Here is a 115343-nt window from a genome sequence, read left to right on the forward strand (position 1 = left end):
GGACGGCCCCTATCGCATGTCCAAGGGGCGCGTCGCCGACGCCTTCGACGCAGTGATCGTCGCCATCACCTCGGACGATGGCATCACCGGGTGGGGCGAGATGGCGCCGCTCGGCAATTTCTATTCGGCCGCCTTTCCGGCGGGCGCCCGTGCCGGCGTTATGGAGATCGCCCCGCATCTCATCGGCCAGGACCCGCGCGGCCTCGCCGGCGTCGGCCGGCTGATGGACACCGTCTTCAAAGGGCATCCCTACATCAAGTCGGCGCTCGACATGGCCTGCTGGGATCTCGCCGCGCGCGCGGCCGACGTGCCGCTGGTGACGATGCTGGGCGGCAAGGAGAGCGATACGGCCGAGCTTTACAAGGTCGTCACCCATGGCAGCGTCGATGCCATGGCTGCACTTGCGAAGCGCATCGTCCAGGACGGCTTCCACCGGCTGCAGGTCAAGGTCGGGGGCAACGTCCGCGACGACATCGAACGCGTCACGGCGGTCGCCGCCTCAGTGCCGAAAGACACTGTCATCTTCTGCGACGCCAATGCCGGCTGGACGCCCTACCAGGCGCGCCAGTTCGCCGATGCGACGCGCTCCATCGATTACACATTCGAGCAACCCTGCACGACGATCGAGGAAAACATGTCGGTGCGCCGCATGCTCGACAAGCCGATGGTGCTCGACGAATCCGTCACCTCGCTCGAGGAGATGCTGGAAATTCATCGCCGAGGCGCGGCCGACGGGCTGACGCTGAAGATCTCGCGGCTCGGCGGCGTCGGCAGGACCCGGCTGATCCGCGATGTCGCCGTCGACCTCGGCTTCATGATCACCGTCGAGGACACTGGGGGCGCCGAGATCGACACGGCGGCCATGGCGCATCTGTCGCTGTCGACGCCGCAGGAGCGCCGCCTGCACGCCATCGCCTTCCACGAATGGGTGACGGTGCGCACGGCGTCGAACAAGCCGCCGGTCACCGGCAGCCGCATGGGCGTTCCGGATGGTCCGGGCCTCGGCATCGACGTCGTCCCGGATCTTCTCGGCAAGCCCTTCTTCGAGGTCGGCCGGTGAAAATTCGCGGCATCAAGGCGACGCCGACCAACCTCAGGCTCGAGGCGCCTTATGTGTGGGTGTTCGGTGAACTCGACGGCTTCTCGCCGACCATTGTCGAAGTGGAGACCGAAGATGGCCTGATCGGCCTCGGCGAAGCACCGACACCGGCAGCAGCCGCGATCGTCAACGACATCCTGGCACCGCGGCTCGTGGGCCGCGACGCCTTCGACATCGCGGGCGCCGAGCATGTCTGCCTCCCCTACTGGACCGGCGTGCAGTCGATCAACGACCGCACCCGCATCATGGCCTTCGGCGCGATCGAGATGGCGCTCTGGGACCTGCGCGGCAAGGCGTGGAACCAGCCGCTCTACCAATTGCTGGGCGGGGCCGTGCGCAAGGAGATCCCGTTCACCGATTACTTTTCGCTGCGCGGCGACGGGCCAAGGGTGAAAGGCGAGACGACGCCGGAGGAAGTCGCGGACTACTGCGTCGAGCTTCATGAGACGCACGGAACGACCTTCTTCGAAGGGAAGTTCTCGACGCAGGATCCAAAAATCTCGCTGAAGATGATCGAATTGATCCGCAGGAAGCTCGGCGACGATGCGATGATCCGCATCGATTCCAACCAGGCCTATTCGCTCAGCACCGCCCGGCGACTGGCGCGGCCGCTGGAAGAGCTTAGCGTGCGCAATTGGGAGGATCCAGTGGCGACGATCGAGGAGATGCGCGAACTCAGGCGCCATTGCTCGATCCCGTTCTCGACCCACAACATCGACATCGCCCGCGCCATGGATCTCAAAGTGCCCGACGCCTTCGTCGGCAATCCGACGGCGCATGGCGGCATCGGCCGCATGCTGCGCTTCGTCGGCGCCTGCGAGCACGCCGGCATCGATTTCTGGTGCTACAGCGGCGACAGCGGCATCGGCAGCGCCGCCTACCTGCATCTGTGCGCGGCACTCGGCTGGATACGCGAACCGAACCAGTCGCTGTTTCGCATGCAACCGACCGACATCACCGAGGAAGGACCGCTTTGCCCGAGGAATAATGTCGTGCCTGTGCCGGAGGGACCCGGTCTCGGCATCACATTGTCGCGAGAACGGCTCGCTGCCTGCCATCGCGACTTCGCCGAGAACGGACCCTGCAACAAATATCACGATCCGGCAAAGCCCGGAGCTTACCGTCGCTTGCCGCTGAACTAGATGGGCGGGCGGCCAAAACAGAAGAAGCCAGCCGCCGCGATCCTGGTCGGAAAGGGTGGCCACGGACCAGAGGAAGCAGTGCAGCCCAGAAACCGGCACGTCCACGCCAAGGACTGGATGGACCGGACAAAACCGCGTGCTACAGTCCCGGTCTACCGGCCTCTGGCGACCGGAAACGGTTTAGTCGCGAATTTTCGTCAACCATAAGAAACAGGGGAAAGGGTCAAACCCATGAGCAAGAATTATCGCATTCTCGACCTCATCCGGCGCAATCGGTCGCCGCTCGAAAATCATCTCATCGACGGTCTCGTCGACGGCCGTGTCAGCCGCCGCGACTTCATCCGCCATGGCAGCCTGCTCGGCTTGTCGCTGCCACTGCTGGGCGGCATCACCACGGCCGCGGGCCTCGGTGCCATGCCGTCGCTCGCCCGGGCGCAAGGCGCGCCAGGCGCAACGATCCGCGTCGCAAGCAGCGTGCCGGCGGCGACGATCGACCCTGTCACCGTCGCCGATGCAGGCGGCCTGCTGATCATGCAGCAGGTCGCGGAGTTCCTCTGCGTCGACGGCCCCGATCTCGTGCTCCAGCCGGCACTGGCTGAAAGCTGGAAGCCGAACGACAACGGCTCGGTGTGGACTTTCAAGCTGCGCAAGGGCGTGAAATTCCACTCAGGCGGCGAGATGAAAGCCGACGACGTGGTGGCCAGCATCGACCGGATCGCCGACCCGGCCAACTCGTCCAACGCACTGTCGGTGTTCACCGGCATCCTGTCGAAGGGCGCCAGCAAGAAGGTCGACGACTACACGGTGGAATTCCACCTCGACGCCCCGAACGGCAACTTTCCCTACATGGTGTCATCAGACAATTACAACGCCGTCATCGTGCCGGCGAGCTACAAGGGCGACTACGAAAAGAGCTTCGACGGCACCGGACCGTTCAAGATCGACAAATACACGCCGAAGGTCGGCGCTTCCTTCGTCCGCAACGAAGGCTACTGGGGCGAGAAGGCGCTGCCGGAACGCACCGAATTCACCTTCTTTGCCGACATGCAGCCAATGATCCTGGCGCTGCAGGGCGGGCAGGTCGACATCATCAACCAGATGCCCGTCCTGTCTGGCGTGGCGCTGCTCAACGACCCCAACATCGACATCATCAGCCTGAAATCGTCGGCGCACCAGCAACTGCACCTGCGCTGCGACGACGGGCCGATGAAGGATGCGCGCGTGCGCCGCGCCATCGCACTCAGCCTGGATCGCGACAAGCTGGTCGCGGGCCTGATGAAGGGGCGCGCCGTGGCTGGCAACGACAGCCCGTTCGCCCCGGTTTATCCCTCGACCGATGCGAGCGTGCCGCAGCGCAAGCAGGACATCGCGCAGGCCAAGCAGCTCATGGAAGCGGCGGGCGCCGGCAAGGGCTTCAAGATGACGCTGACCACCGAGCGCTATCTCGAAATCCCCGAATACGCCCAGCTCATCCAGAACTGGGTCAAGGAAATCGGCATCGAGCTCGAGCTCAACATCCTCGACCAGAGCGCCTATTACGGCGACGCCGTGTTCGGCAAATCGAACTGGCTGGACTCGGAAATGGGCATCACCGACTACGGCCACCGCGGCGTGCCGAATGTCTATCTTGCCGCCCCGCTGAAGAGCGAAGGCACGTGGAACGCGGCGCACTTCAAGAACAAGGACTACGACGCGCTGGCGACCAGCTATATCGCGGCCCTCGATCTCGAAGCGCAGAAGGCGACGGCAGGCAAGATCCAGAAACTTCTGCTAGAGGAGACGCCGGTCATCTTCGGCTATTTCTACGACTATCTGACGGCGACGGCGAAGGGCGTGGCCGGCGTGCAGCCGACCGCGATGTCGCAGCTGTTCCTGGAAAAGGCGTCGAAGGCCTGAGCGGAAGGGAAAGCCAATCCTCTAACAGCCAGCTTCCTGACGGGAGCTGGCTACTCAGGGAGTGTTAGCCATTCTCTCCTTCCTTGTCCGGCGCGTCTCGCTTTCGCTCGTCACGCTGTTCCTGCTCAGCATCATGGTCTTCCTGGGCGGACAGGTGCTTCCCGGCAATGTCGGGCGCGCCATATTGGGGCCGTTCGCCGACCAGCGCGCCGTCGATGCGCTCAACCATTCGCTCGGCGTCGACCGGCCACTGCTTGCCCAGTACTGGAGCTGGATTTCAAACTTCGTCCAGGGCGACATGGGCACGTCCTACATCTTCCGCTCGCCGGTCGCCCCCTTCGTCATCGATGCGCTAGGCAATTCGATGAAGCTGGCGGCGGTCGCCTTCGTGCTGGTGGTGCCGATCGGCATCCTTGGCGGTGTCGTCGCAGCCCTCAACCTCAACCGGCCACTCGACCGCATCATCAGCCTTGGCGGCCTGTCGGTGACGGTGCTGCCGGAGTTCGTCACCGGCATCATCCTGATCCTGATCTTCGGCGTCTGGCTGCGCTGGCTGCCGATCTCGGCGGCATGGCCGCGCGATGCCGGTTTCTTCACGCAGCTTTACTACCTGATCCTGCCGGCGCTGCCGCTGTTCCTGGTGCTGTTCGGCTATATCGCGCGCATGGCGCGCTCCGGCATGATCGAGGCGCTCGATTCCGACTATACGCGAACCGCAGTGCTCAAGGGCCTGCCCTGGCGCACGGTGATCTGGCGCCATGTGCTGCGCAATGCGCTGCTGCCCACCATCACCGTCATTGCCACCCAGACCGGCTATCTCATCGGCGGCCTCGTGGTGATCGAGACGCTGTTCCGCTACCAGGGCATCGGCTCGCTGATCTTCACCGCCGCGCGCGGCAAGGATTTCCCGATGCTGGAATCGGGCATCCTGACCATCGGAATCGTCTATGCCGTGGCCACCCTTGTGGCCGACTTCCTCTATTCCGTGCTCAATCCACGCATCCGGCTGGGGTCAGAACAATGAGCGCCGTCCAGACCAGTCCCACCAGACAGGACGACACCCGCCAGCGCAGCCCCCTGACGGAGGTTTTGTCCTCGCTGCTTCGCTCCGGCACCTTCCTCGTCGGCATCACCATCGTGTTGTTCTGGGTCGCCTGTGCGCTGTTCGGCGAACATTTCGCGCCCTACGATCCGCTTGCCGACGACATCATCAACGCGCTGGCGCCGCCTTCGGCCGAACACTGGTTCGGCACCGACCAGATCGGCCGCGACGTCTTCTCGCGCGTCATCGTCGGCTCGCGCGACATCCTGACCGTGGCGCCGCTGGCGACGTTGCTGGCGACGGTGGCCGGCACGGCGCTCGGGCTGCTCACCGGTTACTTCCGCGGCATCGTCGACGATGTCGTCAGCCGCATCCTGGAAGCCTTCATGGCGATCCCGGTGGTGATCGTGGCGCTGCTCGCCATCGTGGCGCTCGGCACGTCCAAGACCACCGTCATCGTCGTCATCGGGCTGAGCTTCGCGCCGATCATCGCACGCACCGTGCGCTCGGCGGTGCTGGCTGAGCGCGAGCTCGACTATGTCGCCGCCGCCCAGCTCAGGCATGAGAGTGCGCTGCATACGATGTTCGTCGAGATCCTGCCCAACGTCATTCCGCCGATCCTGGTCGAAACCACCGTGCGGCTTGGTTATGCCATTTTCGCGGTCGCCACGCTTTCCTTCATGGGCTTCGGCATCCAGCCGCCGTCGCCGGACTGGGGGCTCTCGATTTCCAGCAATTACGGCATGATCGGCGGCGGCTTTTGGTGGACCGTGCTGTTCGACGCGCTCGCCATCGCCTCGCTGGTGATCGGCGTCAACCTGGCGGCCGACGGCGTGCATGGAGCGTTCAATGACTGAACCCGCCAAGGCCCGGAGGGCGAAGGCCCAGAACGCTCTCGACCTCAACGACCTGTCGGTCGCCTATCGTGTTTCCGGCCGAAACCGGGCGGTGCTGCGCAATCTCAGCCTGACCATCGGCCAGGGCGAGGCCTATGGTTTGGTCGGCGAATCCGGCTGCGGCAAATCCACGGTCGCCCTTTCCGTCGTGCGCTACCTGCCGCGAAACGGTTCGATATCAGGCGGCGCGATCTCGCTCGACGGGCAGGACGTCATGAAGCTCGATGCCGAGGCGCTCAGAAAGATGCGAGCCGAAAGCGTCTCCATGGTCTACCAGGACCCCGGCAAGGCGCTGAACCCGTCGATCCGCATCGGTCGCCAGCTGACCGAGATCTTCGAGCTTGGCGGCAAAACGGGGCAGGCGGCCGAGGATCGCGCAATCGCCATGCTCAACCGGGTGCGGATCTCCGATCCGGCCAGCGTCATGCAACGCTACCCGCACCAGCTTTCCGGCGGCATGCAGCAGCGCGTGGCGATCGCCATGGCGCTGGCCAACGATCCTTCGATGCTGATCCTGGATGAGCCGACCACCGGCCTCGACGCGACCGTCGAAGCCGAGGTGCTCGACCTGATCGCGCAGCTGCGGCAAGAGCTGTCGGCCTCGATCCTGTTCATCAGCCACAATCTCGCCGTCGTCTCCAACATGTGCGATCGCGTCGGCGTGCTCTATGCCGGCATGCTGGTCGAGGAAGGACCGACGGAGGCCGTCTTCAACGATCCGCGCCATCCCTATACGGTAGCGCTGCTGCGCTGCCTGCCGCGCGGCGGCCAGCGCAAGGACCAGGGCCGCCTCGACACAATTCCCGGTTTTTTGCCCGGCATCGGCGCCGACATCAAGGGCTGCCCCTTCGCCGACCGCTGCGCTCTCGCTACCGATCGCTGCCGCAACGAGTTGCCGCCGCTCTACGAGCTGGGCGGCCGGCTGTCGCGCTGTCACTATCACGAGAAGGCGCAATCCCTGCCGCGCGCGACGCCCAGCGACGCGCCCGCCGCGCCGAAAGCCGCAGCCGCGCCGGTATTGCGGGTCGCCGGGCTGAACAAGACCTTTGCCAGCCATGGCCATTCGCTGCGCGCGGTGAAGGACGTGTCGCTCGATCTCAGGCCGGGCGAAACGCTCGGGCTGGTCGGCGAATCCGGCAGCGGCAAGACCACTTTCGCCAGGCTGCTGCTCGGCCTCGTGCCGCCCGACGACGGCGGCAGCATCGAGCTCGAGGGCAAGGCGCTGGCGCCGCGGCTTGGGGACCGCAGCGACGACCAGGTCAAGGCGATGCAGATCGTCTTCCAGAATCCGGACTCCGCACTCAACCGCTCGCATACGATAAGGCATCTGATCGGCCGCGCTCTGAAGCGGCTGGCAGGCTTGAGCGGCAAGGCGCTCGAGGCGCGCCTCGACGACCTCGTCCGCTCGGTGCGGCTGACCGACCGGCATCTGGCCGTGAAGCCGCGCCAGCTGTCGGGAGGGCTGAAACAGCGCGTTGCCATCGCGCGCGCCTTCGCCGGCGATCCGCGCATCGTCGTGTGCGACGAGCCGACCTCCGCGCTCGACGTGTCGGTGCAGGCTGCGATCCTCAACCTGCTCGCCGATCTGCAAGCGAAGGAACACGTCAGCTACATCTTCATCTCGCATGACCTTGGCGTGGTGCGCTACCTCTCAGACAAGATCGCCGTGCTCTATCTCGGTCGCATCATGGAGCTCGGCCCGTCGGAAGACGTTTTCTCCGGCCCGCATCATCCCTACACCGAAGCGCTGCTGTCGGCCGTGCCCAGGCTCGACCAGACCGAGACGGCACGCATCCGTCTCGACGGCGAAATCCCCAGTGCCACCAATCCGCCGCCGGGCTGTGTCTTCCACACGCGCTGCCCGCGCAAGATCGGCCCGATCTGCGAACAGCAGGAACCGCCACTGGCCGAGGCGCGCCCCGGACACTCGATCCGCTGCCATATTCCCTACGCGGAACTCGCCAGGCTGCAGAGGCCGGCAGCGGTCGATACCGAGCCGGCGTAGCCGAACATACGGCCCCTCCCCTTCACAGATGGCCGGCCATGCTGAAGGACCGGTCGCCCTCGGCAAAGCCCTGCTCGCCGGCCCAATCCCTCGTCAGCGCCCGCAATCCCGCCAAGGCCACGTCGAGCACATCCGACGACGCCGGATTGCTGGGATAGGCAAGATAGATCGGCCGCTGGAACACGGGCGTGTTCGCGACGCGTTTCATTTCGCCGCGCTCGATATGGCCGCTGACGGCGCTGAGCGGCAGATAGGCGGCGGCTTGCTGCGACAGCACGTGCTGCAACCCGATGAAGACCAGGCCGGCCGAAATGGCCGGCTTGACCATGCCGGCAAACGCCCGATCATGCTCGATGCGGAATTCGAGCCCCCAGTCCATCAGTATGTAGTTCTCGGTCCACGGCTTCGTCTGGGCGGCATGCTGGACAAGCACCACCTGATCGACGGCCAGCGTTTCGTAAACGATGCCGGGGTGCGGCCGCGGCAGATAGAGGATGCAGATGTCGAGCAGGCCTTCGGCCAGTTGGTCGATCGCCAGATCGGGAAAACTGCCCTCGAGCCGCAACGCCACGTTCGGTCGCTCGGCGCGCATCCATTCGACCCATGGCGAGGTGATGCGCTCCCACAGATAGGCGGGTGCGGTCAGCCGCAGCAGTGTTTCATAGCCATCGGGAACGGCGATGTCCTGCCTCGATTGCTCCCAGGTGCGGGTGATGGCGGACGCATGCGGCAGGAACTGGCGGCCGGCCGGCGTCAGCGTGATGCCGTCGCGGTCGCGGACGAAAAGCCGTCGCCCCAACTGCTCCTCCAGCACCCTTATCCGCGCACTGACGGTGGACTGGGCAAGGTTCAGCCGATTGGCCGCGACGGTGAAGCTGCCATGCTCGGCAATCTCCAGGAAACTGCGCAGGTTTTCGGTGTCCATGACTTGGCTCCCGCATCGAAAATTCCGATGGCCTCTATCAAAAAATATCGCTTTCCGGTCGCGGTCAACGATGAACTAGATGCCTTGTCCCAAGACAAGCGAGGATTGCAGCCATGCCGAAGCATTTCGAGAGGATCGACATCGCCCGCCGGAATCTCACTGCAATCGAAAATTCCGCTGTCGACGAATTGCTGGCCGGCCGGCTCGACCGGCGCGATTTCCTGCGCCATGGCAGCGTTCTCGGCCTTTCGCTGCCGTTCTTGGGCAGCCTTGTCGCCGCTGCCGGCCTCGGCACGCAAAAGGCCCGCGCCGAAGGCAAGCCGGGCGGCACGGTGCGCGCCGGCGTGGCGACGCCAGGCGGGGCCATCGATCCCGTCACCTACTACGACAGCGGCAGCTACCAGCTGGTTTTCCAGACCGCCGAATTCCTCTGCGTCACACAGCCGGACCTCACGCTGAAGCCGATGCTGGCGGAAAGCTGGTCGCCCAACGAGGACGGCAGCGTCTGGACGTTCAAGCTGCGCAAGGGCGTGAAATTCCACAATGGCGAGGACTTCAAGGCCGACGACGTCGTCGCGACCTTCGACCGGCTGGCCGATCCGGACGGCGCCTCGAACGCGCTTTCGGTGTTCAAGGGCCTGCTGTCGAAGGGCGGCACCCGCAAGGTCGACGACCACACCGTCGCCTTCCATCTCGACGTGCCGAACGGCAGCTTTCCCTATTCGGTATCGATCGACAACTACAATGCCGTGATCCTGCCGGCGAGCTACAGGGGCGATTACGAAAAGACCTTTGAAGGCACCGGCCCGTTCCGGCTGGAGACCTACACGCCGAAAGTCGGCGCGACCTTCATCCGCAACCCCGATTATTGGGGCGAGAAGGCGCTGCCCGACCGGCTCGAGTTCAAATTCTACGGCGATGTCCAGCCGCGCATCCTGGCGCTGCAGGCCGGCGAAGTGGACATTCTCGACGCCGTTCCGCTCGATGTCAGCCAGGTGGTGCTGAACAGCCCCGACATCGCCGTGCTGCGTGTCGCCTCGACCGCGCACCGCCAGCTTCACATGCGCTGCGACATGGCGCCTTTCACCGACAAGCGCGTGCGCCAGGCGCTGGCGCTGTGCATTGACCGTTCCAAGCTGGTGGATGGGCTGTGCCGCGGCATGGCGGCGACCGGCAATGACAGCCCGTTTGCGCCGGCCTTCCCCGCGACCGACAGAACGGTGCCGCAGCGCGCCCAGGACATCGCCAAGGCCAAGCAGCTTATGGAGGCCGCGGGCCTCGGCAGCGGCTTCGACATCACGCTGACGACGCTGCGCTATTCCGATATTCCCGGCTATGCGCAGTTGTTCCAGAACTTCGCCAAGGAGATCGGCGCGCGCGTCTCGCTCAACATCGAGGACCAGGACAAATATTACGGCAAGGCGGTGTTCGGTCAATCGGACTGGCTGGACAGCCCGCTCGGCATCACCGACTACGCCCATCGCAGCGTGCCGAACGTGTTCCTGAAAAGCCCGCTGGTCAGCGACGGTCCGTGGAACGCGGCGCATTTCAAGAGCCCAGCCTATGACGGCATGGTCACTTCCTATCTCAAGGCGCTCGACATCGGCGCGCAGCGCGCGGCGGCGTCAGACATCCAGAAGCTGCTGCTCGACGAGACGCCTGTTATCTTCAGCTATTTCCCTGACCTCCTGGTGCCGGTGCGCAAGAATGTCAGCGGGCTGCCGCCGATCGCTGCCGGCCTGCTGCTCGACCGGGTGTCGCTGGGATAGAGGCTGGATGGACAATTTCTGCTTTCGGGCGGCGAGGCTATCCGCCAGCGGGGCTGCGAAGGGCGATGGGGGGCCATCGTTCGAGCCGCTCGACGCAGGAGAAGCCCGCCGCCCGGAAACCCACTCCGATATAATGATTCAATCCAGGTCCGTCTCGCTTTGCGCCAACACTCGATGACAAAAGAAAAGAAACGGGAGACTACCATTCGCAAGCCTCATTTGCGCGGCCGCGGGCCGCATTTTCCCTTGCTCGACACGATCGTGCAGTATGAGTTCGAGCCCGGCTACGTCGCCTTCACCATGCCGATGCAGAAGCGGCTGCGCGTGCAAGTGGGATCGATGATCGTCGCCGACACGACCAGGGCGCTGGTGTTCTACGAATCCGATCACCTGCCGGTCTACTATTTCCCGATGAGCGACGTGCGCGAGGAATTCCTGCTGCCGAGCAGGACGACGACGGAAGATCCGTTCAAGGGCCTGGCCACGCACTACTCGCTCAACACCGGCATCACGCTGGTCGAGGATGCCGCCTGGCGCTATCTCGACCCGGTCAAGGGCTGCCCGCCGATCGCGGACTATATGTCCTTCTACTGGCCCAAGATGACGCACTGGTATGAGGAGGACGAGGAGATCTTCGTCCACGCCCGCGACCCGTTCCGACGGGTCGACTGCCTGCCGTCCACACGGCGGGTGCAGGTCATCCTGGACGGCGAGCAGGTCGCCGATTCACGGCGCGGCGTGTTCCTGTTCGAGACCGGCCATCCGGTACGCCATTATCTGCCGATCTCCGACACGCGGCTCGATATGTTCGCGCCCAGCCGCTACATCTCGCGCTGCCCCTACAAGGGCATCTCCAACTACTATCACGTGACGACGGGCAAGAAGCGCCACGAGAACCTCGTCTGGTACTATCCCGAGCCGGTGCATGAGGCGGAGCGCATCAAGGGCCTGGTCTGCTTCCATCACGAACTGGTCGACAAGATCCTGGTCGATGGCGTCGAGATCCCGAAAGAAGCCACAGCCGCCTCCAACGGCTATTTCTAGCCGTGTCGCCATGCCCGCGCTGAAGGCTTGATCGTAACGCGGGACAGCGCATACCCTCCCTGAAGCAGGGAGGACTATCGATGGATCTTTTCAAGCTGGACGGCGATGTCGCGTTGGTTACCGGTGCCGGCAGCGGCATCGGCCAGGCAATCGCGATCGGATTGGCGCAGGCCGGCGCCGACGTCGCCTGTTTCGGCCATGCATCGAAGGGCGGTCTGGAGGAGACCGCACAGCGTATCACCGCGCTTGGGCGCAAGGCGCTGGTGCTGACGGGCACGGTGACGTCCGAGAGCGATCTCGCGGCGGCGACCGACCGCGTCGAGAGCGAACTCGGCGCCCTGACGATTGCCGTCAACAATGCCGGGATCGCCGGATCGGAGCCGGCCGAGACGATGCCCCTGGAGACGTGGCGGAAGGTGCACGAGGTCAATGTCGCCGGCGTATTCCTGTCCTGCCAGGCCGAAGCGCGCAAGATGCTGGCGCGGCGCAAGGGCTCGATCGTCAACATCGCCTCCATGTCGGGTACCATCGTCAATCGCGGGCTGACGCAGGCGCATTACAATTCCTCGAAGGCCGCCGTCATCCACATGTCGAAGAGCCTCGCCATGGAGTGGGCCGACCGCGGCCTGCGCGTCAACGTGGTCAGCCCGGGCTACACGCTGACGCCAATGAACAAGAGGCCGGAGGTGGCGGAGGAGATCAAGATCTTCAAGCGCGACACGCCGATGGGGCGCATGGCGACGCCCGAGGAAATGGTCGGGCCGACCGTGTTCCTGGCCAGCCGCGCGTCGAGCTTCGTCACCGGCGTCGACCTGATCGTGGATGGCGGCTACGTCTGCTGGTAAGGTGGCTCGGCAGGCGGTTGGGTGCGACTTCGCCTGCGGTCCGAATTATGCATCCAGCAAGCCTTAGTCGTTGCGCGTGATAAACGTTGGTATATATAATTTCATCTCATGAAACGGTCCTGGCGATGGGGCTTGCCGGGCCGATAGCCGAGGTCAGGGGACCTTTGATGGCTCGCATTTTGCAGGGCGCCATAAGGCTGGCAATCGACCCGCAGATGATCGCTGTCGCGGCGATGCGTCGGCAGCTATGACGCCGACCCTCTCAGCACCATTTCCGCAAATCAAAAACTCAGCACAATCCCGCCTGCGCCGGTTTTCACCGGGCGATGGCGGAAACGGCCTTGCGCAACGGCAGGTCTTTCCAACACAATCAAGAAAAAACCCAACAAGGGCAGAAAGACGCAACAAGGGAACGAACGATAACCGTCACAGCTTGAAGGAGAACAAGCATGTCATTTCGGAGCAGAGTTTCTAAACTGTCCATGGGCGCCGCCGCGCTCGCGGCACTAAGCCTGCCAACGCTTTCCGCCCACGCCGCAGCTCCTGAATCCAACGACCCCATCAAGATCGCGCTGTTCGACTGGACCAGCGTCAATCTCAACGCCAAGATTCTCGGCGGCATTCTCGAAAAGCTCGGCTACACCGTCGAATATCCGACCGCCGATTACCTCTCCAGCCTGACCACCGGTCTCACCAATGGCGACCTCGATGTCGGCCTGGAATTCTGGGACACGACCGCCGGCGAGGCGATGAAGGCTTCCGATGCCACCGGCCAGACCGAACGCCTCGGCAAGCTCGGCCCCAAGGCCAAGGAAGAGTGGTGGTTCCCCGAATATATGAAAGAGAAATGCCCGGGCCTACCCAATTGGGAAGCGCTGAAAGATCCGAAATGCGCCGAGGCCTTTTCGACGGCCGAGACGGCGCCCAAGGGTCGTTATCTCGGCGGTCCGGTGACCTGGGAGGGTTTTGACGACGAGCGCGTCGAGGCACTCAAATTGCCATTCACCGTCATCCACGCCGGCACCGACGCGGCGATGTTCGCGGAGCTGGATTCGGCCTACCAGCGCAAGGCGCCGATCATGCTGTGGATCTATTCGCCGCATTGGGCGCCGGCCAAATACAAGGGCGAGTGGGTCGAATTCCCCGAATACACGCCCGAATGCTACAGCGACCCGAAATGGGGCACGAATCCCGATGCCAAATATGATTGCGGCAAGCCGCATGGCGAGATCTGGAAATATGCCTGGAACGGCATGAAGGACAAATGGCCCGTCGCCTACAAGGTGGCCAAGGCCTACACGGTCGACACCGACGAGCTCAACAAGATGAGCGGCGAGATCGACCTCGGCGGCAAGACGCCGGAGGACGTCGCCGCCGCCTGGATCGCCGCCCACGAAGCCGATTGGAAAGCCTGGGCACAGTGATCGCTCCGACTGGAGAATGAGACCCGGCCGTCGATCGGCCGGGCCTCAATCGTCGATATTCCAGAAGGACGCTTGAATGCCTGACAAGACCGAACAGGGATCGAACGCTGCGGGCGCGCCAAAGGATGCCCGCCCGATAAAGCTGGCTTGCCGCAATGTCTGGAAACTGTTCGGTTCGAACGCGGCCAGCTTCATCCGCGAGCGCGACGGCAAGGCCAGCATGGCCGATGTCGCCGCTGCCGGACTGGTCGGGGCGGTACGCGGCGTCGACCTCGAAATCCGCCAGGGCGAGATATTCACCATCATGGGGCTCTCGGGGTCGGGCAAGTCGACCCTGGTGCGCTGCATGTCGAGGCTGGTCGAGCCGACGCACGGCAAGGTCGAGTTCGAGGGAAAGGACCTGCTCAAGATCTCGGATGCAGCGCTCATCGAACTCAGGCGCCACCGCATGGGCATGGTGTTCCAGAATTTCGCGCTGCTGCCGCATCTCAACGTGCTGGACAACATCGCCTTTCCGCTCAGCATCCAGGGGCAGGACCGTGCGACGCGCGAAGCACGCGCCCGCGAAGTCATCGAGCTCGTCGGCCTGCGCGGCCGCGAGCATTTCTATCCGCGCGAGTTGTCCGGTGGCCAGCAGCAGCGTGTCGGCATCGCCCGCAGTCTGGCGACCAAGCCGGAGATCTGGTTCCTCGACGAGCCGTTCTCGGCGCTCGACCCGCTGATCCGCCGCGAGATGCAGGACGAGCTGATGCGGCTGCAGACGATGCTGCACAAGACCATCGTCTTTATCACCCATGATTTCGACGAGGCGATAAGGCTGGCCGACCGAATCGCCATCATGAAGGATGGCGAAGTCATCCAGATCGGCACGCCGGAGGAACTGGTGGTCGATCCGGCGACCGACTATGTCGCCGAGTTCACCCGCGACGTCGACCGCGCCAAGGTGATCTCGGCGAAGAGCCTGATGCGCGCCTGCGACGGCGCCGAGCATGGCGGCACGGTGGGGCCGGAGGCCAAGATTGCCAGCTTCTCGGCCAGCATCGTCGCGGCCGGCAGACCGTTCGCGGTGGTCAACGGCAGCGGCAAGCCGATCGGCGAGGTGACGCCGCAAGCGGTGATCGACCTGCTCGCCGGCATCGAGCGGTCAGGAGCCGGTGCATGACAGTAACGGCAAGCGCCAGTGAGACGAGGCTAGGACCGGCGCAGACCTGTCTGCTGGTCTGGGCCGCAGCGCTTGCCGTGGTGCTGGTCGTGTTCCTGCTCCAGGACAGTTTCCCCTGGGCCGTCAATTATCCGGCCGAGGCGATCGTGCCGGTCGCCGACTGGGTCAGCGCCCTGATGCGCTGGATAAAGATAAACCTGTCATGGCTGACGCGGTCGATCACCGCCGTGCTCGGCGTGCCGCTCGATTTCGCGCTCGACCTTCTGGCGAAGAATTTCAAGATCGGCCACGGTGCCGACGCCTATGTGCTGCCGCGCCTGTCCTGGATCGGCGTCTGCGCGGCGGCCTTTGTCGCCGGGCATGCCGCTGGCGGCCGCAAGCTCGGCATGCTGGTCGGCGGCTGTTTTCTCTACATCGCGCTGTTCGGCCAATGGACCAGCGCCATGCTGACGCTGGCGCTGATTTCCATCGCCGTGCCATTCTGCATCGCCACGGGATTGTTCGTCGGCATCTGGGCCTGGCGCAAGCCTTGGGTGGAAAGGCTGATCGTCTCCCCTGCCCTCGATCTGATGCAGACGATCCCAACTTTCGCCTATCTCATCCCGATGCTGCTCCTGTTCGGCAACAGCCCGGTTTCGGCGATGATCGCCACCGCTATCTTCGCCACGCCGCCGATGGTGCGGGCAACGATGCTCGGCCTGTCGCGGGTGCCGTCGGAGATCGACGATTTCAGCGAGATGGCCGGCTGCACGGCGCGGCAGAAACTGTGGCGCGTGCTGTTGCCGTCGGCGCGGCCGACGCTGATGGTCGGTATCAATCAGGTGATCATGCTGGCGCTCAACATGGTGATCATCGCCTCGATGATCGGCGCCGGCGGGCTGGGCTATGACGTGTTGCTGGCGCTGCGTGCGCTGAAGGTCGGCGAGGCGATGGAAGCGGGGCTGGCCATCGTGGCGCTGGCCATCGCACTCGACCGGCTGAGCCAGGCCATCGCCGCCAACCATGCAAAAGGTCACGTCCACCGGCAAGTCCTGCCTGCCTTCTGGTGGCGCTATCCCAATCTGACGCTGGCCGTCGCCATCCTGATCGTCACCACACTGCTTGGCCTCTTCGTGCCTGCCTTCGCGGCGGTGCCGAGGACGATCACCTTCACCACCGCGCCATTGTGGAAAGCGGCGGTGAATTGGGTGACGATCAATTTCTTCGACACGATCGAAGCGTTCCGCGTGGCGCTGATCCTCAACGTGCTGAACCCGGTGCGCGCCTTCTGCGAGGGCTTTCCGTGGCTGGGCGCGGTGTTCCTGCTCGGCCTTGCCGGCTATCAGCTTTCCGGCCTGCGCCTGGCCGCTCTGGTGGCAGTGCTGACCGCCTTCTGCGCCGTCACCGGGCTGTGGGAAAAGACCATGGCGACGGTCTATCTCTGCGGCATCTCGGCTTTCATCGCTTGCCTGATCGGCATTCCCATCGGCCTAATGGCTGCGCGCAGCGACCGCGTCGAGAAGGTGATCACGCCCGTCATCGACACGCTGCAGGTGCTGCCCTCCTTCTGCTTCATCATTCCGGTGGTGATGCTTTTCCGCGTCGGCGACGTCACCGCGATGATCGCAACGATCGCCTTCGCCGTGGTGCCGGCGATCCGCTACACCAATCACGGTATCAGGCAGGTGCCGCCGGCGCTGATCGAGGCGGCCAAGGTTTCAGGCTGCACGCCGCGCCAGACTTTCTTTCGCGTGCAACTGCCGCTGGCGCTGCCCGAGATCATGCTGGGCGTCAACCAGACCATCCTGATGGCGTTGGCGATGATCATCATCTGCGCCATGGTCGGCACCCGTGATCTCGGCCAGGAGGTGTTCATCGCGCTGTCAAAGGCCGATTCCGGCCGCGGCATCGTGGCAGGGCTCGCCATCGCCTTCATCGGCATCGTCGCCGACCGGCTGTTCAATGCCTGGACGGCCAAGGCACGGGCGAGGCTGGGTTAGCTCAAGCGGCGAACTTATCAAGGGAGGAGGAAGACATGACCAGCAGGATTGCCCGCTGCACCTGTGGCCAATTGCAGATCCGCTGTCCGCAACAGCCGGCCAAAATATCGCTTTGCCACTGCCTGGACTGCCAGCGGCGCACCGGCAGTCCGTTTGGGATAGCGGCTTTCTTCGATGCCGAGGCGATCGACATCGACGGCTCATCCCAGACATTCCAGCGCAATTCCGACAGCGGCTTTCCCGTCACTTTCCACTTCTGCGGAAACTGCGGCTCGACGGTGTTCTGGTATCCGTCGCGCAAACCGGAAGCGGTCGCTGTCGCGGTCGGCTGTTTTGCCGATCCGTCTTTCCCGGCGCCGACACAAGCCGTCTATGGCGAAAGCCGCCACGACTGGGTCGTGTTGCCGGCCTGACGGCAAGCTACTCCGCAGCGACGCCCTTCACTTCCAGATAGCTCTCCATCGAATCGTCCAGCGCCTGCAGCCAGGGCGTATGGTGCAGCGGCGCCATGGTGCCTGTCATCAACGAGCGGTAGGAATGGTCGCGGAAGCTCATAATGTCTTCCACCTTGTGATGTTCCCATTCCATGAAGGTCTGATTGACTGCCTCGACGTCGAAGCCGGGATAGTCGGTCTGGTCCATCAGTTCCTTGGTGTAGTCGCCCTGGAACCAGATCATCTGCTCGGCGTCTTCCAGCGTCTCCTCGCGCGCCCGCCATCTGGCGCCGTGCTCGGCCATTGCCTGTGCGGACGGCAGCTTGATGCGGCCCATGATGACGTCACGCGCGTACCAGGCCTGCGCGTCGAACATGTTGAAGGTGTAGAACTGGTCCTGCATGCCGATGTAGAACAATTTCGCGTTCTTCTCCCAGACGACACCCTCATAGAGATCGAGCGGCCACATGCGGTTGGCGGTCTTCAGCTTGAGATCGTCGGTGAGGAACGGGAACGAATGGAGATAGCCGGTGCACAGGATGATGGCGTCGACATCCTTGGTACTGCCGTCCTTGAAATGGGCCGTCTTGCCGACGACCTTCTGCAGCAGCGGCACCTCTTTCCAGTTCTCAGGCCATTTGAAGCCCATCGGCTTGGAGCGATAGCTGGAGGTGATCGACTTCGCGCCGTATTTGTAGCATTGCGAGCCGATGTCCTCGGCCGAATAGGAGCGGCCGATGATCAGGATATCCTTGCCCTTGAATTCCATGGCGTCACGGAAATCATGGCTGTGCAGGATGCGGCCGTTGAAGGTCGAAAAACCCTCGAAATAGGGAACGTTGGGTACGGAAAAATGCCCGGACGCAACGACGACATTGTCGAACTCTTCCGAATAGGTGACGTCGTTGGTGCGGTCATGCGCGGTGACGGTGAATTTCTTCGTCTCGTCCGAGAAGGTCACCATGCGCACCGGACTGTTGAAGCGCACCCATTTGCGCACGCCTGATTTTTCGACGCGGCCCTTGATGTAGTCCCACAGCACGGCGCGCGGGGGATAGGAGCCGATCGGCCGGCCGAAATGTTCCTCGAACGTGTAGTCGGCGAATTCCAGGCATTCCTTCGGCCCGTTCGACCAGAGGTAGCGATACATCGAGCCGTGCACTGGGTCGCCATGTTCGTCGAGGCCGGTGCGCCAGGTATAGTTCCACAGGCCGCCCCAGTCGGACTGCTTTTCGAAGGAGACGATCTCGGGAATGTCTGCCCCTTTGTCGGCCGCCGACTTGAAGGCCCTGAGCTGTGCCAGACCGGACGGTCCGGCCCCGATGACGGCAACGCGAGTTTTCATTTCCGGGCCTCCATTTTTTGATTTCCCCAGCGAAACAAATTTCACTGCCAGTGACAGTAATTGGCCCTCCGGCACTGTCAACAGCCATCTGCGGGAACGGCGTTTGCGCAAGGCGGATTCCTGGCGAAGAACCTGCATTGGCCGAAATCGCGGGATTGGCGCATGCGACATAAGACGGCTTGCCGACGCGGCTGCGCTCATGTATCGCCACCTGACATGTTCACCTTGAGTGAAATAAATCCGCGAAGTCCGGGGGCGACATGGCGAAAAACGCTTCAAATCCAAAGGCCGGTGCTGGAGCCGGCGGCGCAAAGGCAAAGCCGCTGCCAAAGGTCTCGGTGGACGGGAAGACCATCCGCGCGCCGCTAACCCAGAACCCGCACGCCATCCGCGACACGCGTGAAAAGGTGCTGGAAGTGGCGATCGGCCGCGAGGTGCGCGCGTTCCGCAAGAAGCTCGGCATCACCGTCGCCGATCTGGCGGTCGCTACCGACATTTCGCTGGGCATGCTGTCGAAGATCGAGAACGGCATCACCTCGCCGTCGCTGACCACCTTGCAGGCGCTGTCGCGGGCGCTGGGTGTTCCCGTCACCGCCTTCTTCCGCCGCTTCGAAGAGGAGCGCAGCGCCGTTTTCGTCAAAGCTGGCGAAGGGTTGGACGTCGAGCGCCGCGGCACGCGCGCCGGCCACCAGTACAATCTGCTTGGCCACATCGGCTCAAACACCAGCGGCGTCGTCGTCGAGCCCTATCTGATCACGCTGACCGAGGATTCGGACGTGTTCCCGACCTTCCAGCACGAGGGCATGGAGTTTCTCTATATGCTGGAGGGCGAAGTCGTTTACCGGCACGGCAGCAATCTCTATCCGATGAAGCCCGGCGACAGCCTGTTCTTCGACGCCGACGCCCCGCACGGGCCGGAGCAGCTGACGAAACTGCCCATGCGCTATTTGTCGATCATCTGCTATCCGCAGAGCGCTGGCTAAGGGCCAATCTCCCCCACGGGAGAAGATCGGCAGCTTCGCGGGCGGTGCCTTCAGTCCGGCCCAAACCCCGGTGACGTCGCACTTCCATCATCCAACTTCGACAGCCACTCGACCAGTGTCGGGCGGTAGCGTGTCAGCCCCTTGTAGGTGGCAAGCTCCTCGGGCAGGTCGCGGATGACGCGGTGCAGGCGGCGGGCCCATTTCGGTTGCGTCACCAGCTCGTCCATCTTGATCAAGTAGCAGCGGATCGGGAAGACGATGGCGTTGGAGCGTGGCAGGCGCCAGAAGCTCTGCAACTCGACGCGCAGATGCACCTTGTCGCCGACATTGTCGGGCGTCACCGTCGCGCGGTCCGGACCCCATTTGTGATAATTCTCGGGGCTGGTGTCGAGGCGCGGATTGATGGTCATCGTCCAGTTCAGGCGACGCGCCGGCTTGCCCTGCTGGATGTTGGTGAGGAACTTCAGCGCCCTGACGAAAATCCCCTTCTCATGCGCCAACGGCACCGGCGCGTGCCACTCGAAGAAGTTCATGCCGATGTCGAAGTCGAGCGACCAGTCGGCCTGGGTGGTGACCATCCCGGCATCCATCCAAAGATTGCCGTCGCGCTGGTCGAGGATGCAGAAATCGCCCTGGCTCTGGCGGGTGATGTATTCCATCGGCCCGTAAGGCAAAGTCGAGGTGTCGCCGAAGGTGAAGGTGTCGTCGATGCCGAGCGGCCGGTTGATCCAGCGCCAACGATCGCCGTCTCGGGTCAGCGTGAAATGCTCGGGATAGCCCAGCGCCTGCTGCTCCATCAGAAGTTCGAGCAGGTCCCAGCCGGCAAGCGTCATGTGCGGTAGCGACTGGCAACGCAGCGGATCCTCGGCCAGGACCAGAGCACGGTCCTGCATCTCGGCGACATAGTGCTCGTCGACGTCGATCAGGTTTTCCAGCACGCTGCCTTTCGGACCAACGACATGCGGCTCGATGTTGACCGCATACATGTAGCTGTCTTCATGGAACGGAAACGGGAAGCGCCTGATGTGCTCAGGGCTGTTCCTGAAGGTGAAGTCGTCGCGGAATGTTTCCTTGCGAAAGGTGATGCCCAAGCTCGCCTCCTATCTTTCCAAGACCAGCGATTTGCCTTCGAAGCGCGACACGCAGGGCATGATCTTGCAGCCGGAACGGTGGTCTTCCTCGCTTAGCCAGTGATCGTTGTGGACGAACTTGCCGTCGGACGAGATGACGTTGGTCTCGCACTGACCGCAGACCCCGCCGCGGCAAAGATAGGGTGGATCGACGCCGGCCGCCTCGATCGCCTCGAGCAGGCTCTGCTGCTCGCCGACGCGGATGGTCTTGCCGCTGATGGCCAGCGTCACGTCGAAAGGCAATCCCGGCTGTGGCGCCGCGAAATGCTCGAAATGCACGGTCTCCGGTGGCCAGCCGAGCGCGGCTGCGCGCTCGCGCACCCAGCCGATCATGCCGGCCGGACCGCAGACATAGAGATGCGTGCCGAGCGGCTGCGACGATAGCAGCCGGTCGAGATCGACCCGTTCCCCACGATCGTCGTGATAGAGCCGGACCCGGCGGCCGTAGCGCTGTTGCAGCACATCGGCATAGGTACCGAGCGACGCCGTGCGGCAGGTGTAGTGCAGTTCGAAATTGCCGCCCTCGCCCGCCAACTGCGCGGTCTGGGCCATGAAGGGCGTGATGCCGATGCCGCCGGCCAGCATCAAATGTTTCTTGGCCCTGAGATCGAGCGAGAACAGATTGACGGGATAGGAGATCACCATCTCCAGCCCGGGCCTGACGGATCTGTGCATGAACAGCGAGCCGCCCCGGCCGACATCGTCGCGGCGTATCGAGATCGTGTATTCGCGCGTGTCGAGCGGCGAGCCCATCAGCGAATAGGGATTGAGCCTTGTGCGGTCGCCGTCGCGCATCTCGACCACGACATGGGCGCCGCCTGAAAAGGTCGGCAACAGCTCGCCGTCACGGCGGCGGAAATGAAAGCGGGTGACCAGTTCGTTGACCGGGACGACATCGCTGACGACGACGTCGAGCTTGGTGGTGCCGGTGCTCATCGGAAGACCTCCTCGACCGGAGGAATTTCGCTGCGGTCCTCGGCATTGATGCAGACGCCCTGGAACGCCGCCAGCCGCCGCGAATAGTGGTCGCGCACCAGAAGCAGCAGGCCGCAATGCGAGCAGGTGGCGGGTTGCGTCGTTACATTCTCGGTGATGCCCTTGCAATGCACGCACTGCACGCGGCGCGCCAGCGAGCCGCGATGTTCGGTCTGGATCGCGGTGTGGTCGATGCCGGCTTCGAGCGCCACCTGCATGGCCTGGCCGATCAGCCCTTCGGTACCGGCGAGATAGAGGCGCAGGCCCATATGCGCGTTATCAAGCGTCTGTTTCAGCCGCGGCAGCAGGCTGGCGAAGGACGGCGCCTGGTGGAAGCGCGCCGGTTTCAGCGCTTCGAGAGCGGCGACATGCCTGTCGTCCGACCCGGGAATGAAGACGATCTCGGCACCGCCGAAGAACCCGTCTGGAGCCGTCTTGGCCATGTCCGCTATCGCGAGCGCACCCTCGGCATCGGCGATGAAAAGATGGTGCTTGCCGGGCTGCGGAGACAAGGTTCCGTAGACGGGCCGGCTGATGATCGACTTGGCTGCCATTCTCTGCTTCGTGCCTCGAACCCTCGCCTTCGACTATGCCTCAGCCTTTCGCCGTGCGCTTGGTCTTCTTTGGGTCATCGAACGGCAATGGCTGCGCCGTCGCCTTGATCGATCCGCTCCTGTTGCGGATCTCGAGCCTTGTGTCCTTGACGGCGCAGTCGACGTCGAGGCGAGCGATGCCCATCGATTTCTCGACCAGCGGCGAATACATGGCGCAGGTGACGACGCCGACTTTCTTCCCATCGCGATAGACCGGGGCGCCCTCGTCGGCTGGCTCCTTGCCGTCCAGCAACACGCCATAGATCTTGAAGCGCTCCTTGCCCTTGAGACGGTAGTGCTCCTCGGCGCCGCGAAAGCCGGTCTTGCCCGGGCTGACGGTGAAGTCGAGGCCGAGTTCCCACAGCGTGTCGCCGGGGCCTTCATTCTCGAACGGATATTTCTGCGAGTTGTCGTAGGGATAGAACAGGAGATAGCTCTCGACGCGCAGCATGTCGAGCGTGGTGAAGCGGCACGGGATGATGCCGGCGCTCTTGCCCTCGTCGAGGATCCTGTCCCAGATCGTGCCGGCATCCTGGCCGCGGCAGAAGATCTCGTAACCGCGCTCGCCGGTATAGCCGGTGCGCGAGATCATCACCGGAAAACCGAAGAGCTGCGTCTGCATGTGATGGAAATAGTTGAGGTCGCGAATGCCCGGCACGTGCCTGGCAAGATAGTCGACCGCCACCGGCCCCTGCAGCGAAAGGTCATGCAGATTGTCGTCGAAGCGCAGCGACACGTCCCTGCCCATCGCCGCCCGCTGCAGCTCTTCATGGCCGGTTCCCGAACCGTGCACCACCATCCAGCTATTCGGCCCGGTGCGGTAGAGGATGCAGTCGTCGGTGAACTTTCCCGCCTCGTTGAGCATGCAGGCATAGGCAGACTTGCCGGGATAGATTTTTTCGACATCGCGCGTGGTGGCGAGATCGATGAGGTGCGAGGCGTGCGGGCCTGTGATGTGGACCTTCTTCAGGCCCGAGACATCCATCAGCCCGGCCTTGGTGCGGATGGCGATGTATTCCTCGTCGGCGTCCTTGTCGTAGGTCCAGGCGGTGCCCATGCCGCTCCAGTCTTCGAGTTTCGAACCCAGCGCGCGATGGCGATCCGCCAGGGTTGAAAATCTCCAGGATGCCGTCATCCGATCCTCCGTCCGATATTTTGATTATGTTCCCTGCTCCTGTGCGCGCGGGCTGGAGCTTTGAGCGAATATTGATCGCAAACGCGGGAGGCCTGCAATCCCCTGAAAGCAAATAATTTCATTGTCAGGCAAAATTCGTCATCCGAACAAGGCGGTTAACTCTGCGTAAATTCGTCTTGACAATTTCCGAATTCGGTCTGAATTTATGAAAAAAATTTCACTCTCTTGAAAGAGAACGACGGACGGTGGATTCGGAACCGGACGTCGAAAAAGGGGAAAACCGATGTCAGACCTGCAGCAGCGCATCGAGGCGCTGTACCGTTCCGACTTGCGCGGATCCGCGCTCCTGATCATCTGCCTGTGGGCGACGATCCTCTTCGTCCTCTTCATGACATGGCCCCATATCCCGCATGACGGCATCAAGGCCGTCGTCGCGATTGCCGCCGCCGCGGTGCTGATCTTCAACACGGCGGCGATCCTGGCCATGGTCAACCACTACAAGGAGGACAAGGAGTTCATCTACGGGCTCGACATCAAGAACTACGACCGCAACCGCAAATCCTGAGGGGGAGAGAAGCATGTCCCGCTACACGCCGCCGCAACAGAGCAAGGCCGGGCAGGTCTTCGATATCGCCGTCGTCGTGGTCGCCATCTTCGTGGCGCTGTGGCTGCCGCTGAAACTGGGATTGGCGGGAGCTGCCAAGTCCATCGATGCGCTCGACGCCAAGACCTGGGAGGCGCTCGGCCAGAACCCGACCATGGCGTCGATCTGGGAAAGGCTCGGCTATACGCCCGAGACCGCGCACGACATCATCCAGAACCGTTTCCACTACATCATCGACTGGCCGACGCTTGTTGTCATGGCAGCCGTGCTGATCGGTTATTTCGTGTTCCTGTTCCGGGCATCCGACCGTGAATATCGCGACGTCATCAACGAGAAGTTCGACGAGAAATAGTCCGAGGACAAGACCATGTGGATAGCGCTCTCTTACGCATGCTGGGGCATCTCGATCGTGCTTGCGCTGTGGATGCTCTACGATTGGTTCAAGGTCGATACGACCTACTCCGAGGATGTGCTGACGTCCTCGCGCGAAGGCGAACTTGAAGCCGTTTCCGAAAAACACCGGATCTGAGTGGGGATTGATCGATGACGGTCGTGGTTGAAACTGCGGGTTCGGCAACAAATGGCGACAGGGTCTCGCTGCTTCGGGTGCTTGGCCCGGCCCATGTCTGGGCGTTGGGTGTGGGCATCGTCCTGGTCGGCGAGTTCACCGGCTGGAATTTCTCCGCCGACAAGGGCGGCGCGCTTGCCGCGCTGATCGTCTGCTGGATCGTCGGGCTGCTCTATACCTCGGTCGCCATGATCGATTCCGAAGTGACGTCGACGGTCGCCGCCGCGGGCGGCCAATATGCGCAGGCCAAGCACATCGTCGGGCCGCTGATGGCCTTCAACGTCGCGCTGTTCCTGGTCTTTGCCTACACCATGCTCGAAGTGTCGGACGCCATCCTGCTCGGCGACACGATCGTCGCCAAGGCGGGCGTCGAGGGCCTCACCCACAACTCCTTCATCGCCGCCACCATCGTTGTCCTGGCATGGCTCAACTATCGCGGCGTGCTGATGACGCTCAACGTCAACTTCGTCATCACCGCGATCGCCTATATCTCTATCGTCATCCTGTTCTTCTCGGTCAGCCCGTGGACGCAAGGCGCGGTGCTGAAGCTCAACGAGTTGGTTACCCCGGACAATGCGCTGCCCTATGGCTGGATCGGCGTCATCGCCGCTTTCCAGTTCGGCATCTGGTACTATCTCGGCATCGAGGGCACCACGCAGGCGGCCGAGGAAGTGCGCTCGCCCGCGCGCTCGCTACCTTATGGCACGATGGCCGGCATGATCACGCTTCTGATCGCCGCCGCCATGACCTGGTATGTCTGCGCCTCGCTGATGCCCTGGGAATATCTCGGCATCACCTATTATCCGCTGTGGGACGCCGGCAAGCTGACCGGCAGCCCGCTGCTGGAAAACCTGCTGTTCATCGCCACGCTGCTTGCCGCACTGGCGTCCGCCAATGGCTGCATCAACGACGCGGCGCGCGCCTGGTTCTCGCTCGGGCGCGATCGCTACCTGCCGAGCTGGTTCTCGGCGGTGCACCCGAGATACCGCACACCCTACCGCTCGATCCTGTTCCTGCTGCCGATCGCGCTCGCCTTCGCCTTCATCGCCGACCTCAACCAGGCGATTACCTTCTCGATCCTGTCTGGCGTGCTGCAATATACGTTCATGAGCATCAACATCATGATGTTCCGGAAGAAGTGGCCGCTGGGCTCCATCCGCCGCGGCTACACGCATCCCTTCCACCCGCTGCCGGCGATCGTCTTGTTCTGCCTGTGCGTGGTGACCTTCTTCGCCATCTTCCTCGGCTTCGGCTCGCAGCTCATCGCCATGGTCGCGTTCTATTTCCTGATCTCGCTGTGGTTCCATTTCTACCGCTACAAATTCGTGCGGCGCGGCGACCAGTTCACCATGCCGTGGCCGAAACCGCAGGGCTATTGATGGGAGTAGGCCCGTCCAAAGTGGGCGGGCCTGGCATGACGAAATGTCCGAGGTGACGTCAGCACTGCTTGCCGGGGCGGCTGTCCTGGCTCTCGTCCTGCACTTTGCCTGGCTGGCACGCCGCAGCCGCAACAGGGCTGCCGTGGCGCGCGCCGCCGACCAGGCCAGCATCCGCGCCGTCATTGCCGACGCAGAAGATGTCTCGGACGGTACTGCCGGCGTCATTACGTGGGAAGGCTCGTGGAAGGGCCAGCGCGTGCAGTTGCGCACCATCGTCGACACGCTGGCGACGAGAAAGCTGCCGGCGCGCTGGCTCAGCGTATCGATAACGGAGAAAACAGCCGTGCCCGGCACCTTCGACATGATGATGCGGCCGGGCTCGCCGACGACATTCTCCAATTTCGACCATCTCGACCACACCCTGCCGAAGGCGCCCGGCTTTCCCGCCGAGGCGGTGCTTCGAACGGACCGCAGAGGCGTGCGCTTCCCGCAAACCATCATCGCCGACCATCTGGAACCCTTTTCAGAAGGACGCGCCAAGGAGCTTCTGATCACGCCAAAAGGCGTGCGTATCGTCTGGCTGCTGGCCGAAGCCGAGCGGGCCCGCTACGGTGTCTTCCGGCAAGCCGCTTTCGGTGACGCGCAAATCGACCCGGCGCTGATCTCGCGGCTGCTCGTATCCCTTTCGGGACTGCGCGACGCGATCAACAGGAACGAACGGAAAGCGGCATGATCGGCGCAACCCCCTCTCCCGGACCTACCAGCCCATATATCGTCCTGGGCGCGGCAACCCTGCTGCCGGGCAGCGGACACGTCATGCTTGGCGTTCCGACGCGCGGCCTGCAGTTTCTTTTCTTCATGGTCATCCTGGCCTGGGTGACGGCGAAAATCGCGCCGCCCGACGCCAGTTTTATCGGCCGCCACGCCGGCGGCTTCCTGATCTATGCGCTGTCGATCCTCGACGCCTACAAGATGGCACGCATCCGGACCGCCAAATGGACCCATTCCATGCGCCGGCAAGGCGATGGGCCGCCGGAGGGGACAAAACACGACGCGTAACCAGAGGAATATTTTTTTCATACCAATTGAATTCCCCGAACTCATTCGATACATCATTTTTAGCTACAAAGGGTCTGGAGGCTGGCATGTGCGGAATCGTTGGACTTTTCCTGAAGGACAAGGCGCTGGAGCCGCAGCTCGGTGCGATGTTGTCGCAGATGCTGGTATCGCTCAGCGATCGCGGCCCCGACAGCGCCGGCATCGCGATCTATGGCGCGCCGTCCGGCAACGAGGCCAAGATCACCATCCAGTCGCCGAAGCCGGAGCGTGATTTCCGTGGACTGGACGCCGAACTCACCAAGGCGCTCGGCGCGCCGGTGGGCGTCACGGTAAAATCGACGCATGCCGTCATCAGGACCACGCCCGAAAAGGTCGATGCGGCGCGTGAGACCATCCAGTCGCTCAGGCCCGACATCCGCATCATGGGCGCCGGCGAAGCCGTGGAAATATACAAGGAAGTCGGCTTGCCCGAGGCTGTGGTCGACCGCTTCGACATCCGCGCGATGACCGGAACGCATGGCATCGGGCACACCCGCATGGCGACGGAATCGGCGGTGACGACGATGGGCGCGCATCCGTTCTCGACCGGCGCCGACCAGTGCCTGGTGCACAATGGCTCGCTCTCCAACCACAACAACGTTCGCCGCGAACTGGTCCGCGAAGGCATGACGTTCGAGACCGAGAACGACACCGAGGTGGCGGCCGCCTATCTCTCCTCCCAGATGGCGCATGGCAAGAACCTCGGCGAAGCGCTGGAAGGCACCCTCTCCGATCTCGACGGCTTCTTCACCTTCGTCGTCGGCACCAAGAACGGCTTCGGCGTGGTGCGCGACCCGATCGCCTGCAAGCCCGCCGTCATGGCCGAGACCGACCAGTATGTCGCCTTCGGCTCGGAATATCGCGCGCTGACCAAGCTGCCCGGCATAGACAATGCGAGGGTCTGGGAACCGGAACCCGCAACCGTCTATTTCTGGGAGCATTGAGTTCATGCCGGCAACGAAACTTTCAACCGCGGCGGCAAGCGACCATGCCTCCCGGGTGTTCGACCTGGACCAGATGTCGCTGCGCGAGCTCAACCAGGCACTGCACAATCTGACGCCAGGCTCGAACGAGACCGCCTGGGAAGTGTTGAACCCGAAGGGCAGCCATTCGGTCGCCGTCGGCGTCGACCAGCCGGTCAGCATCGATGTGCGCGGCAGCGTCGGCTATTACTGTGGCGGCATGAATTCCGGCAGTGCCATCACCGTGCATGGTTCGGCGGGACCCGGCGTCGGCGAAAACATGATGTCGGGCTCGATAACAGTCAAAGGCGACGCCAGCCAGTATGCCGGCGCCACCGGCAAAGGCGGGCTGCTCGTCATCGAGGGCAATGCGTCCTCGCGCTGCGGCATTTCGATGAAAGGCATCGACATCGTCGTGCACGGCAATATCGGCCATATGTCGGCCTTCATGGCGCAGTCCGGCAATCTGGTGGTGCTGGGCGATGCCGGCGACGCGCTCGGCGATTCCATCTACGAGGCACGGCTGTTCGTGCGCGGCAAGGTCGACAGCCTGGGCGCCGACTGCATCGCCAAGGAAATGCGGCCCGAACACCTCGAACTCCTGCAAGGCCTGCTCGATCGCGCCGGCGTCACCGGCGTCAAGCCGTCTGAATTCAAGCGCTACGGCTCGGCCCGCACGCTCTACAATTTCAATATCGACAACGCCGACGCGTATTGAGGCAGCATGACCTATCGCAACCCGCCGACGACGCCGCGCAAATCCGCGACTTTCGACGACTACACGCTTTCCGAGATCCGCCGCGCCGCGGCCACCGGCATCTATGACATCCGGGGCGCCGGCGCCAAGCGCAAGCTGCCGCATTTCGATGACCTTCTGTTCCTTGGCGCTTCGATCTCGCGCTACCCGCTCGAAGGCTATCGCGAGCGCTGCGACACATCAGTCGTGTTGGGCTCGCGCCATGCCAAGAAGCCGATCGAGCTGAAGATCCCGATCACTGTCGCCGGCATGAGCTTCGGCTCGCTGTCGGGCCCGGCCAAGGAAGCGCTCGGGCGCGGCGCGACGCTGTCGGGCACCTCGACCACGACCGGCGACGGCGGCATGACCGAGGAAGAGCGCGGCCATTCCAAGCAACTCGTCTACCAATATCTGCCGTCGCGCTACGGCATGAATTTGCGGGATCTGCGCCGCGCCGATGCCATTGAGGTCGTCGTCGGCCAGGGCGCCAAGCCCGGCGGCGGCGGCATGCTGCTCGGACAGAAGATCTCCGACCGTGTCGCCGAGATGCGCACGCTGCCCAAGGGCATCGACCAGCGCTCGGCTTCGCGCCATCCCGACTGGACCGGACCGGACGATCTCGAGATCAAAATCCTGGAGCTGCGCGAAATCACGGACTGGGAAAAACCGATCTACGTCAAGGTCGGCGGCGCCCGCCCCTATTACGATACCGCGCTTGCGGTGAAGGCCGGCGCCGACGTCGTCGTCGTCGACGGCATGCAGGGCGGCACGGCGGCCACACAAGAAGTGTTCATCGAGAATGTCGGCCAGCCGACGCTCGCCTGCATCAGGCCGGCGGTGCAGGCGCTGCAGGATCTGGGCATGCATCGCAAGGTGCAGCTGATCGTCTCGGGCGGCATCCGCAACGGCGCCGATGTCGCCAAGGCGCTGGCGCTCGGCGTCGACGCGGTCTCGATCGGCACGGCTGCCCTTGTCGCGCTCGGCGACAACGATCCCCGCTGGGAGGCGGAATACAACGAGCTCGGCACCACATCAGGCGCCTATGACGACTGGCATGAGGGCCGCGACCCCGCCGGCATCACCACGCAGGATCCCGAACTGATGAAGCGGGTCGATCCCGTCGCAGCCGGCAGGCGACTTGCCAACTATCTTAAGGTGATGACGCTCGAGGCGCAGACCATTGCGCGTGCCTGCGGCAAGAACAGCCTGCACAATCTCGAACCCGAGGATCTCGTCGCGCTCACGATCGAGGCCGCCGCGATGGCCGGCGTGCCGCTGGCCGGCACCAACTGGATACCGGGGAAGAACGGCTTCTGATCAACAAAGGGCCGAAGGCCATATGCTCTAGGGCCAACAACCGACAAAAAATGGGGAACTTCCGTGACAGTTGATCTTGCAGAGTTCGCAAGGGCGAAAAACGTCAAATATTTCATGATCTCCTACACCGACCTGTTCAGCGGGCAACGCGCCAAGCTGGTGCCGGCGCAGGCGATATCAGATATGCAGAAGGATGGCGCCGGCTTCGCCGGTTTCGCTACCTCGCTCGACCTCACGCCGGCACATCCCGACATGCTGGCGGTGCCGGATCCGAATTCGGTTATCCAACTGCCCTGGAAACCTGAGGTCGCCTGGGTCGCCGCCAATTGCATCATGGACGATAAGGAGGTCGACCAGGCACCGCGCAACACGCTGAAGCGACTGGTCGCGGAAGCCGCTAGCGACGGCATGCATGTCAAGACCGGCGTCGAGGCGGAATTCTTCCTGATCTCGCCCGACGGCAAGACGATCTCCGACGAATACGATACGGCGTCGAAACCATGCTACGACCAGCAAGCGTTGATGCGCCGCTACGACGTCATCGCCGAGATCTGCGATCACATGCTGGCGCTCGGCTGGGGCGCCTACCAGAACGACCACGAGGATGCCAACGGCCAGTTCGAGATGAACTGGGCCTTCGACGATGCGCTGGCGACCGCCGACAAGCATTCTTTCTTCAAATTCATGGTCAAGTCGATCGCGGAAAAGCACGGCCTGCGCGCCACCTTCATGCCCAAGCCCTTCCAGGGACTGACCGGCAATGGCTGCCATGCGCATATCTCGGTGTGGGACAAATCAGGCAAGACCAATGTCTTTGCCGATAATTCGATGGAGCTCGGCCTGTCGGCCAAGGGCAAGCACTTCCTCGGCGGCATCATGAAACATGCCTCTGCTCTCGCCGCCATCACCAACCCGACCGTCAATTCCTACAAGCGCATCAACGCGCCGCGCACCATTTCGGGCGCCACCTGGGCGCCGAACACGGTGACCTGGACCGGCAACAACCGCACCCACATGGTGCGCGTGCCCGGCCCCGGCCGTTTCGAGCTGCGCCTGCCTGACGGCGCGGCCAACCCTTATCTGCTGCAAGCCGTCATCATCGCCGCAGGGCTGGACGGCATCCGCTCCAAGGCCGATCCGGGCAGGCGCTACGACATCGATATGTACCAGCACGGTCACACGGTGGAGGGCGCGCCGAAATTGCCGCTCAACCTGCTCGACGCGTTGCGCGAGTTCGACAACGACAAATCGCTCAAGACGGCGCTGGGTGAGGAATTCTCGTCGGCTTATCTAAAGCTAAAGCACCAGGAATGGAATTCCTATGCTTCGCACTTCACGCAATGGGAGCGCGACCACACGCTGGACATCTGACCTCCAGCGCGACGCGAGCGGCCTCGGAACGACTTTATGAAATACTCGATCTTCTCGCTCGCCCGCGCCGCATTTTCCGGCCACAAGAACTGGCAGCGCACCTGGCGCGACGCCAACCCGAAAGACCGCTACGACGTGGTGATCATCGGCGGCGGCGGCCACGGCTTGGCCACCGCCTGGTTCCTCGCCAGCGAGTACGGCATCAGGAATGTGGCCGTACTTGAAAAGGGCTGGATCGGCTCCGGCAATGCCGGCCGCAACACCACCATCATTCGTTCCAATTACGGCCTGCCCGGCAACACCGGCTTCTACGAATTGTCGATGAAGTTGTGGGAGCGGATGGAGCAGGACCTCAACTACAACACGATGGTCAGCCAGCGCGGCGTCATCAATCTCTACCATTCCGATGCGCAGCGCGATGCCTATGCGCGGCGCGGCAACACGATGCGCATCAACGGCATCGATGCCGAACTGCTCGACCTTGCCGCGGTCAAGAAGATGATGCCGTTCCTGAATTACGACAATGCGCGCTTTCCGGTGCAAGGCGGGCTCTTGCAGCGGCGCGGCGGCACGGCGCGGCATGACGCCGTGGTCTGGGGCTATGCCCATGCGGCGAGCGCGCTCGGCGTCGATATCATCCAGAATTGCGAAGTGACGGGCTTTGTCAGAGACGCCAACGGCAAGGTGACCGGCGTCGAGACCTCGCGCGGCAAGATCGGCGCCGGCAAGGTCGGCATGGCCGTCGCCGGCAGTTCCTCGCGCGTTGCCGCGATGGCGGGCCTGCGCCTGCCGATCGAAAGCCATGTGCTGCAGGCCTTCGTCTCCGAGGCGATCAAGCCGCTCATCCCCAATGTGATGACGTTCGGCGCCGGCCATTTCTACGTCAGCCAGTCGGACAAGGGTGGCCTGGTGTTCGGCGGCGACATAGACGGCTACAATTCCTATGCCCAGCGCGGCAACCTGCCTGTGATGGAAGACGTCTGCGAAGGCGGCATGGCGCTGATGCCGATGATCGGCCGCGTGCGCCTGCTGCGCCAGTGGGGCGGCATCATGGACATGTCGATGGACGGCTCGCCGATCATCGACAAGACGCCTGTCGACGGGCTCTATCTCAATGCCGGCTGGTGCTATGGCGGCTTCAAGGCGACGCCGGGCTCAGGCCTTGTCTTTGCCCATCTGCTGGCCCGCGACACGCCGCATGAGGAGGCTGCAAGGTTCCGCCTCGACCGGTTCAGGTCCGGTGCCGTGATCGACGAAAAGGGCCAGGGCGCCCAACCGAACCTGCACTGAAGGGCCCGTCATGCGCATCACCTGTCCCTTCTGCGGCGAACGCGAACTCGGCGAGTTCACCTATCTCGGCGACGCCAAGCCGGTGCGGCCGGAGGCTGGCGCTTCGGAGGACGATGTCTTCGACTACGTTTACCTGCGCGACAATGTCGCCGGCGTGATGGACGAGAATTGGTACCACGGCGGCGGCTGCCGGGCGTGGCTGAAGGTCACCCGCAACACGCTGACGCACGAAATTTCGGCGGTGGAGCCAGCGGCGGGCGCCGGGGCGAGGCAGGTTGCGAAATGAGCACTTTCTGCCAACCCGGCGCCGCCCCTCACCTGCCTGCCGGCATCCTCTCCCCGTATAGGGACGGGGAGAGGGACGCTATCGCCAACGGTTTCGCCAATCACCGGCGTCGCAAGATGAGAGCCGGCGTTGCGGCTATCTCCCTTCTCCCCGTCCCTATACGGGGAGAAGGTGCCGGCAGGCGGATGAGGGGCAGCGCGCCCTCTGCGATAGAGTCCCAATCGACGGAAGGCCGGCAATCGTGAGTTCCAGCCAATCCCATCGCCTCCCAACTGGCGGCCTGATCGACCGCTCGGCGCCGCTCAGCTTCCGCTTCGACAGTAAGACTTTTTTCGGCCTCGAGGGCGACACGCTCGCTTCGGCCTTGATTGCCAACGGCGTCAAGCTGGTCGGCCGCTCGTTCAAATACCACCGCCCGCGCGGCATTCTGACGGCGGGCTCGGAAGAGCCGAACGCGCTGGTCGAACTGCGCAGCGGCGCGCGGCGCGAGCCGAACACCAAGGCAACCACAGCCGAGCTCTATGAAGGGCTCGAGGCCGCCAGCCAGAACCGCTGGCCGTCGCTCAATTTCGACGTGATGTCGGTCAACCAGCTGTTCGCGCCGATCTTCGTCGCCGGCTTCTACTACAAGACCTTCATGTGGCCGGCGAAATTCTGGGAAGCGATCTACGAGCCGGCGATCCGCCGCGCCGCGGGCCTCGGCCGCGCGGCCGGCGTTGCCGATCCCGACCATTACGACAAGGCCTGGGCGCATTGCGACGTGCTGATCGCCGGCTCCGGCCCGACCGGACTTGCGGCAGCTCTTGCCGCCGGCCGCTCCGGCGCCCGCGTCATCCTGTGCGAAGAGGATTTTGTCCCCGGCGGCCGACTGCTGTCGGATGGCGGCACGATCGACGGACTGCCTGCGGCCGAGTGGCTGTCGCGGACCCTGGCCGAGCTCGACGCAATGCCTGATGTCCGCATCATGACCCGCACGACGCTGTTCGGCGTCTATGATGGCGGCACCTATGGCGCGATCGAGCGGATCAACGACCATCTGCCCTCGCCGCCCGAGCACCAGGTGCGCCAGCGCATGTGGCGGATCGTGGCCAGGCGTTGCGTCGTCGCGGCCGGCGCCATCGAGCGGCCGGTCGTCTTTCCCGGCAACGATACGCCCGGCGTGATGATGGCTTCGGCGATGCGGACCTATGTCGCGCGCTATGCCGCCGCTCCTGCGAAACGCATCGCGCTGTTCACCAACAACGAGGATGGCTGGCGCACGGTCGAGACAGTACTCGGCGCGGGCTTGCAGATCGCGGCGGTTATCGACGCACGGCCCGACGTGTCGCCGGCCCATCGCTCACTCGCCTCAAAGAGCGGTTTCCCGGTGCTGCATGGCGCCGTCAGCCGTGTGGACGGCGGCAAGGACGGTGTGCGGAAGATCTCCGTCTCTCTCACCGGCGGCGCGCGAGCCGAAGTGGAAGCGGACGGCCTTGCCGTTTCCGGCGGCTGGAACCCGGCGGTCGGGCTCACCTCCTATCATCGCGGCCGGCCGAAATGGCGCGACGACATCGCCGCTTTCGTGCCGGATGGCGCGCCTCCCGGCATGGCGGCGGCAGGTGCAGCCAACGGCGCCTTCGGCCTCGGCGCCTGCCTGCGCGAAGGGTTTGCAGCGGGCAGTGCCGCGGCGCACGATGCCGGACGCGGCGGCAGTTCCGGCTCGGTGCCGATCGCCGACGACGAAGCCTTTTCGCTGACGCCGCTCTGGCATGTCGCCGGCAAGGGCAAAGCGTTCGTCGACCAGCAGCACGACGTCACCGCTTCCGACATCGAGCTGGCGCAGCGCGAGGGCTTTGAATCGGTCGAGCATCTGAAGCGCTACACGACGCTCGGCATGGCGACCGACCAGGGCAAGACCTCCAACGTCGCCGGCCTTGCCATCATGGCGGCGGTGTCGGGCAAGTCCATTCCCGAGACCGGCACGACGATCTACCGCCCGCCCTATGTGCCGGTCGCCATCGGCGCCTTTGCCGGCCATCACCGCGACGAGACTTTCCACGCCACAAGGCTGACGCCTTCGCACCACTGGGCCGCCGAACAGGGTGCCGTCTTCGTCGACACCGGCCTGTGGAAGCGCGCGCAATGGTATCCGCGCACGGGCGAGAAGGACTGGCTGGAATCCGTCACCCGCGAGGTCAAGGCGGTGCGTTCCGGCGTCGGCTTCTGCGATGTCTCGACGCTCGGCAAGATCGACGTGCACGGCCCCGATGCAGGCGCCTTCCTCGACCGCGTCTACATCAACACCTTCTCCAACCTCGCCGTCGGCAAGGCGCGCTACGGGCTGATGCTGCGCGAGGACGGCATCGTCTATGACGACGGCACGACGTCGCGGCTGGCCGAGGATCATTACTTCCTCACCACCACCACCGCCAAGGCCGGGCTGGTGATGCAGCATCTGGAATTCTGCCGGCAGGTGCTGTTTCCCGAACTCGACGTGCAGTTGACCTCGGTCTCCGACCAATGGGCGCAGTTCTCCATCGCCGGGCCGAAGACCCGTGACCTGCTGAAAGAGATCGTCGACCCGGCCGAGGACCTTTCCAACGAAGGCTTTCCGTTCATGGGCGCGCGCGAAGTGGCGTTGCGCGGCGGCATCAAGGCGCGGCTGTTCCGCATCTCTTTCTCGGGCGAGATGGCGTTCGAGATTTCCGTGCCGGCGCGCTACGGCGAGGCACTGGCGCGCAATCTGATGCTTGCGGGCAAACCGTTCGGCGTGACGCCATACGGCACCGAGGCGCTCGGCGTCATGCGCATCGAGAAGGGCCATGTCGCCGGACCGGAACTAAGCGGAACCACCACCGCCGCCGACCTCGGCCTGGGCAAGATGATGTCGACCAAGAAGGATTTCATCGGCCGCGTCATGGCCGGCCGCGAGGCGCTGGTCGCGCCGGACCGGCAGGTCGTCGTCGGCATCAAGCCGACCGACAAGGCGCGCCGCCTGCGCCCCGGTGCGCACATAATCCCGAAGGGGCAGACACCTGGCCCTGGCAACGACCAGGGCTACGTCACCTCGGTCTGTTTCTCGCCGACGCTGGACCAGTGGATCGGGCTGGCGCTTGTCGAGCGCGGCCGCGAGCGCATCGGCGAGATCGTGCGCGCGCACGACCCGCTGCGCGGCGAAGAGTATGACGCCGAACTTTGCAACCCCGTCTTCTACGATCCGGATGGAGGGCGCCAGCGTGGCTGAGTTTTCCTGGGATATCAAAAGCCCGCTCGACCGCGTGCTGGTCGCCGGACCCCATGGTGCACGTGGCGATGCCGGCGTGTCGCTGAGCGAGACCCGCAATTTCGATCTCGTCCAGGTGATGGCCCGGCGCGGCAAGGGGGCGGAGATGGCCAAGGCCGCCAAGGCGCGCTTTGGGGTTGCGGCGCCGGAAGCACCGAAGGCGGTGCAGACGGCGGACGCAACGCTGATCTGGTCGGGACCGGATCAGTTTTTCGTGCTGTCGCAGGGCGGCAGGCACGGGATCGAGAAGCTCGCCCAAGCCTTTGCGGCCTCAGGGTCGCTTTCAGATCAATCGCATGCGCGAGTCTTGATCAGCATTTACGGCGGCAAAGCGCGGGAGATGCTGGCGAAATTGTCGTCGATCGATTTGCACCCGGAGGCATTCCCCGTCGGCGCAGCCGCCGCAACGTCGATGGATCACACCAGCGTCACGCTCTGGCGCGGGGAGGATCGAAACGGACAGGCGGTGTTCAATCTGCTTGTGTTCGCGACCTTCGCCGAGAGCCTGTGGCACACGATCCTGGACTCGGCTGCGGAATATGGCGTTAAGACTAGCCACTCTGAGGAATTGGTGTAGCCTCGACGCGTCTTCCTTCTCCCTTGTGGGAGAAGGTGGCCTCGCGAAGCGAGGTCGGATGAGGGTGTTCCAGGGAACGCCAACGTCTCACTCCGCTGGAACACCCCTCAACCGTCTCGGCGCTGCCCGCCGATCCACCTTCTCCCACAAGGGGAGAAGGAAGAAGAAGGACGCTCCGCCTTGCCAAATCCCACCCCACTGCTATTCTTGCTGCTAAAATAATTTTACACACAGGCAAACTTGTTTCTCGAACCGCAAGGCTGAGATGAGCCAGTCACCCTACCCTGCCGTCGCATCCGGACCGCCCCGGCCGAGCCTGATCCTGCGGCCCGGGCAGATCGCGCTGCCGCCGGGTATGGAGCGCTATACGGTTCAAGGCAATGGTGCGGTGCTGGTCGAGGTCGAGGCCGGTGATACGATCACGGTGCGCAATGTCGAGGGCGGCCAGGCTTGCGAGTTGCTGGCGTGGGACGGGACAGGTGCGACCGATCCCTCCATTCTCGGGGAAAAATCCAACAGCAATGCCGCCGGTATCAAGGCGCTGCTTGCCGAGGGCGACGACAGCCTCGCGTCCCTGCGGCGTGGGCTCGCGCGCCGGCAGGTGCAGTTCGACCAGGCCAAGGCGGTGCGCGTGTTCGGGGGCGCAACACCGGCAGGCACGGAACAGGGTTTCACTGTCGTACGCGACGGCGCGCTGCTGATTGCCGCGCCGGGCGGGCCGATGCTGGTCGATGGCCACGACACGGCGACGCCGCTTGCCGTGATCGTGCGCCGCGCCACGATCCGCCCGGCTTCGAAGTCGCGGCTTGCCGACCCGCTGGCCGATCCGGTGCTCGACCTGCGCGTCCATTCGGCGACGGCGGAGTCCTATTTCGTCAAAGCCGGCGACTATCTCCAGATCATCGACGTCGATGGCCGCCAGTGCACCGACTTCCAGTGTTTTTCGGCACGCAAGCTCGACAAGGGCCTCGACCATCCGCTCGATGTGACGACGACACGCACGCTGATGGGCGCGAGCTACCCGATGCCGGGGCTGCACTCGAAATATTACGACCAGGACATGGAGCCGCTGGTCGAAGTGGTGCAGGACACATGCGGTCGGCACGACGCCTTCGCGCTCGCATGCGCGGCCAAATATTACGACGATATCGGCTATCCCGGCCATCCCAACTGCTCGGAGAACTTCAACCGCGCGCTGTCGGACAAGGGCGTCACGCCACGCGCCGGCTGGATGGCGATCAACTTCTTCTTCAACACGGCGATCGACGCGCATGGCGTCATGGTCTCCGACGAGCCATGGTCGCGCGCCGGCGACTATGTGCTGCTTCGGGCGCTGACCGACATCGTCTGCGTCTCCTCCGCCTGCCCCGACGACACGACGCCGGCCAATGGCTGGGACCTGACCGACATCCACGTGCGCACCTATTCCGGCCAGCACAAATTCTCGCGAGCGATCGCCAGACGCATGACGCCCGATTCGGAACCGAAAATGACCCGCGAGACCTCCTTTTATCAGAGCTTTGCCAAGCACACACGCGACTTCGTCGAGTACAGGGGCTATTGGCTGGCCAACTCCTTCGCCAAGGAAGGCGCGATCGCCGAATACTGGGCCTGCCGGCAGGACGCGGTGATCATGGACCTGTCGCCGCTGCGCAAATTCGAGGTCACCGGCCCGGATTCCGAAGCGCTGCTGCAATACACGCTGACCCGCGACGTCAAGAAGCTCGGCGTCGGCCAGGTCGTCTATTCCGCCATGTGCTACGAGCATGGCGGCATGATCGACGACGGCACGCTGCTGCGGCTGGGCAAGGACAATTTCCGCTGGATCGGCGGCGACGATCTGTCCGGCGAATGGCTGCGCGAGACGGCGACAAAGCTCGGCCTCAACGTGCTGGTGCGCTCGTCCACCGACCAGATGCACAATATCGCCGTGCAGGGGCCGAAGAGCCGCGACATCCTGAGGGAGGTGATCTGGACCTCGCCGCTGCAGCCGTCGATCAAGGAACTGGAATGGTTCCGCTTCGCCGTCGCGCGCATCGGCGGCGGCGATGGCGTTCCGGTCGTCGTCTCACGCACCGGCTATACCGGTGAACTCGGCTACGAGATCTGGTGTCATCCGCGCGACGCCGAAAAGGTCTTCGAGGCGATCTGGGCCGCCGGCCAGCCACATGGATTGAAGCCGATGGGCCTGCAGGCGCTGGACATGGTGCGCATCGAGGCCGGGCTGATCTTCGCCGGCTACGAATTCTCCGACCAGACCGATCCGTTCGAGGCCGGCATCGGCTTCACCGTGCCGCTGAAGACCAAGACCGACGACTTCATCGGCCGCGAGGCGCTGATCCGGCGCAAGGAGAACCCGCAGAACAAACTGGTCGGGCTCGACATCGATGCCAATGTCGCGGTCGGCCATGGCGACTGCGTGCATATCGGCCGCGCCCAGATCGGCGTCGTCACCTCGGGCATGCGCTCGCCGGTGCTGAACAAGACCATCGCCCTGGCGCGGCTCGACGTCACCCATGCGGCTATCGGCACCGAGGTTGAAATCGGCAAGCTCGACGGCCATGCCAAGCGGCTGCCGGCACGAGTCGTGGCCTTCGCCCATTACGATCCGCAAAAGACCAGGCCGCGTTCCTGATCGCGGCCTTCCGGGCATACGGGATGTCGCTGGCGGCGCCGCGAGGCACATTTGTGCGCCCGCCCACAAGCGTGATGTGCACGGCGCGACAAAACGCTTGACGTGAAAGCGCGCCGGATCAATCTTCACTCTTAAGAAAAAAATACGACTGAGTGGAAACACTGAAGTCGCGGCGATATTGGCCGGGGAGCAAGCTTCGCAAAGTCGGGGCGTCGCCGGCGGGGAACATCAAAAAGGGGAATTCACCGACATGAGCACGATAAGCACGGTCCTGGACCAGCCTGCCGAAAGCAAGCTGCTCAGGCATATCGACTGGCGCGGCGCCTTCTGGGTGGCGAGCGGCGTCCCGGCCCTCGTCCTGTTCTCGATCGGCGGCATCGCCGGCACGACCGGGACGCTCGCTTTCCTGATCTGGACGGTGTCCATGGTCATGGGCTTCCTGCAATCCTTCACCTATGCCGAGATCGCCGGCCTGTTCCCGAACAAGTCGGGCGGCGCCTCGATCTACGGAGCCACCGCCTGGCTGCGCTACTCCAAGTTCATCGCGCCGCTGTCGGTATGGTGCAACTGGTTTGCCTGGTCGCCGGTGCTCTCGCTCGGCTGCTCGATCGCCGCCGCCTATATCCTCAATGCGCTGGCGCCGGTGCCGATCTTTACCGACACGTCGCCCGAGGTCGCCGCCTATATCGCGGCGCATGTCGGAACGAGCGCCGCCGACGCCATTACCGCGGTGACCGCGGCGGCGACCCCGGCGATCCGCACGTGGTCGGCGTTCAGCCACACGCTGGGTCCGGTGTCCTTCACCTTCAACGCCACCTTCTTCATCGGCGCGGTGCTGATGCTGATCATCTTCTCGATCCAGCATCGCGGGATCCTGGGCACCGCCAATGTGCAGAAATATATCGGCTTGCTGGTCATCGTCCCGATGCTGATCGTCGGCGTCGTGCCGATCTTCACCGGCCAGATCAACTGGGCGAATTTTTCGCCGCTGGTGCCGCTAGCGGCCGCGTATGCGCCAGAGCCCGGCGCCTGGAACATCGCCGGCTGGACGCTGGTGCTCGGCGGCATGTTCATCGCCGCCTGGTCGACCTACGGTTTCGAGACCGCCGTCTGCTATACGTCCGAGTTCAAGAATCCCGGCACCGACACCTTTAAGGCCATCTTCTATTCCGGCCTGCTCTGCATGCTGCTGTTCATCCTGGTGCCGTTCACCTTCCAGGGCGTGCTCGGGTTGAACGGCATGCTGGCGACGCCTATCGTCGACGGCTCAGGCGTGGCGGATGCTCTCGCCGGCATGGTCGGCGGCGGCGGGCTTATCCACAGCCTGCTGGTGATGCTGATGATCCTGGCGCTTGTGCTGTGCATCATGACGGCTATGGCCGGCTCCTCGCGCACGCTCTATCAGGGCTCCGTCGACGGCTGGCTGCCGCGCTACCTCAGCCACGTCAACGAACATGGCGCGCCGACGCGGGCGATGTGGACCGACCTGTGCTTCAACCTGATCGTGCTGGCGATCGCCTCGGCCGATGCAACGAGCTTCTTCTTCATTCTCGCCGTATCCAATTGCGGCTACATCATCTTCAACTTCCTCAACCTCAATGCCGGCTGGATCCATCGCATCGACAACGGCCATATCGCGCGGCCATGGAAGGCCCCGACGTGGCTCTTGGGGATCGGGGCGATCTTCGCCTATGTCAACGCGATCTTCATGGGCGCCGGCGCCAAGGTGTGGAACCCGATGGCGCTGTGGGCCGGGCTGATCACCGCGGCGCTGATCATCCCGGTGTTCTGCTTCCGCCATTACATCCAGGACGGCGGCAAGTTCCCCGACCACATGCTGGCCGACCTCGGCATGGCGGGAGCGGACCTCTCGGTGAAAAAGGCGGGCATGCTGCCCTATCTGACGCTGGTCGCCGGCGTGGCGGTAATGCTGATCGCCAACTGGTTTTTCGTCATCTGATTGCCTGACGGGCAAGCGGCCTTCGGCTCCGCAAGAACAGAAATCGGCCGGTCTCAAATGAGACCGGCCGATTTCGTTCATTCAGCCGCCAAGGCGAGTTGCGGCCTCTCGACACCTTCGACGGTTTCCGGTTCGGGCGTCTGTTCGTCGGTCGGCACCTTCTTGCGCTCACGGCCGAAGAACAGGGCGTAGCCAGCGGGTAGCACCAGGATGGTGAGCACGGTTGCAACCAGAATGCCGCCCATCATGGCGTAGGCGAGCGGTCCCCAGAACACGCCGCGCGAGATCGGGATCAGCGCCAGCACCGCGGTCATTGCCGTCAACACGATCGGCCGGAAACGGCGCACAGCCGAACCGATGATCGCTTCGGAGCGTTCCATGCCTTTCGCGATGTCCTGGTCGATCTGGTCGACGAGGATGATGGAGTTTCGCATGATGATGCCGAGCAGCGCGATAACGCCGAGGATGGCGACGAAGCCGAACGGCGCCCCGCTGATCAAAAGGGCCGCGGCCGCACCGATGATGCCGAGCGGACCGGTGGCCAGCACCAGCATCGCCTTGCCGAAATGCTGCAGCTGGACCATCAGCAGTATGACGATGACGGCCAGCATGATCGGCGCCTTGGCGGCGATGGAAGCCTGGCTTTCCGCCGAATCCTCCGCACCGCCCTGGATCTCGATCTTGTAGCCGGGCGCAAGCCCGTCGCGCAGATCCTTCATGTCGTTGTACATCTTGGTGACGACGTCGTTGGACTGCACGCCGTCGGGCAAGGTCGCCCGCACGCTGATGGTCGGCAAGCGGTCGCGCCGCCACTCGACGCCTTGCTCCAGCACCGGCACAACCTTGGCCACCTGCGACAGCGGCACGAAGCCACCGAAATCGGTCGGGATGTAGATGGAATCGACCGAGGAGAGCAGGGCGCGGCTGGCATCCGGCTCGCGGGCGACGATGGACACCGTTTCTTCGCCGTCGCGGAAGTCGCCCAGCGGCGCGCCGGACATGGAGGCCTGCAGCATCTGGCGGATGCGCTGCGAGGTGACGCCCAGCGCACGGGCGCGGTCCTGGTCGATGACCAGCTTCATCGCCGGCACAGGTTCCAGCCAGTCGTCATGGACGGCGCCGAGCAGCGGGTTGGCCTGGAATTTCGCCTTCACCTGGTCGGCAATGCGCCGCACTTCCTGGCGGTCCGGGCCCATGACGCGCATCTGCACCGGCCAGCCTGTCGGCGGGCCGAGGAACAAGCGATCGACCTTGCCGCGGATGGAGGGGAAGTCCTGCGCCAGGATGGTGCGCAGCTTGACGATCAGCCGCTCGCGCGCCGGCTCGTCATTGGCCATCACAAGAAGCTGGGCGAAGTTAGGATTCCTGAGCTGCTGGTCCAGCGGCAGGAAGAAGCGCGGCGCGCCTTCGCCGATGTAGGTGGCGATGAAGCGCTTGTCCTTGTCGTCCATCATCTTGGCTTCCAGCGCCTTGGCCTGCGTTTCGACTTCCTTGATGCTGGTGCCTTCCGGCAGCCAGAGATCGACGAGGATTTCCGGGCGCGACGATTGCGGGAAGAAGTTCTGCGGAATGAACTGGAAGGCCCACAGGCTGGTGGCGAAGGTCACCAGCGTCATCGTCAGCACGATGATGCGATGGCGAACGGCCCAGGTAACGGTCGAGCGAAGCCGGCGATAGAAGCTGGTGTCGAAGACGTCGTGATGGGAACCGGCATGCTTGCGCTGCTTGAGGATCATATAGCCCAGCCATGGCGTGAAATAGACCGCCACGAACCAGGACACGACGAGCGCGATGCCGACGACGTAAAACAGTGTGCGGACATATTCGCCGGCGGTGGAGGCGGCGAAGCCGACCGGAATGAAGCCGGCGGTGGTGATCAGAGTGCCGGTCAGCATCGGGAAGGCGGTCGAGGAATAGGCGAAACCCGCCGCCTCGATCTTGACCAGCCCCTCCTCCAGCTTGCGTTCCATCATCTCGACGACGATCATGGCGTCGTCGACAAGCAGGCCGAGCGCTATGATCAAGGCGCCGAGCGAAATGCGCTGCAGGTCGATGCCGATCTCGTACATGATGGCGAAGGTGGCGGCCAGGACCAGCGGAATGGCGATGGCAATGACAAGTCCGGAGCGCCAGCCGATCGACAGGAACGAGACGACGAGCACGATCAGCAGCGCTTCGCCGAGCGCATGCATGAACTCGCTGACAGCGTCCCTGACGACCTCGGGCTGGTCCGATATCTGGTCGACGGAGACGCCATAGGGCAGCGCCTCCTCGAATCGCTTGTAGGTCGCCTCGACGTCCTTGCCGACATCGGTGACGTTGAAGCCCTTGGCCATGACGACACCGAGCTGGACGCTCTCGTGGCCGTTGAACCGGTACTTGCGCTCGAAGGGATTCTCCAGCCCCGAACTCACGGTCGCGATATCGCCAAGACGCGTTATCTGGTTGCCGGCGCGCAAGCGCAGCTCGCGAATGTCGGCCGCCCTGGTGACGTCGCCCTCGACCGAAATGCGGACCGAACGCAGGCCGGTGTCGACCGAGCCCGCCGGGTCGACATTGTTCTGTCCCTTGATCGCGTTCTGCAGGTCGGTCAGCGTCAGGCCGCGCTCGGCCAGCGCCTTGGACGAGACGTCGATATAGATCTTCTCGGGCTGGTCGCCGATGATGACCGCCTTTTCGACGCCGGGCGTCGTCAGCAGCATGTCGCGGGCCTGAATGGCGAACTTCTTCAATTCGGGATAGCTGAAGCCATCGCCGCTGATGGAATGCAAGGTGATGAAGGTGTCGCCGAATTCATCGTTGAAATAGGGGCCGAGCAGGCCTTGCGGCAGATCGCCTGCTATGTCGCCGACCTTCTTGCGCACCTGATAGAAGGCGTCGTTGACCTGGGCCGCATTGGTGTCGCCCTTGATCTGCACGGTGATGATGGCGCTGCCGGCGCGCGTATAGGAGCGCACGAAGTCGAGATGCGGCGTTTCCTGCAGCTTGCGTTCGATCTTGTTGACGACCTGGTCTTCCATCTCCTGAATCGAAGAACCCGGCCAGATCGCCTGCACGACCATGACGCGGAAGGTGAAATCGGGATCTTCCTTCTGGCCCATGCGCATCAGGCCGAGCGCGCCGGCAAGGATGATCAGGCCGAACAGGAAACGTGCGATGCTCGGATGCCCGATCGCCCAACGCGAGAGGTTGAAAGGCCGCTTTTCAGTGTTGCTGTCGGTGGTCATGGCGCCAGTCCAGTCCAATTGATCTGCAAGGCAGGTTCATCATGCCGTTCATGCGTTCTTCGTCTGGCTTCCGGGCGGCGAGGCTCCCTCAAGCGGAGAGACTCGCATCGCATGTGACGCGACAATGATGCGGGGGAGCCATCTTGCCGGCGTCTCGACGATCGGGCGCCTGCCGCCCGGAAACCATGGCCTGCCCGGTCTTGCGGCTCGCGCCGCCAAGACAGGGAAGGGTTCTGTTGTGCCTGGCTGTCAGCGCAGGCTGCTGGTGGCAGCGTCTTCCGCCGCCGAGGCGGACTGCTGGAGACTGTCACCGGACAGCTTGACCTTCAGATTGTCGGTCATGAACTGGGTGCCAGCGGCAACCACGACGTCGCCCTGCTTGAGGCCGTCGGCAACCGCGACGCCATCGGCGGTGAAGTTCGCGATCTTGACCGGGCGCGAATGCACGGTGTCGCTGCCGCGGTCGACGGCCCAGACGATCTTCTGGCCGTCCTTTTCAGCCAAGGCGCTGAGCGGGATCGAGACCAGCTGGGTCCTGCTGTCGACCGTCGCCTGCACGTTGGCGGTCATGCCGAGCAGCACGCGCGGGTCGTTGGGGAGCGAGACGCGAACGGCGAAGGTACGCGACTGCGGGTCGGCGCTGCCGGCAACTTCGCGGACCTTGCCGGCAAGCGTCAGCGCATCGTCCGCCCAGAAGCTTGCCTTGACCTCCTTGCCCGGCCTGAAGCCGGCAATATCCATTTCCGGCACCGCGATCAGCACTTCCTTCTCGCCATCGACGGCAACCGTCATCACGGGCGTGCCGGCACCGACCACCTGGCCGACATCGGCACTGACCGCGGTGACGATGCCGTTCTCGCTCGCCTTGAGATCGGTATAGTGGACCTGGTTCTGAGCCTGGGCGAGGGTCGAGCGGGCGGCATCGCGCGTCGCGACCGCCTGGTTGTAGGTAAGCGTCGCCTGCTCCAGCTGCGATTTCGGCGCGAAATTCTTGGCATAAAGCTGCTCGGCGCGCTTCCTGGCGAGATCCACCGTCTCGACCTGGCGCTCGGCGGCATCAAGGCTTGCCGCGGCGCTCTTGACCGAAAGCTCGTAATCGGAGGGATCGATGCGGGCGAGGACGTCGCCCGAGGTGACATGCTGGCCGATGTCGACGAGCCTCTCGGTGACCTTGCCGGCAACGCGGAAGCCGAGATTCATCTCGGTGCGGGCACGCACCGAACCGGAATAATCGAGCTGGCGGGTGGTCTGCGCCGCGCCGATCTCGACGACCTTGACGGGGCGGATGATATCCTTGACCTCCGCCTTCTCCTGGGAACAGCCGGCAAGGCCGAGCGCCGCGACGATCAGGCCGGCAACCGGCAGCCAGCGGATAATGGAATTGGACGAAGACACCTTAGCACTCCCAAACTGGAGATTGATTGTCATTGCCGACGCCCGGCGGGCGGCGGCTACTTCTTCAAGGCCTTGATCGCATAGTCGATGAGGTCGTCGGGCATTGCCCGGTTGGTCTTGGCAAGACACTGGGCCACCATCTGCGGGTGGCACAAAATGACCGTGGCCGCGCCGAAGCAGCGCGACGCAATCACCGGATCCTGCTCCCTGAATTCGCCGGCCGCGATGCCCTCGCGGATCACCTCGGCAAAAAGATCGTGGATACTGTCGACATGCTTGTCGATGACGCCCCAATCGCGCTCGAGCGCGACGATGACCATCTCATGGACCTTCTGGTCGTCGAGCATGACCTCCATGGTCATCTTGTACTGCGCGTGCACGTAGCGCCGCAGCCGTTCCTCGGCGCTGATCGGCAAATGCATGATCTCGTAGGCCATCCTGTAGCTGGCCCCGAGCATCCGGCCGCAGACCGCCTGGTGGATTTCGACCTTGGAAGCAAAGAAGCGATAGATGTTGGCTGGCGACATGCCGAGTTCGCGGGCAATGTCGGCGACATTGGTCTTGCCGTAGCCATAGTGCCGGAACAGGCGCTCGGCGCAATCGAGAATGCGCGTCACATTCTCCTGGCGGGCGGCATCGGCGACGAGGTTGGCGGTTTCGGACATAGCCTCTTTCGATTTACTAGTGATGAATTTTAATTTTCGTCACTCGTAAATCGTAGAGGATGAGATGTCAACGCGAAATCGACGTACGCGTATAATTGGTGACAGATGGTGACAGTTGGCGGCGCGCGATAAGCGGCACGGCGACTGGCGGACGACTTTATGAGTTCGTCATCCTAGGGCGGAGCAAGGAGCGTAGCGACGCGGCGCAGACCCTAGGATGACGAAGTCGCGAGGCGCCTAGGAAACCTGTCGAAGTCACCGCAAAGCGCCAGCGTCCGCTACGCCTCCTTCGCCATCTCCCTCAGCCGGAATTTCTGGATCTTCCCCGTCGAGGTCTTGGGGATCTCGGCGAACACCACCGCTTTCGGCAGCTTGAAGCGGGCAAGCAGCGCGCGGCAATGCTCGATGATCTCGGCTTCGGTCGCTGTCTTGCCGGGCTTCAGCTCGACATAGGCGACCGGCACCTCGCCCCATTTCTCGTCCGCCCGCGCCACCACGCCGCAAGACGCAACGGACGGGTGCTTGTAGAGCGCGTCCTCGACCTCGATCGAGGAAATGTTCTCGCCGCCCGAAATGATGATGTCCTTGGAGCGGTCCTTGAGCTGGATATATCCATCCGGATGCATGACGCCGAGATCGCCGGAGTGGAACCAGCCGCCGGCGAACGCCTCGTCGGTCGCCTTGCGGTTCCTGAGATAGCCTTTCATGACGATGTTGCCGCGGAACATGACCTCGCCGATGGTCTTGCCGTCGGCGGGCGTCTGCGTCATCGTTTCGGGATCCATCACCGTGAGGCCTTCGAGCGCGGCGTAGCGCACGCCTTGCCTGGCCTTCCTCGTGGCCCTCTGCCCCTTCTCAAGATGATCCCATTCATTGTGCCATTCGTTGACCACCGCCGGGCCGTAGGTCTCGGTCAGGCCGTAGAGATGCGTGACGGCGAAGCCGGCATCGGCCATGCCGGTGAGCACCGCTTCCGGCGGCGGCGCGGCGGCCGTGTTGAAGGTGACGGCTTGCGGGAACTGGCGCTTGTCCTCATCCCTGGCGTTGATCAGCACCGACATGACGATCGGCGCGCCGCACAGATGGGTGACGCCATGGTCGGCGATGGCATCGTAGATCTGCTTCGGCCGAACCCAGCGCAGACAGACATGGGTGCCGGCCTGGACGGCCAAGGTCCACGGAAAGCACCAGCCATTGCAGTGGAACATCGGCAGTGTCCACAGATAGACCGCGTGCTTGGCCATGCCGGCATGGACGGTGTTGGCGTAGGCCATCAGCGCAGCACCCCGATGATGATAAACGACGCCTTTCGGGTTGCCTGTCGTGCCCGAGGTGTAGTTGAGCGAAATGGCGTCCCACTCGTCGTCGGGCATCGACCAGGCGAAATTCCCGTCGCCCTCGGCGACGAAGGCCTCGTAATCAAGAGTGCCAATGCGACCGCCCTTCGGATAGGGAGCGTCCGCGGCGTAGTCGGGATCGTCATAGTCGATGACCAGGGGCTTCACCTTGGCCAGATCGAGCGCTTGCCGAACCACTCCGGAGAATTCGCGATCGACGATGAGCACCCTGGTCCCGGCATGGTCGAGCTGGAAAGCGATCACGGCGGCGTCGAGGCGGGTGTTGAGCGAATGCAGCACCGCCTTGGTCATCGGTACGCCGAAATGCGCCTCCAGCATCGGCGGCGTGTTCGACAGCATCACCGTCACCGTGTCGCCCTTGCCGATGCCGCGCCTGGAGAGCGCCGAGGCGAGCTGCAGCGAACGTCGCCAGAAATCGCGATACGTCACGCGCTGCCGGCCATGGATGATGGCGACATGATCGGGATAGGTCTTGGCCGCCCGCTCCAGATAGGTGAGCGGCGTCAGCGGCTGATGGTTAGCAGCGTTCCTGTCGAGATCCTGTTCGTAAGGATTGCCCATCCTGTCCTCCCCGAATGTCCTTTTGCCGACAAGTTCTAACCACAGGCTCGGGCCGCGTCACCAGCAACGATGCCACGACAGGGCGCGTCTGGCGCAATGATGATCTAGATTTGGCGCGCCTAAAGGCATCGCGTACCTCCGCGAGGTTTGACTTTTGTCGAGAGCCGTGACTAATGTCAGCCAAGGAGAAGGCATGGCGATCCGACCGGCAGAACAACTTATACACAAGGCCGCCTGGCTCTATTATGCGCATGGCTTGCGCCAGGACCAGGTGGCGAGCCAGCTTAACATTTCCCGCGCCTCGGTTGCCATGTATCTGCGCAAGGCGCGCGAGACCGGCATCGTCAACATCTCGACCTCGACCCAGCTTTTCACCGACGACGTCATGGCGCGCAAGCTGGAAGACGCATTGGAATTGGACGCGGTCTGGATCGCGCCGGAAAACGGCCATATCGCCGATCCCGCCACCGACATCGCGGTGCTGGCGGCGAGCGTCTTTCTCGAACTGGTGAAAAAGGGCGACCGCATCGGCGTCGCCTGGGGGCGCACCGTGTACATGATCGCCGACATTATGTCCTACGCCGATCTTCAGGATGTCACCGTGGTGCAGCTCTGCGGCAATCTCGGCGCGCCCTATTCCTATCGTCCCGACCAGTGCACGATGGAGATCGCCCGGCGGCTCAACGCCAAGGGCATCAATTTCTACGCGCCGCTCGTACTGACCACCGAAGAGCTGGCGCGCGGCCTGCGGGCCGAGCCTGTAATCCGCGAACAGCTGTCGAGCATCCACGAATGCGATCTGGCGCTGTATTCGGTCGGCGCCGTCGATGCCGACAGCCATCTGGTCAAATGCGGCGCGCTGACATCAGACGAAATGGCCGACCTGCGCAAGGCGGGCGCGGCCGGCGTCATTGCCGGGCAGATCATCGATGCCGAGGGCAAGGTGCTCGACTGCGGCTACAACCGGCGGGTGATCTCGGCGGAGCTTTCCTCGCTGCGCGCCATTCAGAAGCGGCTGATGGTGGTGCAGGAGAACAGCAAGTTCGAACCCCTGCTCGCTGCGATCGCCGGCGGCCTTTGCACGCATCTGGTGGTCAGCGCCGATATGGCGCAGCGGCTTCTGGATCATGCCGGAGCGGCAGCCAGAAAGGCATCCTAGAAAAGAGACCATTCCTGCCGCGGCCGTCATCGAGGCGTCGCGGCACTCCTGTTTCACCATATGACAGCAACTGGACGAAGCTAATGAAGAACCTGTGGAACGACGGCGACGCGGAGAAGATGGTTGCCGACTATGCAAAGAAAGGCGTCGGACGCGACCTCGCGCTACGCGTCTACACGACGCGCCTGCTGGGCGGCGAACCGCGACTGGTGCTGCATGGCGGCGGCAACACCTCCTGCAAGACCAAGGCGACCGACCTCGTCGGCGACGAATGGGACGTGCTGTGCGTCAAGGGCAGCGGCTGGGACATGGCCGTCATCGAGCCGCAGGGCCTGCCGGCGGTGAAGATGGGCGCGCTCATCAAGGCGCGCGCGCTGGACAAGCTCTCCGACGAGGACATGGTTGCGCTGCAGCGGGCGAACCTCATCGATCCGTCCTCACCCAATCCTTCGGTCGAGACATTGCTGCATGCCTTCCTGCCGCACAAATTCGTCGACCACACGCACTCGACCGCCATCCTGGCGATCGTCGACCAGGAAGACAGCAAGCCGCTGGTGAAGACGGTGTTCGGGGCCAAGATGGGTTACGTGCCCTACATCATGCCGGGCTTCGACCTCGCGAAGGCGGCGGCCGATGTCTTCGATGCCGACCCTGATGTGGAAGGACTGATCCTCGACAAGCACGGCATCTTCACCTTCGGCGACGACGCCAAGCAGGCCTACGATCGGATGATCCATTATGTGAATGTCGCCGAGGAGTATGTTGCCAGGCATGCCAAGCCCAAGGCGGCAAAGGCCGCGCTGCCGGCGAAGCTCGCGACGCCGGCTTCCATCGCTCCTATGTTGCGCGGCGCCGTGGCGGTGGCGCGCGGCGAAGGCCGCTTCGACCGCATGATCAGCGATTTCCGCGCCTCGGACGCGATCGTCGATTTCATCAATTCGGCCGAGATCGCCGACTATGCCGCACGCGGCGTGTCGACGCCGGATCTGTCGATCCGCATCAAGACCGGACCGATGGCGGTGCCGGCGCCCGATGCGGACAAGGTCGGCGACTACAAGGCCGTCATCAAGAGCCATGTCGACGCCTTCGCCAAGGAATACCGTGCCTATTTCGAGACCAATGACGCGCTCGACGACGTCAAACGCACCATGCTCGACCCGATGCCGCGGCTGACGCTGGTGCCGGGGCTCGGCATGTTCGGCCATGGCCGCACGCTGAAGGATGCCAGGATCGCTTCCGACGTCGGCGAAATGTGGATCGAGGCGGTGCGCGGCGCGGAAGCCGTCGGCCGTTTTCATCCGCTTTCCAAGGCCGACCTGTTCCCGCTCGAATACTGGTCGCTGGAACAGGCCAAACTCGCCTCCAACAAGCCGAAGCCGCTGACCGGCCAGGTCGTGCTGATCACCGGCGGCGCCGGTGCGATCGGTGCGGCGACCGCCAAGCTGTTCGCCGACAATGGCGCTCATGCGGTTGTCGTCGATCTCGACGCCGAAAAGGCGGCCGACGCCGCAAAGAAGGCTGGCAACAATTCGATCGGCGTCGGAGCCGACATCACCGATCCGGTGCAGGTGCGCGCCGCCTTCGACAAGGCGGTGGCGGTGTTCGGCGGCGTCGACATCCTGGTGTCCAACGCGGGTGCGGCCTGGGAAGGCCGGATCGGAGAGCTCGACGATGCGCTTCTGCGCAAGAGCTTCGAGCTCAATTTCTTCGCCCACCAATCGGTGGCGCAGAACGCCGTGCGCATCATGCTGGAACAGGGCACCGGCGGCGCTCTCCTGTTCAACACTTCCAAGCAGGCGGTCAATCCGGGGCCGAAATTTGGCGCCTATGGCGTGCCGAAGGCGGCGACGCTGTTCCTGTCCAGGCAATACGCGCTCGACTACGGCGCCCATGGCATCCGCTCCAACGCGGTCAACGCCGACCGTATCCGCTCAGGGTTGCTGACCGACGCCATGATCGCCAGCCGTTCGGGCGCGCGCGGCGTGTCGGAGAAGGAATATATGTCCGGCAATCTGCTCGGCCAGGAGGTGACGGCGCAAGACGTTGCCCAGGCCTTCCTGCACCATGCGTTGGCCGACCGGACCACCGCCGACGTCACGACCGTCGACGGCGGCAATATCGCGGCGGCGCTGCGGTAGCGGAGTTCTATCTTGTGCCCCTGCCGGAGGGCAGATGGGACGACGCGATGTATCCTAACAAGAATTGTTATTTCTTGTGAGGTGCGCTACATAATTGGCATGAAAACCGAGCCTATGCGCACCCTCACCATCTCGCTCACCGCGCAGCAGGTCGCGCGCCTGCAAAGCGCTGTTGAAGGCGGCGGGTACGCCTCCAACAGCGAGATTCTCCGCGACGCCCTGCGTCTGTGGGAACAGCGCGAGGAGTTGCGTACCTTGGAACTCGAGCACTTGAAACGGGCCTATGCCGAGGGCATGTCAAGCGGGAAGCCGGTTGACATCGAACCGGCCGAATTCCTACGCAGTGTGAAGGCAGAACGCCGCGCCCGTGGCTAGATATCAGCTCACACCGCGCGCCTCGCAGGATTTGCGAGATGTCTGGCACACAATAGCAATCGATAATGAAAGGGCAGCGGACAAGCTGCTCATGCGCATTTTTGACAAACAGAAGCTGGCGGCTCAGCACCCCAAGATGGGCACAGCCCGACCAGAATTGAGCGACGGCCCGCGTGCTCATCGAAGGCCGCTATATAGTCATCTAGGAACCACAGCCGGACGGCATTCTGGTCGCGGCAATTGTCCACGGGATGCGCGATCCGGAACACTGGCTGTAACAAGGCCAACCATCCATATGAAAGGGGCGGCTCGTGGCCGCCCTTTTCGCTTTTTGTCAGGCTTGCGCTCTACTTCGCGTTCGGGTTCGGCATCCAGGCCGGCATGGCGACATCGGCATGGGCGAACTGCGGCAGCTTGGCCGACAGGTCCTCCATGTTCTTGATGTCCTTGTCGAGGAGGTCCTTCTGGGTGATCAGCGTCGGCGGCACGACGACGTTGTGGCCGGGATCTTCACCGGCGAGCAACTGCGCCAGCGCGCGCACCGAGACCTGGCCCACGACGGCGGGGTTGGTGGCGGCGGTTGCCGCCCAGGCGCTGTCGGGCTCCCGCATCGCCGCAATGTCCGAGGTCGAGATGTCGGCCGAATAGATCTTGATGTCCTTATTCAGGCCCGCCTCGTCGACGGCGATCTTCACGCCCTTGGCGAACTCGTCATAGGGAGCAAACATCACCTTGATATCGGGATGGGCGGTCAGCACCGAGCGCGCCTGATTGGCGACCGAGTTGGCGATCGGGTTGTCCAATGTGCCGAACATGGCGACTTCGTTGATGCCCGAGTATTTCTTCTTCACGTCGACCCACGTCTCATTGCGGCGGTCGAGCGGGGCGATGCCGGCGACATAGACATAGCCGGCCTTCCAGCTCTCGCCATTATCCTTGACCGCCTGCTCGAGCGCGAGGCGCGCGAGGTCGCGGTCTGACTGCTCGATCTGCGGGATCTTGGGGTTTTCGACATTGACGTCGAAAGCGACCACCTTGATGCCGGCATCGACCGCGCGCTGGGCGGCGTCCTTCATCGATTCCGTCAGGCCGTGCTGGATGATGATGCCCTGCACCCCAAGCGCGATGGCCTGGTCGACCATGTCGGCCTGGAGGGCGGCGTCCTGCCGGCTGTCGAGCACGCGCAGATCGACGCCGAGGGCCTTGGCCTGCGCCTCGACGCCGGACAGATAGGCCTGGAAGAAGTCACCGGTCGAGAGATAGCGCACCAGAGCGATCTTGACTCCAGGCTTGTCGAATGGCGCCGGGCGATCGGCAGCCAGAGCCGTCCCTTGCATCAGCAACGCCGCGCCGGCGAGCCCGAGCGCTGCCTTGCCCAAAAGTCTTCTTGTGATGTTCACGTCGTTTCCTCCACTTGTTGAAATGCAACCCGGTCGAAATCTATGTCCTGCCCCTGCCGGAAAGAGCGAAGGTGAAGACAAGGGCGACGACCAGAACGGCGCCCTTGATGAAATCCTGCGTGTAGTATGGCGCGTTCATCATCGTCAGGCCCTGCAGCAGGACGCCGACGAAGACGGCGCCGACGGCCGTGCCGAACGCGTTCGGCTTGGCGGCGCCGAGAACCGCGTAGCCGATAAGCGCCGCGGCGACGGCGTCGAGCAGAAGATTATTACCCGAGGCGATATCGCCGCGTCCAAGCCGCGCGGCGAGCAAAATACCGCCAATCGAGGCAAAAACTCCTGAAATGATATAGGCCCAGATTTTGTATGCCTTGACAGGCGCGCCGGCGAGCTCGGCGGCGCGCTCATTGGAGCCGACGGCATACATCATGCGGCCGAAGCGGGTGTGTTCGAGGAAGAACCAGATCAGCACCGCGAGCACCGCCAGGACGACGACCGAGACGGGAACCAGATTGGGAATAAAGAAGTCGAAGCGGTGGCGGCCGAGCGCCAGGAACGCTTCGCCGAACTTGCCGTTGGCGACCGAGCCGTCGGGCATGGTCATGCCGGTGGCGATCGAGCGGCCTTCGGTCGGAATGCGCTGCAGGCCGACCAGCAGGAACATCATGCCGAGCGTCGCCAGCAGGTCCGGCACGCGCATATAGACGATCAGCCAGCCATTGATGAGCCCAACGATAACGCCGATCAGCAGGCAGACGACGACCGCGACGACGGCGTTCTGCTCCAGCACCACCATGACATAGGCCGCAGCCATCATGGCTGACGTGGCGACCGAACCGATCGACAGGTCGAAGCCGCCAACGACCAGCGTGGCGGTGACGCCAAGCGCCAGCACGCCGGTGATGGCGACGGACTGGAAGATGAAGACCGCACTTTGGGGCGAAACGAAACCGTCGGCGGCGATCGCGAAATAAGCGACGAGCCCGAACAACAGGACGATGAAACCGTAGCGGATGGCGGGGTTGCGCTGCGTCATTCAGCGCCCCCGCGCGCCGCTGCCGTTTTTACCCAACTCGAACCCATGCTCTCCATTCCAATTGTCATCGTCAGCTCTTCAATTCCAGCCGGTCAAGCCGCGCGGTGCGGCAGCCCGCCGGCCACCTCGGCCAGCAGGCGATCGAGATCGATGTCCGCGTTGCGATGTTCGCCGACGATGGTCTGCTCCGACATCACCAGGATACGGTCGGCCGTCTCAAGAGCCTCGTCGAGTTCGGTCACGAACAACAGCGTCGCGCGGCCATTGGCACTTGCCCTCAGCTTGGCGGCGATGTCGCGCCTGGCCGAGATGTCGACGCCTTGAAACGGCTCGTCGAGAATGAACAGGCTTGCATCCTGCGCCATCCAGCGGGCGACCATCACCTTCTGCTGGTTGCCACCGGACAATGCCGACATTTCGTCCTTCTCGGAGCGGCAGACGATGCCCAATTCCTGGATCTGGCGGCGCGCCGTGGCGCGTTCCAGGCGGCGCTTGAGCACGCTCAGGTTCGACATCCGCCTCAGGAACGGCAGGCTGACATTGCGCTCGATGTTGAAGCCGCCGACGATGCCGCTGGTGGCGCGATCCTTGGCGACGAGGAAGACACCGGCCGCGATCGCATCGCCGGCCGAGCGCGGCGCGTAGGGTTTGCCGTTCATCGTCATGGTGCCGGCGAGCGGCCTGCGCACGCCGAACAGCGTCTCGGCAAGCGCTGTCTTGCCGACGCCGACCAGCCCCGTCACGGCAACGACCTCGCCGTCGCCAAGGGTCAGCGAGATCGGCCTGGCGCCCTGGGCGATGCGCAGGCCTTCGACGGTCAGCACCGCCTTGGCCGAGTGCCTGGCGACGATCTGGTCGAGGTGGATCTTACGGCCGAGCATAGCATTGACCGCCCCTTCGTAGTCGAGCGGCTTCCTGTCGAAGACGCCGGACACGGCGCCGTCGCGCATCGAGACGATGCGGTCGGCAAGCCGCCTGATGTCGGACATGCGGTGCGAGATGTAGAGGATCGCCACGCCTTGTGCGCGCAGTCTGTCGACCAGCGCAAAAAGCCGATCGGCTTCGGCACTCGACAGCGATGAGGTCGGTTCGTCGAGGATCAGCACTTTCGGCTGATGTGCCAGCGCGCGGGCGATCGCCACCATCTGGCGATCGGCCAGCGAGAGATCGCTGACGCGCGCCTTCAAGTCGATCGCCAGGTCCATGCGGTCGGCAACCGCCTTGGCCTCGCGACGCACACGGACCGGGTTGAAGAGCACCGGGGCGCCACTGCCGTTCAGCCTGTCCAAGGTCAGGTTGGTGGCCACATCGAGATCGGCGACGACACCGTCATTGATGTTCTGGTGAACGGTGACGACGCCAGCGCGGATCGCTTCCGCCGGTCTTCCTGGCGCAAAGTCCCGGCCGGCCAGGGTCATGGTGCCGCCGTCGCGCTCGTAGACGCCACTGACGATCTTGACGAGGGTGGATTTGCCGGCGCCGTTGGCACCCATCAGGACGGTCACTTGACCGGCATGGAGTTCGAGCGAGACGCCGCCAAGCACCTCGTTGCGGCCAAAGGATTTCCTCAGTCCCTCTACGCGGAACACGGCATTGCCGACCATGCGTTCCTCCCTGACGGTGACGCTATGGGCTACATCGGCAATTGTCAACACGATTGACAATTGCCAGAGCGCTCCCTAGCTTGGCCCCGCCGCCGTGGCTCCGCTATTATGGGGAACGAGCAGGAGAGGTGAGGATGACCGGGAAGACGCCGTTCGAAGCACTGTCGGTGGAGACGCTCGCCACGCGGCTCGGCACCAACGAGGCGCTCACCCAGCGCATCGGCGAGGACACCAGCCGCTGGAAGGTGCGCGAGGTCGGCGACGGCAATCTTAATCTCGTCTTCATCGTCGAGGGCGACAAGAGCGCGGCGGTCGTCAAGCAGGCCCTGCCCTATGTCCGACTGGTCGGCGACAGCTGGCCTCTGCCGCTGAAGCGTTCCTTCTTCGAATATCACGCGCTGACGCGTCAAGAGGCGCGCGCACCGGGCTCGGTGCCGGCCATCTACCATTTCGACGAGACCCAGGCGCTGATCATCATGGAGTATTTGTCGCCGCACGTTATTTTGCGGCGGGCGCTGATCGAGGGCCGGCAATTGCCGAACATCGCCAGGGATATCGGGCTGTTCATGGCCCGCACCCTGTTCCGCGGCTCCGACTTTTCGATGGTGACCAAGGAACGCAAGGCGGATCTGGCGCTGTTCGCCGACAATGTCGAGCTGTGCGACATCACCGAGAACCTGGTGTTCTCCGACCCCTATTTCGACGCCAAGATGAACCGCCACACTTCGCCGCAGCTCGACGCCTTGGTCGCCGAGTTGCGCGCCGACCGCGACCTCAAGGTGGAAGCGCAGCGCCTGAAGCATCTGTTCGCCGCCAATGCAGAGACATTGCTGCATGGCGACCTGCATTCCGGCTCGATCATGGTCACCGATACGGAGACCAGGATGATCGACCCGGAGTTCGCCTTCTACGGGCCGGTGGCCTTCGACGTCGGCATGCTGCTCGCCAATTTCTGGATGGCCTTCTTCTCGCAGCGGGGCCATGAGCAGAGCGGCAAGCGCGACGCCATGCGCGCCTATCTGCTCGATGTCACGGCGCAGACGTGGTCGGTGTTCCGCACCGAATTCTCGCATCTGTGGCGCACGGAGCGCAACGGCATGCTCTACCAGAAGAGCCTGTTCGAGGATCAGGGCGACAGGCTGGGCGCAGAACAGGCGCTCGACCATGTGCTGCACCAGATCTGGGACGACCTCCTCGGCTTTGCCGGCATCGAGGTGCACCGGCGCATCCTCGGCCTCGCCCACAACGCCGATTTCGAGACCATTGCCGACGAAGACCTGCGCGCCACATGTGAAGCGAGGGCGCTGAAGTTCGGCCGCCACATCGCCGTCAACAGGCGTCATATTCACAGCGTCGACGAGGTCAACAACCTGGCCACGCTGATCGAACAGGAGAACCGCATTTGAACGTCGGCGAGCGCCACTATCGCACCATCTGGCTGAGCGACGATGGGCGCTCGGTGGAGATCATCGATCAGCGCTGGCTGCCGCATGACTTCCGTGTCGTGAAGGTCGATACCGTTGCTGGCATCGCCACCGCCATCCGCGACATGTGGGTGCGCGGCGCGCCGCTGATCGGTGTCACCGCTGCCTATGGCGTCGCCATGCAGATGGCCGACGATCCGGCGGATGCCGCGCTCGATGCCGTGTGGGAGACGCTCCACGAGACGCGTCCGACGGCGATCAATCTGCGCTGGGCGCTGGATGAGATGCGGCGCTTCCTGCGGCCACTGCCGACGGAACAACGCGCCGCAGCCGCCTATCGGCGCGCCAGCGAGATCGCCGACGAGGATGTCGGGCTCAACCGCGCCATCGGCGAGAACGGCCTCGCCATCATCAAGGACATCGCGGCGCGCAAAAAGCCGGGCGAAGCCGTCAACATCCTGACCCATTGCAACGCCGGCTGGCTGGCTACCGTCGACTACGGCACGGCCACCGCGCCGATCTACCTGGCGATGGAGGCCGGCATTCCGGTCCACGTCTATGTCGACGAGACACGGCCGCGCAACCAGGGCGCCCAGTTGACGGCCTGGGAGATGGCCGGCCACGGCGTGCCGCACACGCTGATCGTCGACAATGCCGGCGGCCACCTGATGCAGCGCGGCGCAATCGACATGGTCATCGTCGGCACCGACCGCACCACCGCCGACGGCGACGTCTGCAACAAGATCGGCACCTATCTGAAGGCGCTCGCCGCCGCCGACAATGAGGTGCCATTCTACGTTGCGCTGCCTTCGCCGACCATCGACTGGACGGTGGGCGACGGACTTGCCGAAATCCCGATCGAGGAACGCTCGGGCGACGAGGTTTCGCTGGTGTGGGGCAAGACCGCGAGCGGCGAGATCGCCCAGGTGCGCGTCTCGCCGGAAGCGACGCCCGCGGCGAACCCCGCCTTCGACGTGACGCCGGCGCGGCTGGTCACCGGCCTGATCACCGAGCGCGGCGTCGCCAAGGCCTCGCGCGCGAGCCTAAAGGAGATGTTCCCAGAGCGGGGATAGCCGGCTCTCGCAAAGGCCAGGAACCACCTTTCGCTGTTCAGAAGGTGCTGCTCTTTGCGATCTCCAGCGAGTTGACGAAATCCAGTGAACGCCGCAGCACGCGACGAATGGTGGCGATATCCACCGGCGTGCTTCGCCGCTGGGGATCACGGCGCTGCGGGCGCTGCAGCCGCAATGGCAGTTCGATGCTGACCGGCAGCGTCGCGGGAAGCGCTTGCCAGTACGGTCCGTAGCCGATCGAGCCGTCACCGATGGCGCAAAACGCCCACCCCTCCTCGGTACTGACGACATCCTTCAGATGGGCATGCCCAACCGCATCGATGGCATCAGCGATATCTTGCGCCGGCTGCACCGTCTCGTTGCTGTAGGTAAAGGCATTTCCGGCGTCGTGGTTCAGGCGCACGTGCCGCGATCCGATGTCACGGATGAAGCCTGCCCCCACCCGGGCGCTGCCGAGCAGATCGCCTTGGCCATGTCCGGGATTCTCGAGCGCCAGGACGATGCCGGCCTCCTCCAGTCTCGGCAGGAGGGCGTCAATCGTTTTGCGGATCGCCGCGCTGTTTCTCGCCGGGCCGGCATTGGTAATCAGGAACGACGCACCAAGACCGGCGGCAAAGCCGATGCGGCGGGACAAGACGTCGATGGCATCGGCCCCCGACAGGTCGAGATGAGCCGACACGGCATTGATCCCCAGCCCGGCATGTTCCGCTGCCTGGCGCAGCTTCGCGGCGTGCAGCGCCGCAAACATGTCTTCATCGAAATCGACATAGCCGCGGATGAAGGCCGGCTCGACATGGAGGGCGCCGGCCGCCGCAATCTCCTCGAGGGCCAACTCCATGGAATAGCCATCGAAGAGCGCGGTCGATACCGAGATGATCCGGGCCGGCGAAGGCAGGGCTCAGGCTCCCTTGCCGTAGACGATCAATTCCGAGGCTTCCTTGACCTTGGCAGGAGACAGCGCTTCGCGCCAGTCGTCCCGGACCACGACGCCTTTGGCGAATCGCATCAGCCGCAGCGCCGCATCGGACGGCACTTTCGGAGAGAAGCCGAACCACATGGCAATCTCGACGTTCAGATGGCCTATCAGGAAGTCCATCGCGGCCTGTCTGGGAATGCCATATTTGCGCTCACACTCCTCGACGGCCTCGACCATGGTGTCGACGAAGGGCATGGCCACCATTTCGGACAGGCCTGGCTCCAGGATCGCCAGTTGTTCGACCGTGACGCGATGGCTGTCGATGATCGGCGACCACATGGCCCTGCACACTTCCTCGCCAAGCGCATAGTGCTCTTCCGGACCTTGCATCAGGGCACAGACGATCGATTGCCTGGCGATGCCGCCATGGTAATCGCGACGCGCGGCCCATTCCGTCTCTTCGCCGAACAGCGGCGGATGGCAGGGATGGCCGACGAAATAGGTGAGATCCGGCCGATCCGCGGGCAAGTCGCCGGCATAGGGCGCTGCCGCATCCAGAATGAGGATCATGGTGCCCGCGGCAAGCATCGGCGAGATCTGCCGCGCCACCTGGCCGATGATATTGTCCGGCAGAGCCATCACCACAACCTTGGCGCCAGGAATGCCCTCGTCCATGGCGACGGCGCCGATATCGGCCTCTCCCAGCCGCTTGCGGCCGGCCTCGCCGATCTCCACAGCGCGGACATCGTAGCCCGCTTCGATAAGCTTGCGTGTCACGCGGAAGCCCATCTTCCCTCCGGCTCCAAGCACCGCCACGGATGTCGTCATTTGCTTCTCTCCCATTTGCCTTGATGGCGCGCCTATGGCGCAGATTCAGCCGAACGCTTGCAGCGCGGCTTCGAGCTCCGGATGCGTGGCGGCGTAGTCGCGTGCGGGAATCCCTGCCGCCGCGGCTTCGAAAGCATCATGCAGGCTTCGAACGCCGGCGACCGGCCCACCCGGATGCGCCATGATGCCGCCGCCGCAGCAATAGATGAAATCGTCCGAGCCTAGCCTTGTATAGGTCTCGGCGGCCTGCACAGCGGTCTGTCCGGACGAAAACACCGGCATGACCGTATCGGGACGGCCAGCCCGCTCGAACATCGGGGTGAGACAGCCATGGGCCGACGCCATCACCGACTCGTCCGGCTCGCAGAACTTATTGGACAACCCGTTGACGTGCATGTGGTCGATGCCCGCCAGGCGCCAGAATTTCTGATAGGCGAGATAGCTCATGCCGAGATCGGGAGAGCGGCTGAAGAGGCCCCAGCCGGCCCGATGGCCGTGCAGCGCAACGGCGGAGTGGCGACGCATCTCGATGACGGCGGACAAGCCGACGGAATTCAGCACCAGCATGGCGCAGGTCCCGCCACGGCGCTCGATCAGATCCAGCTGCCGACGCATGGCGTCGATGTCTCCGGAAATGTTGGCCGCATACATGACCTTGCGCCCGGTCCTGTCGGCGTGCCTGTCTATCACCGCCATGACCGCTTCGTACCGGTGTTCGAACGGCGAATGCGGAGGGTCTCCCATCAATTCATCGTCCTTGATGAAATCAAGACCCGCGGCAATCAGTGTGTCGGCCAGGGCCGCCGTCTCCTGCGGGGTAAGACCAACGCTTGGCTTGACGATGGTGCCGATCAGCGGGCGCCCTTCGACGCTTGTCAGGCGACGCGTTCCCTCGACGGCGAAGGCCGGCCCTGGGTAGGCGTCCGCGAAGGCATCGGGAAAGGTAACGTCGAGGAGACGCATGGCCGAAAAATGATGCAGCTCGAACAGATTGCCGAGAACCGTCGACCAGACCGACGCCAGCACTGTCCCCGTATTCTCGATGTTCCAGGAAAGGCCCACCTTGGCCCGGCATGGCCTGACGGTCGCATTTTTTGGCGAGCGCGAGAACGGCAACGCCTCGCTGTCGACCTCGGCAACATCGCTGATGAATTCGACGCGGGCTCCGAACCTGCGCAGCAGCTCCGGCGTTTCTCCGGGTATGGCGCGGAACGTTCCGCTTGATTGTTCGCCCGCCATTGCAGCCGCGGCAACCTCCAGCGGGTAGCGGGTTTCGATCACATAGGTGGCGCGGAGGCGACCGGACAATGCAGGCTTCCCGACTGGAATGACGTTCACGGAATGACCGTTAGCACCAAAAAGAAATCATGTCATCATATGAGTTTCCCAGGCAAAAAATTTTGCCAGCGCTCAGCCGGCTCCGCCGCCGGCCAGTTTCGAATAGAGTTCGTTGGCGCGGCCGATGTGGTCGGCCATCGCGGCGCTCGCGCCTTCCGCATCACCACTGGCGATCGCCTTGTAGATCCGCTCGTGCTCCTCGACGGTCAGCCGCTCGGCGCCTTTCATCGCCACCAGATCCCGCTTGAAACGGGACAGCCATTCGAGCATTCCCTTCGCCACCGCCGCTATCATCGAATTGCCGCTCATCTCCGCAATGACGGCGTGGAACTCCATGTCGGCAGCTACAAATCGGGCCTGGTCGCCCTTTGCCTCGCGCAAATGACGCAAGGTCTCCGCGAGACGTTCCAGACTCTTGGCCGTAGCGCGCCGCGTGGCTATCCGAACCAGGCCGGTTTCCAGCAAGAGCCTGACCTCCTTGAGTTCTTCGAGCCCGCGAGAGTTCGTCGCCAGCATCATGACCATGGCCGTGGAGACCTGATCGACGATGACATCAGGCGTCGGATTGATGACGCGGGCACGTTCTCCGTGCGAGATCCTGATAAGCCCCATCTGCTGCAGCGACAGCATCGCTTCCCGGATCGAGGGCCGGCCGACGCCGATCATCGTCATCAGTTCCTTTTCCGACGGCAATTGAGAGCCGGGCGGGAATTCGGACGTCGAGATTGCCGCCATCAGCCGGTCAAGCACCTCCACATACAATTTCTTTTTCTGGACCGGCTCCATCCGTCCCTCCCTGGGTGTTCGCGGCACAATCGATCCCGAGTCGCGTCGGCAGACAAGGTCCCGCCATCGATTGACATTACATATATGATGACCTAACGTCCGTCTACGGCCAGCCGACGCGGGCCGGCTCCGTTTGATCAAGGAAAGAACGAAGCTGACGGCCAAGCTTCGTCTCGTCCTTAAATCAAAGGAGGCTTCGGCAATCGAGGTTCCGGTGCCCGCTTGCCTATTTGGTATGCTGGTATAACATGTAGCTGGTATGGCGTCTTTCGGAGGATGTCGTAACGGAATGGCAGAAGGCCGACGTATCGGCCGGTGTTTTTTGGGAGGAAAATATCATGAAGTTTTCAACCGTGGCGGCGCTTGCCGGCGCCGCGCTGGTCAGCGTCTCGGCTGTGCCGGCAATGGCGTCACCGGATGCGCCGGTGATCGCGCTCGCCAACGCCTATTACGGCAACACCTGGCGGCACCAGATGGTGGAGGCTTTCGAAGCCTCGGCCAAGGAGGCCAAGGCGGCCGGTCAGATCGCCGACTACATCGTCATGAACGGCGACGGCTCGGTGGCGCAGCAGAACAGCCAGATCGCCGAGCTGATCCTCAAGAAGGTCGACGTGCTCGCTGTCGACGCCGCCTCGGAAACCGCGGTCAACGGGATCATCGAAAAAGCCTGCAAGGCCGGCATCATCGTCGTGTCGTTCGATTCGGTCGCCTCGGCGCCCTGCAACTACCAGCTCAACTTCGACTTCAAGGGCTACAAGGCAGCCCAGGCCGAGGCCGTCTTCAAGATGATCGGCGGCAAAGGCAACGTCATCCAGGTGCGCGGCGTCAAGGGTTCGGCGCCCGACAACGACATGTTCAACGCGCAACAGTCGGTACTGGCCAAATATCCCGATATCAAGGTCGTCGCTACGGTCTATGGCCAGGCGACCGCGTCGGTCGCACAGGCGGCCATCGCCAACGTGCTGCCCTCGCTGCCGCATGTCGACGCCGTGCTCGCACAGGGCGGCAGCGACGATGTCGGCATCGCCCAGGCGTTCGTCCAGTATGGCGGCGACTATGCCGGCAAGATGCCGATCATCGAAGGCGGCGGCGGCACCGACTTCGTCAAATGGTGGGCCGAGGAGAACGCCAAGAACGGCTACCAGACGATCTCGATGAACACCACACCAGGCATTGGCGGCGCCGCGTTCTGGCTCGGCCTGTCGCTGCTCAAGGGCGCCAAGGCACCCAAGATTATGATCATGCCGGTGGCCACCGTCGATGCCGGCAATCTCAAGGAATACGAAAAGCTGCCCGGCGGCCAGATCATCAGCCCCAGCTATTCGCTCGACTGGGTCAAGCAGAACCTGCTGAGCAAGTAAGGTTGGCAATGCCAGGACCGGGTGCCGCGGAACGGCCGCGCCCGGTCCCTGCCCGTGAAGAAACGGAGGACGAATGTCCCATATCGCCGTAGCCGCCCCGGAAGGCGCAGCCGCCGCGGTGCTCGCCGATCCGGCCCGGCAGAGCGTTGTTTCGCTTTCCGGGATCACCAAGAGCTTCGGACCGACGCTGGCGAATGCCGAGATCGACCTCGCCGTCTCCGCCGGCGAGATCATCGGACTGGTCGGCGGCAACGGCGCCGGCAAATCGACGCTGATGCGCATCCTGTGCGGGGCGATGTGGCCGACCTTGGGTTCGATTTCGTTTGCCGGCCAGAGTATCGGCTTTGCGGGCTACGACACGGCGGAGGCACAGCGCCGCGGCATCCGCATGGTGCACCAGGAATTGTCGCTGTGCGCCAACCTCTCGGTGGCCGAAAACTTCTTCCTGGAAATTCCGGCGGATGCCGCCAACCGGCCAGGCTGGCGGGCCCTCTACAGGGCGCGCGCCCGCTCGGCGCTTGACGCCGTCTTCCCCGCAAACGGCATCGATGTGAATGCCGAAGTCGGCCACCTCTCCATCGCCGAACGGCAAATGGTCGAGATTGCGCGCGCCGCCGCGACACCCGGCGTCAAGCTGATCGTTCTTGACGAGCCGACCTCCTCGCTCGATCTCGATCGCTCGAGACAGTTGCGGGCCTTCATCCGCGAGCGGGCCAAATCCGGCCTCGCCTTCATCTTCATCAGCCACAAGCTCCAGGAAATCATCGACATCGCCACCCAGGTGGTCGTGCTGCGCAATGGACGCACCGCCTGGCGCGGCGATGTGGCCGAGACGTCGATCGGCAGGCTGGTGCAGCTCATGGGCGGCGACGCCAACTCGATCCACCAGCACGGTACCGCCGCCACCGGCGGCCGCGAAGCGCTGGTGCGATTGTCCGGGTTCCTGACGGCCGAACTCGGCCACGACATCGAGATCGGCCGTGGTGAAATCATCGGACTGGCAGGCCTCGAGGGCAGCGGCCAGAAAGAGTTGCTGCACGCAATCTTTAAGCCCGATTCCGGAACGGATGCGGCCGTCGTCAGAAACGGTGAAGCCGGTTTCATCGCGGGCGACCGCCAGAAGGAAGGCGTGTTCCCCTTGTGGAGCGTGCTTGGGAACATCAGCATCGGCGCCCTGGCACGCCGCCCGGCGCTGGGCTTGGTCTCGGACCGCGCCAACCGCGCGGCAGCGACCGATGCCGCCGGCCGGCTGCGGCTCGACGAAACCCGCTTCGGATCCAACATATTGGAGCTCAGCGGCGGCAACCAGCAGAAGGCGCTGGTCGCGCGGGCGCTCGTCGCCGAGACGCCGATCGTCCTGCTCGACGACCCGACGCGCGGCGTCGACATCGCCACCAAGCAGGACTTCTACCGCCTCTGCAACGACATTGCGCGAGCCGGGCGCACGCTCATCTGGCACACGACCGAAGATGCCGAACTCCTGGCCTGCGACCGCGTGCTGGTGTTTTCAGGCGGCCGCATCGTCAAGGAATTGGCCGGTGAGGCGATCACGGAATCAGCCGTCGTTGGAGCGTCCTTTGCCCAGCAGACGGACAAAGCTGCCAGTGCGGGACGCAGCGGCGCTGCCGGCGCCGGGCTTGCCCGCAGGCTGGTGAACGCTGCCCCCTTCATCGGCCTCGCCGCCGTACTGGCCGTGATGATCTCGGCCAATCCGGCGGTCGCCTCAATTTTCGGGCTCGACCTCTTGCTGATGCCGGCACTATCGCTGGTGCTGGTGACCGCGGCGCAGATGTTCATCGTCGGCGGCAGCGAGATCGACCTCGGCGTCGGCGCGTTCGCGGGGCTCGTCAGCGTGCTCAGCGCCACGCTGCTCTACGACCAGCCGTGGCTCGGCGCGCTGGCGCTGGCGGCAGCGATCGCCGCCTATGCCGGCCTCGGCGGCCTGATCCAGGCGCGCAAGATCCCGGCCATCGTCGTCACGCTGGGCGCGTCCTTCATCTGGGTCGGAATAGGCTATGCGTTGCAGCCGACGCCGGGCGGCGCCAGCCCCGAATGGCTGTCGGCAATGTTCAACTGGTCGCTCGGCTTCGTACCAACCTCGATCATCCTCATCGCCGCGGTGGCAATCGTGGTGTTCGTGATCGACCGGCTGCCGCTCGGCGTGGTGCTGCGCGGTTTCGGCAACAATCCGACCGCGATGATCCGTTCCGGCTGGTCGCCGACGCGCTACGCGCTGGTGCGCTACCTCGTCGCCGGGCTGTTCGCCGCCGCCGCCGGCCTGTCGCTGACGGCGATCAACACGGCGAGCGACATCAATTCCGGTAATTCGTTCACCCTGCTCAGCGTCGCCGCCGTGGTGATGGGCGGCTGTTCGCTGCTGGGCGGCGTCATCTCGCCGGTCGGCGCCGTCGCCGGCGCGGTCACGCTGGCGTTGATCGGCGCCCTGCTCGGCACGCTGAGCGTGAGCAGCGACTTCAACGCGGCGACGCAGGGATTGATCCTCATTGCCCTGCTGACCTTGCGCAGCCTGACCGCGGACCGCAGGAGCGAACAATGAACGTGCTTGCCGCCTTCAGCCCTTGGGCGCAGAAAAACCGCTGGATCTGGTCGGCGATCGGGGTGCTGCTGCTCTGGCTGGTGCTGTCCATCGTCACCAACCGCTTCAGCCTCTCAAGCCTGTCGGGCATCGTTCTGTCGGCCTCGTTCCTCACGGTCGTCGGCATCGGCCAGATGTTCGTCGTCACCACCGGGCGCGGCAATATCGACCTCTCCGTGGCCTCGGTGATCACACTCAGCGCCTTCGTGGCGCTGCTGACCATCAAGGGCCAGGACGCCAATCTCGCCATCGGTGTCGGCGCCGCGATCCTGCTCGGCCTTGCGGTCGGCGCTCTCAACGCGCTGCTCGTCGTCGGGCTGAACATACCGGCCATCATCGCCACGCTGGCGACGGGCTATGTGCTGGCGACCGCAACGCTGCTGTCGAACCGCGCGATATCGGGCTTCGCCGTCAGCCCGCTGTTGAAGACGCTGGCGACGGGCCGCATCGCGGACGTGCCGATCATGGCAGTCATCGCCATCCTGGGCGTCGCCGCAACGTCGTTCGTGCTACGCTATACCGTTTACGGGCAACTGCTCTCGGCAGTCGGCCAGAACCGCGCGGCGGCGCGGCTGGCAGCGATCCACAACAACCGGGTCATCGCCTCGGCCTTCATCATCTCCTCGGTGCTGGCTTCGCTCAACGGGCTGCTGCTGGGCGCCTATATCGGCGGCGCCTTTCTTGAAATGGGCCAGCCCTATCTCCTGCAATCCATCGCCGCGGTGGTGCTGGGCGGGACGCTGATCTTCGGCGGCTCCGCGACGGCGCTCGGCACGCTGTTCGCCAGCATCCTTTTGATCCTCATCGTCACCACCATGCAGATCATCGGCCTGCCGCCCGGCGCGCAGGACATCGTCCAGGGCATCGTCGTCATTTTCGTGCTGGCGCTGGCCGGCCGGCAGGTGCTGTCGCGGCGCGCCGCCATCGATCCCACCACCCTCGAGAGCGCAGGCGGCGACGGCACGGCGAAACCCGGGGCGGGCGCTGCGGCAATCAGGCCGCAGTGACAAAGCAGGGTCTGATTTCTCTTGCCAAGATGGTAGAGTGATCATACCAGTATATAAGGTGACGATTGGTGAGACCATCGTTCAATATTTAGGAGCAAGGCTAGATGACGACGATCGCGCTGTTCGGTGCCGGCGGCAAAATGGGTTACCGCCTTTCGACCAATTTCCGCGGCTCGCCCTATACGATCCGCCATGTGGAGGTCAGCGAGGCCGGGCGCGAGCGGCTGAAGACCGGACTGGGCTTCGATACGGTTAGTGCCGACGAGGCGCTGGAAGGCGCCGAGGTGGTGATCCTGGCGGTTCCGGACACCCATATCGGCAAGGTCGCGGCAAGCATCGAAAGCAAGCTTGCGCCGGGCACGATGGTGATCGTTCTCGATGCCGCGGCGCCTTTTGCCGGCCATTTGCCTGATCGTCCCGACCTGACCTACTTCGTCACCCACCCCTGCCATCCGCCCATTTTCAACGACGAAACCGACATGGCGGCCAAGAAGGATTATTTCGGCGGCGTCAAGGCCAAGCAGCACATGGTCAGCGCACTGATGCAGGGACCGGAAGCGGACTACGCCAAAGGCGAGGCCATCGCCAAGATCATCTGGGCGCCGGTGATGCGCTCGCACCGCGTTTCCGTCGAGCAGATGGCGCTACTCGAGCCCGGCCTTTCGGAGACCGTGTGCGCCTCGCTGCTGGTGGTCATGAAGGAAGCGGTCGACGAGGTCGTGGCGCGCGGTGTCGACCAGCAGGCGGCCCTCGATTTCCTGCTCGGCCACATGAATGTACTCGGCGCCGTGATCTTCGGTGAAACCAAGGGCGTCTTCTCCGACGCCTGCAACAAAGCCATCGAATTCGGCAAGCCGGTGCTGATGCGCGAGGACTGGAAGCGGGTGTTCGAACCGGAAGAGATCGCAGCCAGCATCCAGCGGATTACCTGAGAGGCCCGAGTCGGCTTTCCTCCCCACAGGGAGAAGGAAACGGTGACCGCTTAGATACAGATCACCTGAATTGGTGGTTGACTCATCATACCAGTGGCTTTAGCTGTTCCTGGACTCGGATCGGTCATGCTTCCTTGGAAGTTTGAAGTTGATGCGAGTGGAGGACGGCGGGAGCGGAGCGAGGAGCAGTCCGGATGACAGCCGGCGATCGGCTCTGAAATCCGGGCGGCGCGCTGCCGGCACTGCCTGACGAGTTCAATTGCAGACAGCGGCCTCGAAACGATCGAGGCATGGGTTTCAACGGGAGGACTTCATGAAACTGACACGCAGAATGACGCTTGCCGCCTTCGCCGGCGTGCTGGCACTCGGCACGGCGATGCCCGCCTATGCGGCGGATCTCATCGCCATCATCACCCCATCGCACGACAATCCGTTCTTCAAGGCGGAAGCCGTCGGCGCCGAAGCCAAGGCCAAGGAACTGGGCTACGAGGCGCTGGTACTGGTCCATGACGACGACGCCAACAAGCAGTCCGAGTTGATCGACACCGCGATCGGCCGCGGCGCAAAGGCGATCATCCTCGACAATGCCGGCGCCGACGCCACCGTCGCCGCCGTACAGAAGGCCAAGGACGCCGGGGTTCCCTCCTTCCTCATCGACCGCGAGATCAACGCCACCGGCGTCGCGGTGGCGCAGATCGTCTCCAACAACTATCAGGGGGCCCAGCTCGGCGCGCAGGAATTCGTCAAGCTGATGGGCGAGAAGGGCAATTTCGTCGAACTGGTCGGCAAGGAATCCGACACCAATGCCGGCATCCGTTCCAAGGGCTATCACGACGTCATCGACGACTATCCGGACCTGAAGATGGTCGCCCAGCAGTCGGCCAACTGGAGCCAGACCGAAGCCTATTCCAAGATGGAATCGATCCTGCAGGCCAATCCCGACATCAAGGGCGTCATCTCCGGCAACGACACCATGGCGATGGGCGCCTATGCGGCGCTTGCCGCTGCCGGCCGCAAGGACGTCATCGTCGTCGGCTTCGACGGATCGAACGACGTGCGCGATTCCATCACCTCGGGCGGCATCAAGGCGACGGTGCTGCAACCTGCCTATGCCCAGGCGCAGATGGCGGTCGAACAGGCCAACGACTTCATCAAGAACAAGAAGTCGCCCGAGAAGGAAAAGCAGCTGATGGACTGCGTGCTCATCAATGGCGACAATGCCGCCAAGCTGGAAACCTTCGCGCTCAAGAACTGAGCCGGCGCAACGCGAACAGCGAGGGGCGAATCGAGGTTCGTCCCTCGCTCCTTTTCACCAGGATGCCTCGACCGCCATGCAGAAAAAGCCGAGTTGGCCGATCCTTGCCCTGACCGCCGGCATCGCGCTCAGCGCCTGCAAGATCCTGCCGACGCCGTCGGCGCAAGGCGACGGCAATGCTTCCGCCTTCAACCCCGACAAGATGGTCGAGGACATCTGGGCGGCGAAAGTCATCCCCTACCTGCAGCAGAAGGCGGGACCGTTCGCCGAGGTCCATGCGCTGGCGAAGACCGATCCGGCCGCGGCCGGCGTGAAATACGGCAATCCGAAGAAGCAGGCGAATTCGCCATGGACGTTCGCGGTTCGCGTCGAGGGCAAGATCGTCGCCGCCAACACGCAGTCGCGCGCGGCCACCATCGATATCGATGTCGACGGTAACGGTAAGGCGGACGCGCGCGTCCAGATCGGGCCGGCGATGCGCGGCACGGCGCTGCGCGACAGCCTCGACTTCGTCCAGTTCAACGATTTCACCAATCAGATCGACTTCGCCCAGTTCGGCAAGGCTTTCAACGCCCATGCCGGCAAGACGGTGCTCTCCAAGCTGCCGCGCGAGGCGCTTGAGGGCCGGCCCGCCAAGGTGCTCGGCGCCTATACGATCGAAGGCGGCCAGGACCTGCCGCTGGTGACGCCGGCGGAGGCCGAGATCGGGCCGAAGCCATGAGCCAGGCCAATGGCCACGACGTCATCCTCAAGCTTGAGGATGTCTCGAAAGTCTATGCCGGCACGGTCGCGGTCAAGCAGGCGAATTTCGAGGTGCACAAGGGCGCGGTCAACGTGCTGGTCGGCGAAAACGGCGCCGGCAAGTCGACGCTGATGAAGATCATCGCCGGCGTCGAGCAGCCGACCGCCGGCCGCATCCTGCTCGAAGGCGAAGAGGTTTCGTTCTCGTCGTCGGGAGATGCGGTCGACCGTGGCATCGGCATGGTGTTCCAGGAACTGAACCTGTTCGGCAACCTGTCGGTCGCCGAGAACATCTTCGCCACGCGCGAGATCACCAACCGCTTCCGCAAGATCGACCGCAAGGCGCAGGAGCGGCGGGCCGGCGAATTCCTGGAGCGGCTGGAAGCCGGCATCCGGCCCGACATGCTGGTCGAGGACCTGCGCATCGGCCAGCAGCAGCTGGTCGAGATCGCCAAGGCGGTTTCGCTCGACGCCAAGATCCTCATCATGGACGAGCCGACCTCGGCGCTGAGCGCCGCCGAAGTCGAGATCCTGTTCAAGGTGATCGCCGACCTCAAGGCGCGCGGCGTCGCTATCGTCTACATCTCGCACCGGCTGGAGGAACTGATCCGCATCGGCGACTACATCACCGTGCTGCGCGACGGCCGCATCACCGGCCAGGAGGAGATGAAAAACGTCGATACGCAGTGGATCGTGCGGCAGATGATCGGCTCGGACGCAAAGGACTTCGCCAAGGCCGACGGCCACGTGCCGGGCGCGGAAATCTTCCGCGCCGAAGAGATCTGCCTGCCGCGCGTCACCGGCGGGCTGGCGGTGGACCACGTCTCGCTGTCGCTGGGCGCCGGCGAGATCCTCGGCATATACGGGCTGATGGGTGCGGGGCGCAGCGAGCTGTTCGACTGCATCATGGGCCGTCACGGCCATGCCAGCGGCAAGATTTTCATCGCCGGAAAGCAGGTGAAGGAGCGCGACACGACGCGCCGCATCCAGCGCGGGCTGGCCTTGATCCCCGAGGACCGCCAGCGCGAGGGCCTGGTGTCGATCCTCTCGGTTGCCAGCAACCTGACGATGGCCAGCCTGTCGCGCTTCGTGCGCCTGTTCCATATCCGAGGCGGCGCCGAGCGGCAGGCCGTGATGCAGATGGTGCGGGAACTCGCAATCAAGGTCGCCGACCCGGCGCAGGAGGTCTCGTCGCTGTCGGGCGGCAACCAACAGAAGGTGGTGATCGGCAAGGCGCTGCTCACCGGACCGAAAGTGCTTCTGATGGACGAGCCCAGCCGCGGCATCGATATCGGCGCCAAGGCCGATGTCTTCCGCACCATGCGCAAGCTTTCGCGCGACGGGCTGGGGATCCTGTTCGCCACCTCGGACCTCGATGAGGTGATGGCACTGTCCGACCGCATCGCGGTGATGAGCAATGGCAGATTGACCGGCATGTTCGACCGCGCCGAAGCGACGGAGGCGGCGATCGTCGCCGCGTCGGCACTGGGCCACGGACCGGCCGCACATGGGGAGCAACGCTGATGACTGACATTCCGGCCAGGGCGGCCGCTTCCTCCGCCTCCAGCGGCTCGGCGCTGCTGACGCTGATGAAGCTCAGAACCTTCATCGCGCTCATCGCCGTGCTGGTGTTCTTCTCGATCGCGGCGCCGAACTTCCTGTCGGCCGCCAATCTGATTCTGATGGCCAAGCATGTGGCGCTCAACGCCTTCCTCGCCATGGGCATGACCTTCGTCATCATCACCGGCGGCATCGACCTTTCCGTCGGCTCGATCGTCGGCCTGTGCGGCATGGTGGCCGGCTATCTCGTGCTCAACGGCATCGACCTGCAGATCGGTTACACCATCTATTTCAACGTCGTCGAGATCGCCCTGATCACCCTCGCGGTCGGCATGCTGATCGGCGCCGTCAACGGGCTGCTGATCACTAGGCTCAATGTCGCGCCCTTCATCGCCACGCTCGGCGTGCTCTATGTGGCGCGCGGCTTCGCGCTGCTGTCGTCGGACGGGCGTACCTTCCCCAACCTGGTCGGCAAACCGGAACTGGGCACCACCGGCTTCGGCTTTCTGGGTGCCGGCCGGCTGCTCGGCCTGCCGGTCTCGATCTGGATCCTGATCGTGGTGGCGCTGGGGGCGGCCTATCTCGCCCGCTACACGCCGCTCGGCCGCCACATCTTCGCCGTCGGCGGCAATGAGCGCGCAGCGCGCATCTCGGGCGTGCGCGTCAACATGGTCAAGATGTTCGTCTATATGTTCTCCGGCTTCTGCGCGGCGATCGTCGGGCTGATCATCTCTTCGGAACTGATGGCCTCGCATCCGGCAACGGGCGAGAGTTTCGAGCTGAACGCCATCGCCGCGGCAGTGCTTGGCGGCACATCGATGTCGGGCGGCCGCGGCACGATCGGCGGCACCATCGTCGGCGCCTTCGTCATCGGCATCCTTTCGGACGGACTGGTGATGATGGGCGTGAGCTCGTTCTGGCAGATGGTGATCAAGGGCCTCGTCATCATCGTCGCCGTCGTCGTCGACCAGGCGCAGCGCCGGCTGCAGCAGCGCGTCACCCTGATGCAGATGGCAAAGGCGGGCTGATCATGACGGAGTTACGTGGAGCGCTGATCGGCTGCGGCTTCTTCGCCGTCAACCAGATGCATGCCTGGCGCGATATCGAGGGCGCCTCGATCATCGCCATCTGCGACCGCGATCCGGAGCGGCTGCGGATCGTCGGCGACCAGTTCGGCGTGACGCGGCGCTACACCGATGCGGCGGCGATGTTTGCGGCGGAGAAACTCGATTTCGTCGACATCGCCACCACTGTCGGCAGCCATCGGCCGCTGGTCGAGATGGCGGCCGCGCATGGCGTTCCCGTCATCTGCCAGAAGCCGTTCGCGCCGACGCTTAGCGATGCCAAGGCGATGGTCGCGGCCTGCGCCAAGGCCGCCGTGCCGCTGATGGTGCATGAGAACTTCCGCTGGCAGTCGCCGATCCAGGCGGTGCGCGCCGTGCTCGACAGCGGCGAGATCGGCACGCCGTTCTTCGGCCGCATCTCCTTCCGCTCCGGCTATGACGTGTTTTCCGGCCAGCCCTATCTGGCGACGGGAAAGCGCTTCATCATCGAGGATCTCGGCATCCATATCCTTGACATCGCCCGTTTTCTGTTGGGCGACGTATCGAGCCTCACTGCCCGTACGGCGCGCATCAATCCCGCCATTGCCGGCGAGGATGTCGCCACGATGCTGATGGACCACGAAAGCGGCGCCACCTCGATTGTCGATTGCAGTTATGCGACAAGACTCGCCGTGGAACCGTTTCCCGAGACACTGATCGAGATCGACGGCAGCGACGGCACGCTCCGGCTGGCGCAGGGCTACCAGTTCACCGTCACCGGCAAGAGCGGCACAACGGTCAGGGACATTTCGCCGCCGCTGCTCGCCTGGGCATCGCGGCCATGGCATAACATCCAGGAAAGCGTGCTGGCGATCCAGCTGCACTGGGTCGACTGCCTTGTCGGCGGCAAGGAGCCGGCGACCTCGGGCGCCGACAATCTCAAAACCCTCGCCCTGGTCGAAGCCGCCTATGCGGGTGCTGCGAGCCGCGAACCGGTGCAGATCGAAGTCTTGCTGAAATGACGGCCGACGCGTTCGATCTTTACGGCACACGGGCGGCCGAAGCGGCACCGACCCTGCTGCATGCGGGCGCGTTGAATGCCGAGCTGGTCAATGGCAATCTGCGCACCATCCGGCATGCCGGCACCGAAGTGCTGCGCGCCATCGCCTATATCGTGCGCGACCGCGACTGGGGCACTTATGAGCCGGTGCTCACGGACCTGACCATCGACCAGAAGGACGATCGTTTCTCGGTAAGCTATGAGGCGAATTGCACCGGCCCGGACGACAGCAGCCTCCGCTTCCACGCGACGATCGAAGGCTCCGCCGACGGCAGGCTGGTCTTCCATGTGACAGCGCTGCCGGAGAGCGACTTCGAGACCAACCGCTGCGGCTTCTGCATCCTGCATCCGATCGCCGGCCTCGCCGGCAGCCCGGTGACGGTGGAGCACACCGATGGCAGCGTGGTGGAGACGGAGCTGCCTGATCTGATCGACCCGTGGCAGCCCTTCAAGGATCTGCGTGCCATCACCCATGGAGTGCGTCCCGGCCTCAGCGCCGAATGCCGGATGGAAGGCGATATTTTCGAGATGGAGGACCAGCGCAACTGGTCGGACGCCTCCTACAAGACCTATGTGCGGCCGCTGGCTTTGCCGTGGCCCTATGTGCTGCCGGCCGGCCAGCCGATGCGCCAGACGGTGGGCCTGCGCCTCATCGGCGACACCAGGATGCCCGCCGCGGCGGCGAGTGCCGAACCGGTCCGCATCGATCTCGGCGAGACCGGGCCGAGGCTGCCCGATATCGGCGTGATCGTCTATCCCGAGGACGTCGAGACAACGCTGGCCGAACTGCCGATGCTGGCAAGGCTCGGCCCGCAGCAGCTCCTCTTCCACTTCGATCCGATGCGCGGCCACGGCCTGGACGCGCTGCGCGCCCATGCCCGGCTCGCCGCGGCCTACCCCGCTTCGACCACGCTCGAATGCGTGGCGGCCTGCACGGGCGACCTCGATGCCGAACTCTCCGATGTCGCCGATATGGTGCGCCGGGCCGGCCTGCGGCTCGATGCGGTTGCCGTCTCGCCTTCCGTTGACCGCCAGTCGACGCCGCCGGGCAGTGCCTGGCCGGCATGTCCGCCGCTGGAAGACGTCTACGCCGCCACGCGGCGCGCCTTTCCCGGCATCCGCCTCGGCGGCGGCATGTTCAGCTATTTCACGGAACTCAACCGCAAGCGCGTGCCCGCCGACCAACTCGACTTCATCACGCACTGCACCTGCCCGATCGTTCACGCCGCCGACGATCTCAGCGTCATGCAGTCGCTGGAGGCGCTGCCCTTCATCACCCGGTCCACCCGGGCGATCTTCGGCGACAAGCCTTACCGGATCGGCCCGTCCACCATTGCCATGCGGCAGAACCCCTATGGCGGGGCGACCAAGGACAATTTCGCCGGCCAACGCATCGCCATGGCGAACCGTGATCCCCGCCATGCCGCGCAGTTTGCCGCCGCCTGGACCATCGGCTATGCCGCGCGCGTCGCGCCGGCCGGACTGGAGATGCTGACGCTGTCCAGCGTCACTGGGCCGTTCGGCGTGCTGGCCGCATCCGGGGAACCCGCCGCCGAGGGATCATCGCGGCCGATTTTCCAGGCCATCCAAGGGCTTTGCGAACTGGCCGGGCTCGCGCATGTTGCCGCGAAAACAAGCGACGAGACGCGTGTTGCGGCGCTGGCCGGACGCACCGCCTCGGGCGACCTTTTCGTCTGGCTGGCGAACCTGACGGCGAACGATGTCGCGGTTGATGTTTCGGCACTGGGTCAGGGCCATCTTACGATGTCGCCCTACGCCATTGCGCGAATTGGATAGGCAAGCAGCCTTACTTATCGGAATTCATCACATAGAGCGCACGGGAGCGTTCGAGATGCTTGATCATCGCCTTTTCGGCGCCGTCGGCATCCCGGTGCTCAATGCGGTCGATGATCTCCTCATGCTCGGTCAGCGTGTATTGTTCCTTGCCGGTCCAGATCAGCATCTCGGTGTGGTATTCCTTCAGCCAGCCAAGTGTGGCTTCGCTGACGGCAACATAGATCGGATTGCCCGATATCGCCGATATCTGGGTGTGGAACTTCATGTCGGCGGAGATGAAGGCTTCGGAATCACCTCGCGCGGCGCGCTGCTCGGCCACCGTTGCCCTGAGCCGCTGCACATCCTCTGCGGTCGCCTTTTCCGCGGCTTCCCTGACCATGCCGCGCTCGAAAAAGATGCGCGCGGTCTTCAGGTGCTCCAGCGTGTCCCTGGATGAAGACAGGATGATCTTGGCCGCGCCGTCGACCTGCCTGATGATCGATTTGGCGGTCAGTTGCAGCACCTTGGCGCGCTCGCCATGCGAGATGGCGACCAGTCCCATATTGCTCAGCGCCTGCATGGCCTCGCGGATCGCCGGCCGGCCGACCTCGAAGCGCTCCATCAACTCGCGTTCGGACGGCATGTCGTCGCCCGGCTGCAGCTCGCCGCTGGTGATCAGCCGCTTCAGCCTTGCAAAGACTTCGTCGGAAAGTTTGCGCCGGACGATCGGCTCCGAACGGTTCATCGTGACGAATCACTCCCTGGCCCGGTTCCTGTTTAGCATTCCAGCCAGGATTACCGGAATGCCTGCGCCTGGAGCGGTCCCGCCAAGCCGCGCCAGCTCCTTGTTCCAGACAATTCCGAACGAAAACGCGGCTCATCTTCCCGGAATTGCCGAAGCCCGCCCTCTTGCCGAAGTCGGGATATCGCTTGCAATACTTAGGTACTCATTATACCAGATTTCCTGCGCGACAAAACTTTTTTCGAACCCTTTTCGAGCGGCCGGCAGACCATGATCACGCTTACCTATCGCATCGAAACCCCTGGCAGCATCGAAGCGCTGGCGGCCAAGATCGCGAGCGACCAGTCGACCGGCACCTTCGTCGCGCTGCCTGGCGAGACCGAGGAGTTGAAAGCGCGTGTGGCGGCTCGTGTGCTGGCGATCAGGCCCCTGCCCGATGCCGAGCAGCCGTCGCTTCCCGGATCCGGGAACGGCCCCTTCCGACGCGCCGATGTCGACATCGGCTTCCCGTTCGACGCCATCGGCACCGACCTGTCAGCGCTGATGACGATCGCCATCAGCGGTACCTATTCGATCAGGGGCCTGTCCGGTATCCGGGTCATCGACATGAAGCTGCCGGAACAATACCGGCGCGCCCATCCCGGCCCGCAATTCGGCGTTGCTGGTAGCCGCAGGCTGACCGGGGTCGAAGGCCGTCCCATCATCGGCACCATCGTCAAGCCAGCGCTTGGCCTCAGGCCGCACGAGACAGCCGCGATGGTGGGCGAACTGATCGAAGCCGGCGTCGATTTCATCAAGGACGACGAGAAGCTGATGAGCCCGGCCTATTCGCCGCTCGCTGAGCGGGTGAAGGCGATCATGCCGCTGATCCGCGACCACGAGCAAAAGACCGGCAAGAAGGTGATGTACGCCTTCGGCATCTCGCATGCCGATCCCGACGAGATGATGCGCAACCACGATCTGGTGCTGAAAGCCGGCGGCAATTGCGCGGTCGTCAACATCAATTCCATCGGATTCGGCGGCATGGCTTTCCTCAGGAAGCGCTCCGGGCTGGTGCTGCATGCGCACCGCAATGGCTGGGACATTCTCACCCGCCATCCTGGCCTCGGCATGGATTTCAAGGTGTGGCAGCAATTCTGGCGGCTGCTCGGCGTCGATCAGTTCCAGATCAACGGCATCGGCTCGAAATACTGGGAGCCGGACGATTCTTTCATCCGCTCCTTCGAAGCGGTGACCACGCCGCTCTTTTCATCAGACGATTGCGCGCTGCCCGTGGCCTGCTCCGGCCAATGGGGCGGCCAGGCGCCCGAGACCTATGAGCGCACCGGCCGCACGGTCGATCTCCTCTATCTCTGCGGCGGCGGCATCGTCAGCCATCCGGACGGGCCCGGCGCCGGCGTGCGCGCGGTGCTGCAAGCGTGGCAGGCCGCGGTCGAGGGCATTGCTCTCGACGAATTCGCGCGCGACCATGCCGAGCTGGCACGCTCGATCGAGAAATTCAGCGACGGCAAGGCGGCCTGAGCGAAGCCATGCAGAACCTGCTCCTGAGCTACTATGGCGACGACCTCACCGGCTCGACCGACGTCATGGAGGCGCTCGAGCTCGGCGGCGTGCCGACGGTGCTGTTCATGCGCCGGCCCGACCAGCGCCTGCTGGCGCAATTTTCCCATTGCCGCGCCGTCGGATTGGCCGGCACCAGCCGAAGCGAAACGCCGCAATGGATGGAGGAAAATCTGGCGCCGGCCTTCGAATGGCTGAAGGGCCTCGAGGCGGAGATCTGTCATTACAAGATCTGTTCGACCTTCGATTCCAGCCCGACGGTCGGCAATATCGGCCGCGCCATCGAGATCGGCCGGCGCATCTTCGGCCAGAGCAGCGTGCCGATGGTCGTCGGCGCGCCGCAGCTCAAGCGCTACACCGCCTTCGGCAATCTTTTCGCGGCGTTCCGCGGCGAGTATTTCCGCATCGACAGGCATCCGGTGATGAGCAGGCATCCGGTGACGCCGATGAACGAAGCAGACCTGCTGGTGCATCTCTCGCGCCAGACCAGTCTCAGCTCCGGCCTTGTCGACCCGGCGGCATTGCAGACCGACGATCTCGCGCAAACGGTCGACCAGGCCGTGCAAAACAGGGCGATCGTCCTGTTCGATGTCGAAAGCCGCCAGACACAGAGACGCGTCGGCGAGCAGATCTGGCGTATCCACAACCAAGGCCATGGCTTCGTTGTCGGATCCTCGGGCGTCGAATATGCCTTGCTTGCCGAATGGGCCGGCAAAGGCATTGCCTCCGGACAGGCATCGTTCGCGCCGCCGGGACCGGTGGACCGCCTCGCGGTGGTCTCGGGCAGCGTGTCGCCGACCACCGAAAAGCAGATCCGCCACGCTCTCGCCCACGGTTTCGACGGCGTCGAGATGGACGCCATGCAACTGGTCACGGAGGGCGCCAAGGAGGCAATCGAGCGGGCCGTCGCGAGCGGATTGGCAAGCCTGGCTGCGGGGCGCAGCGTCATCCTCTACACAGCTCTTGGCCCACAGGCCGACCGTAGTGCGGAGATCGACCATATCGAAGGGGCACGCAACAGGCTGGGCCGGGCGCTGGGTGACATTCTGCGCCGGCTGGTCGTCGAGAAGAAACTCAAGCGCGCGGTGATCGCTGGCGGCGACACTTCCAGCCACGCGCTCGGACAATTGGCCGTCGACGCGCTGACCGTCCGCATGCCGTTGCCGCAATCGCCGGGATCACCGCTCTGTGTCGCTCATGGCGGCGGCGCAATCGATGGACTCGAAATCGCGCTCAAGGGCGGCCAGGTCGGCACCGACGCCTATTTCGAGACGATCCGGCTGGGAAGCTAGAGCATTTCCGGCGAAACAGGATCGCCTCTAATGCTCTATCTGTTTGTTCCTACGCAATTCCGGACGCAAAACCCCTGCGCACTTTTGCTGGAATTGCTCTAAGCCGTTGCCATGATGACGTGAGCCTGAATTTTGGCGGCCACCGCGCCGCTGCCATGTCTGTCTGCAATCGCGGACGCGGCGTAGTCGGTCGCGGCTTGCAGCTTCCCGGCCTCCCGGGCCTCGATTTCGGTGCGAAGCACAGTTCCCTGACAATAAGCGACGGCGGGAAGGCGCGGCGAGGATGCACGGCTTTGTTCGGCTCTCGTCTCGATCATCACAGGAGAAAAGCCAGCGTCCTCCAGCTCGCGACGGATCACTGCCTTGTCGTGATAGCCATGCGGCGTGCGTGCCAGAAAGCGCGGCGGATCGTCGGGGAAGATCCTTGCGAGAGCATTCGTCACATCGTCGGCAAAGACGTTCTCCTCGATGCGATCCCATACGCTGAACAGGAAATGTCCGCCCGGCCTCAGGACACGCTTGGCTTCGCGGTAGGCAGATGGCCGGTCGGGAAAGAACATCGCACCGAATTGACAGCAAACGAGGTCGAAGGCCGCATCTTCAAACGGCAGCGCCAAGGCGTCCGCCTGACGCCATGTGATGCGACCGTCGGGAGGTTGTCGCGAAGCGGCGTGGTCGAGCATCGGCTGGTTGAGGTCGGTCACGGTATAACTTGCGCCAGGAGACAATTTCGGCGCCAATGCGCGGGTAACGACCCCGGTGCCGGCGGCCGTCTCCAAAACCGCGGCGGGCGACAGGGACGCTGCTCGCGCTACAAGATCCGCAGCGAACGGCTCGAAAATCAACGGCACCATATAGCGATCGTAGTTTTCCGGTATGGAGCCAGCGAATACCTTGTCTGTTTCCAGCGTTGCCATCACCCGCCCTTTGCCTAGAGGCTCGGGAGATTAGCATATCATTGCTTGTTTTGCGCCGTTTTCGGCGGAGACGACCAGTCCAGCTCCAAATCAAAGAGATAGAGCATAATGTCGTCCGAAACCGCCTCGCGCTTATCGGCATCGCCTAGTACAGGGGCTCGGCCATGTGCCTGGGCGCCGGCCACTGCGTCGTGACGCCGGGCTGCACCGGCCGCTCGAGATAGGTCGACAGCACCACATAGCTGCGCGTCGAGGTGACGCCGGGTGTTTCGTAGAGGCGGGCGAGCAAGCCTTCCAACGCCCGCGTGTCCTCAGTGCGCACCTTCAGCAGCATGCAGGTGTCACCGGCAACCGTGTGGATCTCCTCGACCTCCGGATATTGCGAAACCGCCATCAACTCCGGCGTCTTGCCCCAGCCCTTGGTGTCGATATGCACGAATGCCAGCAGCGGCTTCTTGACCGCCTTGGGGTCGATGATGGCAGCCGTGCCGCGAATGGCGCCACTGCGCCGAAGGCGCTTGACGCGCTCATGCGCGGCGGGCGGCGAAAGGCCGACACGATCGCCGAGCTCAGCATAGCTGACCGTGGCGTCGTCGACGAGAACGCCTAATATCTTTCTGTCGATCGGGTCGACGTCGCGGGGCGCCGGCCTGTTCTGCGGAATGCCATTTGTTTCTTCGTCCATAGTGGAAATTCCCGATTGCCGCCGAATAAAATACGGCCATTATGAAGATATGTCGAACAGTGATCAAGCAGCAACCCTTGGTGCGAACGCCCGGCCGCCCATCCCGGCGCTGGCCTATCTCTTGACCGGATGCATCGCCGTGATCGGCTCGAACTCCCTGGTGCTGGGTCCGATTGCCCCTGCCGTGGCCGTGTCGTTCGCGACCAGCGTGCCTGTCGTGATGATGGGGGCCGCCGCCTTCGGCCTCGGCACCTCGGCGAGCGCCTTGTTCCTGGCGCGCTACATCGACCGGATCGGCGCGCGCCGGATGCTGCAGGCGGCCTTGCTGCTGCTGGCATTGGCGCTTGTCGCGAGCGCCGCGGCGCCGACGGTGACGGCACTGGTCGCCGCGCAGCTTCTCGCCGGCATCGCCGCCGGCGTCGCCATGCCGGCAATCTATGCCAGTTCCGCGGCCATCGCCCCGCCCGGACGGGAAAGCGGAACGATCGGCGTCGTGCTGACAGGGTGGACACTGAGCATGGTGGCCGGCGTTTCGTTGTCGGCGGTGCTTGCCGATCTGGTGCATTGGCGGGCCGTCTTCGCCGCCGTGGCGCTGCTGGCGGCGATGGCGCTTGGCAGCCTCACCGCATCGTCACTCCCGGATGTCAGGAAGGCCGGCCCGGCGCCGGCGCCGCTCGAGGCGCTCGGCACCCCCGGCATCGTGCCGCTGCTGATCGCCTGCGGCGCCTTCATGACCGCCTTCTACGGTGTCTACGGCTATCTTGGCGACCATCTCCACAGCGGGCTGGGCCAGCCGGTCAGCGCCAACGGCCTGGCCGCACTCGCCTATGGCGCCGGGTTCGGCACGGCGGCGCTCTTCGACGGCATCATCGATCGCCTGGGGGCCCGCCGCGTCATGCCCTTCGCTTACCTGCTCGTCGCCATCGTCTACGTCGCGATCGCCGCGACAAGCAACAGCTATGGCCTGACGCTCGCGATGGTGGCGGCCTGGGGTCTTGCCAATCATTTCGGTTTGAACGTGCTGGTGATGCGCCTCTCGGCGCTCGATCCGTCGCGGCGCGGCACGATCATGGGCCTGAACAGCGCGGTGACATATCTGGCGGTCTTTGTCGGCACCACCGGCTTCGGGCCGCTATATTCCGGTTTCGGCTTTGCCGCGTCGGCGATGGTGGCGGCGTTGCTCATGCTGGTGGCGGCCTCGGCCGCGGCATGGCGCCCGCGCCAGCCACACAGGACGTAATGGGCCACCAGCCTTCGCATGGTTGACAGCGGCGCCCCTCCCTTCCATACAAAGCCGTTAATGTTCTCAGGGCGGGGTGAAAGTCCCCACCGGCGGTGACGGTTTCGGCCGGAGCCCGCGAGCGCTTTCCGGCAAAACCGGAAGGGTCAGCAGATCCGGTGCAATTCCGGAGCCGACGGTTACAGTCCGGATGGAAGAGAACGAAACGGAAGACGGACCGCCCCGGCGGCCGGTTTTCGTATCGTGCGTCCTGATTCTGGTTCGAAACGGAAGGATGGACCCATGAATCAGCATTCCCACAAAGACTATGAAACGACCCGCATTGCCGTTGTCAGGGCGCGCTGGCACGCGGATATCGTCGACCAGTGTGTCGCTGCCTTCGAGGCAGAGCTTGCAGCACTGGGCAACGGCCGCTTTGCTGTCGAAATCTTCGACGTGCCCGGCGCCTACGAGATCCCGCTGCACGCCAAGACTTTGGCCGAGACGGGTCGCTACGCCGCGATCCTCGGCGCTGCCTTCGTCGTCAATGGTGGCATCTACCGGCATGAGTTCGTCGCCGGCGCCGTCATCGACGGCATGATGAACGTGCAGTTGGCAACCGGCGTGCCGGTGCTTTCGGCGGTACTGACGCCGCACAATTATCACGACAGCGCCGAGCACCACCGCTTCTTCCTCGAGCACTTCCAGGTGAAGGGCAAGGAAGCGGCCGGCGCATGCGTCCAGATCCTGGCGGCGCGAAAGCACATCGCCGCCTGAAACAGCCGAGAGCGGGGTGGAAATCCCGGTAACAGCCTGTAGTATCTCGGGAAAATGCCGAGTTCGGGAGGATGCCGGTGCAGACCAAGAAGATCATCAATGACGGCAACCGTGCCGTCGACGAGATGCTAGAGGGGATTCTGGCCGCGCATCCCCACCATCTCAGGAGCGCGGACGGCAGCCCGCGCTCGATCATCGCCCGCAACGGACCGCGTCCCGGCAAGGTCGGGCTCGTCGTCGGCGGCGGTTCGGGCCATGAGCCGACCTTCCTCGGCTTTGTCGGCAAGGGCCTGGCGGATGCGGCGGCGATCGGCAATGTCTTTGCCTCGCCGCCACCCGATCCCATCCTTGAATGCGCCAAGGCGGCGAACGGCGGCGCCGGTGTCCTGTTCACGTACGGCAACTATGCCGGGGACGTGATGAATTTCGATATGGCGGCCGAAATGGCCGCCATGGACGACATCGAGGTGCGCACGGTGCTGACCACCGACGATGTCGCCTCGGCACCGCGCGACCAGCGGCAGAAGCGCCGCGGAGTCGCCGGCAATTTCTTCGTCTTCAAGGCGGCCGGCGCGGCCTGTGACCGCATGTTCTCTTTCGACGAATGCGAGCGCATCGCGCGCAAGGCCAACGACCATACCTTCACCATGGGCGTGGCGCTGTCGCCCTGCTCGCTGCCGCAGACCCGGCGGCCGAATTTCGAGATCGGCGCCGACGAGATGGAGATCGGCATGGGCATCCATGGCGAGCCGGGCATCGCGCGCGGCAAGCTCGGGACCGCCGATGAGATCACCGACGAGATGCTGGACAAGATCCTTGCCGAGATGGCGCCGCAACGCGGCGACAAGGTCGCGGTGCTGGTCAATTCGCTGGGCTCGACACCGCTGATGGAACTCTACATCATGAACCGTCGCGTCAAGCAGCGTCTCGACGACATCGGCGTTTCCATCCATGCGACCTGGGTCGGCAATTATTGCACGTCGCTCGAAATGGCCGGCGCCTCGGTGACGCTGTTTCATCTCGATGGCGAGTTGCAGACCATGCTCGACCATCCGTGCGACTGCGCCATGTTCCGCGCCGGCTGAGGAGTGATCCGTGAGCATCGATAGCGCTGACCTGAAGAGAATGTTCGATGCGATCGCGGTAGCGATCGAAGCCGACAAGGACCGGCTCTGCCACCTCGACGGCGTCATCGGCGACGCCGATCACGGTATCGCCATGGCGCTCGGCTTCAACGCGGTGCGCGACGCGCTGGCGCCACTCGACCTGGCGGCGACCGAGCCGACCGCGCTTCTCAACATGGCGGCTAAATCGTTCCTCAACGCGGTCGGCGCGTCGTCTGGCCCGCTCTATGCCACCGCCTTCATGCGCGCCGCCGCTGCCGTCAAGGGCAAGACCACGCTAGCCGATGCGGATGTCGTCGCGCTGTTCCAGGCGATGGCGCAAGGCATCCGCGATCGCGGCAAGGCCGAGATCGGCGAGAAGACGATGATCGACGCCTGGTTGCCGGCGGCGGAAGCGGCCGGCGCCAGCAATGCGGCCGGAAAGGGCCTTGCCGAAAGCCTCGACGCGGCAGTGGGCGCGGCGCGCCGGGGGGCGGAGGCGACCAAGGACATGATCGCCGCCAAGGGCCGCTCCTCGCGGCTCGGCGAACGCTCGCTCGGCCATATCGACCCCGGCGCCGCCTCGGCCGTGACCGTCATCGAGGCGTTGCGCGAAAGCCTGGCTTAGGCCTGCTTCGCTTCATCGAGCTTGTTGATCGCCTGGACATTGCCGGCCGACGGTCCCCTCTCGTCGAACTCCGAGGCCAACCAGGTATCGACGATCGCCTTGGCGAGTTCCGGGCCGATGACCCGGGCGCCCATGGTGATGATCTGCGCGTTGTTGGATTTGGCGGCGCGCTCGGCGGAATAGGTGTCGTGGGTGAGTGCGGCGCGGATGCCGGGCACCTTGTTGGCCGAGATCGAGACGCCGATGCCGGTGCCGCAGAACAGGATACCGCGGTCGTTCTCGCCGTCGACGATCGTCTGGGCGAGCTTTTGCGACAGGTCGGCATAAAAGCCGGCCTGGCTGAGGTCGCTGACGGTGAGGCCGGACTTTGTCGCGAGATGCGCGGCGATGACATCGAGCAGCGGCTTGCCGGCGCTGTCGGCTCCAATGGCTATTTTCATGGTCGTGTCCTTTCTTGAATGGGATTTCGTTTGTTCAGATCGCCGCCGAGGCGCGCCTGAGGATGTCGATATAGCCCTCCGCCTGCCAGGCCGAGCGGCCGATAAAGAGACCATCGATGCTGGGCTGGCCGATCAGCTCGGCCGCATTGCCGGGATTGACGCTGCCGCCATAGAGCACCGGCGGGATGGACGGCAGCAGGCCGCCGGCCACTTTCTTGATCAGCGCCTGCTGTTTGTCGGCATAGGCGGAGCTGGCCGGAATACCCTTGTCGCCGATCGCCCAGACCGGCTCATAGGCAAACAGAATTTTTGCCGCCTTCGCCTCGCCTTCGAGGAACTGCAAGGCACCCGCGACCTGGCTGATCAATACCGCATCCGCCTTGCCGCTTTCGCGCTCCGCCAGCGTCTCGCCGACGCAGATCAGCGGTATCAGTCCGTGCTTGACGGCGGCCGCCGTCTTCAGACCGACGGTGCGATCGGTCTCGCCGAAATGCTCGCGCCGTTCGCTGTGGCCGAGTTCGACCATGTCGAGACCGCAGTCGCTCAGCATCAGCGGCGAGATCTCCCCGGTCCAGGCGCCGGCGTCGGCCCAGTGCATGTTCTGGGCACCGACCTTGACCCGCGTCGACGACAGCGCCTGCTTGACCTCGCGCACTGCCGTGAAAGGCGGGATGACGAAAGGCTGGATGCGCTCGTCGAAGCCTGGCACGAAGCCGGCCAACACCCCGGCGAAATCCAGCGCCTCGGCCAGCGTCTTGTTCATCTTCCAGCTTGTACCGACCCAGTAAACCACGCCTACGCTCCTTGATCCTCATCCTTGTTGGCGACCACCGCCAACGAAACGCCGGCGGCATCCAGTGCGGCGCGCATTCCCGGCTCAGGTTCGCACCCGGTGAAGACGGCATCGAAGGCCTCGAGGTCAGTCAGGAAATGCAGCGCCGTGCGGCCGAATTTGCCGTGATCGACCAGCAGATATTTGCGCGTCGCCGCTTCCATCATCAGCCGCTTGATCTGCACCACCTCCTGGTCCTGGTGGAAAGCGGAGGCGCCGTGGATAGCCGATGACGACAAGAAGGCGACGTCCGCGCGTAACGATCTCAGCGAAGCCTCGGCGAGCAGGCCGAAGAAGCCGTGGAACTTCTTGCTGTAATGGCCGCCGAGCGCAATCAGGTCGATGCCCCCGGCGCCGGCCAGATCCTGGATGACGGCCAGATTATTGGAGATCACCGTCAGCGGCCTGAAATCGGCGAGGTGCCGCGCGATGCCGCCAGCCGTCGAGCCGTCGTCGATGATGACAGTCTGGCCGGGTTCGATCATCGCCACGGCGGCCGCCGCAAGACGCTGCTTTTCTCCTGTCGCCTGCTTCTGCCGGTAACGAAAATCGCTTTCGAAGAGACCGCTCGGCTGGATCGAAGCGCCGCCACGCACCTTGCGCAGGAAACCGCTCTCCTCAAGGTCGTCGAGATCACGATGCACCGTCATCCTGGAGACGCCAAAGCGTGAGGCAAGATCGTCGACGCTCGCCGCGCCGACGTCCATCAGAAAGTCCATGATGCCTTGACGCCTGTTATCGCTCTTCATTGCTGCCGATATCCGCCAACCGACGCTGGCTTCTCGATAAAGATAACATATTTCTTCCTGAAACTATCATGATTTTTGATATAATGAGATATTTTGCTGGGATATTCCCCCGGCTTTCATCACGACGCTGTAACAAGAATTGCTGCTGGGACGGCGTCTGACGGTTGCGGTTGCACGGAAATCCGGCCAGAAGCATCGGTGGGCTGGACCGATGCGCGGACAGCCCGCAACCACAGGTTCGAAACCAGATACGGGAGACTATTCGTTGGCTCGCATCACACTGAGACAATTGCTCGATCACGCCGCCGAATACGGCTATGGCGTGCCGGCCTTCAACATGAACAACATGGAACAGGGCCTCGCCATCATGGAGGCGGCGGAAGAGACCAAGTCGCCGGTCATCCTGCAGGCAAGCCGCGGTGCGCGTGCCTATGCCAATGACGTGGTGCTGGCCAAGCTGATCGATGCGCTGGTGGAGATCCATCCCGACATCCCGGTCTGCATGCATCTCGACCACGGCAACAACGAGGCCACCTGCGTCACCGCGATCCAGCATGGTTTCACCTCGGTGATGATGGATGGATCACTCAAGGAGGACGGCAAGTCGCCGGCCGACTACGTCTATAATTCGGGCATCACCAGGCGCGTCGTCGACATGGCGCATTGGGGCGGCGTTTCGGTCGAAGGCGAGATCGGCGTTCTGGGCTCGCTGGAGAGCGGCGGCGGCGAGCAGGAGGACGGCCACGGCGTCGAAGGTGCGATCAGCCACGACCAATTGCTCACCGATCCGGTGCAGGCCGAGCAGTTCGTGCGCGACACCCATGTCGACGCGCTGGCCGTTGCCATGGGCACCAGCCACGGCGCCTATAAATTCTCGCGCAAGCCGGACGGCGCGGTGCTGGCGATGAACGTCATCGAGGAAATCCACCGCCGCCTGCCGAACATGCACCTGGTCATGCACGGCTCGTCCTCGGTGCCGGAGGATCTGCAGGAGATCATCAACAAATATGGCGGGCAGATGAAGCCGACCTGGGGCGTGCCGGTGGAAGAGATCCAGCGCGGCATCAAGCATGGCGTGCGCAAGATCAACATCGACACCGACAACCGCATGGCGCTGACCGGCGCGATCCGCAAGGTGCTGACGGAAAACCCCTCCGAATTCGACCCGCGCAAATATCTGACGCCGGCGATGGCGGCGATGAGGAAGCTGTGCAAGGAGCGTTTCGAGCAGTTCGGCACCGCCGGCAATGCGCCGAAGATCAAACCGCTGCCGGTCTCGGAAATGGCCAAGCGCTACAAAGCGGGCAGCCTCGATCCGAAATTCGGCTAAACAACCAGTTCCCGGAGCGGTTCAGTGTTGGATGGAACCGCCGAACCGCTCCAGCTCTTTACGGGATGAGAACACCGGCCGAGGTCGCGGAACGTCCTGCGCGGCGAAGCCCAACCGTGTCAAACAGGCTCGCGCCAGGGCTGCATTGCTGTCGATGACGACCAATCCGTTCGTAGGGTTGAGGCTGGCGGCCACCACCGACAGTTCGGTGCAGCCGAGAACGGCCGTATCGGCGCCGGCCGATCGCGCGATTTCAAGCGCGCGCTCGGTTTCGCTCGCCGCCTCCGCGATCGAACCACCCTTGACGAGGCCGATCGCTCTATCGACGCGACCCTGGAATTCCGTGACAGCGGGAAAGCAGAGCTCAAATCCCGCCGCCGACATCCTGTCCCGATAGAAGCCGGAGACCAGCGTGCCCTGCGTGGCGAGGATCGTAACCTTGCCTCGGCCCAGGCTACGATGGGTTTCAGCTACGACCGCGTCGGCGATATGGATGATCCGCGCCTGCGAGCTCGCCGCCAGCTGCTCATACCAATGATGGGCGGTGTTGCACGGCATTGCGATACAGGCAACGCCGAGCGCATTGAGCGTCGAGACCGCGGCTTTCAAAGACGGCAGCGGACCGTCATGGCCGGCAAGGATCGCCTCGGTCCTGTCAGGCAGCTGTGGCACGCTGAGGATGACGGCCGGCACATGCTCATTGTCCCGGAACGCCTGGGTCATTCGGGTCAGCTTGAAGTAGAAGTCAGCCGATGCCAACGGCCCGAGGCCGCCGATGACGCCGAGCTGGAGGCTGATGCCATGGTCGATCATCGGACGGGCTCGAGCTGTTCCGACGCCGCTTCGACAGACTGCGTTGTCTCCCTGTGGCTGGGCGCGATCATTGCGGTGCTCGCCGCTACGGTGCAGACGCTGGACAGCGTCATGAACGTATCGACGGCCGCGTCGACCGCGACGAACAGGGCGAACGCGGCCTCGAAGGGAATCTTCAGGTAGCCACAGACGATCGACATCTGGGACAGGATGAGCAGGCTGCCCATGCCGCCGGTCGTGAGCGCGAGAAGCGCCGAGGTGATGCCGACGAGCAGGAGGTCGGGGATTGCCAGCGGACGGCCGTAGAGCTGAGCGATGAAAAGAACACCAGACGTGTAAAGCAGCGCCGGGCCTGTCCGCAGCAATGCCGCCTGCAGCGGCACGAGCAGTTCGACGACCACGAGGCTGAACCGCAGACGCTCGCTCAGCAGGTTGATGACCCACGGAAGCGAGGCGACGGTAGAGCGCGTGGTGATGGCGACCATGAGAAGGGGCTGACAGGTCTTGATCGTGGCCCAGTAGCTTCGCCGAGAGCGGATGGCGATAACGGCAAATGCGCCGGCGACGAATGTAAGGCAGGAAAGACCCATCACCAGCAGATAACCGCCCATCAGCGTGAGCGGCTTGGTTCCGGTCGACGCGGTCTGATCCGCGATCAGGATGAAGGTTGCAAACGGCAATCCCCATATGAACCAGTTGGTAAGGACCGTGCAGGCCCGGTAAACGGCGTTCAGCGCCTGAGACAGGCTCATGGACGAAGGCTGGGGAATCTTGCCCATCGCGAGTCCGAAAAGCAGGCAGAACAGCAGGACCTGGATGGTTTGACCGGAGGCCAGCGCGCTGAAGACGTTGTTCGGCACAAGATCGAGCAGTATCGAATGCCCGTTGTCGGCGCCCTCATTGGGTGGCGGTTGATAGGGGAATGCGAGATCGGTGGATACGCTACCCTGCGAATTAATGAACTCGCCAAGCTCGATGCGCGATTGAGGATTCTCGATCTGGCCCGGCTGAAGGACAAGCGAGTAGGTGCCACTCACCAATACGCTCAGGAATGACACGACCAGCACCGCCATACCCACCCGGCCCAGGTAACGGACCGAGTTCGGATCCTGAACCATCGACATGATCGAGAAGATGACCGACGAGACCAGGTAGGGCAGGACGACCATCTTGAGGAAATTCAGGTAGAGCTGCGCCACAGGGCTGATCGCATGGGCAAATGCTGGATAGTAGAGGCCGCAAAGGATTCCCGCCCCGATCATCGCAATCGTCGTCGCGGGCGAGCGCAATATGCGCCTTGCCGCCAGGCGCCAGTCGAAAGCCAAGGGTCCGGCTGCTTCCGAGATGGCCATCGTCAGGCTTTGCTCCCCAACCGGTAGCGCGCGATGATCTCGTCAGTGTTGAGAACCTGCTGACCGCGCGCGAGATCGAGGTAAAGGTCGATAAAGGCCGCGAGATGCGGATTGTCCGGTCGCACGCCGATTGCGATCGTGTCTACCTTGTCGGTCAGCGTGATCGAGCGAGCGGCGACCGTCATCGACGGATCGTCGACCATCAGCTTCTTGATCTCGAAATCGTCGCGATACGCCATGTCGATCGTCCCGTTGCGGATCGCATCGACAACCATCTCCCAGCCTGCGAAACGATGAACTTGTGCATGCGGGAACGTCGTCGCGGCATAGGTTGCGAATGAAGAGCCCTCGATCACGCCGAGATCGCCCGAGAAGTCGCGGATGATCTGCTCGGGTGGCTTGCCTTGCGCGATGCGCGCTAGATTGAGGCGATTGGCGATGAGGCCCTGGTGCAGCATGGCATAGGGCCGGGAATAGAGGATTGACCGGCCACGGCGAAGGGTTCGGCTGAGCTTGCCGACGGCTATGTCCGCCTGGCCGGAAGTCAGCTGTTTCACCATGCCGTCGAACGTTGCGGCGGATCGGTCGAACACCGGCTCGACGCCGAGCTCCGCTGCGATGCCGCGGGCCAGTTCCATGTCTATGCCGCTATCTCCCGATCCATCGGCCGGGAAGAATGGATCGGAGGAAAAGGCCGGCATTGCAATGCGCAGCGCATTGTCGCCGACAACGGGAGCGATCTCCGCCTGCTGTCCTGGAGTGTTGGCCGCCCGGGCTTGCGCGACCAGCAAGCCGACGCTTCCGGCCGTGAGCAGCGTGCGACGTGTAACCGACATGCGGATTCTCTAGTTGGCGAGGGACGCCGGACAAACAAATCGGACCAATTCGCAGTATGCATGGCGAAGTTAAACAAAAGTATCTTTCGTATTGTACTTTTATAGCAATCAGCAGCGCAGGCTGCCGCAATACTCGCACTATCTAAAATGTCTGGGATATCTGGTTGCTTCGCTGGTGGGCCAACCGGTTGGACCGTCAACAGGCGCGAGTGACATCGGCTCCCCGCCCCGATTTCTACCCGTTTTTCGGCAACAGATCAGGCCTGCCCGTGTCGATGGAGGGCGCCCAGTAGTCGACCGATTCGCGGATCATGGCGACCACCTGGTGGTCGGCCGGTTCGCGCTCGCGGAACGACAGTTCCAGACAAATCTCGTTGTCGGTGCCGCCGCCGCGCCGCACAGTCTCCAGCAGCTTTTCAGGCGTGATGCGGCCGTCCCTGTTGTGAGCCGCGGTGAACGGCCAATGGCCACCCTTGTTCATCGACGATTGCTTGATGTGGATAATCGGCGACTTCCTGGGGAAAGCCTCGGCCCAGGCATAGGGATCGATATCGGCCGGGTTGCTGGAGGTGACGTCACCATGGTCGATGTCGACCATCATCTCCAGCGGAATGGCCATGCCGGCCGCGTCGATCGCATCCTGCAGCAGCCGGCAATTCTCGATCGTGTGGCCGAACTCGCGGCCGACCGACATCGGCTCCCAGAACAGGTAGTTAAGCCCGGCCGCGCGGGCGTGTTCGGCGACCTCGCGCCAGCATTCCAGTGCAATGTCGAACAGGCGCGCGCGGCGCGCGGGATCATCATAATCGCGATGGGTGAAGATCGCGAATTGGGTACCCATGCCGCCGGCGCCAAGCTCGGCCGAGATGTCGGCAAAGGTCTTGAACCAGTCGACATAGTAGCGGCGTACGTCGGCGTCTGGATGGCCGAAATGGTTGAGCCGGCCGTAAGGACCGGTCATGCCTGAGGTCACACGCACGCCCGTACGGGAGAGTGCGCCACGAAACAGGCGGACGAATTTGACGATCGTCGCCGCCGGCCAGCCCGGATTGACGAATTCATGCGTGAGCTGAATGTCCCTGATGCCGATGTCGTAGGCGATGGTATCGACCAGGTCGTCAGGCTCGGCAAAGCGGTTGACCAGCGGATTGGTGTTGAGGGAGAGCGTGAATGCCACGATCGCGATCCTCTCAGCCCTGTCGCGCTACATTGGCGATGATTGCCATCACCCTGCCCTCGCCAGCCGGCCCGCGCACCAGTGTTCGAAAGCCGATCTCTCCTCGGCGGAAAGATGCAGGCCGTGCTTGGTGCGCCGTTCGAGAATGTCGGCCGGTGTCTCAGCCCATTCCTGCTCGAACAGGTAACTGGCCTCGCGCTCGAAGAAATCCTTGCCGAAGCATCGCCCGAGTTCCGCTAGCGAGTGGGCTGCGCCGACCAGAAGGCGTGTCCTGGTCCCATAGAGCCGGCCGTAGTGCTTGAGCAGCGATGCAGGCATCCATGGATACTCCCGCCCGAGATCGCCAAGAAACTGTTCGAAATCGGCGTTGGCGATGTCGCCGCCAGGCAGATGGGCCTTCGCCGTCCAGGGTTTGCCCATCCGGGGGAAGAACGGAGCGATCCTGTCCAGCGCATGCTCGGCGAGCTTGCGGAAGGTGGTGATCTTGCCGCCGAAGACGGACAGCAGCGGCGCCTCTGCATCCGGCGCGTCGAGTTCGAAAATATAGTCGCGGGTCACGGCGCTCGGGTTGTCGGCATTGTCGTCATAGAGCGGCCTGACGCCGGAGAACGAATAGACGACATCGCCGCGCGCGAGGCCGCGCTTAAAATAGCGGTTGACCACCCTGATCAGGTATTCGATCTCGCTCTCGTCCGCCGTCACGTCCTCGGGTCGGCCGTCATAGGGAATGTCGGTGGTGCCTATCAAGGCGAGATCGCCCTGATAAGGATTGATGAAGATCACCCGCTTGTCGCTGTTCTGGATGAGATAGGCCTGCCGCCCCTCCCAGAATTTGGGCACGACGATATGGCTGCCCTTGACCAGGCGGACATTGCGCGTCGAGTTCTGGCCAGCCACGCGGTTGATGATGTCGTTGACCCAGGGGCCGGCGGCATTGACCAGCGCACGCGCCCGCACCGTGGTTTTCACGCCGGTCTTGCCGTCGCGCATCTCCACCGACCAGAGGCCGCCTTCCCGGCGGGCGGCGGTGCAGGCGGTTCGGGTGAAGATCTTCGCTCCGCGCTCGCGCGCATCCAGCGCATTGATCAGCACGAGGCGGGCGTCGTCGACCCAGCAATCGGAATATTCGAAACCGCGCTTGAATTCATCCTTGATCGGCGCGCCCTCGGGCGCGGTACGCAGATCGAGCGTGCGGGTAGCCGGCAGCCGCTTGCGGCCGCCAAGATGGTCGTAGAGGAACAGGCCGAGCCTGACCAGCCATGCCGGCCGGTCGTCAGGACTGTGCGGCAGCACGAAGCGCATCGGCCAGATGATGTGCGGCGCCGATTCCAGGAGCACCTCGCGCTCGATCAGCGCCTCTCGCACCAGGCGGAATTCATAATATTCGAGATAGCGCAGGCCGCCATGGACGAGCTTGCCCGATCGCGAACTGGTGCCTTCCGCCAGATCGTCCTTTTCGCACAGAATGACGGAGAGGCCGCGGCCTGCCGCATCGCGGGCTATGCCGGCGCCGTTGACGCCGCCGCCGATGACGAAAAGATCGACGATTTCGGGTCCGCCGCTCATCTCATCACGATCTCGCTGCCGGATTTGCACGCCATGGCTGCCGCTCTCAGCACGGATTGACCGGAGGCAGCCCGGCGATGTAGCGGCGCACCTCCTCGGCGGCCTGCTCGGCCGCATAGGTCACGGTGCGCACCGAAGCACCGGCGATATGCGGCGTCAGCGTCACATTGGGGAGCCGCAGCAAGGGCCAGTCCGACGGCACCGGCTCGACCGCGAACGTCTCCAGCATGGCACTGGCGATCTGCCCTGAAACAAGGGCCTCATAGAGGGCGTCATAGTCGACCAGCGGCCCACGCGCCGTGTTGACGAAGATCACGCCGGGTTTCATCCGCGCGATGGCGTCCTTGCCGATGAGGCCGCGCGTCTCCTGCGTCACCCGCGAATGCAGCGTGATCACATCGGAACGGGACAGGAGATCATCCAGTGCGACGAGTTCGACGCCGGCATTGCGATCCTCTGCACTCAACTGCACATAGGGGTCGCTGACCAGGACGTGGCAGCCGAAGGCGCGCAACAGCCTGACCACTTTCGTGCCGATGTTGCCATAGCCGACTACGCCGACGGTCATTTCGCTAAGCTCGCGGCCGGTGCGGTCGGCGCGGTAGAGATCGCCGCGCCACTCGCCCCTGCGCAGCGCTTCGTGGCCGACCCGGATCAGCCGTGTTTCGGCCAATATCGCGCCGATGGTGAATTCGGCCACGGCGGTCGCGTTGCGGCCGGGCACATTGACGACGGTGATGCCATGCGTGCGGGCCGCTTCCATGTCGATGTTGATCGGGCCGCCGCGCGACACCGCGACGAGCTTCAGCGCCGGCAGGCGCCGCATCATGCCCTCCGACAAGGGTGCAAGCTGGGTGACGAGGATCTCGGCGTCGCCAATGAACTCGACGACCTCGTCGGGACGGCCGAAATACTCCTTGACCTTGTCGAGGCCGAGCGCCGGATCGCCGAATTCCATCGGCTCGTCGGGCCAGGCCGTCTGCAATGTCCTCACATCGAGGTCACCACTCGCGACCTTCTCGATTTTGGCGCGAAACACCTCCGGAAGCATGAAGTTGTCGCCAATGATCGCTATTTTCCTGGGCATACTCGACTTCTCAATTTGCCTGCACTGAAGCCATCGCGCGCCAGACCGGCCGCAACGCCTGGTGCGCCAACATGTAGGATGGGGTCATCCTGTCGTAGATCGCGGCGAGGCTCCGATCGCTCGGCTCGGCCTCGCCAAGCAGCGGCGTTACCCATTCCGCGACGCATTCGTCCATCGACTTGTACAGGCCGACGCAGACCGCCGCGATCATCGCCGCGCCGGCCGCCCCGGCCTCCTCGCGCTGGCTGGTGCGGATGTCTGCGCCGACGGCGGCACCGAGGATCTTGCGCAGCGCCGGGCTTCGAGCGGCGCCGCCGGTCAGCCGGATCTCGCGCGGCAATGGCCCCATGGCGGCGTAGCAATCGCGCGCGGCGAAGGCCAATCCCTCGAAGACGGCGCGCACCAGGTCCGCATAGCCGTGACGCGAGGAAATGCCGACGAAGCCGGCTCTCGCATTGGCATCGACAAACGGCCCCCGCTCGCCGGCCTCGGACACATAGGGCTGGTAGAGCAGAGAGGCGGGCTGCGAGGCCGCGATCCAGGTATCGACGAGCGCGATCATCTCGCCATTGCTGCGGGTGATGCCTTGCGAGGCGAGGATGCCGGAGGCCAGCCCAAGCACCCAATCGATGTTGAGCGTCGCGGCCATGTTGGACTGCATCTGCGCGAACACGCCGGGCGCCGGCATGGCCATGGTGTAGCCGGTTGCCGCCTCGTTCAGTTGCACGTCGTCCGGCGTCTCGGCCAGCCGCATATGCATGCCGGTGGAGCCGATGATGGTGCAGCCGGGCTTGCGCTCGCGGTCGAGCAGGCCGGCGCCAAGCGCGGTGCAGACGACGTCGACATAGCCGAGCACGACCGGCGTGCCGGCAAGCATACCGGTCGCAGCGGCGGCCGCCTGCGACAGACCGGCACTGTGCCTCGTGCCGTCGGTGACCGGCGGCAGGAGATGCCGCAGGTCCGCGACGCCGAGCACGTCGAGCACATCCTCGTTATAGTCGCGGGTGCGGAAATCACCGAAGGTGAAGGTTCCCTCCGACGGGTCGGTGGCGCGCTCGCCGGTCAGCTTGAAATAGAGCCAGTCCTTGCAGTGAAACGCCGTCGCCGCCTTGGCGAGCATCTCTGGCATGTTGCGCTTCATGAACACGAACTGCGAGCCCTGCTGGCAGGCGGCGAGTCCGCTGCCGGTCTTTTCGAAGCGCAGCCTGTCCTCCGGCCGCGCGCGGATCTCCTCGACGACACCGGCGGCGCGCGCGTCGAGCCAGAGCCAGCCCTTTGCCACCGGCTCGCCCTTGCCGTCGATCAACCAGGTGCCGTCGCCCTGCCCGGTCACCGCGATGGCGACGGTCCGGCCGGCGAGATCGGGCACCTTGTCGGCGAGCTGGCGCAAGGTCGCCGCCGCATCGGCCCATGTGCGCGCAAGATCCTGTTCGGCGCCGCCGCCCGGCAGCGTCTCGTAATGGTTCGGCGTTGCCGCGGCGGCGATCTGCCGGCCTTTCGTGTCGAAGGCGATGGACTTGATGACGGAGGTGCCGGCATCGATACCGATCAAGAGATCACGCATCAGGCGAGCTCCATGCCGTGCGAGATGGCCTCGCCGCTCGCCTGGTCGAAGACATGCAGGTTCTTCGGGTCGATGCTGACATTGATCGGCGTGCCAAGATCCAGCCGGGTGCGGTCGTGCTCGACCAGGACCAGCGAGCCGCCGGCGAAATCGGCCGCTATATGGGTCTGGTCGCCAAGCCACTGGTTGGCCGAGACCCTGGCGGGAACACCCTCCTTCGAGCGCCGCACCGCGTAAGGCCTGATGCCGATGACCACCCGCTCGCGGCTGAGCAGCTGGTCGCGGACGGGAGCACTGAAGGCGTCCTTGTCGTAGTCGAGCGACAGGCCGTCGGGCAGCCTGAGATTGATGCGGCCGGCGGTCGTGCCGACATAGGCCTCGAAGACGTTCATCGGCGGCTCGCCGACGAAGGTGCCGGTGAACAGATTCGCCGGGCGCTCCTTGATCCTGTCCGGCGTATCGAATTGCTGCAGCACGCCGCCTTCCATCACCGCGATGCGGTCGGCAAGCGCATTGGCTTCGGTCTGGTCGTGGGTGACTAGGATCGCGGTCAAGCCGCGTTCCTTGATGAAATGCTTGATACGGCCGCGCAGCACGGCGCGGAGCTGCGGTTCGAGCTGCCCCATCGGCTCGTCCAGCAGATGCAAATCGGCGTCGCGGATCAGCGCCCGGCCCAGGCTGGCGCGCTGCTGCTGGCCGCCGGAGATGGAACTTGGGTAACGCTCCAATATATCCTCGATCTCGAGCAATTTGGCGATGCTGGCGACCCTGGCCTCGACCTCGCTTCTGGGTAGCCGGGCCGCCTTGAGCGCGAAGGCCATGTTCTCGCGCACCGTCAGCGGCGGGTAGAGCGAATAGCCCTCGAAAGCCATCGCCACGTTGCGCCTGACCGGCGGCAGCGTGTGCACCTGGCGGCCGGCGACCGAGATCGCGCCACGCGACACCTCCTCGAAGCCGGCGATCATGCGCAGCGTCGAGGTCTTGCCGCAGCCGGACGAACCGAGCAGCGCCACGATCTCGCCCTTGCCGATCTCCATCGTCAGCTTCTTGACGGCGTGGACGCCCCGGTCGATCGGGCCATAGAATTTGTCGACACCGGAAATGGTGAGTGCGCTCGCGCTCATGCCGCTTCTCCGTTGCGCAAGCTGACGACGTTCTTCGAGCCGATGCGCTCGCCGCTGGCGCGATCGAATAACAGGGCGCTCTTGCCGTCGACGGCGATATAAGCCTTGCCTTCGCTGCGGCCCGGTGTTCCGGCCGGGCGCGAGACCAGGATTTCGCGGCCGCGCAGCGTGCGCACCAGCGTGACGATCTTTTCGTTGAGCGGCGTTTCGGCCTCGACCGTCACCGGAATGGCGCCCGCTTCATTTTCGCCGACGAAATGCAGTGCTTCCGGCCTGAGCCCGATGATGCAGTCGCGGCCGACCGCGGTCTCGGGAGCCCCGCCGAGATGGACCTGCACATTGGACAAGGCGACATGGATTCCCTTGGCGCCAAGCGCCGGCTTGACGTCGAGCAGGTTGATGGTCGGATCGCCGAACAGCCGCGCGATCTCGATATTTGCCGGCTCGCGATAGATCTGTTCGGGCGTACCGAGCTGGCTGATGACGCCTTGCGACATGACCGCGATGCGGTCGCCGAGCGCCATGGCTTCCTTATAATCCTGGGTGACGTAGACGACGGTGGCGCCGCGGTCTGCGAGCAGCCGCGGCAGTTCGAGCCGCATCTCGAAACGCAGCTTGGCGTCGACATTGCGCAAGGGATCGTCGAGCAGCAGCAGCGGCGGCGAGCCGACCAGCGCACGGGCAAGCGCGGTGCGCTGCTTCTGGCCATTGGAGAGCGCACGCGGCTTATGGGAGAGCACATGGGCGATCTTCAACAGCTTGGCGACGCTCTCAACGCCGGCCTTGATCGCGCCCTGCGACGAACGCTTGGCCTCCAGCGGCGTCGCGATGTTGTCGAATGCGCTCATATGTGGAAACAGCGCGAAGTTCTGGAACGCCATGCCGACGCCACGGAATTCAGCGTCGACATCGGTCATGTCCTCGCTGCCGATGAGGATCTTGCCTTCATCGGGGTCGATGACGCCGGCGACGAGGCGCAACAGCACCGTCTTGCCGGCGCCGGAGGGTCCGAACAGGACAAGCGTCTCGCCGTCGGCGACGGTCAGCGACAGATTGTCGAGCACGGTCTGGCTCTTGTAGCGCTTGACGAGGTTTCTGAGTTCGAGGCTGGCCATGGAACTACCCCTTCACCGCGCCGAGTGACAGGCCCTCGACCAGATAGCGCTGCGCGTAGAGGGCGAGCGCCAGAGTCGGCGTGATCGACAGGACGATGGCCGCCGAGATCTGGCCGTACTGGATGCCCGAGGAGGTGATGAAGGCGAGCGCGCCGACCGTCACCGGCTGCTTGTCGGCCGAGGCCAGCACCAGCGCGAAAACGAAATTGTTCCAGGCGAAGATGAAGGCGAGCAGGCCGGCAGCGGCAATGCCGGGGCCGGCGAGCGGCAGCGCGATCTTGCGGAAAGTGGCGAACCAGGAATGGCCGCCGATGCGATAGGCATATTCGATGTCGGCGGGAATATCCTCGAAATAGCCGCGCACGATCCACAGGATCAGCGGCAGGCAGATCAGCTGGTAGACCCAGATCAGCCCGATATAGGTGTTGGCCAACCCGAGCTTCTGGAAATAGAGCGTGAGCGGCAACAGCACCAGCAGGGCCGGCGCAAACCTGAACGACAGCAGCGTGAAGGCGATGTCCTCCGAGCCGCGGAACTTGTGCCGCGCGAACGCGTAGGCCGCCGGGACGCCGAGCAGCAGCGAGACCGCGACCGAGGTCACCGACAGGAACACCGAATTCCACAGATTGCGCATGAAGGCGATGTCGAGCGTGCCGGCTGCCGTCATCAGTTTGCCCGTGATCAGTGCCGTGTAGTTTGCGAGCGTCGGCTCGAAGATGAGTTGCGGCGGGATGCGCAGGATGGTCTCGTTGGTCTGGAACGACATCATCAGGATCCAGACGATCGGGAACATGAAGAAGATCACGACCAGCGTGAGTGCCGCGCCGCGCAAGATGCGTTCGACAAGGGAGGTGTGTTCCATGGCCGCCTCCTATGCCTGGCCGCGGGCGCGTTCGCGCAGCCGCAGCCAGTTCTTGATGAAGATGTTGGAGAGGAAATAGGTGATCGCCCACAGAATGATCATGAGCGCCGCCGAACGGCCGACATTGGTCGACTGGAAGAAATTGAGATAGGCCTCGACCTGGAAGACGGTCAGCGTGTCGCCCGGGCCGCCTTGGGTCATGGCATAGATGATGTCGAACTGCTGGATGGAATCGAGCAGACGGAACAGGGTCGCCGTCAATATGTAGGGCGTCAGCATCGGCAGCGTGATGCGGAAGAAGACGAAGCTCCTCGGCACCCCGTCGAGCGCGGCGGCCTCGAACGGCTGCGTCGGCAGGCTGCGCAGGCCGGCAAGCAGCAGGATCATGATGAACGGCGTGTAGACCCAGATATCGACGAGAACGACGGTGAACAAAGCCGTCGACGGCGACGAGGCCCAGCGGAAATCCTGCAAGCCGATGAGGCTGGCGAGATAGCTCAAGACGCCGAAGCCTGGATTGGTCATCAGCTTCCACATCAGCGCGGCTAATGCCGGCGCCGTCATCAGCGGCATCAGCAGCATGATCGAGATGAAGTTGTTCAGGGTCGAGCGCTTCTGCAAAAGCAGCGCGATGGCGAGACCGAGAAGCAGTTCCAGCACCACCGTAGTGCCGGCATAGAGCAGCGAGACCTTGAGCGTGTTCCAGAACTTCGGATCGGTGAAGAAGCTGATGTAATTGTCGCCCCAGTTGAACTGACGCGCCCAAGGCTGGCTCAGCCGGTAGCGCTGGAACGAATAGACGACCGAGGTCAGGAACGGGATCAGAATGCCGATGCAGACCAGCAGAGCCGGCAGGCTGAGCACATAGGGCAACACTCTCTTGCTGATCCTGAAGCCCGAAGGCCTGGGCCTTTGCGATACTACCGCAGTCATCGTGCTGCTCCGTTGTCCCTGTCGCTCCGCCCTGCCGGCCGCCCAAGGGAGCAAGGCGGCCGGTCGGGCGAATGGCGGCGACCTTACGGCACCGCGTCGCATATGTGAGAAGGTCCGGTGAGGACCGGCCTGCCAAAGCAGGCCGGCCCTCGCCACCTCTTAGCCGAGGCCGGCTTCCTTGAGCTGTCCGTTGATGCTTTCGGCCAGCTTGTCGAGGCCTTCGTCGACCGGCACTTCCTTGGCCACCATCTTCTGGAGCGTCGCCGCCCATTCGGTGGTGAGATCGAAGAACAGCGGCTGCGCGGTGAACTTGATGCTGGCGCCCGGTGCCGAGGCGTCGAACATCTCGACATAGCCGGGATAGCTCTTCTTCAGCTTCTCGCGGAACATCTCGTCCTTCCAAACCGACTGGCGGACCGGATCGACGAAATCCATCTTGGTGGCGCCGAACAGCCCGTGCTCGGGACCCGAAGCCCATTGCAGGAAGTACCAGGTCGCGTCCTTGTCCTTCGAGAAATTGGACATCGCCAGCGACCAGATCCAGATGTTGGGCGTCGAAGCCTTGGCCTCGGGATTGGCGGTGAAGGCGGCATAGGCGAGCTTGCCGGCCATCTTGTTGTCGCCGCCATTCATGAAGTAGCCGAGGCAGTCAGCGTCGAAGATCATCGCCGAAGCGCCGGCGCCGAGATCGGCGCCGACCTGGTACCAAGTGTAAGTTGACCAGTCCTTGGGTCCGCTCTCCTGGATCATCTGCACCCATTTGGCGTGGAAGGCCTTGGAGCCGGCAGTGTTCATAGCGGCCGACAGCTTGCCGTCGGCGGAGACGTTGAGGTCCTTCTCGTTGAAGTTGGCATAGGCCGACAGGAAGCCAGGATGGATCGTCGCCCAGGAGCGCGAGCCTCGCACGCCGATGCCGTAGACGCCGCCGCCAATATCCTTCTGCAGCTTGGCCGCCGTCGTGATCATCTCGTCCAGATTGCCCGGAATGCCGACGCCGGCCTTGTCGAACATACCCTTGTTGTAGGTAATGTTGTTCTGTTCGAAGGCCCACGGAATGCACCACTGCTTGGCATCTTCGGAACCGAGCGCGCCGCCGGGAGTGCCGTTCCAGGCGCAGGACGCCTTGACGCCCGGCAGGAGATCATCCCAGGCATAGTTCGGGTTGGTCTTGGCCGGATCCTTGATCCATTCGTTGAGGTCGGTGATCCAGCCGGCAGGGCCGTAGGTCCAGGTCATGTAGGCGCCGGTCATGAAGGCGTCGTATTCGGGGGAACTCGCCGACAGCGCCGCCGTGACCTTGTCGAAATAGACGTCTTCCGGGAACACGTCGTAGACGACATTCATGCCGGTCAGCTGCTTGAAGTTCTCGAGGTCGGCGATCATCGCATCGGCATAGGGATGCTTGTTGAGCAAGAGCTTGATGGTCTTGCCCTGGTGCGCCTTCCAATCGAAGTCGGCGGCCAGCGCCCGGGTCTGCCCAAGATTGAGCAGCGTACCGGCCGTACCGGCGGCAAGGCCCATCGCACCCAGGCCCTTGATCAGCCCACGACGGTCGACTTGTCCGCGCAGGAAAGCGTCAATGAGGTCTTTCTCTTTCTCATGCATTTGGTCTTCTCCTCCACAGGGTAGTTTTAACTGAACCGACGCCGGCTACCCGACCGGCGTCTCCTCCACGAGCGATCGCGCTGTCCGCTCATCAGTTATCAGGCCCTTGAGATAGCGGCCCTCCAGCACCGCTTTGACGGCTCGAACCTTGACCTTGCCGCCGGCGACCGCGACGATCCGGCGGCTGGCGATGTCCTCGCGCGCCAGCGCCAGCGCCCGGTTGGAAAGGGTTGTTGCCACCGCCTTGCCGGCATCGTCGAAGAAATGGCCGAGCAATTCGCCGACGCCGCCATTGCGGCGGATCTCCTCCATCTCGCCCTTCTCGATCATGCCGGTGGCGACGAGCGAGGCTTCGCGTTCGGCCGTGCCGATGCCGGCAAATAAAAGGTCGGCGGATCTTGCGAGATCGAAAACCTCGCTGATGCCCTTCTGTCCCAGCAACACCGCGCGGTCGTCCACAGTGTTGGCGAACATCGGCACCGGCATCACATAGGCTTCGGCGCCGGTGCGCTCGGCGAGGCGGTGAATGACGTCATGCGGGTTGGCGGAGAACTTCCGCGTCAGGCCGCCGAGCAGCGAAACGAAGCGGATCTTGTCTGTCGAGCTGCGCGGCAGGTATTCCACGCAGGCGGCGAGCGTGCGGCCATGGCCGACGCCGATCAGCGCCTGCTCGCCGCGTTCGATCTCACGCTTGAGGAATTGCGCGCCGGCGATGCCGAGCGCCTTGAGCGGCAATTCCTCGGAATCGAAATCGGGAACCACCTCGCAATAATCGAGGCCGTAGCGGCGCGACAGCTCGTCCTCGAGCTCGACGCACTCCGAGACTTCGCCGTCGATATAGACCTTCACCAGCCCTTCCTGATTGGCCTTGGTGATGAGGCGGTGGGCCTTGAGGCTGGTCAGCCCGAGGCGCTTGGCAACCTCGGACTGGGTCAGGCCGCCAGCGTAATGAAGCCAGGCGGCGCGTGCCGCCATGCCGGTTTCATCATCGCGCAAGAGGCCGTTTCCAAATCCAACCACGTTCCGCCCTTTGATATTTTTTTCAGTTTCTGCAAAATTTTTCACACGGACGCGTCGGAGTCAAGCGCCAAGCGCCTGCAAATCACGCGAGGTTCAAAAAGGGGCGCTGATTGTCAACGAGAATGGACATGCGAACACCTGACACGCGGCACCTATCAGGGCCACGGCGACCGCTCAAAAGAAAGCGGTGTCGGCTTATATTTCGCGCAGGAACCCGATCACCATCGCCGCCGCCCAGGTGAAGCGCCGCCGCCCAGCGGCTCGCCGGTGAACGGTTCCCAGCATTCGGCAAGCCGCCTTCGGTGATCAGGTCCCGGCTGGATCGCGTGATGGGCCGAGCGACGTCGATGTGCCTAGTGGCAGCAAAGGCCGCCCGCGAGCAGACCCTATTGCAACGTCCGCGCCGCGGACGGCATCGAATGGTCGTGCGCCATGCCGGCATCGGCATCTTCCACGCCGAGCCCGCGGTCGAGGCCGGTGGCCACAACCGAAACCCGGAACCGGCCTTCCATGCTCTTGTCGAAGATGGCGCCGACGATGATGTCGGCGTCTTCATAGACCTCTTCACGGATTCTCGTGGCGGCCTCGTCGACCTCGAACAGGGTCATGTCGCGGCCGCCGGAAATCGAGACCAGCACGCCCTTGGCTCCCTTCATCGACATCTCGTCCAGCAGCGGGTTGGCGATGGCGGCTTCCGCCGCCTTCATCGCCCGGCTATCGCCTGACGCCTCGCCCGTTCCCATCATGGCGCGGCCCATGCCGCGCATCACCGATTTGACGTCGGCGAAGTCGAGGTTGATCAGGCCTTCCTTGACGATGAGATCGGTGATGCAGCTGACGCCGGCATAGAGGACCCGGTCGGCGATGACGAAGGCATCGGCGAAGGTGGTCTTGGCGTCGGCGATCCGGAACAGGTTCTGGTTGGGGATGACGATCACGGTGTCGGCGCTTTCGCGCAGCCGCTCGATCCCCTCTTCGGCCATCTGCATGCGGCGCCTGCCCTCGAAAGTGAACGGCTTGGTGACGACGCCGACCGTCAGGATGCCTGCCTTGCGCGCCGCCTGGGCGATCACCGGCGCGGCGCCGGTTCCGGTGCCGCCGCCCATTCCGGCGGTGACGAAGCACATATGGGTGCCGGCCAGATGGTCCATGATCTCGTCCAGCGATTCCTCGGCCGCGGCGCGGCCGATCTCGGGAAGCGATCCGGCGCCCAGCCCTTCGGTCACATGCGCGCCGAGTTGGATCAGCCGCGTCGCCTTGGACATGGTGAGCGCCTGTGCGTCTGTGTTGGCGGCAATGAATTCGGTGCCCTGAAGCTGCTCGGCGATCATGTTGTTGATGGCGTTGCCGCCGCCCCCGCCGACGCCGACAACGGTGATCTTGGGTCTCATCTCGGAGATCTCGGGCTTCTTGAACTCGGCCATGCCTCTTCTCCTTCGCCAGTCGCTCGCGCTTCACGCCCCGCCAGATCGATCACACCGCAAAACGGCAACCGACGCAGAGCGGCGTGACGAATCAGTCCGCTCGGATGGGTGTCCCAAAAAGCCAGAGAGCGGCCAGAGGTGCAAGTGCGGGGAAGGTCAAGATTTGTGATAGGGGCGTTTCAGACCGCCACAGCGGCCGCAGCCGCTGCGCGCTGAGCCCGATGCCGAGCCTTGGCTTTCCGCGTCCTTACCTCTATGTTGCGATCGCAGATCGCGCAATTGGTTTTGAAATGCCTCCCGACATCCCAGCTAGTGACTTGAAAAAATAGGGAAACGTTCCGGCTGGGCCGGATACGGGTTCCGAAAATCACAAGACATTTTTACCAGGGATAGTGCAGCCCGTCAGGGCGCGGGCACCCTTCGAAACCAGAGGTTGGAAATTGGGCGATGCAATTGCGGACGTTTTGAACTGGCTTGAGAGCCGAAACGACATCCAGAGCCTGAGGGCCGCGGTGTGCGACCTCAATGGCATCATGCGGGGAAAACGCATCCCCGTCGAGCAGGCGCGCAAGGCGCTGGAGGGCAAGCTGCGCATGCCCTATTCGCTGATCGGGCTGGACATCTGGGGCGAGGATATCGAAGGCAACGCGCTGGTGTTCTCGACCGGCGACGCAGACGGATTGTGCCAGTGGACCGGCCGCGGCATCCTTCCCGTGAACTGGACGGCGCATCCGACCGCCCTCATCCCGCTCTGGCTCGCCGACGAAGGCGGCGCGCCGTATCTCGGCGATCCCCGGCGGGCGCTGGCCCGCATCCTCGATCGCTACAAGGCTTTGGGGCTGACCCCTGTGGCCGCGACCGAGCTCGAATTCTACCTTGTCGATCCGCAATCGCAGCGGCCGGTCGGGCCCGTCTCGCCGGTCACCGGGCGGCGTCTGGACTCCGACGCGGCACTGTCTATCGACGAGATCGACGACTTCGAGGCCTTCATCCACGACATCTACGAAGCCTGCCGGGCACAAGGCATTCCCGTCGATACGGCAATCGCCGAGAACGGCGTCGGTCAGTTCGAGATCAATTTGAACCATGTCGCGGACGCGCTGCGGGCAGCCGACGACGCCGTCCTGTTCAAGCGCACGGTTAAGGGCATTGCCCGCAAGCACGGCTTTGCCGCCTGCTTCATGGCCAAGCCCTATGGCGACCGGGCCGGCAACGGCTTCCACGTCCATTTCAGCCTTGTCGACGCCAATGGGCGCAACGTCTTCGACGACGGCACCGACCAGGGCTCCGGCATTATGCGCCACGCTGTCGGCGGACTGCTGGCGGCGATGGCCGAGAGCACGCTGGTGTTCGCGCCACATTTCAACTCCTACCGCAGGCTCCGGCCGAGATCCTACGCGCCGACCGCCGTCGCCTGGGGTTACGAGAACCGCATGGTCGCGATCCGCATTCCCGGCGGCCCGACCGGTGCGCGCCGCATCGAGCATCGCGTGTCGGGAGCGGACGCCAATCCCTATCTTGTGCTTGCCGCCATACTGGGCGCGGCACTGGTCGGCATCGAAAGGCAGATGTCACCGGGCGACCCGACCGGGAACGACGGGCAAGGCCTTGCCGCGGCCAAGCTGCCGCCGGACTGGGCATCCGCGATCGCGGCCTTTGAAAGCGGGACGCATGTGGCGGAGATCTTCCCGGCGATCCTGCGCCACTCTTTCATCGCCTGCAAACGCCAGGAACTGAATACGTTCGCGCTCAACGTCAGCGACTTCGAGATCGAGACCTATCTCGAAAGCGTCTGAGGCTCGGCTGACCGACGGCAGCGGCAACGCAAGGGCTTGCGGTGCAGTCGCTGACCGGGCATAAACATGAATAGTTTTGTCATGTATTATGGCCAGGACAGCGGAATTGACCTTCGTTGCGCGCATGGAGAGCCGGATTCAGGGATTTGCCGTAATCGGCGACCTGAAATGGCACGTCTGGGACGGGGTGGTCGCCGACCTCTGGGATGTCTCATGCGGTGACAATGCCGAGGGTTATTACGTCTCTCCCGACCCCCGGCTGTTCGTCGCTCTCGGCGTCGACGGCGACGGCGCCTTCGTCGTCGAAGGCGCCCAGGGCGAACCGCGCCGTCACAACCAGGCGTTTTCCATAGCCTATATACCGGCCGGGGTGCCGATCCGCGGCCGCGTCGAGGGTCTCAAACGGATCAGGCATCTCGACCTGCATTTCGACGCGGCGATACTGACCCGCCGCTTCGGCCGCAGCCTCGATCGCGATGCCTTGCAGATGTCGCGCCTCCAGTTTCGCGATGATCGGATCGCCACGCTTGCCGGCCTGATCGCCGCTGAATGCGGCAGCGAGCGGAAGCTGCATGATCTTTATGGCGAAGGTCTGCTCAACGCCTTGTTCGCATGCCTTTTCCAGATAGACCGGCCAAGTGCCGCCAGGCGCCGGACGCCCCTGTCCCGCCGCAAGCTGCGGCTCGTCACCGACTACATCGACGCCCACTGCCTGGACAGGATCCGCCTTGCTGATCTTGCCGCGCTGACCGGCCTGTCCGAAACCGCGATCAGCCATGCCTTCAAGGCGGCAACGGGCGTGCCGCCGCACCGCTGGCAGATGCAGGCGCGGATCGACAGGGCAAAGGCGATGATGGCGCATGAGGCTGTCTCGCTTGGCGACATCGCCCAGGCTACCGGCTTCTTCGACCAGGCGCACCTTACCCGCGTGTTCAAGTCCGTGGTCGGATTGGCGCCCGGTGCGTGGATGAAGAGCGCAAACCGCCAGTGACATTTCCGCAACATAGTGCCGCGATGTCCGTGGTTTGGACAGGAATGGACAAGCCGCCCAAATCCATCCAATGACCCGCAGATAAGTTGATATAAACCATCAAGTATCTCAACGACCACAGGCGGGGACTTTCCTGATGAGCAGAATCTATCGGATCAAGGCGCTTCTGGGGGCCGGCGTGGCGGCTGCCGCGATGATCCCGCCAATGCCGGCGTTCGCGCAGACGGCGCAATCCAGCACCCAGCTTGAACCGATCGTGGTTGAGGGCGAGGCCGGAGACAGGGCGACCGGGCCGGTCGACGGCGTCGTCGCCAAGACGACCAGAACCGGTTCCAAGACGGCGACCGACATCAAGGAAGTCCCGCAATCCGTCTCGGTGGTCGGACGGCAGGAGATCGAGGATCAGGGTGCACAGAAGGCTGACGAGGCGCTGCGCTACACCGCCGGCGTCTTTGCGCAGCCTTTTGGCCCCGACAGCGACACCAACTGGATGTACATTCGCGGCTTCGATGCAACGGCCACCGGCACCTACATGGATGGCCTCCAGCTGTTCAGCTATGGTTTCGGCGGTTTCTATGTCGACAGCTTTGGCCTTGAGCGCATCGAAGTGCTGAAAGGCCCGGCCTCGGTGCTCTATGGCGGCAGCAATCCCGGCGGCATGGTCAACTATGTCAGCAAGCGCCCGGACTTCGAACGCACGCGCTATGTCGAAACCGGCGTCAACGATGCCGGCAATGTCTATCTCGGCTTCGACATCGGCGATGTCGCCAACAACGGCACGGTCAGCTACCGGATGACGGGCAAGGTCGCCGGCGGCGATACCTACAGCGACCTGCAGAACGGCTGGCGCGGCTTCATCTCGCCGAGCATTAGCTGGAAGCCGGACGAAGCGACCACGCTAACCATACTGGCCAATTACAGCCACATCGACGAGAACCATAATGGCGGCAGCTTCCTGCCCTATGATGGAACCGTGATCGATCACAGTGTCGGCGGCGTGAACTATGGCCGCATCGATCCCGATGCGAACTTCACGGAACCGAACATCGACCTCTACAAGCGCGAGCAGGGCTCGCTCGGCTACGAGTTCGAGCACACGTTCGACAATGACTGGACCGTTCGCTCCAACGCCCGTTTCATCGCCGCCGACATCGACGAGGTCAGCGTCTATCCGAACGGCTGGTCAACCATCGGAGGGCCGACCGAGCTGGCGCGGATCAATTTCGATCATGACACCACGGCCAAGACCTTCCTGGCCGACAACCAGATCGAAGGCAAGGTAGCGACCGGAGCGATCGAACATACGATCCTCGCTGGCGTCGATTTCAAATATTACAACATCGACCAGGTACAGTCGTCCGGCCTCTACGATCCCAATTATGACAATCCGATCGACGCTTTCGATCCGGTGTACGGTTCGCCGCTGACGCCTCGCGTCAGCTATCTCAATCAGGACCTGACGCAGAAGCAGCTTGGCTTCTATGCACAGGATCAAATGCGCTTCGGCGATGGCTGGCTGGTGACACTGAACGGCCGCTACGACCGTGGCTGGCTCGAAGCCGACAACCGCCCGACCTATTACTCGGCGGGCTCCAGCACGCAGAGCAGCACGGTTGGCGATTTCTCCGGCCGCGCCGGTCTGGCCTATGAGTTCGCCAACGGCGTAACCCCCTATGCCAGCATCGCCACCTTCTTCAATCCGATCATCGGCACCGACGCGGTGGGCAATCTGTTCAAGCCGGAAGAGGGCACGCAGTACGAAGTCGGCGTGAAGTATGTGCCGACTTTTGTCGATGGCCTGTTCACCCTGTCGCTGTTCGACCTGACCCGTCAGAACGTGCCGTCGAATGTCACTCCCTTCACCCAGATGCAGACCGGCGAGGTGCGTTCACGCGGCGTTGAGCTCGAAGGCAAGGTGAACGTGACGGAGGATTTCCGGGTTACCGGTGCATTCACAGCTTACGATATCGACATTACCAGGGACGCCAACCCGGCGCTTATCGGCAAGACGCCTTTCATCGTGCCGGAAGTGATGGCTTCCGCATCGGTCGATTACACCTTCCGTGGCGACTGGTATGACGGCATCTCGATTGGCGGCGGTTTGCGCTATATCGGCTCCTCATGGGCAGACAATGAGAATACGGCGAAGGTTCCGGCGGTGACGCTGGCCGACCTTAAGCTCGGCTACGAGAAGGAGAACTGGGGCGTCGACCTCAACATCACCAACCTCTTCGACAAGACCTATGTGTCGGGCTGCCAGACAACGCTCACCTGCTCCTACGGCGAAGGCCGCTCCTTCAAGCTGAAGGCGCACACGAGTTGGTAATCATGGACCAAACCCGCCGGCAATGATCCATCCGCCCAACAGACGGCAGGTGCTTGCGCTGGCGGCCGCGGCCTTGCTGCCGCCGGTTGCCGGCAGGACCGCGACGATAAGTGTTGCCGCGATCGATTGGGGCATGCTGGAAACGCTTCTGGCGCTCGGCGTCGAGCCGGCGGCGGCCACCGAACTGATCCAGTTCCGCAGGATTGCGGTCGAGCCTGCCGTTCCCCAATCCGTGACCGATCTCGGACTGCGCGGCACGCCCAACTACGAGCTGTTGCGCATCGTCGCGCCGGACCTGATCGTCATCTCCAATTTCTACGAGTACCAACGCCCGATTCTGGAGCGCATAGCGCCGGTGTTCGCGCAAACCGTCTACGATGCCGGAGTGCGGCCCTACGCTCTCGCCGAGGTAGCAACGCTGGCGCTGGGCGAAAAGCTCGGACGACCGGCCGAGGCGCAGCGTTACGTCGGCGACACCGCCGACGATATAGCGCGGCGTCGCGCCGCCTTGCCAGCGACGTCCGCACGGCCGGTCTTTGTCATTAGCCTCGGCGACTCCAGGCACTTCCGCGCCTTCGGCCGCGACTCCATGTTCGGTGACGTGCTCACGCGGCTCGGCCTGGTCAATGCCTGGTCCGATGAGACAAGTTACAGCGCGGCAGCACCCGTCGGCCTGGAGGCGCTGGCGCGGGTGCCCGAGGCCTCTATCCTGATCGTCTCGCCCTTGCCGGCGGATGTCGGGCGCTCGCTTCCCACCAATGCCTTGTGGAACGCGCTGCCGGCCGTGCGCCAAGGCCGCGTCGCGGTGCTCGAAGCCATCAACCATTTCGGCTGCCTGCCGTCGGCGCGCCGCTTCGCGCGCCTGGCGGCGGCGGCGCTTGCGGGTCAAGCTTCATGAGGGCGCGCGCCGCAGCCGGAAGCGAGATGCCTCACCGCACCATCGGCGGCGCGCTGCCGCCGCTCGTCCTGTGGGGCCTGCTTGCGGGGGTGGCCGCACTCTTGTTCGCATGGCGCGCCGGTATGCAGCAGCCGGCATCGGTGCCGGGCGATCTCGGCCATGTCATCCTGTTCTACAGCACGCTGCCGCGCGCCGTCGTGGCGGTGCTGGCGGGCGCCGTGCTCGGCCTGTCCGGCCTGCTGTTGCAGCATGTGCTGCGCAATCCGCTGGCGGAACCATCGACGCTCGGCATTTCGGGCGGCGCGCAACTGGCAATGACGGCAGCCTCGCTTTACGCGCCGTTGCTGATGGAACGGTCGCAAGGGCTGGTCGCCTTTGCTGGCGGCACCGCCGCTGTGCTGCTTGTGCTGGCGTTGACTTGGCGGCGCGGGCTGGAGCCGGTGTCGGTCGTGCTCGCCGGAATGATGGTGGCGCTGACGGCGAGTTCCGTCAGCGCCGCGCTGATCCTCGCCAATGGCGACTACCTGTTCTCGTTGTTCATTTGGGGCGGCGGGTCGCTGGTGCAGCAGGATTGGGGACCGGCCATCGCGCTGACGACGAGGCTGGCGGCCGGCGCTGTCGCGGCATTGATGCTGCTGCGGCCGCTGACCATCCTTGGCCTCGACGACGCCTCGGCCCGCGGCCTTGGCGTTGCCCGCCACACCAGCCGCTTTCTCATCATCGCGCTTGCGGTATGGATGGCGACGAGCGTCGCGGCGCAGATCGGCGTCATCGGTTTCGTCGGCCTTGCCGCGCCGGCGCTCGCCACGCTTTCGGGCGCGCGCACGTTGCGGCAGAAACTGATCGCCGCGCCGCTGATCGGCGCAGTACTGCTGTGGCTGACGGACGGGCTGGTCCAGCTCGCCGCCGGCTCCGGCGGCGAGCGCATTCCGACCGGCGCGGGAACCGCGCTTCTGGGCAGCCCACTGCTGCTGTGGCTGCTGCCGCGGCTGCGCATGTTCGAATGGCCGCATCTCGGTTCCAATGGCGTGACGCCGCGCAAGGCCCCCCGGCCTTGGCGCGTCATCCTCTTCCTGCTTGCGCTCACATTTACCGCCGCCGCCTTGGCCCTCGTGGTCGGTCGCGGACCGGCAGGGTGGTCGATCGCCGGCGGCGACCTGCTGGCCGATCTCGTCTCCTGGCGCGCGCCGCGTGTCGGCGTGGCCGCGGCCGCCGGCGCAATGCTCGCGGCGGCGGGCGTGGTCATCCAGCGCGTTACCGGCAACCCTCTGGCGAGCCCCGAAGTGCTTGGTGTCGGCACCGGCGCGGGCGCCGGCCTAACCGCCGTGTTGACGGTCAGCGCAACCGCCGGGCTCGGCTGGCAGCTCGCCGGCTCGGCCTTGGGCTCACTGGCGGCACTGGCCGCCATGCTGGCCATCGCCGCCAAGGCAAAATTCGGCGCCGACCGACTGCTGCTTGCCGGCATTGCCATGAGCGCACTGTGCAGCGCGCTGATCACCGCGACGATCGCGATGGGCAATACACAGTCCTATGTGCTGTTGCGCTGGCTGAGCGGTTCGACCGGACAGGCGACCGCCCTGGACGCATCCGTTGCACTGGCCTGCCTGTTGCCGCTGACGCTGCCGCTTTTTCTTGCCGCGCGCTGGCTGGACATCCTGCCGCTCGGGGCCGACAGTGCGCGCGGACTTGGCGTGCCCGTAGCCGGCGGGCGGCTGATGCTGGTCGTTGTCAGCGCGCTCCTGACAGCGCTGGCCGCTTTGATCGTCGGCCCGTTGAGCTTCGTCGGCCTGATCGCGCCACACCTTGCCCGGCTCCTCGGCTTTTGGCGCGCACGCATTCATCTTGCCGGGGCGATGCTTCTGGGCGCCTTGCTGATGACCATGTCGGACTGGCTGTCGCGCATGGCGGCCTTCCCGTACGAACTGCCTGTCGGCCTGTTCGCCTCACTGCTTGGCGGGCCGTATCTCGTCTACCTGCTTGCCAGGGGCGTGCCGCGCCAAGGCTGACTCGGCGTCCAGGCATGCTACGAGGGCCGTTCGGCCTTCAGCACCGAGACCGCCGCCTCGCTGTTGTGGACGTAGTCATTGGCGTTAGGCTGCTTTTGCACCAGCAGGATGAACAGAAGGTCGGTCAGCGTGAGCTGCGCATCGCGCGCGGTGATGGACGATGAGCGCGCACGCTCCTCGTCGGCGATGGTGTAGAGGCAGATATCGGCAACGCGGCCCAGCGGGTTGTCGTGCAGGCCCGTGACGGCGATCACCATGGTGCCGCGCCGGCGGGCCAGCTCGGCTATGCGCAAGGTTTCGATGCTGGCGCCCGAATGGGAGAGCGCGAACAGCACATCGCCAGGCCCGAGCGTCGAGGCATTGGCCATCTGGATATGGCTGTCGCTGTCATGCAGCACATTGCGGCCAAGCTTCATCAGCTTGTAGGAGAAATCGCGCGCCACCAGCGAGGAGGCACCGACGCCGACCAGATGGATGCGGCGCGCACCGTCCAGCAGTTCCAGCGCCCTGGAGATAATCCGCTCGCTGTTGGCGGCGACGGTCCGCTCCATCGACAGAAGCTTGCTGCCGATCAGCTTCTTCAAGATAACCTGGTAGCCGTCGCCGACCTCGATTGAACCGTGGATCATACCGGCCGGCATCTGCCATTCCCGCGCCTTGGCTTCGCTGACGGCGAGCTTGAGCTCCTGGTAGCTGGCATAGCCGAGCTTCTGGCTGAATTTGACGACGCTCGACTGGCTGCGCCCGATCTCGGCCGCAAGAGCAGCCGTCGACAGCCGCAGCATCTCGTCCGGATTGTCGACGATGTACTGGCCGATCTCACGATCGCCAGGCGCCATGCCGTCGAGCTTGGCATTGATCCTGTTCAGAACGGACATGATCCCCCTTGCGCTTTGGCGTCCAGCTGCACGGCCGAGGAATAATTTATTCCAATTTCGATTGACAGCCAAGAACGCGGAATTAATTCTCAAGCTGGGCCGTATTGAGCTCGGGATTGGCAGCTGCGCCGGACGCGGCCCGGTACTCGTCGCATAAGGTTTCAGCCATGGACAGACTGCGCATCGTCGGTGGGCAAAGGCTGCAAGGCGCGGTCACCATATCGGGCGCCAAGAACGCCGCTCTGCCGCAGATCGCGGCGGCGCTGCTCAGTCCCTACCCGCTCGAACTGACCAACCTGCCCGATGTGACCGACGTCGAGAACATGCTCGGCGTGGTGCGGCTGCACGGCGCCGAGGTGACGCGATCGGCCCACGCCGCGACGATCGACACCAGTGCCGCCGTTTCCAGGGAGACGTCTTACGACACCGTCAGAAAGATGCGCGCGACAGTGCTGGTGCTGGCGCCGCTGCTCGCCCGTTTCGGCCATGCGCGGGTTTCGCTGCCCGGCGGCTGCGCGATCGGCGCGCGGCCGGTCGACATGCATGTCGCAGCACTCGCGGCACTGGGCGCCCGGATCGCCATCGAGAACGGGCTGATCGTCGCCTCGGCGCCGAACGGGCTCACCGGCACGCGCATCGTGCTGAGCTCGCCGTCGGTCGGGGCGACGGAAACCGCCATGATGGCGGCGACCACGGCCAAGGGCGAAACCGAAATCCTCAACGCGGCGCGCGAACCCGAAGTGGCCGACCTCGCCGCTTGCCTCAACGCGATGGGCGCGCGTGTCGAAGGCGCCGGCACGCATCGCATCCTGATCGCCGGCGACACGGACTGGCGCGCGGCCAGGCACGACATCATTCCGGACCGGATAGAGGCCGGCACCTATGCCATCGCCGCGGCGATCACCGGCGGGCAACTGGAACTGACGCATGCCCGGCTCGAGCACATGGCCTCGGTGGTGCAACTGCTGGAGGCGACCGGCGTCGGCGTCTGGCCTGGCGACCGCGGGCTCATCGTGTCACGCGAGCGGCCACTCAAGGCCGCAGACGTCACGACGGAGCCCTATCCGGGCTTTCCGACCGATCTCCAGGCGCAGTTCATGGCGCTGATGTGCTGCGCGCAGGGCGCGTCGCTGCTGCGCGAAACCATTTTCGAGAACCGCTTCATGCATGTTCCCGAACTGATGCGGCTCGGCGCCAACATCAAGCTGCAAGGC

At 64.0% G+C, this 115343-nt stretch carries 97 protein-coding genes and 1 riboswitch (2 of these 98 cut by a window edge); of the genes, 59 read left to right on the top strand and 38 right to left on the bottom strand.

Features of this window, described 5'->3' with window-relative positions; translation table 11 throughout:
• The 6 genes from LB532_RS13875 to LB532_RS13900 all read left to right on the top strand — a co-directional run.
• Positions 1-1060 carry the 3' portion of a mandelate racemase/muconate lactonizing enzyme family protein gene (locus LB532_RS13875; RefSeq protein WP_140638599.1) on the top strand. The gene continues 47 nt to the left of window position 1, outside the view, so 1060 of the gene's 1107 nt are visible here — the last part of the coding sequence; the start codon falls outside the window, past its left edge; it ends in the stop codon at positions 1058-1060.
• Complete coding sequence (locus LB532_RS13880; protein WP_140638598.1) at positions 1057-2241, top strand: mandelate racemase/muconate lactonizing enzyme family protein; 1185 nt, start codon at positions 1057-1059, stop codon at positions 2239-2241. Before LB532_RS13875 ends, LB532_RS13880 begins: the two co-directional genes overlap by 4 nt.
• A 231-nt stretch (positions 2242-2472) precedes the next feature.
• A complete protein-coding gene (locus LB532_RS13885; RefSeq protein WP_140638597.1) occupies positions 2473-4137 on the top strand; it encodes an ABC transporter substrate-binding protein in 1665 nt (554 codons plus the stop codon).
• Between the two features lie 70 nt (positions 4138-4207).
• Complete coding sequence (locus tag LB532_RS13890; RefSeq protein WP_140498118.1) at positions 4208-5161, top strand: ABC transporter permease; 954 nt, start codon at positions 4208-4210, stop codon at positions 5159-5161.
• Complete coding sequence (locus tag LB532_RS13895; protein WP_140638596.1) at positions 5158-6036, top strand: ABC transporter permease; 879 nt, start codon at positions 5158-5160, stop codon at positions 6034-6036. Before LB532_RS13890 ends, LB532_RS13895 begins: the two co-directional genes overlap by 4 nt.
• Positions 6029-8080, top strand: coding sequence for an ABC transporter ATP-binding protein (locus tag LB532_RS13900; protein ID WP_140638595.1), 2052 nt, complete (start codon positions 6029-6031; stop codon positions 8078-8080). Before LB532_RS13895 ends, LB532_RS13900 begins: the two co-directional genes overlap by 8 nt.
• A gap of 22 nt (positions 8081-8102) precedes the next feature.
• Here LB532_RS13900 and LB532_RS13905 read toward each other — a convergent pair whose 3' ends face one another.
• The gene (locus LB532_RS13905) at positions 8103-9005 is read right to left on the bottom strand and encodes a LysR family transcriptional regulator (RefSeq protein ID WP_140551118.1); all 903 of its coding nucleotides are present in this window, start codon (positions 9003-9005) and stop codon (positions 8103-8105) included.
• 113 nt (positions 9006-9118) lie between these two features.
• Here LB532_RS13905 and LB532_RS13910 point away from each other — a divergent pair, with 113 nt between their 5' ends.
• The 7 genes from LB532_RS13910 to LB532_RS13940 all read left to right on the top strand — a co-directional run bounded on the left by LB532_RS13910 (position 9119) and on the right by LB532_RS13940 (position 17641).
• A complete protein-coding gene (locus LB532_RS13910; RefSeq protein WP_140638594.1) occupies positions 9119-10774 on the top strand; it encodes an ABC transporter substrate-binding protein in 1656 nt (551 codons plus the stop codon).
• A gap of 246 nt (positions 10775-11020) precedes the next feature.
• Positions 11021-11818 (top strand): DUF427 domain-containing protein, encoded by a 798-nt coding sequence (locus LB532_RS13915; RefSeq protein WP_224556894.1) that lies wholly within the window; start codon positions 11021-11023, stop codon positions 11816-11818.
• An 80-nt stretch (positions 11819-11898) separates the two neighbouring features.
• Positions 11899-12663 (top strand): SDR family oxidoreductase, encoded by a 765-nt coding sequence (locus LB532_RS13920; protein WP_140638592.1) that lies wholly within the window; start codon positions 11899-11901, stop codon positions 12661-12663.
• A gap of 449 nt (positions 12664-13112) precedes the next feature.
• Positions 13113-14087: an ABC transporter substrate-binding protein gene (locus tag LB532_RS13925; protein ID WP_140638591.1), complete on the top strand. Its 975-nt coding sequence runs from the start codon at positions 13113-13115 to the stop codon at positions 14085-14087.
• A 76-nt stretch (positions 14088-14163) separates the two neighbouring features.
• The gene (locus tag LB532_RS13930) at positions 14164-15249 is read left to right on the top strand and encodes a glycine betaine/L-proline ABC transporter ATP-binding protein (protein ID WP_140638590.1); all 1086 of its coding nucleotides are present in this window, start codon (positions 14164-14166) and stop codon (positions 15247-15249) included.
• Positions 15246-17228 carry an ABC transporter permease gene (locus tag LB532_RS13935; RefSeq protein WP_140638589.1) on the top strand — a complete coding sequence of 661 codons (1983 nt, stop codon included), beginning with the start codon at positions 15246-15248 and terminating at the stop codon, positions 17226-17228. Before LB532_RS13930 ends, LB532_RS13935 begins: the two co-directional genes overlap by 4 nt.
• A gap of 35 nt (positions 17229-17263) precedes the next feature.
• Positions 17264-17641, top strand: coding sequence for a GFA family protein (locus LB532_RS13940; RefSeq protein ID WP_140638588.1), 378 nt, complete (start codon positions 17264-17266; stop codon positions 17639-17641).
• A 7-nt stretch (positions 17642-17648) separates the two neighbouring features.
• On the opposite strand, the gene LB532_RS13945 is transcribed toward LB532_RS13940, so the two are convergent.
• Positions 17649-19007: an NAD(P)-binding domain-containing protein gene (locus tag LB532_RS13945; protein WP_140638587.1), complete on the bottom strand. Its 1359-nt coding sequence runs from the start codon at positions 19005-19007 to the stop codon at positions 17649-17651.
• A 260-nt stretch (positions 19008-19267) separates the two neighbouring features.
• Here LB532_RS13945 and LB532_RS13950 point away from each other — a divergent pair, with 260 nt between their 5' ends.
• Entirely contained in the window at positions 19268-19990 is a 723-nt protein-coding gene (locus tag LB532_RS13950; protein WP_140497887.1) for a helix-turn-helix domain-containing protein, read from the top strand.
• A gap of 50 nt (positions 19991-20040) precedes the next feature.
• On the opposite strand, the gene LB532_RS13955 is transcribed toward LB532_RS13950, so the two are convergent.
• The 4 genes from LB532_RS13955 to LB532_RS13970 are packed head-to-tail and all read right to left on the bottom strand — an operon-like array spanning position 20041 to position 23823.
• On the bottom strand, positions 20041-21081 hold the full coding sequence (locus tag LB532_RS13955) for a heme-dependent oxidative N-demethylase family protein (protein WP_140638586.1): 1041 nt from the start codon (positions 21079-21081) through the stop codon (positions 20041-20043).
• A 9-nt stretch (positions 21082-21090) separates the two neighbouring features.
• Positions 21091-22056: a PDR/VanB family oxidoreductase gene (locus tag LB532_RS13960; protein WP_140638585.1), complete on the bottom strand. Its 966-nt coding sequence runs from the start codon at positions 22054-22056 to the stop codon at positions 21091-21093.
• Positions 22053-22649: a dimethylamine monooxygenase subunit DmmA family protein gene (locus LB532_RS13965; RefSeq protein ID WP_140638584.1), complete on the bottom strand. Its 597-nt coding sequence runs from the start codon at positions 22647-22649 to the stop codon at positions 22053-22055. Before LB532_RS13965 ends, LB532_RS13960 begins: the two co-directional genes overlap by 4 nt.
• Positions 22650-22689: 40 nt before the next feature.
• Entirely contained in the window at positions 22690-23823 is a 1134-nt protein-coding gene (locus LB532_RS13970) for an aminomethyltransferase family protein (protein ID WP_140638583.1), read from the bottom strand.
• A gap of 283 nt (positions 23824-24106) precedes the next feature.
• Here LB532_RS13970 and LB532_RS13975 point away from each other — a divergent pair, with 283 nt between their 5' ends.
• The 16 genes from LB532_RS13975 (at position 24107) to LB532_RS14050 (ending at position 41868) form a co-directional block, all read left to right on the top strand.
• Complete coding sequence (locus LB532_RS13975; protein ID WP_140497875.1) at positions 24107-24388, top strand: hypothetical protein; 282 nt, start codon at positions 24107-24109, stop codon at positions 24386-24388.
• 13 nt (positions 24389-24401) lie between these two features.
• A complete protein-coding gene (locus LB532_RS13980) occupies positions 24402-24779 on the top strand; it encodes a hypothetical protein (protein ID WP_140497873.1) in 378 nt (125 codons plus the stop codon).
• Between the two features lie 15 nt (positions 24780-24794).
• Complete coding sequence (locus tag LB532_RS13985; protein ID WP_140638582.1) at positions 24795-24956, top strand: hypothetical protein; 162 nt, start codon at positions 24795-24797, stop codon at positions 24954-24956.
• A gap of 14 nt (positions 24957-24970) precedes the next feature.
• Positions 24971-26374, top strand: coding sequence for an APC family permease (locus tag LB532_RS13990; RefSeq protein ID WP_140638581.1), 1404 nt, complete (start codon positions 24971-24973; stop codon positions 26372-26374).
• Between the two features lie 43 nt (positions 26375-26417).
• Positions 26418-27107, top strand: coding sequence for a hypothetical protein (locus LB532_RS13995; RefSeq protein ID WP_181169301.1), 690 nt, complete (start codon positions 26418-26420; stop codon positions 27105-27107).
• Positions 27104-27433, top strand: coding sequence for a hypothetical protein (locus LB532_RS14000; protein WP_140638580.1), 330 nt, complete (start codon positions 27104-27106; stop codon positions 27431-27433). Before LB532_RS13995 ends, LB532_RS14000 begins: the two co-directional genes overlap by 4 nt.
• Before the next feature lie 86 nt (positions 27434-27519).
• A complete protein-coding gene (locus LB532_RS14005; RefSeq protein ID WP_140638579.1) occupies positions 27520-28416 on the top strand; it encodes a class II glutamine amidotransferase in 897 nt (298 codons plus the stop codon).
• Between the two features lie 4 nt (positions 28417-28420).
• Positions 28421-29152 carry a GXGXG domain-containing protein gene (locus LB532_RS14010; protein ID WP_140551135.1) on the top strand — a complete coding sequence of 244 codons (732 nt, stop codon included), beginning with the start codon at positions 28421-28423 and terminating at the stop codon, positions 29150-29152.
• 6 nt (positions 29153-29158) lie between these two features.
• A complete protein-coding gene (locus LB532_RS14015; RefSeq protein ID WP_140514697.1) occupies positions 29159-30487 on the top strand; it encodes an FMN-binding glutamate synthase family protein in 1329 nt (442 codons plus the stop codon).
• 63 nt (positions 30488-30550) lie between these two features.
• Complete coding sequence (glnT, locus tag LB532_RS14020; RefSeq protein WP_140638578.1) at positions 30551-31858, top strand: type III glutamate--ammonia ligase; 1308 nt, start codon at positions 30551-30553, stop codon at positions 31856-31858.
• Positions 31859-31894: 36 nt separating this feature from the next.
• Complete coding sequence (locus tag LB532_RS14025) at positions 31895-33148, top strand: sarcosine oxidase subunit beta family protein (protein WP_140638577.1); 1254 nt, start codon at positions 31895-31897, stop codon at positions 33146-33148.
• 10 nt (positions 33149-33158) lie between these two features.
• Positions 33159-33434, top strand: coding sequence for a sarcosine oxidase subunit delta (locus LB532_RS14030; protein WP_140638576.1), 276 nt, complete (start codon positions 33159-33161; stop codon positions 33432-33434).
• 241 nt (positions 33435-33675) lie between these two features.
• Positions 33676-36657: a sarcosine oxidase subunit alpha gene (locus LB532_RS14035; protein WP_140638574.1), complete on the top strand. Its 2982-nt coding sequence runs from the start codon at positions 33676-33678 to the stop codon at positions 36655-36657.
• Positions 36596-37273 carry a sarcosine oxidase subunit gamma gene (locus tag LB532_RS14040; RefSeq protein WP_224556897.1) on the top strand — a complete coding sequence of 226 codons (678 nt, stop codon included), beginning with the start codon at positions 36596-36598 and terminating at the stop codon, positions 37271-37273. Before LB532_RS14035 ends, LB532_RS14040 begins: the two co-directional genes overlap by 62 nt.
• 265 nt (positions 37274-37538) lie before the next feature.
• Positions 37539-39908 carry a DUF1989 domain-containing protein gene (locus tag LB532_RS14045; protein WP_140638572.1) on the top strand — a complete coding sequence of 790 codons (2370 nt, stop codon included), beginning with the start codon at positions 37539-37541 and terminating at the stop codon, positions 39906-39908.
• A gap of 250 nt (positions 39909-40158) precedes the next feature.
• Positions 40159-41868 carry an APC family permease gene (locus LB532_RS14050; protein WP_140638571.1) on the top strand — a complete coding sequence of 570 codons (1710 nt, stop codon included), beginning with the start codon at positions 40159-40161 and terminating at the stop codon, positions 41866-41868.
• A 77-nt stretch (positions 41869-41945) separates the two neighbouring features.
• On the opposite strand, the gene LB532_RS14055 is transcribed toward LB532_RS14050, so the two are convergent.
• The 4 genes from LB532_RS14055 to LB532_RS14070 all read right to left on the bottom strand — a co-directional run bounded on the left by LB532_RS14055 (position 41946) and on the right by LB532_RS14070 (position 49074).
• Complete coding sequence (locus tag LB532_RS14055) at positions 41946-45095, bottom strand: efflux RND transporter permease subunit (RefSeq protein WP_140638570.1); 3150 nt, start codon at positions 45093-45095, stop codon at positions 41946-41948.
• Between the two features lie 249 nt (positions 45096-45344).
• On the bottom strand, positions 45345-46490 hold the full coding sequence (locus LB532_RS14060; protein WP_140638569.1) for an efflux RND transporter periplasmic adaptor subunit: 1146 nt from the start codon (positions 46488-46490) through the stop codon (positions 45345-45347).
• Between the two features lie 56 nt (positions 46491-46546).
• Positions 46547-47155 (bottom strand): TetR family transcriptional regulator, encoded by a 609-nt coding sequence (locus tag LB532_RS14065; protein WP_140497843.1) that lies wholly within the window; start codon positions 47153-47155, stop codon positions 46547-46549.
• Between the two features lie 278 nt (positions 47156-47433).
• Positions 47434-49074, bottom strand: coding sequence for an acyl-CoA synthetase (locus LB532_RS14070; protein WP_140638568.1), 1641 nt, complete (start codon positions 49072-49074; stop codon positions 47434-47436).
• A gap of 193 nt (positions 49075-49267) precedes the next feature.
• On the opposite strand from LB532_RS14070, the gene LB532_RS14075 reads away from it, so the two are divergent.
• From LB532_RS14075 to LB532_RS30195, 4 genes are all read left to right on the top strand, one after another.
• On the top strand, positions 49268-50233 hold the full coding sequence (locus tag LB532_RS14075; RefSeq protein WP_140638567.1) for a sugar-binding transcriptional regulator: 966 nt from the start codon (positions 49268-49270) through the stop codon (positions 50231-50233).
• 83 nt (positions 50234-50316) lie between these two features.
• Positions 50317-52371 carry a bifunctional aldolase/short-chain dehydrogenase gene (locus tag LB532_RS14080; RefSeq protein WP_140638566.1) on the top strand — a complete coding sequence of 685 codons (2055 nt, stop codon included), beginning with the start codon at positions 50317-50319 and terminating at the stop codon, positions 52369-52371.
• 114 nt (positions 52372-52485) lie between these two features.
• A complete protein-coding gene (locus tag LB532_RS14085) occupies positions 52486-52746 on the top strand; it encodes a type II toxin-antitoxin system ParD family antitoxin (protein ID WP_181169299.1) in 261 nt (86 codons plus the stop codon).
• Positions 52739-53188, top strand: coding sequence for a type II toxin-antitoxin system RelE/ParE family toxin (locus LB532_RS30195; protein WP_318011220.1), 450 nt, complete (start codon positions 52739-52741; stop codon positions 53186-53188). The genes LB532_RS14085 and LB532_RS30195 overlap by 8 nt, the downstream gene beginning before the upstream one ends.
• Here LB532_RS30195 and LB532_RS14095 read toward each other — a convergent pair.
• From LB532_RS14095 to LB532_RS14105, 3 genes are all read right to left on the bottom strand, one after another.
• The gene (locus LB532_RS14095; RefSeq protein ID WP_140520874.1) at positions 53094-54146 is read right to left on the bottom strand and encodes a substrate-binding domain-containing protein; all 1053 of its coding nucleotides are present in this window, start codon (positions 54144-54146) and stop codon (positions 53094-53096) included. The genes LB532_RS30195 and LB532_RS14095 overlap by 95 nt on opposite strands.
• Before the next feature lie 40 nt (positions 54147-54186).
• Complete coding sequence (locus tag LB532_RS14100) at positions 54187-55182, bottom strand: ABC transporter permease (RefSeq protein WP_140638564.1); 996 nt, start codon at positions 55180-55182, stop codon at positions 54187-54189.
• Positions 55183-55274: 92 nt separating this feature from the next.
• The gene (locus tag LB532_RS14105; protein WP_140638821.1) at positions 55275-56786 is read right to left on the bottom strand and encodes a sugar ABC transporter ATP-binding protein; all 1512 of its coding nucleotides are present in this window, start codon (positions 56784-56786) and stop codon (positions 55275-55277) included.
• 134 nt (positions 56787-56920) lie between these two features.
• On the opposite strand from LB532_RS14105, the gene mtnK reads away from it, so the two are divergent.
• Together mtnK and mtnA are read left to right on the top strand one after the other, a co-directional pair.
• Entirely contained in the window at positions 56921-58192 is a 1272-nt protein-coding gene (gene mtnK / locus LB532_RS14110; RefSeq protein ID WP_140638563.1) for an S-methyl-5-thioribose kinase, read from the top strand.
• Entirely contained in the window at positions 58189-59283 is a 1095-nt protein-coding gene (mtnA, locus tag LB532_RS14115; RefSeq protein ID WP_140638562.1) for an S-methyl-5-thioribose-1-phosphate isomerase, read from the top strand. Before mtnK ends, mtnA begins: the two co-directional genes overlap by 4 nt.
• A gap of 37 nt (positions 59284-59320) precedes the next feature.
• Here mtnA and LB532_RS14120 read toward each other — a convergent pair whose 3' ends face one another.
• The 4 genes from LB532_RS14120 to nanR all read right to left on the bottom strand — a co-directional run bounded on the left by LB532_RS14120 (position 59321) and on the right by nanR (position 63151).
• Positions 59321-60121: a sugar phosphate isomerase/epimerase family protein gene (locus LB532_RS14120; RefSeq protein WP_181169298.1), complete on the bottom strand. Its 801-nt coding sequence runs from the start codon at positions 60119-60121 to the stop codon at positions 59321-59323.
• A 60-nt stretch (positions 60122-60181) separates the two neighbouring features.
• Positions 60182-61027: a phosphogluconate dehydrogenase C-terminal domain-containing protein gene (locus LB532_RS14125; RefSeq protein WP_140638560.1), complete on the bottom strand. Its 846-nt coding sequence runs from the start codon at positions 61025-61027 to the stop codon at positions 60182-60184.
• 45 nt (positions 61028-61072) lie between these two features.
• The gene (locus tag LB532_RS14130) at positions 61073-62335 is read right to left on the bottom strand and encodes a ribulose-bisphosphate carboxylase large subunit family protein (RefSeq protein WP_181169297.1); all 1263 of its coding nucleotides are present in this window, start codon (positions 62333-62335) and stop codon (positions 61073-61075) included.
• A gap of 102 nt (positions 62336-62437) precedes the next feature.
• The gene (gene nanR / locus LB532_RS14135; protein ID WP_140638558.1) at positions 62438-63151 is read right to left on the bottom strand and encodes a transcriptional regulator NanR; all 714 of its coding nucleotides are present in this window, start codon (positions 63149-63151) and stop codon (positions 62438-62440) included.
• 338 nt (positions 63152-63489) lie between these two features.
• On the opposite strand from nanR, the gene LB532_RS14140 reads away from it, so the two are divergent.
• From LB532_RS14140 to LB532_RS14185, 10 genes are all read left to right on the top strand, one after another.
• A complete protein-coding gene (locus LB532_RS14140; RefSeq protein WP_140638557.1) occupies positions 63490-64512 on the top strand; it encodes an ABC transporter substrate-binding protein in 1023 nt (340 codons plus the stop codon).
• 73 nt (positions 64513-64585) lie between these two features.
• Complete coding sequence (locus tag LB532_RS14145; RefSeq protein WP_140638556.1) at positions 64586-67069, top strand: ATP-binding cassette domain-containing protein; 2484 nt, start codon at positions 64586-64588, stop codon at positions 67067-67069.
• The gene (locus LB532_RS14150; protein ID WP_140638555.1) at positions 67066-68115 is read left to right on the top strand and encodes an ABC transporter permease; all 1050 of its coding nucleotides are present in this window, start codon (positions 67066-67068) and stop codon (positions 68113-68115) included. Before LB532_RS14145 ends, LB532_RS14150 begins: the two co-directional genes overlap by 4 nt.
• A 104-nt stretch (positions 68116-68219) precedes the next feature.
• Complete coding sequence (locus LB532_RS14155; protein WP_140638554.1) at positions 68220-69047, top strand: phosphogluconate dehydrogenase C-terminal domain-containing protein; 828 nt, start codon at positions 68220-68222, stop codon at positions 69045-69047.
• Between the two features lie 313 nt (positions 69048-69360).
• The gene (locus LB532_RS14160) at positions 69361-70302 is read left to right on the top strand and encodes a D-ribose ABC transporter substrate-binding protein (protein WP_140497809.1); all 942 of its coding nucleotides are present in this window, start codon (positions 69361-69363) and stop codon (positions 70300-70302) included.
• Between the two features lie 76 nt (positions 70303-70378).
• Positions 70379-71023, top strand: a complete 645-nt coding sequence (locus LB532_RS14165) for a DUF2291 family protein (RefSeq protein WP_140638553.1) — start codon at positions 70379-70381, stop codon at positions 71021-71023.
• On the top strand, positions 71020-72567 hold the full coding sequence (locus LB532_RS14170) for a sugar ABC transporter ATP-binding protein (RefSeq protein WP_140638552.1): 1548 nt from the start codon (positions 71020-71022) through the stop codon (positions 72565-72567). The genes LB532_RS14165 and LB532_RS14170 overlap by 4 nt, the downstream gene beginning before the upstream one ends.
• A complete protein-coding gene (locus tag LB532_RS14175; protein ID WP_140580674.1) occupies positions 72567-73631 on the top strand; it encodes an ABC transporter permease in 1065 nt (354 codons plus the stop codon). Before LB532_RS14170 ends, LB532_RS14175 begins: the two co-directional genes overlap by 1 nt.
• Before the next feature lie 2 nt (positions 73632-73633).
• Positions 73634-74668: a Gfo/Idh/MocA family protein gene (locus LB532_RS14180; protein WP_140638551.1), complete on the top strand. Its 1035-nt coding sequence runs from the start codon at positions 73634-73636 to the stop codon at positions 74666-74668.
• Positions 74665-76503, top strand: coding sequence for a hypothetical protein (locus LB532_RS14185; protein ID WP_140638550.1), 1839 nt, complete (start codon positions 74665-74667; stop codon positions 76501-76503). The genes LB532_RS14180 and LB532_RS14185 overlap by 4 nt, the downstream gene beginning before the upstream one ends.
• A gap of 10 nt (positions 76504-76513) precedes the next feature.
• Here LB532_RS14185 and LB532_RS14190 read toward each other — a convergent pair whose 3' ends face one another.
• Positions 76514-77227 (bottom strand): transcriptional regulator NanR, encoded by a 714-nt coding sequence (locus tag LB532_RS14190; RefSeq protein ID WP_140551170.1) that lies wholly within the window; start codon positions 77225-77227, stop codon positions 76514-76516.
• Between the two features lie 267 nt (positions 77228-77494).
• Here LB532_RS14190 and oiaX point away from each other — a divergent pair, with 267 nt between their 5' ends.
• Both oiaX and LB532_RS14200 read left to right on the top strand, forming a co-directional pair.
• Positions 77495-78745, top strand: coding sequence for a 3-oxo-isoapionate-4-phosphate decarboxylase OiaX (oiaX, locus tag LB532_RS14195; RefSeq protein ID WP_140638549.1), 1251 nt, complete (start codon positions 77495-77497; stop codon positions 78743-78745).
• A gap of 8 nt (positions 78746-78753) precedes the next feature.
• Positions 78754-80076 (top strand): four-carbon acid sugar kinase family protein, encoded by a 1323-nt coding sequence (locus LB532_RS14200; RefSeq protein WP_140638548.1) that lies wholly within the window; start codon positions 78754-78756, stop codon positions 80074-80076.
• Positions 80077-80174: 98 nt separating this feature from the next.
• Here LB532_RS14200 and LB532_RS14205 read toward each other — a convergent pair whose 3' ends face one another.
• Both LB532_RS14205 and LB532_RS14210 read right to left on the bottom strand, forming a co-directional pair.
• Entirely contained in the window at positions 80175-80993 is an 819-nt protein-coding gene (locus LB532_RS14205; protein WP_140638547.1) for a class I SAM-dependent methyltransferase, read from the bottom strand.
• 145 nt (positions 80994-81138) lie between these two features.
• On the bottom strand, positions 81139-81678 hold the full coding sequence (locus LB532_RS14210; RefSeq protein WP_140638546.1) for an Lrp/AsnC family transcriptional regulator: 540 nt from the start codon (positions 81676-81678) through the stop codon (positions 81139-81141).
• A gap of 49 nt (positions 81679-81727) precedes the next feature.
• Between LB532_RS14210 and LB532_RS14215 the strand changes: the two genes are divergently transcribed.
• The 4 genes from LB532_RS14215 (at position 81728) to dhaL (ending at position 85405) form a co-directional block, all read left to right on the top strand.
• A complete protein-coding gene (locus LB532_RS14215; protein WP_140638545.1) occupies positions 81728-82918 on the top strand; it encodes an MFS transporter in 1191 nt (396 codons plus the stop codon).
• Between the two features lie 58 nt (positions 82919-82976).
• Positions 82977-83124: riboswitch (FMN riboswitch) on the top strand.
• 76 nt (positions 83125-83200) lie between these two features.
• Complete coding sequence (locus tag LB532_RS14220) at positions 83201-83674, top strand: 6,7-dimethyl-8-ribityllumazine synthase (protein WP_140638544.1); 474 nt, start codon at positions 83201-83203, stop codon at positions 83672-83674.
• Positions 83675-83751: 77 nt separating this feature from the next.
• Positions 83752-84759, top strand: coding sequence for a dihydroxyacetone kinase subunit DhaK (locus LB532_RS14225; RefSeq protein WP_140638543.1), 1008 nt, complete (start codon positions 83752-83754; stop codon positions 84757-84759).
• Between the two features lie 10 nt (positions 84760-84769).
• The gene (dhaL, locus tag LB532_RS14230) at positions 84770-85405 is read left to right on the top strand and encodes a dihydroxyacetone kinase subunit DhaL (protein ID WP_181169296.1); all 636 of its coding nucleotides are present in this window, start codon (positions 84770-84772) and stop codon (positions 85403-85405) included.
• On the opposite strand, the gene LB532_RS14235 is transcribed toward dhaL, so the two are convergent.
• The 3 genes from LB532_RS14235 to LB532_RS14245 are packed head-to-tail and all read right to left on the bottom strand — an operon-like array spanning position 85402 to position 87426.
• Positions 85402-85845, bottom strand: a complete 444-nt coding sequence (locus tag LB532_RS14235; protein WP_140638542.1) for an RpiB/LacA/LacB family sugar-phosphate isomerase — start codon at positions 85843-85845, stop codon at positions 85402-85404. The two genes, dhaL and LB532_RS14235, sit on opposite strands and share 4 nt — an antisense overlap.
• Before the next feature lie 34 nt (positions 85846-85879).
• Positions 85880-86638 carry a triose-phosphate isomerase gene (locus LB532_RS14240; protein ID WP_140638541.1) on the bottom strand — a complete coding sequence of 253 codons (759 nt, stop codon included), beginning with the start codon at positions 86636-86638 and terminating at the stop codon, positions 85880-85882.
• Between the two features lie 2 nt (positions 86639-86640).
• On the bottom strand, positions 86641-87426 hold the full coding sequence (locus tag LB532_RS14245) for a DeoR/GlpR family DNA-binding transcription regulator (protein WP_140638540.1): 786 nt from the start codon (positions 87424-87426) through the stop codon (positions 86641-86643).
• A 265-nt stretch (positions 87427-87691) separates the two neighbouring features.
• Here LB532_RS14245 and fba point away from each other — a divergent pair, with 265 nt between their 5' ends.
• A complete protein-coding gene (gene fba, locus LB532_RS14250; RefSeq protein WP_140638539.1) occupies positions 87692-88756 on the top strand; it encodes a class II fructose-bisphosphate aldolase in 1065 nt (354 codons plus the stop codon).
• Positions 88757-88777: 21 nt separating this feature from the next.
• Here the strand turns inward: fba and LB532_RS14255 are convergent, their stop codons facing one another.
• The 14 genes from LB532_RS14255 to ftsZ all read right to left on the bottom strand — a co-directional run bounded on the left by LB532_RS14255 (position 88778) and on the right by ftsZ (position 105234).
• A complete protein-coding gene (locus tag LB532_RS14255; RefSeq protein WP_140638538.1) occupies positions 88778-89569 on the bottom strand; it encodes an aspartate/glutamate racemase family protein in 792 nt (263 codons plus the stop codon).
• Positions 89566-90921, bottom strand: coding sequence for a dicarboxylate/amino acid:cation symporter (locus LB532_RS14260; protein ID WP_140638537.1), 1356 nt, complete (start codon positions 90919-90921; stop codon positions 89566-89568). The genes LB532_RS14255 and LB532_RS14260 overlap by 4 nt, the downstream gene beginning before the upstream one ends.
• A 2-nt stretch (positions 90922-90923) precedes the next feature.
• Positions 90924-91757, bottom strand: coding sequence for a substrate-binding periplasmic protein (locus tag LB532_RS14265; protein WP_181169295.1), 834 nt, complete (start codon positions 91755-91757; stop codon positions 90924-90926).
• A gap of 235 nt (positions 91758-91992) precedes the next feature.
• Positions 91993-92934, bottom strand: coding sequence for a sugar phosphate isomerase/epimerase family protein (locus tag LB532_RS14270; protein ID WP_140638536.1), 942 nt, complete (start codon positions 92932-92934; stop codon positions 91993-91995).
• Positions 92935-92982: 48 nt separating this feature from the next.
• Positions 92983-94500: a glycerol-3-phosphate dehydrogenase gene (locus LB532_RS14275; RefSeq protein WP_140638535.1), complete on the bottom strand. Its 1518-nt coding sequence runs from the start codon at positions 94498-94500 to the stop codon at positions 92983-92985.
• Positions 94501-94546: 46 nt separating this feature from the next.
• Entirely contained in the window at positions 94547-95587 is a 1041-nt protein-coding gene (locus LB532_RS14280) for a 2-hydroxyacid dehydrogenase (RefSeq protein WP_140638534.1), read from the bottom strand.
• 10 nt (positions 95588-95597) lie between these two features.
• Positions 95598-97151 (bottom strand): FGGY-family carbohydrate kinase, encoded by a 1554-nt coding sequence (locus LB532_RS14285; RefSeq protein WP_140638533.1) that lies wholly within the window; start codon positions 97149-97151, stop codon positions 95598-95600.
• Positions 97151-98275 carry an ABC transporter ATP-binding protein gene (locus LB532_RS14290; RefSeq protein ID WP_140638532.1) on the bottom strand — a complete coding sequence of 375 codons (1125 nt, stop codon included), beginning with the start codon at positions 98273-98275 and terminating at the stop codon, positions 97151-97153. Before LB532_RS14290 ends, LB532_RS14285 begins: the two co-directional genes overlap by 1 nt.
• Positions 98272-99390: an ABC transporter ATP-binding protein gene (locus LB532_RS14295; RefSeq protein ID WP_140638531.1), complete on the bottom strand. Its 1119-nt coding sequence runs from the start codon at positions 99388-99390 to the stop codon at positions 98272-98274. Before LB532_RS14295 ends, LB532_RS14290 begins: the two co-directional genes overlap by 4 nt.
• Positions 99391-99394: 4 nt before the next feature.
• Positions 99395-100252: a carbohydrate ABC transporter permease gene (locus LB532_RS14300; RefSeq protein ID WP_140638530.1), complete on the bottom strand. Its 858-nt coding sequence runs from the start codon at positions 100250-100252 to the stop codon at positions 99395-99397.
• A 9-nt stretch (positions 100253-100261) separates the two neighbouring features.
• A complete protein-coding gene (locus LB532_RS14305) occupies positions 100262-101185 on the bottom strand; it encodes a carbohydrate ABC transporter permease (protein WP_140638529.1) in 924 nt (307 codons plus the stop codon).
• 159 nt (positions 101186-101344) lie between these two features.
• Positions 101345-102790 carry an ABC transporter substrate-binding protein gene (locus tag LB532_RS14310; protein ID WP_140638528.1) on the bottom strand — a complete coding sequence of 482 codons (1446 nt, stop codon included), beginning with the start codon at positions 102788-102790 and terminating at the stop codon, positions 101345-101347.
• A gap of 45 nt (positions 102791-102835) precedes the next feature.
• A complete protein-coding gene (locus LB532_RS14315) occupies positions 102836-103810 on the bottom strand; it encodes a sugar-binding transcriptional regulator (RefSeq protein WP_181165158.1) in 975 nt (324 codons plus the stop codon).
• 386 nt (positions 103811-104196) lie between these two features.
• A complete protein-coding gene (gene ftsZ, locus LB532_RS14320) occupies positions 104197-105234 on the bottom strand; it encodes a cell division protein FtsZ (protein ID WP_140551191.1) in 1038 nt (345 codons plus the stop codon).
• Between the two features lie 440 nt (positions 105235-105674).
• Here ftsZ and LB532_RS14325 point away from each other — a divergent pair, with 440 nt between their 5' ends.
• From LB532_RS14325 to fhuB, 5 genes are all read left to right on the top strand, one after another.
• Positions 105675-107030 (top strand): glutamine synthetase family protein, encoded by a 1356-nt coding sequence (locus tag LB532_RS14325; RefSeq protein ID WP_140638527.1) that lies wholly within the window; start codon positions 105675-105677, stop codon positions 107028-107030.
• Between the two features lie 106 nt (positions 107031-107136).
• Positions 107137-108021 (top strand): helix-turn-helix domain-containing protein, encoded by an 885-nt coding sequence (locus LB532_RS14330; RefSeq protein WP_224556899.1) that lies wholly within the window; start codon positions 107137-107139, stop codon positions 108019-108021.
• A gap of 136 nt (positions 108022-108157) precedes the next feature.
• Complete coding sequence (locus LB532_RS14335; protein WP_224556901.1) at positions 108158-110347, top strand: TonB-dependent siderophore receptor; 2190 nt, start codon at positions 108158-108160, stop codon at positions 110345-110347.
• Between the two features lie 22 nt (positions 110348-110369).
• Positions 110370-111245 (top strand): ABC transporter substrate-binding protein, encoded by an 876-nt coding sequence (locus LB532_RS14340; protein WP_140638525.1) that lies wholly within the window; start codon positions 110370-110372, stop codon positions 111243-111245.
• Between the two features lie 26 nt (positions 111246-111271).
• Positions 111272-113251, top strand: coding sequence for a Fe(3+)-hydroxamate ABC transporter permease FhuB (fhuB, locus tag LB532_RS14345; protein WP_140638524.1), 1980 nt, complete (start codon positions 111272-111274; stop codon positions 113249-113251).
• Positions 113252-113268: 17 nt separating this feature from the next.
• Here fhuB and LB532_RS14350 read toward each other — a convergent pair whose 3' ends face one another.
• Positions 113269-114129, bottom strand: a complete 861-nt coding sequence (locus LB532_RS14350) for a MurR/RpiR family transcriptional regulator (RefSeq protein ID WP_140638523.1) — start codon at positions 114127-114129, stop codon at positions 113269-113271.
• 167 nt (positions 114130-114296) lie between these two features.
• Between LB532_RS14350 and murA the strand changes: the two genes are divergently transcribed.
• Positions 114297-115343 carry the 5' portion of a UDP-N-acetylglucosamine 1-carboxyvinyltransferase gene (gene murA / locus LB532_RS14355; protein ID WP_140638522.1) on the top strand. It continues 210 nt past the right edge of the window, so only the first 1047 of its 1257 coding nucleotides appear in the window; the start codon lies at positions 114297-114299; its stop codon lies beyond the right edge, outside the window.

It is taken from the genome of Mesorhizobium sp. ESP-6-2 (assembly GCF_020164675.1).
In the GTDB taxonomy this organism is placed as follows: domain Bacteria; phylum Pseudomonadota; class Alphaproteobacteria; order Rhizobiales; family Rhizobiaceae; genus Mesorhizobium.

Excerpts from the sequence above, each read along its gene's own strand:
- LB532_RS13885 (WP_140638597.1), top strand. The coding sequence starts at position 2,473 with ATGAGCAAGAATTATCGCATTCTCGACCTCATCCGGCGCAATCGGTCG.
- LB532_RS13895 (WP_140638596.1), top strand. The coding sequence starts at position 5,158 with ATGAGCGCCGTCCAGACCAGTCCCACCAGACAGGACGACACCCGCCAG.
- LB532_RS13900 (WP_140638595.1), top strand. The coding sequence starts at position 6,029 with ATGACTGAACCCGCCAAGGCCCGGAGGGCGAAGGCCCAGAACGCTCTC.
- LB532_RS13905 (WP_140551118.1), bottom strand. The coding sequence starts at position 9,005 with ATGGACACCGAAAACCTGCGCAGTTTCCTGGAGATTGCCGAGCATGGC.
- LB532_RS13910 (WP_140638594.1), top strand. The coding sequence starts at position 9,119 with ATGCCGAAGCATTTCGAGAGGATCGACATCGCCCGCCGGAATCTCACT.
- LB532_RS13920 (WP_140638592.1), top strand. The coding sequence starts at position 11,899 with ATGGATCTTTTCAAGCTGGACGGCGATGTCGCGTTGGTTACCGGTGCC.
- LB532_RS13925 (WP_140638591.1), top strand. The coding sequence starts at position 13,113 with ATGTCATTTCGGAGCAGAGTTTCTAAACTGTCCATGGGCGCCGCCGCG.
- LB532_RS13930 (WP_140638590.1), top strand. The coding sequence starts at position 14,164 with ATGCCTGACAAGACCGAACAGGGATCGAACGCTGCGGGCGCGCCAAAG.
- LB532_RS13935 (WP_140638589.1), top strand. The coding sequence starts at position 15,246 with ATGACAGTAACGGCAAGCGCCAGTGAGACGAGGCTAGGACCGGCGCAG.
- LB532_RS13940 (WP_140638588.1), top strand. The coding sequence starts at position 17,264 with ATGACCAGCAGGATTGCCCGCTGCACCTGTGGCCAATTGCAGATCCGC.
- LB532_RS13945 (WP_140638587.1), bottom strand. The coding sequence starts at position 19,007 with ATGAAAACTCGCGTTGCCGTCATCGGGGCCGGACCGTCCGGTCTGGCA.
- LB532_RS13950 (WP_140497887.1), top strand. The coding sequence starts at position 19,268 with ATGGCGAAAAACGCTTCAAATCCAAAGGCCGGTGCTGGAGCCGGCGGC.
- LB532_RS13960 (WP_140638585.1), bottom strand. The coding sequence starts at position 22,056 with ATGAGCACCGGCACCACCAAGCTCGACGTCGTCGTCAGCGATGTCGTC.
- LB532_RS13965 (WP_140638584.1), bottom strand. The coding sequence starts at position 22,649 with ATGGCAGCCAAGTCGATCATCAGCCGGCCCGTCTACGGAACCTTGTCT.
- LB532_RS13970 (WP_140638583.1), bottom strand. The coding sequence starts at position 23,823 with ATGACGGCATCCTGGAGATTTTCAACCCTGGCGGATCGCCATCGCGCG.
- LB532_RS13975 (WP_140497875.1), top strand. The coding sequence starts at position 24,107 with ATGTCAGACCTGCAGCAGCGCATCGAGGCGCTGTACCGTTCCGACTTG.
- LB532_RS13980 (WP_140497873.1), top strand. The coding sequence starts at position 24,402 with ATGTCCCGCTACACGCCGCCGCAACAGAGCAAGGCCGGGCAGGTCTTC.
- LB532_RS13985 (WP_140638582.1), top strand. The coding sequence starts at position 24,795 with ATGTGGATAGCGCTCTCTTACGCATGCTGGGGCATCTCGATCGTGCTT.
- LB532_RS13990 (WP_140638581.1), top strand. The coding sequence starts at position 24,971 with ATGACGGTCGTGGTTGAAACTGCGGGTTCGGCAACAAATGGCGACAGG.
- LB532_RS13995 (WP_181169301.1), top strand. The coding sequence starts at position 26,418 with ATGTCCGAGGTGACGTCAGCACTGCTTGCCGGGGCGGCTGTCCTGGCT.
- LB532_RS14000 (WP_140638580.1), top strand. The coding sequence starts at position 27,104 with ATGATCGGCGCAACCCCCTCTCCCGGACCTACCAGCCCATATATCGTC.
- LB532_RS14005 (WP_140638579.1), top strand. The coding sequence starts at position 27,520 with ATGTGCGGAATCGTTGGACTTTTCCTGAAGGACAAGGCGCTGGAGCCG.
- LB532_RS14010 (WP_140551135.1), top strand. The coding sequence starts at position 28,421 with ATGCCGGCAACGAAACTTTCAACCGCGGCGGCAAGCGACCATGCCTCC.
- LB532_RS14015 (WP_140514697.1), top strand. The coding sequence starts at position 29,159 with ATGACCTATCGCAACCCGCCGACGACGCCGCGCAAATCCGCGACTTTC.
- LB532_RS14025 (WP_140638577.1), top strand. The coding sequence starts at position 31,895 with ATGAAATACTCGATCTTCTCGCTCGCCCGCGCCGCATTTTCCGGCCAC.
- LB532_RS14030 (WP_140638576.1), top strand. The coding sequence starts at position 33,159 with ATGCGCATCACCTGTCCCTTCTGCGGCGAACGCGAACTCGGCGAGTTC.
- LB532_RS14040 (WP_224556897.1), top strand. The coding sequence starts at position 36,596 with ATGACGCCGAACTTTGCAACCCCGTCTTCTACGATCCGGATGGAGGGC.
- LB532_RS14045 (WP_140638572.1), top strand. The coding sequence starts at position 37,539 with ATGAGCCAGTCACCCTACCCTGCCGTCGCATCCGGACCGCCCCGGCCG.
- LB532_RS14050 (WP_140638571.1), top strand. The coding sequence starts at position 40,159 with ATGAGCACGATAAGCACGGTCCTGGACCAGCCTGCCGAAAGCAAGCTG.
- LB532_RS14055 (WP_140638570.1), bottom strand. The coding sequence starts at position 45,095 with ATGACCACCGACAGCAACACTGAAAAGCGGCCTTTCAACCTCTCGCGT.
- LB532_RS14065 (WP_140497843.1), bottom strand. The coding sequence starts at position 47,155 with ATGTCCGAAACCGCCAACCTCGTCGCCGATGCCGCCCGCCAGGAGAAT.
- LB532_RS14070 (WP_140638568.1), bottom strand. The coding sequence starts at position 49,074 with ATGGGCAATCCTTACGAACAGGATCTCGACAGGAACGCTGCTAACCAT.
- LB532_RS14075 (WP_140638567.1), top strand. The coding sequence starts at position 49,268 with ATGGCGATCCGACCGGCAGAACAACTTATACACAAGGCCGCCTGGCTC.
- LB532_RS14080 (WP_140638566.1), top strand. The coding sequence starts at position 50,317 with ATGAAGAACCTGTGGAACGACGGCGACGCGGAGAAGATGGTTGCCGAC.
- LB532_RS14085 (WP_181169299.1), top strand. The coding sequence starts at position 52,486 with ATGCGCACCCTCACCATCTCGCTCACCGCGCAGCAGGTCGCGCGCCTG.
- LB532_RS14100 (WP_140638564.1), bottom strand. The coding sequence starts at position 55,182 with ATGACGCAGCGCAACCCCGCCATCCGCTACGGTTTCATCGTCCTGTTG.
- LB532_RS14105 (WP_140638821.1), bottom strand. The coding sequence starts at position 56,786 with ATGGTCGGCAATGCCGTGTTCCGCGTAGAGGGACTGAGGAAATCCTTT.
- mtnK (WP_140638563.1), top strand. The coding sequence starts at position 56,921 with ATGACCGGGAAGACGCCGTTCGAAGCACTGTCGGTGGAGACGCTCGCC.
- LB532_RS14120 (WP_181169298.1), bottom strand. The coding sequence starts at position 60,121 with ATGGAGTTGGCCCTCGAGGAGATTGCGGCGGCCGGCGCCCTCCATGTC.
- LB532_RS14125 (WP_140638560.1), bottom strand. The coding sequence starts at position 61,027 with ATGACGACATCCGTGGCGGTGCTTGGAGCCGGAGGGAAGATGGGCTTC.
- nanR (WP_140638558.1), bottom strand. The coding sequence starts at position 63,151 with ATGGAGCCGGTCCAGAAAAAGAAATTGTATGTGGAGGTGCTTGACCGG.
- LB532_RS14140 (WP_140638557.1), top strand. The coding sequence starts at position 63,490 with ATGAAGTTTTCAACCGTGGCGGCGCTTGCCGGCGCCGCGCTGGTCAGC.
- LB532_RS14145 (WP_140638556.1), top strand. The coding sequence starts at position 64,586 with ATGTCCCATATCGCCGTAGCCGCCCCGGAAGGCGCAGCCGCCGCGGTG.
- LB532_RS14150 (WP_140638555.1), top strand. The coding sequence starts at position 67,066 with ATGAACGTGCTTGCCGCCTTCAGCCCTTGGGCGCAGAAAAACCGCTGG.
- LB532_RS14155 (WP_140638554.1), top strand. The coding sequence starts at position 68,220 with ATGACGACGATCGCGCTGTTCGGTGCCGGCGGCAAAATGGGTTACCGC.
- LB532_RS14160 (WP_140497809.1), top strand. The coding sequence starts at position 69,361 with ATGAAACTGACACGCAGAATGACGCTTGCCGCCTTCGCCGGCGTGCTG.
- LB532_RS14165 (WP_140638553.1), top strand. The coding sequence starts at position 70,379 with ATGCAGAAAAAGCCGAGTTGGCCGATCCTTGCCCTGACCGCCGGCATC.
- LB532_RS14170 (WP_140638552.1), top strand. The coding sequence starts at position 71,020 with ATGAGCCAGGCCAATGGCCACGACGTCATCCTCAAGCTTGAGGATGTC.
- LB532_RS14175 (WP_140580674.1), top strand. The coding sequence starts at position 72,567 with ATGACTGACATTCCGGCCAGGGCGGCCGCTTCCTCCGCCTCCAGCGGC.
- LB532_RS14180 (WP_140638551.1), top strand. The coding sequence starts at position 73,634 with ATGACGGAGTTACGTGGAGCGCTGATCGGCTGCGGCTTCTTCGCCGTC.
- LB532_RS14185 (WP_140638550.1), top strand. The coding sequence starts at position 74,665 with ATGACGGCCGACGCGTTCGATCTTTACGGCACACGGGCGGCCGAAGCG.
- LB532_RS14190 (WP_140551170.1), bottom strand. The coding sequence starts at position 77,227 with ATGAACCGTTCGGAGCCGATCGTCCGGCGCAAACTTTCCGACGAAGTC.
- oiaX (WP_140638549.1), top strand. The coding sequence starts at position 77,495 with ATGATCACGCTTACCTATCGCATCGAAACCCCTGGCAGCATCGAAGCG.
- LB532_RS14200 (WP_140638548.1), top strand. The coding sequence starts at position 78,754 with ATGCAGAACCTGCTCCTGAGCTACTATGGCGACGACCTCACCGGCTCG.
- LB532_RS14205 (WP_140638547.1), bottom strand. The coding sequence starts at position 80,993 with ATGGCAACGCTGGAAACAGACAAGGTATTCGCTGGCTCCATACCGGAA.
- LB532_RS14210 (WP_140638546.1), bottom strand. The coding sequence starts at position 81,678 with ATGGACGAAGAAACAAATGGCATTCCGCAGAACAGGCCGGCGCCCCGC.
- LB532_RS14215 (WP_140638545.1), top strand. The coding sequence starts at position 81,728 with ATGTCGAACAGTGATCAAGCAGCAACCCTTGGTGCGAACGCCCGGCCG.
- LB532_RS14220 (WP_140638544.1), top strand. The coding sequence starts at position 83,201 with ATGAATCAGCATTCCCACAAAGACTATGAAACGACCCGCATTGCCGTT.
- LB532_RS14235 (WP_140638542.1), bottom strand. The coding sequence starts at position 85,845 with ATGAAAATAGCCATTGGAGCCGACAGCGCCGGCAAGCCGCTGCTCGAT.
- LB532_RS14245 (WP_140638540.1), bottom strand. The coding sequence starts at position 87,426 with ATGAAGAGCGATAACAGGCGTCAAGGCATCATGGACTTTCTGATGGAC.
- LB532_RS14255 (WP_140638538.1), bottom strand. The coding sequence starts at position 89,569 with ATGATCGACCATGGCATCAGCCTCCAGCTCGGCGTCATCGGCGGCCTC.
- LB532_RS14260 (WP_140638537.1), bottom strand. The coding sequence starts at position 90,921 with ATGGCCATCTCGGAAGCAGCCGGACCCTTGGCTTTCGACTGGCGCCTG.
- LB532_RS14265 (WP_181169295.1), bottom strand. The coding sequence starts at position 91,757 with ATGTCGGTTACACGTCGCACGCTGCTCACGGCCGGAAGCGTCGGCTTG.
- LB532_RS14275 (WP_140638535.1), bottom strand. The coding sequence starts at position 94,500 with ATGAGCGGCGGACCCGAAATCGTCGATCTTTTCGTCATCGGCGGCGGC.
- LB532_RS14280 (WP_140638534.1), bottom strand. The coding sequence starts at position 95,587 with ATGCCCAGGAAAATAGCGATCATTGGCGACAACTTCATGCTTCCGGAG.
- LB532_RS14285 (WP_140638533.1), bottom strand. The coding sequence starts at position 97,151 with ATGCGTGATCTCTTGATCGGTATCGATGCCGGCACCTCCGTCATCAAG.
- LB532_RS14290 (WP_140638532.1), bottom strand. The coding sequence starts at position 98,275 with ATGAGCGCGAGCGCACTCACCATTTCCGGTGTCGACAAATTCTATGGC.
- LB532_RS14295 (WP_140638531.1), bottom strand. The coding sequence starts at position 99,390 with ATGGCCAGCCTCGAACTCAGAAACCTCGTCAAGCGCTACAAGAGCCAG.
- LB532_RS14300 (WP_140638530.1), bottom strand. The coding sequence starts at position 100,252 with ATGGAACACACCTCCCTTGTCGAACGCATCTTGCGCGGCGCGGCACTC.
- LB532_RS14305 (WP_140638529.1), bottom strand. The coding sequence starts at position 101,185 with ATGACTGCGGTAGTATCGCAAAGGCCCAGGCCTTCGGGCTTCAGGATC.
- LB532_RS14310 (WP_140638528.1), bottom strand. The coding sequence starts at position 102,790 with ATGCATGAGAAAGAGAAAGACCTCATTGACGCTTTCCTGCGCGGACAA.
- ftsZ (WP_140551191.1), bottom strand. The coding sequence starts at position 105,234 with ATGGCCGAGTTCAAGAAGCCCGAGATCTCCGAGATGAGACCCAAGATC.
- LB532_RS14335 (WP_224556901.1), top strand. The coding sequence starts at position 108,158 with ATGAGCAGAATCTATCGGATCAAGGCGCTTCTGGGGGCCGGCGTGGCG.
- LB532_RS14340 (WP_140638525.1), top strand. The coding sequence starts at position 110,370 with ATGATCCATCCGCCCAACAGACGGCAGGTGCTTGCGCTGGCGGCCGCG.
- fhuB (WP_140638524.1), top strand. The coding sequence starts at position 111,272 with ATGCCTCACCGCACCATCGGCGGCGCGCTGCCGCCGCTCGTCCTGTGG.
- LB532_RS14350 (WP_140638523.1), bottom strand. The coding sequence starts at position 114,129 with ATGTCCGTTCTGAACAGGATCAATGCCAAGCTCGACGGCATGGCGCCT.